The sequence below is a fragment of the Pseudomonas sp. ADAK13 genome (genome assembly GCF_012935715.1).
Lineage (GTDB): Bacteria > Pseudomonadota > Gammaproteobacteria > Pseudomonadales > Pseudomonadaceae > Aquipseudomonas.
The window spans coordinates 5,531,834-5,647,176 of the sequence record NZ_CP052860.1; the positions used below are offsets into that span (position 1 = coordinate 5,531,834).

The following is a 115,343-nucleotide window of genomic DNA, read 5'->3' on the forward strand; positions in this document are numbered from 1 at the left end:
CTGTAGCAAAAGGTGAAGTACGCCTGCTCCGGTGCGCCGCCGCGTTCGACCCGCAACGGGAAATTTTCGATAAAGGTGGCTTCACCCGCGAAGGCGGCGTTGGCGATCGGGCTGATCTCGGGCCACGCTTCCTGCCAGATCTCGCTGAAAGGTCGCCCGAGTGCGTCGGGTTTGTCGCCAAGAATCGGGATGAAGCCGTCGTTGTACAGTGTGATCAGCGAAGGTCCCCAGACGATCGCCTGGGGGAAACTGGAGGCAAGGCACAGGGCAACAGTGGTCTTCAACACGTCCGGCCATTGATCCAGCGGCCCCAGCGGCGTAGTGGCCCAGTCGTGATGCCGGACCCTTTCGCCCATTTCGCCGCCGCCTTGCAGCCAGTTTGTCATTCGGTGAACGCCTTCTTTGCCACGGTTTGCTGAGTAGGGATGCCAAGCTACAGACATCCCAGGATTCAGCCAGTTCAGCGGGATTATCCACTAGATGGCAATCTAATGTCGCCGCCAAATAATCACCCGGCAAACCTCCTTCAGACCACGGTGATTTCCACCTCGATGTTGCCGCGGGTTGCCTTGGAATACGGGCACGTCTGGTGGGCACGTTCCACCAGCGCCAGGGCCGCCGAGTGTTCGATACCCGGCAGGCTGACCCGCAGGCGGGCTTGCAGGTAATAGCCATTTTCGGGGCTGTTCACCAGGTCCACTTCGGCGCTCACGGCCGTGTCGGCTGGCAGGCGAATCTGCAGGCTTTGTGCGGCCTTGCCCATCGCGCCGATAAAGCAGGCGGACCAGCCGGCACCGAACAGTTGCTCGGGGTTGGTGCCGGGCGCCTTTGAGCCGGGTGGCGACAGCTTGATGTCCAGTTGCAGGTCATCGCTGTGGGACGCGCCTTCACGCCCGCCAGTGGTGTGGGTTTTGCCGGTGTAGAGCACGGTGCTGTTCTGGGACATGACGGTTTCCTTGCAGGTGGCCCGGGATGGGCCGGTGTGCACAGGAAACCGCGCCGGCGTATCCGCAATGTGTCATCGCCAGGGGGCGTGCACCTCGCAGTGTGTCGCCGCACCGGGAAGATACGTTGGGATACAAACCGTTATTGCTGCTGCACGCCAAACAACCCCGTCCAGTAGATGCCCGCGTCACTCTTCGGGTCCATGGCGTAGGCGGCGCCCATTTCGCGGAACTGCGGGTTCATCAGGTTGGCGCAGTGCCCGGGGCTGGCCAGCCAGCCGTCGACCACCTTGCGCGGGGTGTCCATGCCGGCGGCGATGTTCTCGCCGATCTGCTGGCCGATGTAGCCTGCCAGTTCAGCCCGGTCGCCCGGGGTGCGGCCATCGTGGTCCAGGTGATCGAAGAAGTTGCCGTTGGCCATGTTGCGCGCGTGGCCGGCGGCGGCGGTGGCGAGCGCTTCGTTCCAGCTCAGGGGCGTGGTGGCGGCAAACGCCTGCCCGCCGCACTGATGGGGTTGCTGGCGGGCGGCGTTGATCAGGTCGAGCACCTTCTTGCCTTCGGTCTGGGTCTCACCCAGGCCGCTGGTCAGCAGCGGGCGGGCGAGCACGATGCGCCAGTCCTGGCCGCTGTTGCTCACGCCGATATCAATGAATTGCGGGTCGAGCACCACTCGGCAAAAACTTTCGCGCACGGCTTTCATCGCCGCGTCGGCGTTTTTGGGCCCGGACAGGCTGATGGCCTGGACGTTGACCATCGGGTAGGCCGCCCGCGCCAGCGCCTGTTGCAAGTCGCCGACGCTGTTGACGGGCAATACCAGCCGGGTGTCGCTGGCCAGCGGTGGCAATTCCTGGGAACCCTGGTTGCCGCAGCGTTGAACCTGGCTGCGATATTGATTGATCGAGTCGACCAACAGGCTTTCTTCACCCGCCTGCGCCTGGGCGCTGAACACCAGACTGGCGGCCAGCGTCGTAAGACCCATCATCAATGACAGAACGCGCATGGACGTTTCCCTTGAGCTTGAAAGTGCCCATGATGCGCGATGAAGGGGCATCCATGCACCCGTTGGTCCGAACTTTTTGCCTCAGTTCTTGAATGCCGAGTGTTTACGGCCCTGATCGCACAAGGCGAACACCACCACCAGCAGGGACGAGATCGCGAGGATTATCACAACGCCATCAGTGGAGTGGGTGGCCGACGCCGCCACCATCGACAACGCCCCTAATGGCGCCAGGCCACCTGCGATGGCGGTGCCGATTTCCCGTCCGGTGCCAAAGCCTGAAGAGCGGGTTTGGGTCGGGAACTGGCGGCTCAGGAACGAGCCCTGGGGCGCAAACATCATCGGGGCGAGGATGCCGGTGCCCACGCCGATGGCGACGTAGATCATCAGGCTCTCGCCGGTATTCAACAGCGCAAGGAACGGGTAGGCGAACAGCAGCGAGAGCAGGCCGCCGAGCATCAGCACGGTCTTGCTGCTCCACTTGTCGCACAACCAGCCGAAGCACGGCACGGCGACGATGGCGATCAGGCTGGCGATGGTCACCGACAGCGAGGTGACGTGCACATCGACGCCCTTGAACTGGGTCAGGTACGCCAGGGAAAAGGTCTTGAAGATGTAGCTCAACGCGTTGTAGCCAATCGCCACGAAGAACACCACCGCCAACCCCTTGAGGTCGTTCTTGAACAGCGCCTTGAGCGGCGACGCCTTGGCTTTCGCGGTTTCCTTGCTCAGTTCCTTGAACTCCGGGGTTTCCGGAATGCTGTTGCGCACCCACAGGCCCACGCCCACCAGGGCGATGCTGCAAATGAACGGAATCCGCCAGCCGCCGGCCAGCAGGAACTCGTTGCCGTTGATGGTCAACAGGTACACGGTCAGCGACGACAGCAGCAACCCCAGGTTCAAGCCCAGCGCGGGCCATGCGCCCTGGCTGCCGCGCTTGCCTTCGCTGGCGTGCTCGTAGGAGGTGACCGCCGCACCGGATAATTCCGCTCCGGCACCCAGGCCCTGGATGATACGGATAAACACCAGCACGATTGGCGCCCAGATGCCGATGGAGGCGTAGCTGGGGATCAGCCCGATCAGCGTGGTGCACACGCCCATCATGCAGAAGGTCAGCACCAGCACTTGCTTGCGCCCGAACTTGTCGCCCAGGTAGCCGAACAGAATGCCGCCAAACGGGCGTGCGATAAAGCCGATGGCAAAGGTGGAAAACGCCATCAGCGTGGCGGCTTTCGGGTCGCTGTTATCGAAGAAGATCTTCGAGAACACAATGGCCGCCATGGTGGCGTACAGGTAAAAGTCATACCACTCCAGCATCGAGCCGAAGATCGTCGCGGCCGCGACTTTGCGCAGGCGTTTCCTGGTTTGCTCGGGGGTTTCAGAGTCCGGGTTGCGGGCTGTTGCCGTCATGCTGTTGTTCCTTCCTGGTCATTATATTTATTGTCAAAGTGCGGCGTGTCGCGGGTATCAGTGGGGCGTGAACATGCGGTCGGCGATCATCGCGCCGATGGGAATCGCGGAGGTGGCAGCGGGTGAGGGCGCATTGCACACGTGGAGCATTCGCGGGGTCTGGGCGAACAGGAAGTCGTGCACCAGGGTGCCGTCGCGCATCACGGCCTGGGCACGGATACCGGCCTCGTAGGGCAGCAGGTCTTCGATGTTCAGCGAGGGGCAGTACTTGCGGCACTGCTCCAGGTAGCCGGACTTGAACAGCGAGTTCTTCATCTCGACGCTGCCGGAACCGAGGTTCTGCCAGATGGTTTTCCAGAAGCCCGGGAAGCTCGCGTACTGCGCCACGTCGCGCCAGTTCACCGAGAATTTGCGGTAGTTTTCGCGGCCCAGGCCCAGTACGGCATTCGGGCCGACGGTGACGCTGCCGTCGATCATGCGGGTCAGGTGCACGCCGAGGAACGGCAGCTCCGGGTCGGGAATCGGGTAGATCAGGTGGTTGACGATGTTGTTTTTCGAGGCGGGCAGGCGGAAGTATTCGCCACGGAACGGGATGATCTGGTGGTCGATCTTGACCCCGGCCATCACCGCCAGGCGGTCCGATTGCAAGCCCGCGCACACCACCAGGTGTTTGGCCTGCCAGCTTTCGCCACGGGTGCTGACGGTGACCTTGTCGGTGTCCTCGACGATGGCGGTGACGGTGCGTTCCAGGCAGATTTCGCCGCCGGCGCGGCGGATCACCCGGGCCATGGTTTCGCAGACTTCGCGGTAATCGACGATGCCGGTGGCGTCGAGAAACAGCCCGCCCAGCCCGACGATGTTCGGTTCGCGCTGGCGCAACTGGTCGGCGTCCAGGCGTTCGACCTTCATCCCGTTGAGCTGCGAGCGGGCGTAGAGCGCTTCCATCCGCTGCACTTCCAGCGGCGTGGAGGCCACCAGCAGCTTGCCGCACACCTCGAACTTGATCCCGTGCTCGGTGCAGAACTGCTTGGTGGCTTCGGCGCCACGCTTGCACAAATCGGCCTTGAGGCTGCCCGGCGCGTAGTAGATGCCGGCATGGATCACGCCGCTGTTGTGGCCGGTCTGGTGTTTGGCCAGCAGGCTTTCCTTTTCCAGGATCACCAGGGACGCGTCGGGCTGACGCTTGAGCAGCTCCATCGCGGTAGCCAGGCCGACGATGCCGCCGCCGATGATGCAAAAGTCATAAATCATTGTGTGGGTTACCTACGCATTTCGGTCTGCTTATCAGGTTGTCAGACTAATGGTTTTATTAAAAAAACAGCGCGCCAGCGGCACGCTTCAAATGAGCCTGGATCCGTCAGTTGATGGCCGGCAGCTCCAGGTGCAGGCGCCTTGCTGCGGCACGCAAGTGGGCCTCGGCACAGGCGGCGGCGCCTTGGGCGTCACCGTCGACAATGGCCTGGTACAGAGCGGTGTGTTCCTGGGTGGCGTCGGCCGAGCCGCTGACGAAGCGGGTGGCAGAGTTTTCCCAGGCGGTCTTGCGGGCGCTGGCCAGTTGGCTTCTGAGGAAGTCATGGAAGGCCACGAAATAGTCGTTCTTGCTGGCCTCGGCGATGGCGCGATGGAATTCCACATCCGCCAGGGCGGCGGCTTCGAAGTCGGCGCGTTTGTCGTGCATTTCCTGCAGGGCGCTTTTCATGCGCTGCAGGTCTGCAGCGTCGCGGCGTTGGGCGGCAATCGAGGCGGCCTGGGTTTCGATCCACAGGCGCACTTCGAACATTTGCGCCAGGTCCGGGCGGCGGCCGTTTTTTTCCGGGAAGCGGAACACGGTGCCGGCGGGGGTCTGGGAGATAAATGAGCCCAGGCCACGGCGGGCGGTGAGTACGCCGTCCGCCTTGAGCTGGGCAATCGCTTCGCGCACCACCGAACGGCTGACGTTCAGCTGTTCAGCCAGTTGCTGTTCGGTGGGCAGGCGCGCTTCGGGCGCCAGGTGGCCGGAATCGATTTCTGCACGAATGGCGCTGACAACGCGCATAACGAGCGAATCAGGGCGCTGGAGCTCAAGCATGGGACAACCTTGGTAATCAGGTTGTCAGACAATAGTCGTTACGATTTTACCTTGTCAAGATTCGTGTGGCGCCGAGCCGCGTGCGCAGTGCCAGGAAAAGGCCTACGCCAATCAGTGCCAATGCCACGCCGAACGTGGCTTGCATCCCACATCCTACGTTGTAGGGACTGGCCGTGGCGAGGTCACCGGACACCTGCGCAAATACCGCGCCCAATGCCGAGGCGCCCGCGATCAGCCCCAGATTTCGTGAGAGGTTGAGCAGGCCGGCGACCACGCCGCGACGGTCCGCCAGCACATCGCTCATTACGGCGGTGTTGTTGGCAGCCTGAAACTGGGCGTAGCCGAGGGTGAGGATGATCAGCGGGGCGATGTACCCGGCAACCCCGAGGTTGAGCGGCGCCAGTGAGAGCAACAGGCAGCCGGTCACCATCGCCAGCAGCCCGGCGACGGTCATCGGGCCGCTGCCGAAACGGTCGGTCAAGCGGCCCGCCGGTACGCCCATCACTGCCGAAACGCAGGGGCCGACGGCCATTGTCAGGCCCATCCACGCGGGGTCGAGGCCGGCGCCGTGGGTCAGGTAGAACGGCCCGACCACCAACGTCGCCATCATCACCGCTGACACCAGTGCGCTCATGGCCAGGCCGGTGCTCAGGGATGAATCCCGCAGTGTCGACCAGAAACTGAACCCGGATGACGTGGGCTGCTGTTCGCGGCGGTCGATGCGCAGAGAGCGGCGGGCGAGGGCAAAGGTCAGCAACCCCAGCGGCACGGTGATGAAGAACAGCGCGCGCCAGCCAAACCCGGCGATCAATACGCCACCCATGCTTGGCCCCAGCGCGGTGCCCATGGCCGACATCGTGCCCAGCAAACCCATGGCGCGGCCGGTACGTTCCCTGGCGACGGTCTCGCCCACCAGCGCCATGGTCATCGCCATCATGATCGCGGCGCCCAGGCCTTGCAGGGCGCGGGCTGCAATCAACAGGCCGAGGGACGGGGCCATGCCGCACAAGGCGGAGGCAATCGTGAAGAGTAACAACCCCGCCAACAGCAGGCGGCTGCGGCCCATCAGGTCGCCCAGTCGCCCGACGCTGACGATCACGGCGGTGATCGCCAGCAAATACGCGAGCACCACCCACTGCACCGTCTGGAAGGAGGCATCAAACGCCTGCACCAGGCTCGGCAAGCCGACATTGGCGATGCTGGTGCCCAACGACGCCAGCAGCATGGACAGTGACAGGGCGACGAGGGCGCCACGGGGTGTAGGTGATTTCATCAACAGGCTCCTGAATTTGACCGCTGTCAGAAATCTACGCCGTCACCTAACATGGCGGAAGGCGCAGCATTTGCACTGTATACGTGCGCCAAACGCCCTATGAGGTTTGCCGTGTCGACACCTGATCTGAATTTGCTGGTCACCCTGGATGTGTTGCTCGCTGAAGGCAGCGTCGCCCGCGCCGCCCAACGCCTGCGCCTGAGCCCTTCGGCAATGAGCCGGGCCCTGGCACGACTGCGGGCAACCACGGGGGATCCGTTATTGGTGCGCGCCGGCCGTGGCCTGGTGCCAACGCCGCGCGCCTTGGAGTTGCGTGAGCAGGTCAGCCAGTTGGTGCAGGACGCCGAAGCCGTGTTGCGCCCGGCGGCGAAGCTGGACCTGAGCCAACTGGTGCGCACCTTCACCTTGCGCACCAGCGACGGTTTTGTTGAAAACTTCGGCCCGGCGTTGCTCGCACGTATCGCCCGGGAAGCACCGGGCGTGCGGTTGCGTTTCGTGCACAAACCGGACAAGGCCAGCACGCCGCTGCGCGATGGCAGCGTCGACCTGGAAACCGGCGTGGTCGACAGCAGCGCCAGCCCCGAAGTACTGACCCAGGCGCTGTTCCGTGACCGGTTTATTGGGGTAGTGCGCAAAGGGCATCCGCTTTGTGAAGGCGAAGTCACACCGCAGCGGTTTGCCGGCGGCCAGCATCTTTACGTGTCCCGGCGCGGCCATGACCAGGGCCAGATTCATCAAGCCCTGGAAGCGCTGGGGCTGACACGGGACGTGGTGACCATCGTTGCCGGGTTCTCCACCGCCCTGGCGCTGGCCCGCAGCACGGACCTGATCGCCAGCGTACCCGAGCGCCATACCGCCAACCTGCACAGCGACCTTCACCGCTTTGCGCTGCCGTTCGCGTTCCCGGATTTCACCGTGTCGATGCTCTGGCACCCGCGCCTGGACGCCGACCTGGCCCATCGCTGGCTGCGCGGTTGCCTGCGGGAGGTGTGTGCGCAATGAACGGCGTTTGGAATGCCGGTCTTGAACGCGACGCTCTCCCTGTGGCGAGGGAGCTTGCTCCCGCTGGGCTGCGAAGCGGCCCCAAAACCTGCATCCTGTTTCTAGCTGAAAGAACGCGGTGTGTTTGATTGGGGCTGCTACGCAGCCCAGCGGGAGCAAGCTCCCTCGCCACAACAGGCTCCCTCGCCACAATAGGACTGAAGCAAGTCGCTCCGGGCCCGCTGCGGCCCTTCAACAGGTACAATCCGCCCAGCCTTGACACGAAACACCAGGAATTCGAATGTTCAGCCTTACCCGTTACGAAACCCCATGCCCCGAGCCGATCAACGCGCAGATCCTGCAGATGGTGGTCGACTACCTGACCGACATCAGCATGGTCGCCATCCCCCCGAGCAACCTGCTGTACAACGTGTACCAGTATGCGATCGGCTATGAGGTGCACCTGTACCTGGAAGCGCTGGGCGGGTCGAAGGGCATTGCGGTTGAATTGATCGTCGCGCTGGATGCGCAGGAGCAGGTGATTGGCTTCCTGCTGTACCTGCCGGTGAAGGACGACCCCGAGGCGTGCGGCGTGGCCTACATGGCGGTTCACGCCAGCCATCGGCGCAAGGGCGTGGCGCGGGCGATGATGCAGGACATGCTGGCTCGCTACCCTCACGCAGAACTGACCTGCGCGGTGGAGAAGGTGCCGGCGTTCGAATCGATGGGCTTTCAACTGCGCGGTGTGCGTGGCACTCAGGTGTTGATGAACACCCGCGACTACAGCACGGACGGCTTGATGGGGTTGCTGGATGTGGCGTCGATCTACAGCTCGCTGGAGGTGCGGCAGATCCATACCTACCTGCTGCAAAAGCACGGCAAGCGGGCGATGATCGATGCAGAGAAACAGCGTGATCGTCACTTCGACCAGATGACCCACAAAGCCCGGATGTTTGTGCACGCAAGGCTGGGATAACGCAGAACAATGTGGGTGCGAGCTGGCTGTGGTGAGGGGGCTTGTCCCCCGTCGGGCTCACCACAGTTTGATGGGGCTGCTTCGCAGCCCAACGCGGGGCAAGCCCGCTCGCCACAGCAAACCCGCTCCTACATTTTGATGGGTATGTCTTTTATGGCTTGGCCAGGTTCCAGTTGCCGCCAACGCCGTCACCGGTGATGTCGCCCGGCTTGCTGTCCTTGACCCAGGTGTACAGCGGCTGGCCTTTGTAGGCCCATTGCTGGCTGCCGTCGTCACGGCTGATCACGGTGTAGCCGTCGGCATCCTTGGCACCTGCCGAGGCGGTCAGCGCCGGCCAGTTGGCCAGGCATTGGCCGTTGCAAGCGGATTTACCGGCGCTGTCCTTGGCGAAGGTGTACAGGGTCATGCCCTTGCCATCCACCAGGACTTTGCCCTTGGCACTGTCGGCGATGTGGGCAGGGGCGGCGAAGGCCATGGTCGAAGCACACGCAATCACGACAGCGGCAGCAAGGGAGAATTTTTTCAGCATGACGAACTCCTGGGGGTTTTTCTTGGTTTGAGTACTGGCCTTGTGCTGTATTCACAAGGCGTACTCAGGTAAACACCCGCCGCGCCGGTTTATTCCCCGCCCTTGTTCAATTCTTTTAAACGCGTGCGCGATTGACCATTGCCTTGATGCTCGCAAACAGCTCCTCCTGCGCCTCCAGCGGGCTGATTTCACCGCTGGCGGCGGCCTGGGACAGGGCATCTGCCGCGCCCAGCATGCCGCGTAAAGCGGCCTGGCCGATCACGCCGTCCAGCGCAAACGGGGCGAGGGCATCCCGGCACTTGCCGAGGAAAATCACGTCGTACTCGCGCTTGATGGCTTCCAGCTCAGGGCTGCCGGCCAGCGCCGCAATCACCCCCGGAATTTCCCGCCCCTGCAGCAACACACAGTCGACATAACACGAGGCGATCACCCAGGCGCGGTCATCCAGGGTGGGTTCGCTGGTCTCGATGGCAGTCGCAAACACCTGATTCTGACGCGCGTCGAAATCTTCATACAGCGCGGCCAACAGCCCCGCGCGATCGCCGAAATGGTCATACACCACCGGCTTGGTCACGCCGGCCAACTCAGCCAGATGCCCCAGTGTCAGGGCGTCGGTGCCTTCTTCGCGCACCAGTTGCCAGGCCACGTCGAGCAACTGGCGTAGCCGGTCATCCCGGGACAGGCGACGGCGAGGGGCAGGGGATTGATCGCTTGACATGCTTATATACCAAAAGTAACTTACCAACGGTAACTTAGCTCAAGCCTACTCAATTTGCCGCCCCGTCGCCACCCCCGAAGGAGTCACTGCCATGCACGCCCTGATCGTTATTGCTCACCACGACCCGCAATCCCTGACCCACAGCCTCGCCAAACAGGCCGCCGCCGGCATCACGGCCGCCGGCCACACCGTCGAAATCGCCGACCTCGCCGCCGAAGGTTTCGACCCGCGCTACAGCGCTGCCGACCATAAAGTGCACCGCACCCGCGCCACGCCGCCGGCCGACGTACTGGCCGAGCAGGCCCGGCTCGACCGCGCCGACGCGTTGGTGCTGGTGTTCCCGATCTTCTGGTGGTCGATGCCGGCCTTGCTCAAGGGCTGGATCGACCGGGTGTTCGTCAACGGTTGGGCGATCGACTACAGCCTTGAAACCAAGGTGGTAAAAAAACTCGGCGATCTTCAGGTGCACTTGCTGGGCGTCGGCGGGGCGGACGAAGGTGTGTTTGAACGCCACGGCTATGCCGACGCGATGCGCACGCAAATCGACCATGGGATCTTCGATTACTGTGGCGCCAAGGTGCTGACCTCCGAGCTGTTGCTGGACTCGGAGAGCGGCGCCGCCGAGCAGCACCTGGAGACGGTGGCGAAGTTGGGGCGACAACTGTTCGTCACCCTGGAACCTTGCGAAACCGCCTAAACCAGGCTGCCCTGTATGAGCGTTGCCAGCTGTGCTACCGCAGCGCCTGGCGCCGGATGGCTGCAATGCAGTTCATAGCCCAGGGACGGCACCGGCGGCAGGCCGTCGAGCACACGCAGGTGCGTCGGCAAACCGATCCGGGTCCGCAAGGTCACCCCCAGCCCGGCATCGACCGCCGCCCAGATCCCGCCGACGCTGGGGCTGGTCAAGGCAATGCGCCAGGCAATGCCGGCGCGGTCCAGCGCCTCGGTGGCCGCGCTGCGCAATACGCAGGGCGCCTCGAACATCACCAGTGGCAGCGGCGCGTCCTCGGCGCGTGGCAGTTGCGGTTGGTCCCGGGGCCCAATCCAGTGCATCGGGGTTTGCCCCAGGCGTTTAGCGCCGGACGAGGTGTGGCCGGTTTCCCAGGTCAGCGCCAGGTCCAGGCTGGCGCTGTCGATCAGTGCCAGCAGTTCGGCGTTGCGGCCAATCCGCACCTCAAGGCTGATCATCGGGTACAGCCTGGCGAAGCGCCGCAGGATGTCACTGAGCACATGCTCGCCAAAATCCTCCTGCAAGCCGAGGCGCAAGGTGCCTGCGGTCTGGGTTTCATGAAGGCTGCTGAAGACGGCGTCGTTGAGGTCCAGCAATCGTCTGGCGTGGCTGAGCAGCGTTTCGCCCACGGGTGTCAGCACCAGGCCGCGGCCGGATTTGCTCAGCACGGGCGTGCCCACCTGTTCTTCGAGTTTCTTCAATTGTGCGCTGACGGCGGAGGTCGAGCGCCCCAGACGGTCCGCAGCTTTGGCGAAGCTGTTCAGCTCAACGCCGGTGACGAAGGTACGCAATACATCCAGGTCAAAGGTCGGGCGACGCATTTAATAGTCCATAAAAGCGGGATGGTTGTCGCTGTTAAATCTGATATTCGGAACGATCCTGGCTTGCTAGTTTTTGCCCGTCAACTGAATTGTCGGAGCAAGAGTCCATGAACAACAAATTTACCGAGCTGACCCGCGACGTGCTGTTCGCCGATATCTGGGAGCGTGATGGCCTGTCGCGCCGGGAGCGCAGCCTGATCACCGTGGCGGCATTGGTGGCGATGTATCGCCTGGAGCAATTGCCGTTTCATTTGCAGCGAGCGATGGGCAACGGTGTGAGCGTCGATGAGCTAGGCGAAGTCATCACCCACCTGGCGTTTTATTCCGGCTGGCCGACGGCGGCGTCGGCGTTGAACCTGTTGGCCGCCATCGTTCCTGCGGAGTAACCCCCATGCCTTACGCCCGAATCTCCCTGCATCGCGGGAAATCCCCTGAATATCTGCAAGCCCTTTCCCAGGGACTGCATGACGCTCTGGTAGAAAGCTTCAAGATTCCTGTGGCCGACCGCTTTCATGTAGTCCACCAGCACGAAGTGGGCGAGATGATCATCGACCCCAACTACCTGGGCGGCCCGCGGAGCCACGACTATGTACTGATCGCGATCACCGGCGGCAAACCCCGGGATACCGAGACCAAACGACGGTTTTACCAGGTGTTGGTGGAGCGGCTGGAGGCCGCTATTGGGCTGAGCCCTGAGGACGTGATGGTGGTGATTACCACGACGGCGGCGGATGAGTGGTCGTTTGCGGGTGGCAGAGGGAACTGACTCAACCCTCGCGAAACAAGTCATGGGCATCCAGCAACCGATACGCAATCTCCGGCCGCTTCTCCATGCCCTTGCGAATCGCTGCCGGAATCGACTGCCGGGTCTTGCGACACAACCCCGGCAAGTCATCGATAACGATCTGAATCCCGCGCATGCTTTTGACTTCCGTATGACCGGGCGCGATATGCACGCGGATGCCCAGTTGCTGGTGCATCAGCTGTTGCATGCGCTCAAGGTCTGGCAGGCTTTGCAGGTTCTCCAGGCGTTCGAGCAGGCGTTTTTCTTCCTGGCGGGTCAGGTGCAGGATGCGTGCATCGGCGCCGGGAAGGTCGAGCAGTTGCTCACGCTTGCAGTCGCAGGCGCCGGGTGGGCAGGGTTGGCGAATCGTCATGAAGTCTCCCTCCCGTTACCGGCGCCGTTGGCTTACCAGGTCAGATGAACCCCAAGGCTTTCCAGCGCGTTCCAGTACTCAGGATAGGTCTTGCCGACGCAATCCGGGTCCTGAATCCTGATCCCCGACACCTTCAGGCCTGCCAGGGCAAAGCACATGGCGATGCGGTGGTCGGCGTGGGTGTCGATCAGCGCGTTGCACGAGGTGCCCGCCAGGGCCGGATCGCTGGCCACCAGCAGATCATCACCTTCAATGGTCGCCAAACCCGCACGGATTTCATTCAGGCCGTCATGCAGGGCCTGCACCCGGTCACATTCCTTGACCCGCAGGTTGGCCAATTCCGTGAAGCGTACTGGCGTGTTGTTGAACGCGGCCAGTACGGCGAGGGTCGGAATCGCATCCTGCATTTGCGAGCCAATGACCACCGGCTGCATCTGCGGGAATTGTGCGATCACTGCCTGGGCTTTTGCGTCGGGCTGGGTGAAATCCTGCGGGGCGACACCGAGGTCGATACGGCCACCGGTCAGCACTTCGGCGGCCCACAAATAGGTGGCGGCGGAAGCGTCGGGCTCGATCAGGTAGTCATGGGCGGTATAGCCGGTGGGGGCCACGCGCCAGGTGCTTTCGTCGACGATGTCCACCTGGGCACCGAAGGCGCGCATGCAGTCCAGAGTCAGGTCGACATAGCCACGGGCGCCGATGTCCTTGCCGGTCAGGGCCACTTCAATCGGGGCTTCGCCGCATGCTGCCAGCATCAACAGTGCCGACACGTACTGGCTCGACAGGCCGCCGTCGATCTCGAAACGCTTGGCCTGCACACGGCCTGTGCCGTGCACGGTCACCGGCGGGCAACCGGTTGGGCTGTCGACCTTGATGCCATTCTGGCCGAGGGTCGCGAGCAGCGGTCCGATCGGGCGTTTTTGCATGTAGGCGTCGCCGTCCAGCACCACGGTGCCTTGAACGGTGGCCACGGCGGCGGTGAGGAAGCGCATAGCGGTGCCGGCGTTGCCGAGGAACAGCGGTTGCGCCGGCAGTTGCAGTTTGCCAACGCTGGTGACGACGAACGTGGTGTCGTCCGGTTCATCAATTTCCACGCCCATCTGCCGCAGGGCCACCGACATGTGGCGGGTGTCATCGCTTTTCAACGCGCCGCTCAAACGGCTGGTGCCCTTGGCCAGGGCAGCCAGCAGCAGGGCACGGTTGGTAATGGATTTGGAGCCGGGGGGCGCTACCTTGCCGTTCAGTGGAAAGTTGGGCGGTGTAACGGTCACGGTTTTCTGCGAACTCAAGGTACAAGGCTCCTGCTTCAGGGCGGGTGGCGTTTGGCGGACACGAATAATCGGCCAAACACGCTACCGTTGTCGAGCGGGGATCGCAGCCGGCGTGACGCGGGCTCAGGTCAGCAGCATCACTTCGATGCGCTCCTTGCCCTTGCCAGTGTTTTTACGCTTGAGCGCCAGCGGCCCGATTTCACCGGTTGAGCGCGGGTGCGTGCCACCGCAGGCCATTTGCGCAAAACCGTCCACCCGCCAGAATCTGCGCTCGGCGGCGACATCGCTGAACTCGGTATGGATCGGCAAGTCGCTGTTGATCAGGGCCAGGGCCTGCGCTTCGATCGGCGCAAACAACGGCGCCAGGCTGGTATCACTGGCGAAGTCGACGCGCGCCTTGTCGGCCGAGATATGCGCACCGATCCGCAGGATGCCCGGTTTGAGTTGATACACCAGTTGCAGCACCATCTCGGCGGCAAAGTGCAGGCGCATCAGCCGATAGCGGCGGGCGCCGTCGATGCGGATTTGCACGGGCATGCCGGGCGTCAGATGGTGCTCGGCGGGCAGGGTATAAACGATCCGCACTCCCTGTTTTTGCGCCTCTAGCACCGGGTAGCCGCCGATGCTGCCTGAATCGCTTTCCTGGCCGCCGGAGAAGGCAAAGAAAATGGTTTCGCGCACTTCTACCTCAGCACCGGCAACGTGGGTGACTTCGGTCTCGAGGGTAGTTTGGTAAGGGTCGTTCCAGAAAAGTTTGTGAGTCATGGTCCTGTCCCTGGAAAATGGCGTGCGCCTGATCATAGCGTCACGCCATTTTTCCTGGCTAGCGGATTCTTCGCCGTGGACAGCACGTAGTCATAGCGGTATCTCACGGCCGATCCAGTCCAGGATCGAACTGTGGCGCGGCGTCCAGCTCAGCTCCGCGCGAGCACGCTTGGCCTTAATCCGCCATGCGACCATTCAAGTCGCCATAGGTGAACGCCTTGAGTTCGTGGGTATCCAGTTGCCCGGTACGCAGGAAGCCTTCGGCCAGGCTGTGCATCGCACCGTACAGGAACTCGGCGATGCTCGAGCCCGCCGTCAGCCGGCGCACGCCCAGGGCTTGCAGCGTCTCGGGCGCGGGCAGGCCGGCCCAGGCCAGGACGTTGACGGGCAGGGTGGTTGCCTGGCAAAGCTGCCGTATCTCCTGCTCCAGGTGGATACCGGCGGCGAACAGGCCGTCGGCACCGGCACCTTGATACAGCGCCGCACGCTTGAGCAGTTCCTCAAGGCGCTGCGGCTCGGGAGCCAGGCCTTTCAGGTACACGTCGCAGCGGGCGTTGATAAACAACTTCACGCCACAGCTGTCCGCCACACGGCGGGCGACCTCGATCTTGCGCGCCAGCAGGTCAGGCGTGCCGGCGCCGTCCTCAAGGTTGATGCCGACGGCGCCTGCGTCGATCACGGCCTTGATCACCCGGCCGACCTGCTCCGGGTCGTCGGAGTAACCCGCCTCGATGTCCACGCTCAGCGGTACGTCAATGACGCGGGCGATGGAATGCACGGTGCTCACCAGCAAGGGCAGCGGCAGTTGATTGCCGTCCTTGTAACCGTGGGTCCAGGCAACGGCCGCGCTGCTGGTGGCGACGGCCTGGCTGCCCAGTTGCGCCACCAGGCGTGCACCGCCTGCATCGGCGACGTTGGGCAGGATCAACAAGTGGGCGTGGTGCAGGGCATGGAAGGCGGTGGCGTGAGTGGTCATGGCGGGTCAGTCCTTTGAGCGGGTTTTATTATGGAAGGCGCCTGTCATATCAAGAATCGTCCCGGCCTCGCAATGGTTAAACCACCACTGGTCGACATTTCCCACGTCGATGTCGATTGAGCGCCTGATTGATCGACTACAGGCACAACAACCCGTCGCATCAGGAGAGTGACCATGTCTTACGTAGATGGCTGTGTGATCGCGGTACCCACCGCAAACCGCGAACAATTCATCAAGCACGCCAAGGTCGCCGCCGTGGTGTTCAAGGAACATGGCGCGCTGAATATCGTTGAGTGCTGGGGCGACGATGTGCCCCAGGGGAAGGTGACGTCGCTGCCCATGGCGGTGAAGCTCAAGGACGATGAAACCGTGGTGTTTTCCTGGATCGTGTGGCCGTCACGGCAGGTGCGTGATGCCGGGATGCGCAAGGTGATGGAGGACCCGCGCCTGAAGGCGGACGCCAACCCGATGCCGTTTGATGGGCAACGCATGATTTATGGCGGCTTTGAGATGATCCTCAACACCTGAAGCAGGGTGTTCACGGACGGCAGCTGTAGTCCGATCGCCTGTTACAGGGTAGGACCAACGACAAGTCCGGCGCAGGACTGCTGCGAAAACCCCGCAAAACAAGGACATGGCGCGATTTGTCTGACAGAACCGTCGGGTAGACAACCCGGCGGGGTGGGCTAAGTTCAAGGCGCTTCCCATGACGGGAAGTCTTCAATCAAGGAGTGACTGAAATGAACAAACCCCAGACTCAACTCAGGCATGGTCGCGTCGTGACCCCGGCGAGCCGTGGCTCGGTGGCGGTAGAACGCGGCCTGCTGGAGAACTGGCAAGTCAACGAAATGGAAGGCGGCAAGAACTTCCCGGCCCTCAGCGCCGGGCCGTTTCCGGCGCCTTATGAAACCGATGATCAAAGTGTCACGCCGCCCGGCGACGGGCACATCCTCAGCGGCGGCAAGACCGATGCCCGGGACTGCGTGAACTTCACCGACGAGGAAATGAGCAAGAAGCTCAACACCCCGTTTAACTGGCCATTGCTGAATGTTGAAGCCGGCCAGGTGTTCAAGGTGCAGTGGGACTACACCGCTGCGCACGTGACCCGTGGTTATCGCTGGTTGATTACCCGGGACGGCTGGGACCCCAAGCAGCGCATCAGCCGTGCTCAACTGGAGCCCAAGCCGTTCTTCGAGGACTTCTACACCCAGGTGCCGTACTACCAGCACTCGGCTGAACTGAAGGCCAAGGTAGAGCATCAAGTGACATTGCCCAAGGGCAAGAAGGGCCGGCATGTGCTGGTGTTGATGTGGATCGTGGCCAACACCGGCAATGCGTTCTATCAGGCGTTTGACGTCGATTTCAAATAGCGGCAACTGAACCTGGAGGCAACACATAATGTGGTGAGGGAGCAAGCTCCCTCACCACAGGTGTTGCGTTTAATCAGCGCTGGGCCAACCAGTAATCGTGCAACGCACGGGCCGCCGGTTCAATCGCGGCGACCCGTTGCTGATGGGCATTTACATCCAGGTCTGCCGGCAGTTCAAAGTTGTCCTGCTCGGCACACCAGGAAATTTTCTCAAACTGCCCGGCCTGTTCGGCAGGCAGCTCTGGCCAGTTGCCAATAGCGGCGCCACGGATATAACCAAAGCACCATTCTTCCGCCAGGGTCAGTGGCTGGTCCTGATGCTCGGTTTCTTCGAAACGTGCCTTGAAACCCTGGGCGTCGGTCGCCAGTTGCGTGGCGATAGCGTTCATATGGCGCACGCACAGTTCAAGAAACCGCTTGGCTTCTTCCGGGCTTTCCCAATCCGGGTTCTGCCCACCAAAGATGCCGGGGAACCATTCGGCCACATCCACCTGCGCGGGGCTGGAAACCAGGGCGGTGAAGTAGCCGTCGAGCTCGGCCAGGTTCAGCACCGAATGGTCGTCGCCGTACTTGAGCAGGGTTTCGTCGATGAACTCGAAATCGGCGGGAGCGAGGGGTTGGTCGTGCATGGGCATATCCTTTGTGCGTGGAACGCCGCTGATGGGGCGGCTTAAAGCGCGGAGGATGGCGCGTGTCGGGGTTTTAATCCAGCTTCTTCAACGCTTTTCCCACATGACGCACAGCTTGCTCATGCACATCGAACCCGCGACCGCGAGGATGATCGGCACCAGGAAGTCATGGTCGATGCGGGTGAATTCCGCCACCAGCACGATCGCCGTCAACGGCATGCTCATGCTCGATGCCAGGAACGCCGCCGCGCCAATGATCGCGAACGCCCCCAGCGGCACGCCGGGCCACAGCAGGCTCCAGGCGCCGCCGAGGATGATCGCCAGCAAGGCGCCGTTGGCCAGCGCCGGGGTCAGCAAACCGCCTTCGGCACCGGCCCGCAGGCTGCTGGCGGTGATCAGCACCTTGACCACCAGCAGCACGGCGGCGAGGCCGATGGTCAGCTCATTGTCGAAGCCCAACTGCGCCGGGCCCTTGCCGTTGCCGAGGATTTGCGGCAGGAAAATCGCCAGGCCACCGATGATGGTGAAGTTGATCAGCGACAGCACTGGCAGGTGCCAGCCCCGGGCAGCATGGTTGCGGGCAGTGCCGGTCAGGCGGGTGAAGCCGTAGGCGGCCAGCCCAAACACCGGCCCGCAGGCCAGCGCCCAGGCGATCAAGCCAGGGCTGAGCACGAAGTGCGGCACCACGTATTGCGACTCCGCCCCCAGGCCGATCCAGGCTACCGAGGCGCCGATGGCCGAGGTGGCCAACGCAATTACCGCCGCCGGCCAACTGAACACACCCACCAGCACTTCGAGCACAAACACCGCGCCCCCCAGCGGCACGTTGTACACCGCCGCCAACCCGGCGCCCGCGCCGCAGGCAACGATCAACCGGTGCATGTCGGGCGCCAGGCGTGCCCGCTGTGATAACCAGGTGGCCGCCAGCGCGCCGACTTCCCGGGGCGCCACTTCACGGCCCAGGGGCGAGCCGAGGGCCACGGTGATGATTTGCAGCACGGCGTGGGCGAGGGTGGTCTTGGGTGGCATGATCGGCGCGTCCGCCGAGACCGCTTGCTTGATGCTCACCAACGGGCGGCCATAGCGGTAGATCAGCCACCAGCCCACGCCCGCCACCAGGCCGCAGGTGATCAGCACCCACACCCGGCGCTCAGGCGAGGCGGCGGTGACGCCGAGCAAAAAGGTTTCATGGCTGATCAGGCTGTCGAGGCTGTAACCGTACGCCAGGTGCTGGATGCCATGCAGCAGCAACGCCAGGAGCATGCCGCCCAGGCCGGCACCGATGCCGGTGAAGATGACAACGAGGGCGAGAATCAGCAGCGAACGGGTCTTTGAGGGCATGGAGGGTCCAGTGAGCCGGGTTTTCGACGCCGATTCTATAGCGCAATGATGACGTTATAGCCCCGAGGTGTAATGCAAATACGCGAACGGGCGTTCCACAACATTGCATTACGTTCAGATTACTTTAACGGCCCGGCCGATTGCCTGAATCGGACCTGTCGGCTTGCCGGTTTTTGATCCGCCGGGGTTTTCCAGGGTCAGCTCAAACAACTGGTTGGGGGCCAGCGGCGGCAGTTTGTCGAGGGGCACCGACAGCGATTGTCCCGGCTTGACCAACCCCAGCGACACCGGGCCTTGCCAGTCTTCGCCCTTGGTCCAGAACTGCAAGGTCTTGTCTGCCGGTACTTCCATGATGCCCAGGGGAATCAGCTGGATTGCCTGATCATGACTCGCCTGAATCACCCAGCCCGGTGCCTGGTTTTGCGGGGCGACCAGTACCACCACATAGGCGGTCGGGTTGATGGCCGCCGTACGGGTCAGCAGCAGCGTCGCCAGAACAAGGCTCGCCGCGATGCCTGCCCCCGCCAGCCCACGCCACAGGGCCAGCCTGTTCCACCACGAGACCGTCGAGTTCTGAAGGGCTGAATGCCCCAGGCTGCGCTCGATGCGTCGCCATAAATACACCGAAGGTGTCTCGGGCTCGACCTGTTCGGTCAACGGCAGCAAACGCTGTTCCCAGGCGTCCACCGCGCTACGCAACGCGGCGTCGGTTGCCAGACGTTCTTCTACCTCGGCGCGTTGCTCGGCGGGCAGGGTGCCCAGCACGTATTCGCTGGCCAGTTCGTCGATGCTGTTCATGCCATGCACTCACGCAATGCCGCGAGGCTGCGTTTGATCCACGCTTTCACGGTGCCCAGCGGGGTGCCGAGTCTGTGCGCGATTTCGCTGTGGGAATAACCGTCTACATACGCATGCAGGATGCAGTTGCGGCGGGCCGGGTCCAGTTGTTCGAGGCAGCTGTAGATTCGCCCCGAGCGTGCCTGATACTCGAAGGTGTCGGTGTGCTCGCCCGTTTCATGTTCTTCGCCAAGGGGCACTTCGCGGCCAGTACTGCGCACGGCGTTAAGCGCCAGGTGCCGGGTCACGCTGTACACCCAGCCACGGGCCGAGCCTTTTTGCGGGTCGAAACCGGCAGCACCGTTCCAGATCTTGATAAAGGCGTCATGCACGATGTCTTCGGCCACGGCCTTGTCGCGCACGATGCGCAACGCGACCCCGAGCAGCCGGCTGCTTTCCTGCTGATACAGGCGGCGCAAGGCCGGTTGTTCGCCCCGGGCGCAGGCCAGCAGGCAGGTTTCATAGTCAAAAACGGCGTCAGGCAAGGACAAGGCTTCCAGGTGGATGCCCCGGTGGTGAGCCCGGGGCGCTTTCGCAGCAGCGTAGACGACTTTGGTCAGTTGGCCGCCCAGAAGATGTAGTCGGCCTGGTACTTCACCACTTCCTGCTTGCCCTTGTTGGCCGTCGTGCATTCGGTGCTCGGCGCCACGCCGCCCTTGAGGGCTACCCGTTGAATGTACGCGACACCACTCATCGCGCCCTTGCCTTCGGCGGGGTTGGCCTTGACCAGTTGATAGGGCAGGTTGCCGGGGCTGGACGGCGCAACGGCCAACTGCGTACCAGTGACTTTCGAACCGTCCTTGGCCTGCCAGGTGGCGGGCGGGCCGAAGTAGCTGCCGACCTGCTGGCCGCTCCGGTCATTGAGCACGGCCTTGGGCCCGACAAAGAACCATTCGGTCTGGCCGGCTGCGTTGGCCTTGTCTCGGCATTCATAGGTGATTTCGCCGACCCCGGTGGTTTCCATTGCCACCTTGTGACCGTCCGGCACTTTGATGCTGTCGGGTAAACCGGTCTGGGCAAAGGCGCCCGGTGCAGCGGCGAGCAGGCAAGTCAGGCAGAACAAGGCTTTGGCGTTCATGGGTGTCTCTCCATAAGGGCAGCAAGGCGCTGCTACCGGTACTACCCGCGACACGCGCAAACGGATGCAGCGATTAGAAAATAAATCGGCAAGGGCGCACACTGTGGCCCCCGCACTACCAGAGGAGAGATTGACGATGACCGGTGTTCACAAGTCTGCTCAACAGGGATTCTCTACCCAGGCCGTCACGTACGCCCAAGGCCGGCCGGACTACCCACGACAACTCACGGGCTGGCTCACCGACGCCCTGCAGATCAACCCGCACTCCACGGTCATCGACCTGGGCGCCGGCACCGGCAAGTTCACTCGGCTGCTCAGCAGCGTGGCGCCGACGTTGATCGCGGTCGAGCCGGTAGAGGCGATGGGCGCGCAGTTGAAGAAACAGCTGCCCGATGTGCGCCTGCTGTCAGGCACCGCCGAGGCCATTCCTCTTGAAGCGGCCACTGCCGATGCGCTGGTGTGCGCCCAGGCGTTTCACTGGTTCTCCACGCCCGCCGCGCTGGCGGAAATTCACCGGGTGCTGAAGCCGGAAGGCCGGCTGGGTTTGATCTGGAACGTGCGGGACGAATCCGTGGACTGGGTCGCGGCGATCACCGAAATCATCACGCCCTACGAGGGCGACACCCCGCGTTTTCACACCGGGCGTTGGCGCGAGGCGTTCACCGGCGAGTATTTTTCCGCCCCCGAAATGACCTGCTTCCCTTACAGCCATGTCGGCAGCCCCCAGGAAGTGATCATGGATCGCTTCCTTTCGGTGAGCTTTATCGCCGCATTGCCGCCGGCGGAAAAGGCGCTTGTCACTGAGCAGTTGCAGTCGCTGATCAACACGCATCCAGCGTTGCGCGGCCGTGAGACGGTGGCATTCCCGTACCAGACTCAGGCCTATCGCAGCCAGCGACTGGCAAAAAATGCATAAAGTCAGATCGTTTTGATATAAGTAGTTATAAGAAAAATCGCTATGCTGCGGCCAGAATTTTATAAGGCCGCAGGTAGTGGTAATGGATGTAGGTAATTTTGGTTTCTCGATTGCTGGCCTGATTGTTGGATTTATCGTGGGAATGACCGGTGTAGGCGGTGGTTCGTTGATGACGCCGATCCTGCTGTGGTTCGGCATCAACCCGGCCACCGCCGTGGGCACCGACCTGTTGTACGCCGCCATCACCAAGTCCGGTGGGGTGCTGGTTCACAGCAAGAATCGCAACATCGACTGGACCATCACCGGCTGGCTGACCCTGGGCAGTGTGCCTGCCGTGTTGCTGACCTTGTGGTTCCTCAAGAGCCTGGACACTGATCCCGCCGCCCTGAACGCGGTGATCAAGCAGTCCCTGGGCGTGGTGTTGCTGCTGACGGCCACGGCAATCCTGTTCAAGAGCAAGCTGTTGGCCTTCGCCCAGCGGCATGCCGGCGACGACTACAAGATGGCGCCGCGCAACCTCAATGCACTGACCATCATCACCGGCGCGATCCTCGGCACCATGGTGGCCCTGACCTCCATCGGCGCCGGCGCCCTGGGCACCGTGGCGCTGTTTATCCTGTACCCGTTCCTGGCCACCAAGCGCCTGGTGGGCACGGAGATCGCCCACGCCGTGCCGCTGACCCTGGTCGCGGGCCTCGGCCACGCGAGCATGGGCAACATGGACTGGACGCTGCTGGGCTTCCTGTTGCTGGGATCGCTGCCGGGGATTTACGTCGGCAGCCACATGGCCGGCAAGGTTCCGGACGGGATACTGCGTCCTTGCCTGGCGTTCATGCTGGTGATGATTGGCTTCAAGCTGGCGTTTTAACGCGCCGGGCCATTGCCGATCTGCCACACAAACGGCGGCTCGGTGCCGTTGATCACCCAGTCGCCAACGATTCGCGCCTTGTAGATCACCGGGTTGTGGGACGACACCGTGCGGGCGTTGCGCCAGTGCCGGTCGAGGGCTTTGCCCTGGCGCACATCTGAGGCGCCCAGCGCGTTGAACAGTTCAGTGGTGGCGCGCTGGATCAGTTCCGAGACCACCACCTGCGCCGTGGCTGATTCGATTTCAGCGGCCACATTGGCTTCGCGCTCCACCGCGTCATCCCCGCCGAACCTTGCCACGTAAGCCTGTTGCGCCGGGAGGGTAGCCTTCAGTGCACTGGCTTCGGCGGCATACACCAGCGCCGCGACTTCACCCACCACCTGCTGAATCTGCGCATCCTGGCTCACATGGGCCGCGTTGCCGTGGCTGTAGATACGCTTGCGGCTGCGTACCTGATGCGCCACATCCTTGAGGGCCGCGCGGCCGATGCCGGCCAGGGTGGCGAGCAGCACCAGTTGGTAGAACGCGGTCTGGTATTTGAAGCGGGTGGCAAAGTCGATGACGTTTTCAGCCTCCACGACCGCATCGGTAAAGCGTGAGGTGCCGCTGCCGGTGGTGCGTTGGCCAAAGCCGTCCCAGTCATCACTTTGCACCACGCCAGGCTGACGGGTGCGGGTGGCAGCAATCACGTCGCCACCGGTGTCGCTGCGTTGGGCGTACACGTCGATCCAGTCGGAAAACAGGCTGCCGGTGCTGTAGAACTTTTCACCGTTGAGTTTCCATTTATCGCCGTCCGGACTGACCTTGGTGACGACGTCGCCGATGGCCACGCTGCCGATTTCGGTCCAGGCACAGCCGACGATGTCGCCGTCGACAAAGCGCTTGAACCAGATGTCCCGCGCTGCGCCGGGGGCGGCGTTCAGGCGGTCTTCGGCAAACGCGAAATGCCCGCGCAGGGCCTGGGGCACGTTGGAGTCGGCTTCGGCCAGCTCGATCAGCAGTTCAAACAACTGCGGCAGCGAGGCGCCGCCGCCACCGTATTCCACCGGCACACGCACGGCACCGAAGCCTGCTTGCTTGAGCCACTGGATGGGCTCATGGGGCAGGGCGCGGGTGTGTTCGCGCTCTACGGCACCCTCGGCGATGCGCTGGAAAATCGGCCGGAAGCGCTCGGCCAAGGCTTGATAATCGACGCCGGTGGACAGCGGATTGATCACGTGATGTTCGGTCATGGGGACGGTTCCTGGGCAGTGAGATAGGTGAGCTATTGCACGGTCCATGCCGGGCGCGAAGGCGCGTATTTACGGGGTGGGTGCCGATTCAACTGTTGGCCCTGCAACAGCAAATCGACAAACCGCTGCAATCGGTGACAGCTCGGAGCAGGCTGCTTTTCGTCTGTTTCCGGGCTCGGAGGCCTGTCGCGCGGGCCTCTCACGGTCACTGGCACACTTGCTGCTCCACACCTCGTACATGCCAATCCGCGAGGTACAGTCCAATGAGTCAGCAAGCCGTCAAATTTGCCTACTGGGTGCCCAACGTCAGCGGAGGGCTGGTGGTCAGCAAGATCGAACAGCGCACCCATTGGGGCATCGACTACAACCGCAAGCTGGCGCAACTGGCCGAAGAAGCCGGCTTTGAATACGCCCTCACGCAGATTCGTTTCACTGCCGGTTACGGCGCCGAATACCAGCATGAGTCCGTCGCGTTCAGCCATGCGTTGCTGGCGGCCACCACCAAACTCAAGGTGATTGCGGCGATCCTGCCTGGGCCATGGCAACCGGCCCTGGCGGCCAAGCAATTGGCAACCATCGACCAACTCACCAATGGCCGCGTTGCGGTGAATATCGTCAGCGGCTGGTTCAAGGGCGAGTTCCAGGCCATCGGCGAACACTGGCTGGAGCACGACGAGCGTTATCGGCGTTCTGAGGAATTCATCCGCGCCCTGAAAGGCATCTGGACCCAGGACAATTTCACCTTCAAGGGCGACTTCTACCGCTTCAACAACTACAGCCTCAAACCGAAACCTCTGGGCGAACCGCACCCGGAAATCTTCCAGGGCGGCAGTTCGCGGGCGGCGCGGGACATGGCGGCGCGGGTATCGGATTGGTACTTCACCAATGGCAACACCCCGGAAGGCATCAAGGCCCAGGTCGATGATATTCGTGCCAAGGCGGCGGCCAACAATCACTCGGTGAAAGTCGGCGTCAATGCGTTTGTGATCGCCCGCGACACCGAGGAAGAAGCCCGCGCCGTGCTCGCGCAAATCATCGAGCAGGCCGACCCGGAAGCCGTGAATGCGTTTGGCGACGCGGCGAAACAGGCAGGCAAGGCTTCACCGGAAGGCGAGGGCAACTGGGCCAAGTCCACCTTTGAAGACCTGGTGCAATACAACGACGGCTTCAAGACCAACCTGATCGGCACCCCGCAACAGATCGCCGAGCGCATCGTCGCCTTGAAGGCCGTGGGCGTGGACCTGGTACTGGCCGGCTTCCTGCACTTCCAGGAAGAAGTCGAGTACTTCGGCCAGCGCGTGCTGCCGCTGGTGCGCGAACTGGAAGCCAAGGCCGGGATCAGGCAAGTCGCCTGAACACCACCACCGCCGCGCGCAATTTGCTGTTGCCGAAACGGCACATTCGCTCGAACTCCCCATGGCTGACCGGCAAATGCTGGCAGTCCATGGGGTGGCGATGCTGGCTGTGGTCGACGTCCGGGTCGTGCAGGTACACAAAGTCTTCGTCGCAGTCGGTGACGATCACCCAGTGGGGCGACTTGGAGCGGGTCAGTCGGTAGCTGCTGATCAGCACCAGCGGCTGCCCGCCGTCGCGCAGCACCTGGGGCAAATCCAGCGGGCCGCCGAGCACTTGCTCAACATCACTCAATGCCAACTCTTCCTCGAAGGCCTCATGCACCAGGCGCATGACGTCTTTTTTATGCTGGTCGCGAACACCATCGAGAAATAACGGCCCGCGCACATTCACCTGCATGCGCACCCGAAAGCCCCGGCGCCAGGCGGCCAGTGCCAGGCCTTGCGGGCTGCAACCGCCATGGCCAGCAGTCATGAATACGGTGGTTGCCTCGCGCCAGATCTGCAGTTCTTCGCGGCGCTGGGCCACACACGCAGGTTCCAGGGCGCCCATAGCCATCAGCAGGCTCGCGGCGCCACAGGTGAAGTCGGTGGTCTGCTGGTAATAGGGCACGCTCAAGGCCCGCGCGTCCTGGTGCTGGAGGATGCGTTTTTCCAGGCGCAGGGCAGGGGCGTGGTCTTCGTAATAGTCGTTGATCAAGGCAAAGCGCCGGTAGCCATTGCGCTCGTACAGGGCAATGGCGCCGGGGTTGTCGGTGCGCACCTCCAGGCGCAGGTAGGCGCAGTCATGTTCCACGGCGCATGCTTCAATGCGCGTCAGCAATTGCTTGCCCAACCCCAGGCCGCGTGAGGACTCGGCGATGGCGATGGAATACAGGCGCGCCAGGGAGGTGCCCCGGTGGAACAGCACCAGGGCGTAGCCGAGCAAATCGCCGCCGTTTTCTGCCACCAACAGGTGCCCGTGGGCGCGGCTGACCATCCACTGGAAGCTGCGGGTGGAGAGCCGGTCCGTGGTGAAACAGTGCTGTTCCAATGCCACCAATGCAGGCACGTCATCGGGTGTTGCAACGCGAAAGGAAAGAGCCATGTGACCGCCGTAAAAGTTGCGTAACGAAACGGGACTTCTCTAAAAGATCGTGCTTAATAGAAAAGGTCTAGTTCTCTAAAGCGGATCAATCAATATGTCAGCGGTACAAGGTCATTGGCGTGAAGTATCCGAGCAAACAGTGGCGGCGACAATAACTTCCAGCGGTTATTTTTCCAGCCCTCCCAAGAGTGCAAGTCAAGTCGTGATCATTGTCGAACGCAAGGAAGACTGGGCGTCGTACTTCCCCAGCGAAGACATCGTCACCGCCCAGGAATACCTTGAGCAAACCCGGGAAAACGAGACGGGCAAGCGGGTGCAGGTGATCAACCTGTGCCGCAGCTACAAGTACCTGGGCCACGGCTACTACTGCTCGCTGCTGGCCGAGGCGCGGGGGCACAAGGTGATTCCGTCGGTGCGCACCATCAGCGAACTGACCAGGAAATCCCTCTACGGCCTGGCCCTGGATGACCTGGATAAAACCCTCGATAAAGCCTTGAGTCATCATCTCTACAGCAACACCGAAGGCTTTACCCTGACACTTTATTTTGGCCGAACCAATATTGAACCCTTGCAGGATTTGGCCCGCCAGTTGTTTGAAGCGTTTCCCTGTCCGATCCTGTTAGTTGAGTTCCGCAAGAATAACGGCTGGCACATCGAAGGCATCAAGTCGGGCGTATTGCACAAGTTACGCGATGACCAGGAAGATCAATTTGCAAATGCGCTGGATAACTTCAGCCGCAAGATCTGGCGTCAACCGCGCTCCCGACGGTTGGCCCGCTATGACCTGGCAATCCTGCACGATCCGCAGGAACAATTGCCGCCGTCCAACGCCCGCGCCCTGGAAAATTTCGTACGGGTCGGCAAGGGGCTGGGCATCGATGTGGAACTGATCGAGCGCAAGGACTACGCCCGCCTGGCCGAATACGACGCCTTGCTGATCCGCGAGACCACCAGCGTTGACAACCACACCTACCGCTTCGCCAAAAAGGCCGAGAGCGAAGGGCTGGTAGTGATGGACGACCCGGCGTCGATCCTGCGCTGCACCAACAAGGTCTACCTCACCGACCTGCTTAAAAGCCACCAACTGGGCATGCCCGCCACGGAAATTCTCTACAAGGAGCGACCCGAAGATTTCGAACGGGTGGGCGAACGCCTTGGCTTCCCGCTGGTATTGAAGATCCCCGACGGGTGTTTCTCCCGCGGCGTAATCAAGGTCGAAAGCCAGCAAGCGCTGCTGACGGCCACCGCCGAACTGTTCGAGCATTCTGTGTTGTTGCTGGCCCAGGAATTTTTCTACACCGAGTACGACTGGCGCATCGGCGTTCTCAACCGCAAACCGATCTTTGCCTGCCAGTACTTCATGTCCAAGGGCCATTGGCAGATCTACAACCACAAGGCCATCGGCCAGGACATCAACGGCGAGTGCCGCACGCTGGCGGTCCACGAGGCGCCCAAGGCCGTGGTGGAACTGGCGGTCAAAACCGCCAACCTGATCGGCGACGGCCTGTACGGCGTGGACCTCAAGCAGTCCGGCGACAAAGTGGTGGTGATCGAGGTCAACGACAACCCCAACATGGACGCCGGCATCGAAGACGCCTACCTGCAAGACGATTTGTATTCCCTGGTACTGGAGGAGTTTGTGCGACGCCTGGAGCTGAAGCGTCAAGGCCAGGTGTGGTGACGCGCGATGATGCAGCGCTTTGAATTAGCCGATGGCAAGTTGTACAACAGCCTGGGGGATGACGCGAATGTACTGCTGTTCAGCAATCCGGACCCCCACGAGCGCAAGTACCTGCGCGACTGCTACAAGCTCGATGAACATGCCCTGGCCTCGGCGCTGGACCCGGACGAAGTGTCCCGCATCGAGTTCCACCCCGATAACCTGTTCCTGATCTGGAAGCGCCCGGAGAACTACTCCGGCGGCGGCAACCTGGTGTTTGAAGTGTCGTCCTGCGGCTTGCTGTTTTCCGGGGACCAACTGCTGGTGATCGCCACCGACGACAGCCAGCTTTCCGGGCTGGGGGCGCGCCGGCCATTGCGCACGCCGCTGGATGTGTTGCTGGACCTGCTGCTCAACAACATCCATCACTACCTGGGCCACCTCAAGGTGATCAAGATGGTCGCCAGGGAATTGCAGCAGCAGTTCAACGCGTCGATGAGCAACCGCCACCTGATGCAGATGTTCAACCTCAGCGAAAGCCTGATCTATTACATCAACGCCCTGCACAGCAACGGCGCGGTGCTGACGCGCCTGCGCAACCATGGGGAGAAGGAACATTTCAGCGCTGAAACACTGGGCCTGATCGATGACCTGATCATCGAGAACAACCAGTGCTACAAGCAGGCGGAGATTTACTCCAACGTGTTCTCCGGGCTGATCGATGCCCGGGGCAACCTGATGAACAACAGCATGAATAACCTGCTGCGCAAGCTGACGTTGATCAACGTGGTGTTCCTGCCGTTGAACCTGATCGCCAGCGTGGGCGGGATGTCGGAGTTCAGCATGATGACGGCGGGCACGCCGTGGTGGATTTCCTATCCGTTGTTTATGGCGGCGATGGGCTTGGGGGCGGGGCTGATGGTGTTGGGGTTGAAGCGGATTGCGGGGAATGGCGACAAGGCGGTGTGACTCTATTCGGGAAGTTATTTGTGGTGAGGGGGCTTGTCCCCCGTTGGGCTGCGCAGCAGCCCCGTAAATCGGGAGCGCTGCGCACTCCAACGGGGGACAAGCCCCCTCACCACAACGGCCCATCTGCCCAAGGTCAGGTGTCAGCCGAATTTTGCAACGTCAACACCTCAAACCCGTCCCGCGTCACCGCCACGGTATGTTCCCACTGCGCCGACAGACTGTTATCCCGCGTCACCACCGTCCAGCCATCCTTCAGGCTGCGCACCTTGGCGCTGCCCTGGTTGAGCATCGGCTCAATGGTAAACACCATGCCTTCGCGCAGTTCCATCCCGGTACCGGGGCGGCCGAAGTGCAGGATCTGCGGGTCTTCGTGCATCTCGCGGCCAATGCCGTGCCCGCAGTATTCGCGCACCACGCTGAAGCCGTTGCTCTGGGCATGGCTCTGGATGGCGTAGCCGATATCCCCCAGGCGTGCGCCGGGCTTGACCTGGCGGATGCCGGCCCACATGGCTTCAAAGGTCATTTCCACCAGGCGCCGGGCCTTGGGCGCGACGTTGCCAATCATGTACATCTTGCTGGAGTCGGCGATATAGCCGCCTTTCTCCAGGGTGATGTCGATGTTGACGATATCGCCGTCCTTGAGCACGTCCTTGGCACTCGGCATGCCGTGGCACACCACCTCGTTGATCGAGGTGTTGATGCAGAAGGGGTAGTCGTACTGGCCCAGACTCGCCGGCCGTGACTGCAGGTCGTTACGAATGAACGCTTCCACGGCGCTGTCGATCTCAAGCGTCGACTGGCCAGCGGCGACATAGCCATCGAGCAGGGTGAATACCTTGGCCAACAGGCGGCCGGCTTCGCGCATGAGCACGAGTTGGTCAGCGGTCTTGATCATTGGCTGCGCCCCCGGATGAGGTCTGGCTTGTCCAGCAGCAGTTTGTTGATCAGGTCGTTATAGGCCAGGTGCGGATTGAGTTCCGCAAGCAGGCCGATCTTGATCCAGAACTCGGCCTGGGCGTTGATGGAACGGTCCATGGTGGCGCTGGCCAGGCGGAGTTGTTCGTGCAATTGGTCGGTGATCTTGACGATGCCCATGAGCTTCACTGTGCAGAGTGGATATACAAAGCGTATACGTTTCGTATGCTTAGAGTAAAGCCTGACGTTTCGCCATTGACTTGCCCGGTGGCCCCGGTTAATTTTGATTCATGACATTTCAAACCTTTCGTTGCCAGCCAAGCATTATTACCGCCATTCCTCATTTGGCGGGATAGCGCACGGCTGTACCCAAACCCGCCCTAGAGGCGGGTTTTGTTTTTCCGTCTCCAGGGCCCTGTAAACACCCAGGAGACATCCATGAGTACCCGCCCGGCGCGCCACACCCACGATTCGGGGCTGCTTGAGCACTACGTGAAGAAGATCCTCGCTGCCCCGGTCTACGACCTGGCGGTGCGCACGCCGTTGCAGGCGGCGCCAGCGCTGTCGGCGCTGCTGGGCAATCAGATCCTGCTCAAGCGTGAGGACCTGCAACCGACCTTTTCCTTCAAGATTCGCGGCGCCTACAACAAGCTGGTGCAGCTCAGCGCCGAGCAGAAAGCCCGGGGCGTGGTCACCGCCTCGGCAGGCAATCATGCCCAGGGCGTCGCGCTGGCCGCTCGGGAACTGGGGATCAAGGCGACCATCGTCATGCCGTGCAGCACCCCGGAGCTGAAAGTACTGGGTGTGCGTTCCCGAGGCGGCGAGGCGGTGTTGCACGGGGAAAGTTTTCCCTTTGCATTGGCCCATGCGTTGCAGTTGGCTGAGGCCACGGGCAGCACCTTTGTCTCGCCATTTGACGACCCGGAGGTGATTGCCGGGCAGGGCACCGTGGCCATGGAAATATTGCGCCAGCAGCAGGGCGCGCTGGACGCGATCTTTGTTCCGGTGGGCGGTGGCGGCCTGATCGCGGGCATCGCCGCCTACGTCAAATACCTGCGCCCGGAAGTGCGCATCATCGGTGTCGAGCCCGAAGGCTCCAGTTGCCTGCTGGCGGCCTTGCGTGCCGGCGAGCGTGTGGTGTTGCCGAGTGTCGACAGCTTTGCCGATGGCACCGCCGTCGCCCAGATCGGCGCCTACGGTTTTGAAATCTGTCGGCACCACGTTGATGAGGTGATCACCGTCAGCAATGACGAACTGTGCAGCGCCATCAAGCTGATCTACGACGATACCCGCTCGATCACCGAGCCTTCCGGCGCGCTGGCCGTGGCCGGTATCTGCAAGCATGTCGCGAAGACCGGTATCCAGGGCCAAACATGGGTGGCGATCAATTCGGGAGCCAATATCAACTTCGATAGTTTGCGACATGTTGCAGAACGAGTGGCGGCGCAGGAGGGTTAAACGTTTAACCTAACGAATGTTTAATTGAGTGCTGGTCACTCGTTTGGATAGCCCTTTAAAAGGCGGGCAAAAGTGCGGTGCAGGCACTTATAAATCGCAGCCTTTCAATTTGCATGAAGCCCAATGGAGCTTCTTGCAGGATGCATGAAACCGCGGGATGTTTTTTATCCGCAAGCCTTGATTTTGCTGGGACGCCACCGGGTGCGCCCGGCGGCATGTTTAATGCTTAATTTAATGCTTAATAAGATCTTGTTACAACTCTAAATGAGCAACAAGCACGGCCGCCAACACCTCGAACGAATGGGTTAATGGCGGTCTGCCACGTAACTTATATAAGTAACGCTGTCGCTTATGAGGAAAGGATCCAACGCGTTTCGAACGAGCCTAGTAGGCTGGGTAAGTGAAGCCGCCTTCCAGGGCTGGTAAGGCGCAAAAGGCGAACGTGTCACCGCGGACGCCGGCAGTAGGAATATTGATAACAATCGATTGGCAATCTCATAAAAGGAGAGGTCGGCCATGCTTTCGGATCTGGAACTACGCGGCATTATTGAAGGAAGTTTCCTGCCTAAACGTTGTGAAGTCACCAAGGCCTCAGACGCCTCGCTGACGGTCAAGGTTTATCACGAGATCGACCATGACCGGGTAGACCTGGTGGTCACCGGCATTTGCGCCAACAAGCTCGACAGCAGTCGGGCGATCTGCAACTTGATTACCGAGTTGCGCGAAGACCTCAAGCACACCCATACCCCGGCACTCAAGAGAGCCGGAGCGCGTCCCTTCTATTAAATAAACGCAAGGCCGAGTTTCAGTCAGTGAAGACTTGCGGGCCTGGATAAACGCCAGGCCCACTATTGGCTGCCTCTGGATCAGTTCTGGAAGTCACAGGCTTCCGACATTTTGCGATAGCTCACGTCCTGGACTTTCCCGGCACTGTCCAGGTACTTGATATCAGCGTTGATCACTTTGCAGACATTGGTATCGGTTTCGTGCATGGCAAGTACCTTCTGCACATCCATCTTCTCGCCGTAGTGATAGGGCGTGATGACAGGGGCTGTATCAGCCTGCGCCATCCCTGTTACAGCTGTCAGGGCAAAGGCGCCACCGAGCATTAACGTACGCAGTTTCATGGTGTTTCTCCGCAAGTCGTTCGCGGGCCTATCAACGTGATAAGCCGCGGCCGCCCTGGGCAACGGCCGGAGCCGTGCGAGTGCGGTCGATTCAACTCTCGTCCCGGCGGATTAACCATGGATTAATTGAGGCTTTACTGACAAAAGCTTCATCTTCTATGCGTTAGCCATGTCGCTCCATTAACCGGAAAAGTCTGATACGAGCCGGTTAATCCCTCTTGCTACCGTCGCCACCGGGTCCATCAATCGGATGGCGTTGGCATCAGGTGGAGTAGGGTTTGCAAAAGAAAATCGCAGCAGAGTTTTTGGGTACGTTCTGGCTGACGTTCGGTGGCTGTGGCAGCGCGATACTCGCCGCGGCGTTTCCGGAGTTGGGTATTGGTTTTGCCGGTGTGGCCCTGGCCTTTGGCCTTACGGTGCTGACCATGGCATACGCGGTGGGCGGCATTTCGGGCGCGCACTTCAACCCGGCGGTGACCATCGGCCTGTGGGTCGGCCGCCGCGTGCCGGGCGTCGATGTGGTGCCGTACATCATTGCCCAGGTCGCGGGCGCAATTGTCGCTGCCGCCGTGTTGGCGCTGATTGCCAGCGGTCGGCCAGGCTTCGAAATGGGCGCTTTCGCCGCCAACGGTTATGGCCAGTTGAGCCCGGGGCAATACAGCTTGCTGGCTGCGCTGGTGGTTGAGGCAGTGGCGACGTTCTTTTTTGTGTTCATCATCATGCGCGTCACCGGTCCCGGTTCGGCTGCGGGGTTTGCGCCGATTGCGATTGGCCTGACCCTGACCCTGATCCACCTGGTGGCCATTCCTGTGACCAACACCTCGGTCAACCCGGCACGCAGCACCGGGCCGGCGTTGTTTGCCGGGGGCGAGTACGTCATGCAGTTGTGGATGTTCTGGGTCGCTCCTATCGTCGGGGCTGTGGTGGGTGCCATCGTCGCCCGGGCAGTGACCTGCCCGAAAGAGTCCGCCCCTACCAACTGACCCGCACCCCGGCATTGCCGCTGACGCCTTCAAACGCATTGCTGTCCAGTTGGGTGTTGTAGTCCGCCGCCAGGTACACGCTGACGGTGGACGACAACTTGGCGACAACCCCTACGCCCAGGTCGGCAGTGGATGACTTGTGATCGGTTTTAATCCGATCGACATCGTCGTAGGTCACCGTGTCGCTGCCGCCAAAGGTGCGCCAGGCGTTGACTCGCACATACGGCTCGATGGGAGTGTTCTGCACCAGGTAACGCCCCTTCAGGCGTGCACCCAGGCGGCCGGTCCAGTAGTCCTGGGAGTCGAATGAGACCTTGGAAATGCCGTCGTGCTGGCTGTCCATATCTATGTGTTGGTTGATCACCTGCACCTGCGGTTCCACCACCCAGTGATCGGACACGGCAATGGGATAACCGGCCTCGGCCGACAACGCCAGTGCATGGCCCTTGTTGTCGATCTTCACGTCACGCTCGGATTTGCTGTCACCGTCAAAGCGCGTGCCCATGGCGACCAGATCCACGTACCAGCCTTTGGGGTCTGTCAGAGTCCAGTAGGCACCGAAGTTATCGCCATCCAGCTTCACTCGTCCGGAGCGGGTGTCTTCAAACCCCATCGCGAAGCCTTTGATGTCACCTTGCAGGCGGCTTTGGCCGATGAACAGGCCGAAGCGTTGAGTCTGGCCGCCGCTGGTCTCGGAGCCGTAGAGGTCATGGCCCACCTGATAGCCTTTGATGGAACCGTCGAAACTCGGCGACACCGTGCCGGTCCAGCTTTTGTTGAAGTCACTGCCATAGGCGCGGCCCCAGCCTGCGGGTACGGCTCCGGTCTCGCCGAGCAGGCTCTGTTCGCCCTGGCGGTCATGGAAGGTGCCCAGGGCTTGCAGCGTCATTAATTGAGCGGCCGGGACGACGACCGAGTACACCGGCACTTCGAGGCGATACAGCGGGATCGCCTCGGCGCCAGCGATGGCGGTTGGCAACACCGGATTGCTCGCCGCCGACTCGGGCGAGTTGGCCGCCGCGACCTGGCTGGGCGGCGGAGCAGGGGGCTCGACCGGTGCGACGGGCTGTGATGTCGGCGGTTCGACTGGTGGTTCATCCGGGGTAACCACCGGCGGCACGGGCGGGATGGGAGGCACCGGCACCACCACCGGAGGCGTCGGCGGTACCGGGGGAACCGCTGGTGGTTGCACGGCGACCACTGACGAGCGCAGGTACCAGTTGTTTTCCGTGCCTGCGGTGACGCCACCCTTGAACAGCAGGTATTCATAGGCCCCGGCCGACACCGAGCCTTTCAGGGCAAAGGCGTCGGTGCTGCTGGTGGCGCCGTTGAGGGCCTGCACCACCTCGATCCCGTTGTTTTGCGTGAGGCCGCCCAGGCCTCCCAGGTTGCTCACGGTCATTTGCGTATGGCCGCTGATGGTCCCGTCAGACACCACCAGCTTGTCGCTGGCGGAGCTGTCGTCACCGAGCACCGACTGCAGCCACAGCTGGCCATTGTTGCCGACGTAATTGCCATACACCGTCAACGTATCCGTGGCGCTGTTGCTGCGGCTGGTCATGTCGAGGGTGCCAGCGTTATTGAGGGTCGCCAGCGCGCCTGCGGTGTAGGGGCGGATACTGCCTTGGGTCACGCCCAGCGTGCTGCTGCCGTCAATATTGAACGTGCCGGTATTGCTGGCACTGTCGCCGAGGAAAAAGTCCCCGGCGAGGTCAAACCGCGAGTTGTTGTTGAGGTTCACCGTCTCCCAACCGATATAACGCGCGGCGGTGCTGGACGTGGTGTTGTCGAAGGTCAACTGGTCGTTGCCCAGGCCGCCGTCAATCGAGGGCGTGGTGCCGAGCAGGGTTTCGTTGAGCCCACTGAGCAGGGCGGTGTCGTTGCCATCGCCCATCAACACGGCCGATTTGATCTGGCCGCCATTGACCCAATTGAAGGTGTCATTGCCGACACTGGCGCGGATCTCGCCATTGATCACGCCGCCACTCACGCTAATGCTGTCATCACCGCCGCTGGTGCTGATATTGCCGCCAATGGAACCGCCGGAAACGATGATGGTGTCGGTGCCGAAACCGGTCACCAGGTTGCCGAGGATCGCCCCGCCGGACATGTCATAAATGTTGTTGTCCAGCTTCATGTCGACCCGGCCGATGGTGCCACCGGTCTGTTGCGCGACGTCGCCGTCTTCAAACGCGCCGACGATGGTGCCGCCGCTCATGAAAAAGGTGTCACGGCCATCGCCCTGGGCAAGGGACTGGATCTGCCCGCCACTCATCACGAAATCGTCGATGCCGGCGCCTTGCTGGACCGCGCCGGTAATCAGCCCCGAGCGGATTTGCACCGCGTCCCGGCCTGCGCCAAAGGTGACGCCGCCATTGATGGTGCCGGAGCCGCCTGCCGGAAGAATCAGGGTGTTGTTGCCCAGCAGGTCGGTGAGGCCGGCGCTGCTGCCGCTGTCGCAGGTATAGGTGTCGTTGCCCGGGCCCGGGGTGAGCACGCAAGCCGCGTGGGATTGTTGGGGCGTGATGTAATGCAGTGAGAGGATGCCGACAGTCAAAACGGCGCGATTGCGAAAGGTCCGTCTATTGCCCATGGATCTGTCCTGCTTTTGTTATAAAAACTGCACGTGCCTTTCGGTCTAGTACAGTTTTTGACACAGTGCAGGTTTTTTGGACCGGTGGCAGCAGGGCTGAAAGCCACGTAATACGTGGCTTTCATGATGGCACATTGGTTTTTGCGGGACGCTTTTCAGTCCAGCTGATGACGGTAGGGCAAGTCCGGGCCGGTCTTGCTGCAGGTCAGCGCCGCCGCGCGGATGGCAAAGGTGAGCATGCCGCTGATCTGCTCGCGGGACAGCTGTTGCAGGCCCTCGACGGAGTCCAGTTGGTGTTCCGTGAGCCAGGCAATCAAGGCGGCCTGGAAAGTGTCCCCGGCCCCTACGGTATCGGCCATCACCACCTTGACGGCGGGCGCGGACCAACTGCCATGCTGACGGCTGAACACGGTTGCGCCGTCGCCGCCACGGGTCAGGAAGACCAACTGGCAACGGTGCTGCAACCAGCCTTGCAGAATGCTTTCCGGTGCCTGGCCAGGGTAGAGCAGGTGCAGGTCTTCGTCGCTGACCTTGATCAGGTCGGCGTGCTTGACCAACTCGGCCACCCGCTCGCGCCACAGCTCAATGTTCGGCTGCGGGTTAAGGCGCACGTTGGGGTCGAGGCTGATCAGGCGCTTGCCACTTTCCCGGCGGACCAGGGCCAGCAAGGTGTCGCCAATCGGCTGCACCACCAGTGAGAACGATCCGATGTGCACGCCACGCACCTCGTCGCCCAGAACCGGCAGGTGTTCAAGTTGCAGCTGGCGGTCGGCGCAATCCTCACCGCGAAAGCTGTACTGGGGTGAGCCATTGGCCCCCACGGCGACCATTGCCAGGGTGGTGGGTGCGGCGAACTCCAGCAGGAAATCCTCGCGCACGCCTTCGTCCTTGAGCACCTGCAACAGGCGTCGGCCCAGGTAGTCGTCGGAGATACCGGCGAAAAAGCCCGCATCGATGCCCAGGCGACGCAAACCGACGGCAACGTTGAACGGCGAGCCGCCAGCGATTGCCTTGTAATTGACCCTCGACGCCTTGCCGCTGGCATCGTCCTCGCTGAAAAAATCAAACAGCGCTTCGCCACATACCAAATACATATTCGTTCGCTCTTAAAGGGATGCCACGTGCTGTTGATAACGCTCATAAGCTTGCTGGTAGGCGCTGACGCTGCCGGCATCCGGCAGCGTACGGCTGGCCGCGTCGACGCTGACGCAGCGCTCGCACAATTGCGCCAGGCCCTCACCCGACTGGCACCACGCCGCCTGGATCGCCGCGCCCAGGGCAGCGGCTTCGCTCTGTTCGGTGCAGATGACTTCGGTGTTCATGATATCGGCAACCATCTGGCGCCACACCGGGCTTTTCGAGCCGCCGCCGATCAGCCGGATGCTCTGGCTTTGCAGGCCGGTCTGGCGCAGCAGGTCCAGGCCGTAGCGCAGGCCGAAGGTGGTGCCTTCGACCACCGCGCGGCACAGGTTGGCGCGGGTCAGGTTGGTCATGGTCAGACCGTGCAGGCTGCCGGTGGCGTGGGGCAGGGCGGGCACCCGTTCGCCGTTGAGGAACGGCAGCATGCTCACGCCGTCGGCGCCAATCGGGGCCTCGGCCACCAGGGCGTTGAAAGCCGCCAGGTCGAGGTCGAACAGTTCGCGGATGACCCCGGTGGCATTGGTCAGGTTCATGGTGCAGATCAATGGCAGCCAGCCGCCGCTGGACGAGCAGAACGTCGCCACCGACGCCTGGGGGCTTACGTTGGCCCGATCGGCAAAGGCATACACGGTGCCGGATGAACCCAGGCTCATGGTGATCACGCCGGGGGCGATATTGCCGGTGCCGATAGCGCCCATCATGTTGTCGCCGCCACCACTGGACACCTGCGCATTCGGGTTGATGCCCAGGCGCTCGGCGATGGCTGGCAGGATGATGCCCACTGGCTGGTTGGCCTCGACCAACTCGGGCAGCGCGGCTTCAAGGCGCCCTTCGGGGTCGATGTGGTGCAACAGCGCCAGGTCCCATTCCCGGGTGCGCACGTTGAAATAACCGGTGCCCGAGGCATCGCCGTACTCGGCGCAGGCGCGGCCGGTGAGCCAGTAGTTGAGGTAATCGTGGGGCAGCAGGACATGGGCGATGCGCGCGAAAATCTCCGGGTGCTGTTCGCGGGTCCACAACAGCTTGGACACGGTATAGCCGGGTGCGATGGCCACGCCGAGGCGCTCCAGGGAGCCGCTTTCGCCGCCCAGATGCTGCAGCAGGCGATCGTTTTCCGGCGCGGTTTCGGTGTCGCACCACAGCTTGGCCGGGCGCAGTACCTGGCCCTGGTCATCCAGCAGCACCAGGCCGTGTTGCTGGCCGGAGACGCCGATGGCGAGGATGTCCTGGCCGTCCACACCGGCCTGTTGCAAGGCGCGGTGGGTGGCTTCGGTGAACGCGTCCAACCATTCCTGGGTGTGCTGTTCGCGGCGCCCGTTGGCGCCGCTGATCAGGGTGTGGCTGGCAGCGCCCAGGCCCAGGACTTTGCCGCTGGCGGCGTCGAGGACGATCGCCTTGGTGCCCTGGGTGCCGCAGTCGATGCCGAGGTAGAGGTTTTGCTGGGTCATGATCGTCGCTCAGCAGTGTTGTTTTTGGAGTGAGAATGCGATCAACGTGGGAGCTGGCTTGCCTGCGATGGCGGTCCTTCAGCCAGCAACCATGTAGCTGATACACCGTTATCGCAGGCAAGCCAGCTCCCACATTTTGATTCGGTTCCGTCAGTGGATATTGGCGAGCAGCCGCTCCAGCGTTTTGCTCACACCCACATCCTGCAGGCTCTCGAAACACCGCTCAAACGCTGCCACAAACGCAGGTGAGTTGGGAATAGTCGTACCAAAAATCTCTTCCACCCCCAGCAGTCGCTGGCTGATCAGCGCATCATCCGTCACCAGCCCCTGGCAAAAGTCGGCACGGGGATCCGGAATCCGGTAGATCACGCCATTCTCATCCACGCCTTTCAAGTACAACGCCCACGCCGCCACCACCAGCGCGGCGCGCTCGGTCTCGCGGCCATCGGCAATCAGGCGGTTGATGGTGGGTACGGTGAACTTGGGAAACTTCGAGGACCCATCGGAACACACGCGCTCCAGCTGGTCTGCAATCGCCTGGTTGGAGAAGCGGTCCACCAGAGTCTGCTTGTACTCGGTCAGGTCGATGCCCGGCACCGGCGCCAGGTTCGGCGTGACGTCCAGGTCCATGTAGGCGCGCATATACGCCACGAACAGCGGATCGTTCATGGTCTCGTGGACGAAGCGATAGCCCTTCAGAAAGCCCAGGTACGTCAGCGCCAGGTGGCTGCCGTTGAGCAGGCCGATCTTCATTTCTTCGTACGGTGTGACGTCATCGGTGAATTGCACGCCCACCGTCTCCCACGCCGGGCGACCGTTGACGAACTTGTCTTCCAGCACCCATTGCACGAACGGTTCGCAGACCACCGGCCAGGCGTCGTCGATGCCGTGCTCATCGTGCAGTTGCAGGCGGTGCGCGGTGCTGGTCATCGGCGTGATGCGGTCGACCATGGCATTCGGGAAGCTCACGTTGGCCTTGATCCACTCATGCAGGTCAGGGTTATGCAGCGCGGCAAAGGCCAGCAAGGCTTTGCGGGTGACGGCGCCGTTGTGGGGCAGGTTATCGCAGGACATTACGGTAAAGGCCGCAACCCCGGCGGCACGGCGCTGGGTCAACGCGGCGCAGATAAACCCGAACACGGTTTTCGGCGAGCCCGGGTTGGCCAGGTCGTGCTGGATCTGCGGCAGGTTGGCCATGAACTCGCCGTTGCTGTCGTCGATGCAGTAGCCGCCTTCGGTGATGGTCAGCGAGACGATGCGGATTTCCGGGCTGGCCAGTTTGTCGATCAGCGCCTGGGCACCGTCTTCGGCCAGCAGCATGTCGCTGATGGAGCCGATAACCCGCACTTCGGTGTCGTCGGTGTCGCCCAGTTCATACAGGGTGAACAGATAGTCCTGGCCGGCCAGGTCATCCCGGGCCTTGCGGTCTTCGGCACGCAGGCCGACCCCGCAAATGCTCCAGTCCAGGCCGGTGCCGGTGTTCATCAGTGCATCGGTGTAATACGCCTGGTGGGCGCGGTGGAACCCACCCACGCCAATGTGCGCGATGCCCTGGCGGGTATCGGCGATCGCATAGGTTGGCAACTGCACTTCAGGGGCCAGTTGCGTGAGGTTTTGCTTGTTCAGTTTCATGGGTAAGTCTCGCGAAATCAGGCGGCGGCGCGCAGGGGGCGGGCCACGGCAACGCCGTCAGCGTCGAACAGATGGCATTGGGTCGGGTCCAGGTACAGCTGCAGGGTTTCGCCGTATTGGCTGGCCATGTCGCCCCGGATACGCAGGGTCAGCGGCTCTTTGCTGGCGGTGATGACGTGGCAGAAGGTGTCGCTGCCCAGGCGCTCGCCGACGTCGGCGGTGACGGTCAGGGTGGCTTGCCCCGGCGAGGCGATTTCCAGGTGCTCCGGGCGAATGCCCAGGGTCACCGCACTGCCGACACTCAAGGTCGCGCTGCTCAGGGGCAGGCTGATGCGCCCACCGGCATCCAGTTCGACTTCGCAACCCTGCGCGTCAACGCGGGTGACCTTGCCTTTGAGGAAACCCATTTTCGGTGTACCCAGAAAGCCTGCGACAAACAGGTTGGCCGGCTGGTGATACAGCTCCAGCGGCGAGCCCACCTGTTCCACGCGGCCGCTGTTCAGCACGACCACCTTGTCGGCCAGGGTCATGGCTTCGACCTGGTCGTGGGTCACGTAGATCATGGTGGCTTGCAGCTCTTTGTGCAGGCGCGACAGCTCCAGGCGCATTTGCACGCGCAGGGCGGCATCGAGGTTGGACAGCGGCTCGTCGAAAAGGAAGATCTTCGGGTTGCGCACAATCGCGCGGCCAATGGCGACACGCTGGCGCTGGCCGCCGGACAACTGCTTGGGCTTGCGCTCCAGCAACGGGCCCAGCTCCAGGATGCGCGCCGCTTCGTTGACCTTGCTCTCGACAATCTTCTTGTCGACGCCTGCCAGGTCCAGGGCAAACGACATGTTCTTGCGCACGCTCATATGCGGGTACAGGGCGTAGGTCTGGAACACCATCGCCAGGTCGCGCTTGGCCGGGGTGACTTCGGTGATGTCGCGGCCATCCAGCTCGATGGTGCCTTCGGTGACTTCTTCCAGGCCCGCAATCAAGCGCAGCAGGGTCGATTTGCCGCAGCCCGACGGGCCGACGAACACCACGAATTCCTTGTCGTTCACCTCAAGGTCGATGCCCTTGATGATGGAGAAACCTTCGAAGCCTTTTTGCAGATTCTTGATTTTCAGGTTGGCCATGATGGGCCTCCGCTTCTAAATTCGTTGTTGTTTGAAGGTGCCGTTATTTCACGGCGCCGAAGGACAAACCGCGGACCAGCTGTTTCTGGCTGATCCAGCCAAAGATCAGGATCGGCGCACAGGCCAGGGTCGACACGGCAGACAATTTGGCCCAGAACAAGCCTTCGGGGCTGGAGTACGAGGCGATCAATGCGGTCAGCGGCGCGGCGTTGGACGAGGTCAGGTTCAGTGACCAGAACGCTTCGTTCCAGCACAGGATCAGCGACAGCAACACCGTGGACGCCAGGCCGCCCTTGGCGATCGGCAGCAGTACCCGGACCATTTCCTGCCACAGGGTGGCGCCGTCCAGGCGGGCGGCTTCGAGGATGTCTTTCGGGATGTCCTTGAAGTAGGTGTAAACCATCCAGACCACGATCGGCAGGTTGATCAGGGTGTAGATGATGATCAGCGCAATGCGCGTGTCCAGCAGGCCGAAGCTCTTGGCCAGCAGGTAGATCGGCATCAGCACGCCCACCGGCGGCAGCATCTTGGTGGAGAGCATCCACAGCAGCGTGCCCTTGGTGCGCTTGGTCTCGTAGAAGGCCATGGAGTAGGCGGCCGGCACCGAGATCAGCAGGCACAGGGCGGTGGCGCTGAAGGAAATCAGCACCGAGTTCCAGGCGTAGCTGAAGTAGTTGCTGCGCTCGTTGATGTGCAGGTAGTTCTCCAGCGTCGGCGTGAAGATGAACTGCGGCGGGGTGGCGAACGCATCGATTTCGGTCTTGAAGCTGGTCAGCACCATCCAGAAGATCGGGAAGAAAATCAGGATCGCGATGGCCCAGGCCAGGGTGCCGAGCAACACGCTTTGCAGGCGGCGGGATTGTTGGAGCGTCATGGCGCGGCCCTCAAGGCTTGTCAGTCAGGTTTTTGCCGATCATCCGCACCAGGATGATCGCCGCGATATTGGCGATGACCACGGCAATCAAGCCGCCGGCCGAGGCCATGCCCACATCGAACTGCACCAGCGCCTGGTTATAGATCAGGTAGGCGAGGTTGGTCGACGCGTAGCCGGGGCCACCGTTGGTGGTGGTGAAGATTTCCGCGAACACCGAGAGCAGGAAGATGGTTTCGATCATCACCACCACGGCAATCGGGCGTGCCAGGTGCGGCAGGGTCAGGTGCCAGAAGATCGCGATGGCGCCGGCACCGTCCAGGCGGGCGGCTTCCTTTTGTTCCTGGTCGAGGGACTGCATGGCGGTCATCAGCAGCAGGATCGCGAAGGGCAGCCACTGCCAGGACACGATGATGATGATCGACAGCAACGGGTAATGGGCCAACCAGTCAACGGGCTGGGCGCCGAACAGCTTCCACACGTAGGCGAGAATCCCCGACACAGGGTGGAAAATCAGGTTTTTCCAGATCAGCGCACCGACGGTGGGCATGATGAAGAACGGTGAAATCAGCAACACCCGCACCAGGCCGCGACCGAAAAACTCGCTGGCCTCCAGCAGGGCGCTGATCAGTACACCCAACACCACGCTGATCAGCAGCACGCTGCCCACCAGCAACAAGGTATTGGTGGCACCGGGCAGGAAGCCCGAGTCGGTGATGAAGTAGGTGAAGTTTTCCAGGCCCACGAATTGGTTTTCGCCGGGGTAGAGCAGGTTGTAGCGAATCAGCGAGAAGTACAGGGTCATGCCCAGCGGCACGATCATCCACAGCAGCAACAGGGCCACCGAGGGGCTGACGAGGAACCAGCCGGGGTTGATCAAGCGGCTTTTGCGCGGCTTGTCCGGCGTAGCGGTTTGCACTTGGGCAGTGGTGGTATTCATGGTGATCAGGACCAGTCAGGTACATGCGGAATGCGGGTCGGAGTGCGGTTAAAGGTGAGAGCTGGCTTGTGTGGGAGCTGGCTTGCCTGCGATGGCATCCCCCCGGTTTAACTGACAGACCGAGGTGTCTGTATCGCAGGCAAGCCAGCTCCCACCAAGAGCCTCTCACACAAAAGCGGGTTCCCACATTCAGTGTGGTGAGACCGCTTTACTTGGGATAACCGGCCCGCTTCATTTCGCGTTCGGTGAAGGTCTGTGCATCCGCCAGGGCTTTTTCGGCGGTCGAGCCACCGGTCAGTGCACTGGAGAAGAACTTGCCGACCTGGGTACCAATCGCCTGGAATTCAGGAATGGTCACCAGCTGGATGCCCACATACGGCACCGGCTTGGCCGACGGGTCTTTCGGGTCGGCGACTTTCAGCGATTCCAGCGTTACCTTGGCAAACGGCGCCGCCTTCATGTATTCGTCGCTGTAGGTCGACTTGCGGGTACCTGGCGGTACGTTGGCAATCCCGTCGGTCTTGGCGACCAACTGGCTGTATTCCTTGGAAGTGGCCCAGGTGGTGAAGACCTTGGCGGCGTCCTTGGCTTTGGAGCTGGTCGGAATCCCCAGGGACCATGAGTACAGCCACGACGTACCTTTGTCGGTTTTCTCATGGGGTGCAAAGGTAAAGCCGACGTGGTCAGCCACTTTGCTTTGGGTCTTGTCGGTCACGAACGAGCCGGCGACGCTGGCGTCGACCCAGATCGCGCACTTGCCGCTGTTGAACAGCGCCAGGTTTTCGTTGAAGCCGTTGCTGGAGGCGCCCGGCGGGCCGGATTTTTTCATGTTGTCGACGTAGAAACTCAACGCGTCTTTCCACTCGGGACCGTTGAATTCCGGTTGCCACTTCTCATCGAACCAGCGTGCACCGTAGCCGTTGGCCAGGGTGGTGATCAGCGCCATGTTCTCGCCCCAACCGGCTTTGCCGCGCAGGCACAGGCCGTACTGTTCCTTGTCCTTGTTGGTGAGCTTGGCGGCGAATTCGCCGATCTGCGTCCAGGTCGGGTGCTCGGGCATGGTCAGCCCGGCGTCCTTGAACAGGTCGGTGCGGTAATAGGTGATGGAGCTTTCGGCGTAGAACGGCAGGGCGTACAGCGAGCCCTTGACGGAAAGGCCGTCACGCACGGAAGGGAAAACGTCGTCCAGGTCGTAGGAAGCAGGCAGGTCCTTCATCGGTTCCAGCCAGCCCTTGGCGCCCCAGAGTGCAGCTTCGTACATGCCGATGGTCAACACGTCGAACTGTCCGCCCTGGGTGGCGATGTCGGTGGTGAGGCGTTGGCGCAGGACGTTTTCTTCCAGTACCACCCAGTTCAACTTGATCTCCGGATGCTCGGTCTCGAAGGTTTTCGAGAGCTTTTGCATGCGAATCATGTCGCTGTTGTTGACGGTGGCAATGGTCAGGGTTTGCGCGCCAAGACTGACGGCGCTCAGGGTCATGCAGGTGCAGGCAAGCAGAGCTTTAGCTGTGAACTTCATCGCGCACTCCATTTCTGCGCCCAGGGGCTACAGAAGGACAGTTATTGTTGTTGTGTCTTCCACGACAGCTGGAAGAGTGTGCGTTGATTACAGCCTTCAATTGGCGTGGTGACAAATCCTTGGGAGCACTTCTACTGATACTTTTTTGCACTCGGCGGATTTTCGGTGGGAACACGGTGCAAATGTGGGAGCTGGCTTGCCTGCGATGGCTGTGTGTCAGTCACGGCGCTATCGCAGGCAAGCCAGCTCCCACAGAAAAGCGGGCCCGCGGTTGTTCTTCAAGCGAGGTTTTGTTCGGTCAGGCGCTGTACCGCCAGGCGCCGGTAGTGGGATGGGGTCATGCCCTTGAGCTGTTGGAAGCGGCGGTTGAAGTTGGAAATATTGTTGAAGCCTGACTCGAAGCACACATCGGTCACGGCTTTGTCACCATCGGCCAGCAGCTCGCAGGATTTGCTGATGCGCAGGCGATTGACGAATTCGATGAAGGTGCGCCCGGTAGCCTGCTTAAACACACGGGAGAAGTAAGTGGGCTTCATGCCGAGGTATTCGGCGACTTCTTCCAGGGACAATTCCCGCGCGTAGTGGGCAAAAATGTAGTCCACCGCCCGGTTGGTGCGGTCGATGCTGTGTTCGTCCGCCAGTTGCGGGGTGGTCACGCCGGACAGCAGTTGGTAGTCCTCGCAGGCACTGAGCACCTCCATCAGGATGAAGAAGTGCCCCAGGCGCGCCATGCCCTGGGCGTCCTCGATGCGTTGCATCAGGGTCATCGCCTGGGCGATGGTCTTCTTGCAGCGAAATTCGATGCCGTATTGCGCCCGTTCCAGCAACGGCGCAAGGGTCTTGAGCTCGGCGAACACATGACTGCCGCCCTCGAACAGCTCATCGGTGAAGTTCACCAGCATGTCGCGCTTGGGCACCACTTCGTCCTCGGCCACCTGGCTGATCCAGTTGTGGGGCAGGTTGGGGCCGGTGAGGAACAGGCTTTCCGGGTAGAAGTTGCCAATGTAGTCGCCGATGAACACCTTGCCGGAGCTGGCGACGATCAGGTGCAGCTCGTATTCCTTGTGGAAATGCCAGCGCACCAAGGGGCACGGGAAGCCGTGTTGGCGATAGATGATGGACAGACCGTTGTGATCGTCCATCAGCTCGTAGGAAGGGTCGGTGATTCTCGCTGCTCGGGTCATGCTGCAGTCGCTTTATTGTGGTTGCGAAAAGGATAATGCCCCCTTGCGCGCCACCTCGCCAGCGCCGCTGTTTAAAGCTTGCGGTTTTTCGCCTCGATCCACTGCGCCATGTACTGGGTACTTTTGTGCAGGTGATGGCGCAGCATGCTGCCGGTGAAATTGTTGCGCCGGTGCGCGGCCAGCTCGCTGCGGCATTGTTCCAGGCGCGCCACCAGGGCCGGGCCGTGGAGGTCCTGGGCGTAACGGCGGGCCAGTAATTGCCGGCCGTCTTCCTGGGCCTGGGTCCAGCGTTCCTGGTCTTGATACAACGCAACCGCCTCGGCCGCGAGGGCCGTGGCGCTGTGCTCGACCACGCCGGGCCACGGTTCGCCCATGGCTTCGGCGCCAATCGGTGTGGTGACGCTCGGTGTGCCACAGAGCATCGCGTCGGCCAGTTTGCCCTTGATGCCGGCACCAAAGCGCAGCGGGGCCAGGCAGATACGCGCGGCGGTCATTACCTGCAGGGCGTCTTCAGCCCAGTTCATCACGTGAAAGCCTTGGGCCGGGTTGTGCAGGGCGGTGGCCTTGGGCGGTGTGTAGGCGCCATACACGTGCAGTTGAGCGCCGGGCAGTTGCTGGCGGATCAGCGGCCACACGCTGTTTTTCATCCACAACACCGCATCCCAGTTGGGTGCATGGCGGAAGTTGCCGATGCTCAGGAAGTGCGCGCGGTCTTCAAACGGCGCAAACGCTTCGGTGGGCGGCGTCAGCATCAATGGACACCAATGGAGCAGGGCGGCGGGCACCTTGAAATGCTCGGTCAGCAAGCGGCTTTCCACGTCGGAGATCATCAAGCTGATGTCACAGCGATAAATCGCCGCGATCTCGCGTTTGGCCAGGTCGGTGTCGGCCATGTAATCGAATTCGGCGGCAAGGTCCGGGCTGAACAACGGGGTGAAGTCATCAGCGTCGGGTTGAGCCTTCAGGAACTCCTTGAAGCGCTGGTGGCGGGCCTCCCGCAGGCTTTGCAAGTCCGAGCTTTCCAGCACGCGAAGGGCATTCGGGCAGCATTTTTCCACCCGCCAGCCGAACTGCTCTTCCATCATGAAACGGTCGAACAGCACGATATCCGGGGCCAGTTCGGTGATGAAATCATCGAAACTGCTGTTATTCAGCTCAATTGCACATTCGCGAATGCCCAGGGCGGGCAAGTCGGCCTTGTGTTCGCCGGTGACGGCCGGGCTGCTGAAGGTGATGTCCCAGCCCTGGGCCAGGAAGCTCTCCAGAATCTGCATCATGTGCCCGCCGGCCGCCGAAGAGCGGGGCTCGGGCCAGACGTAACCAATGACCAGGACTTTGGTGGCGGACGGGTTCATGAGCAGGGCGTTCCTGTGGGCAAAAAAACGGCGCGATTAAACCACAATTGGCCTGGTGTCGCGCCGCCTTGTGATGGCGTATCGGCGGATCAGGCGCTCAAGGCCTGCTCGACGTACCCATAGCCATCCGGGCTTTTCGGTAAATTGAACAGGGTATTCGTCCAGTTGTTATCGAGGGGGCTCATGTTGGGGTTCCTGCCCTCCCTGATCTTCCATCCCAAGGCATCCCAGCGTTTCATGGTCGTCTCCAGCTCGGCAGTGTATTGCCGGGCGGGACAGGCTATTTCGGCCCATGGGTCAACGATCCAGGCATCGGCCCATTCGGCTTGCGAGAAGTCGACGGTATCGCCAGGCAATATCGACGGCCCGCCAACGACGGTGAACGCGTGAGCGTCGCCCGCGCCCCAGGTATAGGCCGTGCCCCCGCTTTTCGTGATGATATCCCTGGCGAGCAGGCTCATTTCGCCACAATTTCCGGCGCCGCTTTTCAGGGCCTGAGCCCCAAGGTCTTGGGTCATTGGATTTGCGGTGTTGCGCAACCATCCAATGGTTTGGCTGGCGGCATCGGCTCGTTTTATATCGGCGATTGAATGTACCTGGTTGCTGGGGCCCAGCCCGGTGGCCTTCATCGCACGGTCCACCGACTCCTTTGCCTTCTGCGCATAAAACTGGTTTTTTTGTGCCTCGGTCAGCCCGGCGAAGTTATCGGGTTTTGCCAGGGCCGATAACTTGTTTGGCATCAAGGAAATATTGGCGCTGCCAAGCGCGCCTCGTGATTGTAGCTGGAACACCACCTCACGCTGCTGCTCGACAGTCATCGTGGCGACCTTGTTTTTGAGTTCAGCGATGTCCGCTTTTGAGTAGCCATTCCTCTCCAGTGACTTGTAAGCGTCCTTCAATTTAGGCAATGCAATGAAGTTGGCGTCATTCGGATGGCCCGAATTGCCCTGGCGTATATAAAATTTTGATCGATATTTTTTTGCCAGCGCCAATTCAAAGTCTGTCGCGCCGCATTTGCTGAATGTCACCTCTGTTGCCGGCGGCGTGCTGAGCTTCACGTAATAAAATTCAGCGGTATCCGCCTCAACCACCAGGTATTGGGAGGGGTCGCCTGCTTTTGGGCTGGACACCACAATGCCGCGCATCTCACGTTGATCGTTGACGCCAGGGCTGATGCTGCCGAGCCTCACCACGCGGGTTTCTGCCTCAAGGAACTTGTTGGTGGTTCCAGAGGGGAGGCCGAAGTGCGGATCGTCGATTATTTTTCCGTCGATAAGTGTTTTGTATTCGATAGGCTTTTGGGTGGGAAGCGGTACGAGCTTGGCGCCCATTTCAGTATCGACCATCTTATGCAGGCGTCTTTCCCGAACCACGAACCGGTCACTGTTGAACAGTTTGCGCGGGGAGGGAAACAGACGTTCGTGTTCCAGCGCCTGTAACTCCAACTGCAGCTCGTTGCCAGTGCTGACGATGATCCTGGAGAAACACTCATCGTTGGCGCCGCGTTTCGCTCTCCCGACAGGCGCTGCAGGCACCGGGCAAATGGCTTCGTAGTTTTCCAACTCTGCCTCGCGCCCGGCAGACTCCAGGTCCGTCAGTTGGCCGGGTTGTCTGGCGTTGTAGCGATAGACCTTCTCGCCATCCACTACATCAAAGCCGTCGGAGCGTGAGATGACATAGGCATCTTCTGCCAATGATTGTTCGGTGACCAACGCCTGGGTGCCGTCAAAGAAGGTTTCACTTCGCAGTGGGAGCGTTGATGGGGTTGGGGCGGCTGGCAGGATGAAGGGATCTTCAGGAACGCTGCTCGCACCCACGGAAAACAGGGCGTTCATCGCGCCATCCGCAGCTTTGAGTGCGCCATCACGGCGCTCGGCCAAGGTGTCACCCGAAACCGATTTTTCTACGCCAAGGGCTGTTTCAGCGATCGCGGCGGCGGTAGCCACCCCGGTGGTGATGATGCCTGTGGGAGCCAACTTTGCCAGCAATCCTGTCCCAACCGTGATGTCGTTGAGCCAAGCGTCGCGAATGACCTCGCTGTTTGATTTGATCGCCAAGTCCGCATCACTGCTCGCGCGTTTTTCGGTTATCTCGGTGATGTGCTGGAAGACATCGCCGTGAATACTGATGTTGGCACGGTCGATGGTGATGCCTTCCTCCAGATCCCACTGGTTTGTCCCGAGCATGGCCAGCGAGGTGTCGACGCCGTTATAGCTGATACCGTCCTGCCGGTCGTACACGGAGAAGTGCGACGCCAGGTCCTTGCGCTTCTTCGGATCCCTGGCCTGGTCGACGATCCATTGGTCCATTTTTTCCAGAGAGTCGAAGCGAACAAAGTCCGGGTCGCCTCCAGGTATGTAAAGCACCTGCGTGCCATCACGCCGGCCATTGGAGTAGAGGTATTGCCCATCGTCCTGGGCGGTGAAACGCACGATATCGGAACCGTAGCCATTGATATCCAGGGGATGGGCCCGGACAAAGCCGCGTGTCGATGTCGATGCCTGCAACTGCGCTACGGTGATCGGGGCACGCTCATTCACCGAAACATTTGACGCCGCCCCCATGACCAGCAGGTAGTCCTCGCGCGTGAATTTGTGCTCATCGGCAAGCTTTGCCTGCTCTGCCGGGGAAAGCGCTTCGTAGGCCCGCAATTGCTGGCGGGCCTGGGCAATAAACCGGCCTTTGAGGATCGAGCGAAAGTCGTTGCGGTGCTGATCCCAGAAGTTATCCAGCTTGGTAGTCATGATCGTCTGGAGATCCGTTTTCCAGCTTTCGTTCATCACTTCTGAGGGGGCAAGTGCAAACTTGTGGTGTTCTCCATAACCCTCAGGGTCGGTGTACAGGCCCGAGGTGGCGTCGAGCATGCCAGGAACCCAGTCGGCCTCACTGAAATTTTTCAATAAGGCGTCCGGCAAGCGCAGTGAGCTTTTGATCCGCCGGTGGGACAGTTCTTCGGACGTGCGGGCCGTGTCAAACCGGTTGTGGTAAATCGTGTCGGCATCCACCGTCTTACCCGTGAGCTTAAAAATAATCGCCTCGGCAGATTTCTTCGCTTCAGCACGTGCGTTGGGCAGTGCCGCGGCGGTGGTGCTGGCAATGTTTTCAAACTTGCTTTTTTCAGCCATGGCGCGGGCAAGGTTGTCGTAATAGGTATCCGCTTGCTGCTTATGCGTTTCAAGGGATGGGATCGAATGCTCCGGAGTTGCCGGCGTGGAATCGAAAGCCCCTCTATGTTCAAGATAGTCGGCCCGCTCCTGGGCTTGAACGGCCGTGTCAGTGGGCGGCTCATTGTAAAAGCCGGCGACCATGCTCAATGGCACGTCGATAAACTGGCTCAAGCGCGGCATCTGTAACGACTGTTCAGAACCTGGTGCGATGAGTTTGCCTATTGCCAGGAGTGGGCCGGCGATCTGTGCCCAGCCTGAGTCGTCTGATGGCTCAAAGATTTTCAGTGCGCCGTTCACCGTGGCTGTCGCTTGCCCGGTCGCGGGAATAACCGTGAACGTACCTGGATCAACGTTTTGCCGGACCAGCCATGCCTGGACCGCCTCGTGGTCGAGCAAGCCGCGATACAGTTCGAGCCAGCGGCCCAGCAGCGAGTGGCGTGGCACCGTGACGAGCGCCTCTGATTGACCTTCGGCCGCTCGTCTCAGTGCACGGGAATAAGCGATCGCCAGGATCGTCTCTTCGGAAAAGAGGTCGGCATTGCCGGTGAGGAGCGCGACAAGCTGGTCGACTTGCTCCCGGCTTTCCGGCAGTGGCTTGCCCAGGGTTTTCAGGAAGCTCTCCAGACTTGCAGAGGCCCCAGGCTCACTTGCGTGCAGTTGGCTATAGGTTGAGCCGGCATGGAGGGGCACCCGGGTTCTGGACAATAGGTCGGGGAGCGTTTCTGGCGTGACGCGGCCTGAGTCCATGCCCGTACGAATCAGGCTCAGTTCCTGCGCGAGGTTATTGCGATCATAGATATCGCCAACGATTCGGCGATGAATTGCCAGCGTCTGTGGACCACGGGCTTTCTCCGATTTGAGGCTGGATTTGAAACTATCGTCGTAGAACGCTTTTACCATCGAGGCGTCTAGCGTGCCGCTCATAATCTCAGTGTAGGACAGGGGCGTTGGCAGCCCGCTGCCGATGACGACAGCTTCTGCGATCGCCAGGTTCCGGATCGCGATATTTGAGGAACCTTCGCTTTCGGTTGTGAACCTCACCAACCTGCCGTTGATCATGCCGTTGAGGCTCGACTTAGAAGGCAGAAACTTAATGCTCGACGCATCAAAGCCGGTTTCTTTGATAAAGGCCTGAAATGCAGGGGTGTTCAGTGCCGTGCGCAATTGGGTTAACCATTGCCCAAGGGTCGAAAGGGGTGGCACCTGCAGGGTCGTGGTTTGTTGATCGTCCGTTTGCGCCAGGATTTGCGCCACCTGCGCGTCGGCCTCGGCGCGGGTTGATGTGTTCGGATCACTGCTTACGCTGGACTCTGAAAGACTGCGTTGCCTGGCCAATGGCATTGACGGCGCAGAGGGCGGCGCATCTTCCAACGCTAGGCGCATCAGCCCAAACCCTGAACGTTTCGGAAACGGCGCGACTTCTTTGTCACCCGGTTCGGGCGGCGCATCACGGGGGGGCGTTGTGAGTGGCCGCAGCGTGTCGGGTGAGCCGAGGGGCCGGATGCCGGTGCTATCGTCCGCAGGCATCTGTCTGGTGGAAGCTGGGAAATGGGACTCAACACTTCTCATGGAAGCTCCTTGAACTAGGGAGGCCGGATCAGGAATGACCGAACTTACCCGCCTGTGTCGAGTCGCGCGCCGTAGGCGTTCCGAGAAATAACCGAGGGAGTTTGGCGGGGTATTTCAAGGAGAAACACCCAAAAGCGGTAAGGTGCCCGTTGGCCTGGCCTCTGCAGGCGCAACGGGTGAGTATTGTTTATGGCGTTATTTTACCGGCGTTGGCAGCGTCACCAGCCCGACATAGCCGTCCCAGAACTGCTTCTGGTCCACGGCAAACACCACTTTGGCCTTCTGCGTGCCCACCGGCGCACCTTTCTTGTAGCCCAGTGCCCGGCCGTAGTCGGCGCCGAAGGTGGCGTCCACGTCCACCCACAGTTCGCGGGATTCGGTGACGATGGCGGGGCTTACCAGATACAGCGCAGGCAGGCTGTCCCAGGTGAAGCTGTGGTAGGCCGGATCCTTGTCGAACAGTGGCCCGAACTCGTGCTTGTACAGGTCGGCAATCGCGCCTTTATGGGCGATCACCCGCTGGTACACCGACTTGTCGAAGGTGACTTTCTCACACACATCATTGGGGAAAATCACGTGTTCGATCGGCGAGCGCAAGACGATTTTTGCGGCCTCCGGGTCGAACCACCAGTTGAACTCCGCTGCCGGTGTGGTATTGCCCGGAATCTCCAGGGCGCCGCCCATGTACACGATGCGCTTGATCAGCGGCACGATGTCCGGCGCCGAGCGAATCGCCAGGGCGATGTTGGTCAGCGGGCCTACCGCCAGAATCGTCACCTCGTGGGGGTTGGCCCGCACGCTGTCGACGATGAACTGGGCGGCGGTTTCCTTGCGTAGCGTGGTGTGGGTCGCCAGGCCATCCGGTGGTGCTACCAGTTGTGATGCACTCGTTGGGCGCGGGTTCTTGAACGCACCCGGCCAGCCGGAGCCGAACAGGGCTTTTTCAGCCTCATAAGTGGCGTAGTCATGCAGCAGCGGATAGGCGGCGCCGGAATAGACACCGACTTCCTTTTCCACCCCCATGCGTTCCACGGCCTTGAGGGCGTCCACCTGTTCCTGGTCGACCCAGGCGTTGCCGCTGACCAGGGTCATGCCCAGCAGGTCGATGCGTTTTTGCGCATGCAACTGGGCGAGCATGATAAAGGCCTGGCCGTCATCGTTGAGCACGTTGAAGTCGGTGTCGAAGATGACTTTTTCTGCGGCCTGCGCCGTACCGGCACACAGGCCGACGGCGACAAGCAGGGCACAGCGCTTGATGAAACCTTGCATGGAGACTCACCCGAAAAGTTGTTGTTATTAACGGTTCACCAGTTTCGCCGGCAAGGCGATGACCAGGAAGCTGCTGAGAATCAGGCAGCCGGCAAAAAACCACAAGGCTCCGGCACTGCTGCCTGTGACGTCAATCGCAACGCCCATCAACGAGTTGCTCACCAGGCCTGCGATGTTCGCCAGTGAACAGGCCAGGGCAAAGCCGGTGGCCGCCGCGGTGCCTTTGAGAAAGGTCGCCGGCAGGCTGAAAAACACCGGCACCGCACCGATGATCGCCGCGGAGGCAATCGCAAACAGGGCCACGGTGGCGACCACGTTATGGGTGAAGAAGGTGCTGGTGGCCATCGCTGCCGCGCCGATGAAAAACGGCACGATGATGTGCCAGCGGCGTTCACGGTGTTTGTCGGAACTGGCACCGATCAGCAGCATGCCCAGCAACGCCGCCACGCTGGGCAAGGCGGTGAGGATGCCGATGTGGAAGGTGTCGGTGATGCCCGCGTTGCGGATAAACGTCGGCATCCAGAAGCCCATGGCGTAGGCGCTGAGCAGGATCGAGAAGTCGATACCGCCAAGCATCCACACCTTGAGGTTGAAGAAACCGTCGCGGAAGCTGTGCTTGCTGCCGGCACCGTCGGCGTCGTCCTTGCGCAGTTCGCTTTCCAGCAGGGTCTTTTCTTCAGGCGACAGCCACTTGGCTTGCTGATAGGTGTTGGGCAGTGCCCAGAAGGTCCACACACCGAGCAGCACGCTGGGCACCGCTTCGATCAGGAACAGCCACTGCCAGCCGCGCAGGCCGGCCATGTTGTCGAAGTGGCCCATGATCCAGCCGGACAACGGGCCGCCGATCACGCTGGACAGCGGCAGGCCGATCATGAACAGGGCGATGATCCGCCCCCTGCGATGGGTGGGAAACCAGGTGGTCAGGTAATACAGCACGCCCGGCAGGAACCCGGCCTCGGCGGCGCCCAGCAGGAACCGCAGGATGTAGAACTGAGTGGTGGAGGTGACCAGCATGGTGCAGGCCGAGAGCAGGCCCCAGGTGATCATGATGCGGGCGATCCAGATCTTCGCGCCGACCTTTTCCAGGATCAGGTTGCTGGGTACTTCAAAAATGATATAGCCGACAAAAAACAGCCCGGCGCCGAGGCCGAACGCGGTTTCGCTGAAGTGCAACTGGTCGAGCATCTGCAATTTGGCGAAGCCGATATTGATGCGGTCCAGGTAGGCGGCGAGGTAGCAGAAACACAGGAACGGAATCAGCTTCCAGGTGATCTTGTGGTAGAGCGTGTGGACCGGATCGGCGACCGTAGTCGCGGGCGCTGCATTCGCAATGGGCATTGGGTGTCTCCTGGCGGTGACTTATGGTTTTTATACAGCCGCTTTTTTTCCAGCACTTCGGAGTGCTGTAGAAGCGACGTCCAAAGGCAGTGTCAGAAGAGTGCAAGACCACGCTCTGTGGCGCGGTTCTTAATGAAACCTTATTGCTCCTTGAACTTGCTCATGGCCTCCCGCTTGCTGACCACGTCGCCGTACTTGCTGTCGATATCAAACAAGTTGGCTTCGTGGGGCGCCGGGTGGCGGTCGCCGACGCATTCGCGCACGACGATGGTGCGAAACCCGTGTTGCACCGCGTCCACTGCGGTGGCGCGGATGCAGCCACTGGTGGAGCAGCCGGCGAGCACCACGGTGTCGACGCCCATGGCGTGCAGCATCGGGGCCAGGCTGCTGCCGAAAAACGCGCTGGCGTATTGTTTGGTGATGACTACTTCATTGGCCAGGGGCAAGACCTCGGTGCAGAACGCGGCCAGGGGGTTGCCCTCGACCATGTCTTTCATCACAGGGGCCTTTTTTACCCAGATACCGCCGTCGGCGAAATGGCCCGGATGGTAACGGATATTGGTGTGCACCACGCTGATCCCGTGATGCCGTGCGCTGGCCAGCAGCTCAACGCTTTCGGCGACGGCACTGACTACGCCCGGTGCAAACAACGGCGCGTCTTCGGTGGTGTAGCCTTGCATGAAATCGATCATCAGCAGGGCGGATTTTTTGCCAAAGCCAATGCGGTTGCCCCAGACGCCCTGGTAGTTGGCGTCGGCGGATTGTTCGCTCATCTTTCAGTCCTCATTCATTACCTGTGGCGAGGGGCTTGTCCCCCGTTGGGCTGCGGAGCAGCCCCCGTAAGATCACCGTGTTACGTCAGGTGAAACTCAGTTGTCGATTTTGGGGCCGCTCCGCAGCCCAACGGGGGACAAGCCCCCTCACCACAAAAGCGGTTTTAGTAGGCGCCGGAGAGCAGGGCGCCGGCGCCGGGGACGATGGGTTCCAGGTCCAGGGCCTTGAGCATGGCGTAGGTGGTAGCAATCGCGGCGGTGAGCACCGGCAGGCCGGTTTGCGCTTCGACCTTGGCCACCACGGGCAGCGACTGCATTTGCACGCAGGCCGACAGCACGATCACGTCGACGCCTTCCAGGTTCATTCCGGCGACGATGGCCGGCAGGTTGGCCGGGTCGTGGCGGGCCACTTCGAGGTTGTCGGGGATTTCCAGGGCGCGCCAGTCCACTACGTCAAAGCCTTCTTCGCGGATGTAGTTCACCACCAGTTCGGTCAGCGGTTTCATGTACGGCGCGACGATGGCGATGCGCTTGGCGCCCATCACTTTCAGGCCTTCGATCAAGGCGCCGGCACTGGTGATCACCGGGGCGTTGGCGTCGTTGTCGGCGGTGGCCTTGCGCAGGCGCTGTTCGGAATTGCGGTGGTAACCCAGCCCCATGGCCATGATCGCCACCAGGCAGGCGTAGCCCAGCACGTCGACCTTGGCGTCGGACAGCTCGATGGCGCAACGGTCGGACTCGCCGTCCATCGCCGCCAGTTCTTCCTTGCGCACTTGCTTCATGCGCATGCGGCTGGAGTGAAAGGTGAAGCGTTCCGGACGAATTGCCTGGCGCGCGTTGAGCATCGCCGGGATCTCGGTTTCCATGGTGGTGTTGGAGCTCGGCACGATCTGGCCGATGCGGTAAGGCTTGAGCATGGTGGTCTCCGTTAGGCAGTCAGGGGCTGGCCGAGGAAGTCGCCGAAGGCTGTGAAAAAACCTTCAAGGTCGTCCCAAGGGATCATGTGTCCGGCATTCGGCACGTGGGCCACCTGCAGGCTTGGCTGTAACTGTCGGACTTGCGCGACATCTTCGGGCTGAATAACACCGCCGCGTCCGGCGACAATCAGCAGGGCAGGCGCCTCCAGGTTCGGCAGGTCCTGATGGAAGTCCACGGTGTGGAAGTCATTGAACGCGCGCACGATCGCCGGCTCGTAGCAGGTGTGCAGCCATTCGGCGCGCAGTTGCAGCTGCTCGTCGGTCCAGGTGGCGCAGAACGCGCGCATGGCTTCAGCGTCCATGCCCACCAGCGATTGGCGAATCGAGTCGACGTACCACGGCAGTTTGCTCGGGTATTCACGGCGACCGGGGCCGGACATTGGCGGGTCGATCAACACCACGCGGTTGACGCCCCGGGGATGGCGCACCGCACTGCGCACGGCAAACCGCGCGCCCATGGAATGGCCCACCAGGTGATAGCTGTCGAGCTTCAGCGCGTCGGCAAACGCGCCAATGTCATCGGCGCAGGTGTCGGCGCTGTAGTCCAGTTCCGGGCCGGTGGACGACAGGCCGCGACCGCGCACATCCAGCACATACGTGTCGAAATGCAGGCCCAGGCGTTCCGCGACAAAACCCCAGGTAATCGCCGGGCTGGTGATGCCGGGAATCAGGATCAGTGCCGGGCCCTTGCCGCCATAGCGCAGGTAATGCTGGCGAATGCCGTTGGCCTGGACGTTGCCGCCATAGAGAAAGCTGCTCACGCGGCCACCCCCGATTTCAGTTGCTGGGCGTAGAGGTCATAGCCGTAGACCCAGTCCGGATCTTCCTGGGTGCGCAGCCAGGTGTTGGCGTTGGACACCGCCTGGACCCGGGAGGCGCGCTCCTTGCGGTTGGCCTCATACAGTTCGAAGGCGGTGCGGTAGTCGCTGATGCCGGTTTCCTGCAGGCAGCGGGTCAGCATCGCCGCGTCTTCGATTGCCATGCCGGCACCCTGGGCCATGTGCGGCTTCATCGGGTGGCAGGCATCGCCCAGCAACACCAGGCGGCCACGGCTCCACAACGGCAGCGGGTTGCGGTTGCGCAACGGCCATTTGGTCACGCTTTCGGTGGATTCGATCAGGGCCTGGACGGTGGGATGGTAGCCCTTGAACGCGTCGAACATCTCTTCGCGGCTGCTGTCGACGAAGGCGCCCTGGAAGTCCCACTCCGGGTGCGGCACACCGGTGACGTAGTAATACTCGTCGCGCTTGCCGGTGGTGTAGTAGACCATCATGTGCCGGTCCTCGGTCCACCACTTGATGCAGTCTTCGAACTTCAGGTCGTACTTGGCCAGTTGATCGCCACGGATCAGTGCGCGGTGGGCGACCCAGCCGCTGTACAGGGGTTTTTCCGCACCCAGCAGTTCCTCACGGATGCGCGAGTTGATGCCGTCGGCACCGATCACAATGTCGGCGTAGGTCACTTCGCCGTCGGCGAAGGTCAGGCGTACCTGGGTGTCGGTTTCTTCGAGGGTTTCCAGGCGCTTGTTGAAGTGCAGGGTGCCGGGTTTGAGGGTGGACATCTGCAGCGCGTGCAGGTCGCCGCGGTGCACGGTGATATAGGACGCGCCATAGCCGGTCAGGGGGATGCGTGACAGGTAATCGCCGGTTTCGCCGTCGCGGCTGAACCAGTGCTCGGGGTGCGAGCCCATCAGGTCCAGCTGCTTTTCGATGCCCATGCGCCGGAAGATTTTCATGATGTTGGGGCCCATGTGGATCCCGGCACCCAGGCGGGAAAATTCCGGCGCCTGCTCGTAGATGTCCACGTCAAACCCGGCCTGTTGCAGCAGGGTGGCAGCGGCGGCACCGCCAAGGCCGGCGCCGACGATTGCGATTTTTTGTGTGCTTCCCATGGGGCGTGGTCCTCTTTTTCGAATGATGGCCGGCGGTGTCTGGCCGCAAGGTTTTTAAAGTGTATACGCTCATTTTTTCAAATGAAAAGCCCGTGCCTTAAAAATTGTTTTTTTGGCCATATCGATCCCCTGTAACCGACTATCTCCATATTTCATTGGTTATGTGTGGATTGGTAACGTTTTGCCGTGGCGCTTGCAGTCCATGCGTAAATCAGTTCTTATCGTTATTAAATGGCGTATACGCTATAAAAACGCACTAGAGTGAAGCGCACTGCCAGATCTTGGTGCAGCCGCTGAGGAGACAGGAAATGCCGGTAAGTGATTGCGAACTGACCCAGATGTTTGAACACGTGTTGAAGCTATCGAAGGTCGATCCGACCCAGAGCGTCGCCGTGCTCAAGAGCCATTACTCCGACCCGCGCACCGTGCGTGCCGCGATGGACGCTGCGCAGCGCCTGGGGGCCAAGGTGTACGCGGTGGAATTGCCGTCGTTCAACCATCCCCGGGCGATGGGCAATGACATGACCGCCTACTGCGGCGACACCGCGCTGACCGGCAATATTGCGGCCCAGCGGGCGCTGGAGGCGGCCGACCTGATCGTCGACACCATGATGCTGTTGCACTCGCCGGAGCAGGAACAGATCCTCAAGACCGGCACGCGCATCCTGCTGGCGGTGGAGCCCCCGGAAGTGCTGGCGCGCATGCTGCCGACCGAGGAAGACAAGGTGCGCGTGCTGGCAGCTGAAGAGTTGCTGAAAAAGGCTCGCTCGATCCACGTCAAATCCCGCGCCGGCAGTGATTTTCGCGCAGCGCTGGGGCAATACCCGTCCGTCACCGAGTACGGCTTTGCCGATGAGCCGGGGCGCTGGGACCACTGGCCCAGCGGCTTCCTGTTCTCCTGGCCCAACGAAGAAACCGCCGAGGGCGTGCTGGTGCTGGATATCGGCGACATTTTGCTGCCGTTCAAGACCTACACCCGGGAGAAAATCACCCTGGAGATCGAGAAGGGCTTCATCACCCGGATTCACGGTGGTTTCGAGGCCGAATACCTGCGCGACTACATGAAATACTTCAACGACCCCGAGGTCTACGGCATCTCCCACATCGGCTGGGGCCTGCAGCCGCGGGCGCAATGGACGGCGATGGGCCTGCACGACAAGAACGACGGCATGTGCATGGATGCCCGCGCGTTCTACGGCAACTTCCTGTTCTCTACCGGCCCGAATACCGAAGTCGGCGGCACCCGCAAGACGCCGTGCCACATGGACATCCCGCTGCGCAACTGCGACGTCTACCTCGATGATGAGGCCGTAGTCATCGCAGGCGATGTAGTGGCGCCCCAAGCCTCCCTGGCACGCTAAAAATCCCCTGTAGGAGCTGGCTTGCCTGCGATAGCGGAGTGTCAGACAACAGCGAGCTGGCTGATCCACCGCTATCGCAGGCAAGCCAGCTCCCACATTCGATTTGATTCCTTCAGTGGCTGATGCTTGAGTCCAACCCACAACCCCGCCATCATGCCACCCCATCGACCGCCGCCTTTCCGAGCCCGCCGTGCCTGATTCCTACGTTTTCTCCGAGCAAGTTGGCCACCTGCTGCGCAAGGCCTACCAGCGCCACCTGGCGATCTTCCAGCAGAACGTGGGCGACTCCCAACTCACCGCCGTGCAGTTCGTCACCCTGTGTGCCCTGCGCGATCACGGTGCAAGCTCGCTCACCGAACTGGTCAAGGCCACCGCCGTCGACCAGGCGACCATCCGCGGCATCGTCGAACGCCTCAAGGCCCGCGAACTGATCACCCTGGAACCCGACCCCCAGGACAAACGCAAAGTGGTGGTCAACCTGTCCGCATCCGGCGCCGCGCTGGTGCAGCAAACCGTACCCTGCGCCGCGACCATCACCGAGCTGACCCTGAGCAACCTCAACCCCGCCGAACGCGTGGCCGTGCTGTTCCTGCTACGCAAAATGATCGACGACCCCCAAGCCTGATCCCCCGACTTCCAAGGCTGATAACCCAGCCCCTTTGTGGTGAGGGGGCTTGTCCCCCGTTGGGCTGCGAAGCGGCCCCAAAAAAGCGCGCGCTGCGCATTCCAACGGGGTGCTAGCCCCCTCACCACAAGTAGCGAATCCACCTTCTGGCACTGTTTTTGCTCTGCATTCGTGTAGTAACCACTTCACCCGTCAAGTGTGTCGCGAGACCCCAGGTACGCGACGCTTTTTTTTGACTGTTTGATGTAGTGGACACTTCACCAAAGCCAACGGGCGAAGCGAATGATCAGCCAGCACATCACGGTAACGCTTGAGGTCAACGGCCACACCACCGAAGTCAGCGCAATGGCGGACACACCGCTATTGCTGATCCTGCGCAATGACCTGCAACTCAACGGCCCCAAGTACGGCTGCGGCCTGGGGGAGTGCGGTGCGTGCACGGTGATCATCGACGGCGTGGCCGCAAGGGCCTGCGTATTCCCGCTGTCGGGTGCAGTGGGCCGCGACATCATCACCCTCGAAGGCCTCGGCACCCGCGAAACCCCGCACCGCGTGCAACAAGCCTTTATCGACGAGCAGGCCGCCCAGTGCGGCTACTGCCTCAACGGCATGATCATGACCGCCAAGGCCTTGCTCGACCGCAATCCCAACCCCAGCGAAGCCGAGGTGCGCACCGAACTGTCGGGCAACCTGTGCCGCTGCGGCACCCATATCGAAATCCTCCGCGCGGTGCTGCGTGCCGCCCGCCAAACGCCTTGAACGTGGATCGATGACCATGACTGACGCAATCCCTTCCCGTGACCAATGGCTGGCCAAGGCCGGCGTCCTGCTGATCGTCGATGACGTGCTGCCCCCTTCGGGGCCAGTGGCCAAGGGCGGCACACCGACGGTCAAGCCCAAGGAGCTGGGGCTGTTTATCGCCGTGAACGATGACGGGTTGGTGTACGCCTTCAACGGGCACGTGGACCTGGGCACCGGCATTCGCACCTCGCTGGCGCAGATCGTGGCCGAAGAGCTGGACCTGACCATGGAGCAGGTGCGCATGGTGCTGGGTGATACGGAGCGCGTGCCGAACCAGGGCGCGACCATCGCCAGTGCGACCTTGCAGATCTCCGCGATCCCGCTGCGCAACGCCGCCGCCGAAGCCCGGCGTTTCCTTCTGGCGCGAGCGGCGCAACGCTGGTCGGTCGATGCACACAGCCTGAAGATCGACGCAGGTGTTATCAGCGCCGAAGACGGACGCACCACCACCTACGGCGAGCTGGTGACGGGCGAGCATGACCAACTGCGCATCAGCGGCGATGCACCGCTGAAGGCGGCCGCCGATTACCGCCTGGTGGGCAAGGGCGCTGCCCGGGTGGATATCCCCGGCAAGGCCACTGGCGAGCTGACTTACGTCCACGACATGCGCGTGCCGGACATGCTCCACGGCCGGGTGATTCGCCCGCCGTATGCGGGCCTGGATTGCGGTGACTTTGTCGGCAATAGCCTGTTGAAGGTAGACGAGTCCTCCATCGCCCACATCCCGGGCATCGTCGCGGTGGTGGTGATCCGTGATTTTGTCGGCGTGGTCGCCTTGCGCGAAGAACAGGCGATCAAGGCCGCCCAGGAACTGCAGGTTCACTGGAAACCCTGGAACCACCCGTTGCCGGACATGAGCGATGTGGAGCAGGCGATTCGTGATAACCCCCGAGTACGGCGCACGGTGCTCGACCAGGGCAACGTCGACGAAGCCCTGGCTTCCGCCAGCCAGCGCATGCCGCGCACCTACCTGTGGCCGTACCAGATGCACGGCTCCATTGGCCCGTCCTGCGGCGTGGCGGATTATCAGCCCGGGGTCAGCCGGGTCTGGTCGGGCAGCCAGAACCCGCACCTGCTGCGGGCGGATCTGGCCTGGCTACTGGAATGCGCAGAAGACGCCATCGACGTGATCCGTATGGAAGCCGCCGGCTGTTATGGCCGCAATTGCGCCGACGATGTGTGCGCCGATGCCTTGCTGTTGTCCCGCGCCGTGGGCAAGCCAGTGCGGGTGCAACTGACCCGCGAACAGGAACACCTGTGGGAGCCCAAGGGCACCGCACAGCTGATGGATGTGGATGGCGGCCTGAACGCCGACGGCAGCATCGCCGCCTATGACTTTGAAACCAGCTACCCGTCCAACGGCGCGCCCACCCTGGCGCTGCTGTTGACCGGGCGGGTCGAGCCGGTGGCCGCGATGTTCGAAATGGGCGACCGCACCTCGATCCCGCCTTACGACATCGGCAACATGCGGGTCACCATCAACGACATGGCGCCGATCGTGCGCGCCTCGTGGATGCGCGGGGTGTCGGCACTGCCAAACACCTTCGCCCACGAATCCTATATCGACGAACTGGCGTTTGCCGCCGGGGTCGATCCGGTGGAATACCGCCTGCGTTACCTGAAAGACGAGCGCGCCATCGACCTGGTCAAATCCACCGCCGAGCGGGCCAACTGGGCACCGCGCACCGCGCCGATGCAAACCGCGAATGAGGACCACCTGCTGCGAGGCCGAGGCTTTGCCTACGCGCGCTACATCCACAGCAAGTTCCCCGGCTTCGGCGCGGCGTGGGCGGCCTGGGTGGCGGACGTGGCCATCGACAAACACACCGGTGATGTCTCGGTGACCCGCGTGGTGATCGGGCATGACTCGGGGATGATGATCAACCCGGCGGGGGTGCAGCATCAGATCCACGGCAATGTGATCCAGTCCACCAGCCGCGTGCTCAAGGAGCGCGTGACCTTTGAAGAGTCGACCGTGGCGAGCAAGGAGTGGGGCGGTTATCCGATCCTGACCTTCCCTGAAGTGCCGCAGATCGACGTGCTGATGATGCCGCGCCAGGACCAGCCACCAATGGGCGCCGGCGAGTCTGCCTCGGTGCCCAGTGCGGCAGCGATTGCCAACGCGATCTATGACGCCACCGGCATTCGTTTTCGCGAATTGCCGATTACCCCCGAGCGCGTGCTGGCGGCGCTGAATGCGGGCACATTGGGCGAGCCGGCAAAGTCCCCGCAGAAGCGTCGCAAATGGCTATTCGGCTCATTGTTCGCCGCCTTGGGTGCGGTGCTGGGGATGGCGGCCACGGCCTGGCCGTTCCACGGTGAAATCGCCCCGATTGCGCCGCCCAGCGCCGGCACCTGGTCCAAGGCCACGCTGGAACGCGGGCGTTTGCTGGCCGCCGTGGGGGATTGCGCGGTGTGCCACACGGCACCGGGCGGCGCCACCAATGCCGGCGGGCTGGCGATGCACACGCCGTTCGGCACGCTGTACAGCAGCAACATCACCCCGGATGAGAAGACCGGGATTGGCAACTGGTCCTACCCGGCGTTCGAGCGGGCGATGCGCGACGGCATTGGCCGCGACGGACGCAACCTGTACCCGGCGTTTCCCTATACCGCGTTTCGCAATATCAACGATGCCGACATGCAGGCGTTGTATGCCTACCTGATGTCCCAGGCCCCCGTGAGCCAGGCACCCGTGCCGAATGCCATGAGTTTTCCGTTCAATATGCGGCCGTTGATGGCCGGGTGGAATGCGCTGTTTTTGCGCCGGGGGGAAATCACCGTGCAACCCCAGCGCAGCGAGCAATGGAATCGCGGGGCCTATCTGGTCAATGGCCTGGGGCACTGCGCGGCGTGCCACTCACCGCGTAACTTGATGGGGGCGGAGAAGGGCGGCAAGGCATTCCTCGCGGGCGGCACGGTGGACGGCTGGGAGGCGCCGGCCTTGAATGGCTTGTCCAAGGCGCCGACGCCGTGGACCGAAGACCAACTGTTCACCTATTTGAGCACCGGCTATTCCGACGCACACGGCGTGGCGACAGGGCCGATGGGACCGGTCGTGACTGAGCTGGCGAAACTGCCCAAGACCGACATCCGCGCGATGGCGGTGTACCTGGCCTCACTGAACGACAGCAGCGCCGCCGAAGCGCAGGTGGTAGCCGCCGCGACGCTGCCCAATGCGAATGGACGACGGGTATTCGAAGGTTCATGCAAGGCCTGCCATGCCGACGGGCAGGGGCCGAAGCTGTTCGGCGTCAGCCCGTCACTGGCGACCAATACCAATGTGCACAGCGACCAGCCGGACAACCTGATCAAGGTAATCCTGCAAGGCATCAGCACCCCGGCGACCAAGGACCTGGGCTACATGCCCGCGTTCAAGGACAGCCTGTCCAACACCCAGGTGGCGGATTTGGCCGCATACCTGCGCGGGCGTTTTGCACCCGATGCACCGCAGTGGAAAGGCCTGGAACAAACCGTTGCACACCTGCGAGCCAACCCCGGCACCCACTGACAAATTCAAGCCATATGGAGATCAAATGTGGGAGCTGGCTTGCCTGCGATTGCGGTGGATCAGCTAATAATTCAGTGACTGACGCACCGCTATCGCAGGCAAGCCAGCTCCCACATTTTGATTCGGTTTCTACCGTACACCACGCAATACCAGATCACTGATAAAACCCAGCCAATCCTGCTGCTGCCCCTTGTCCGCCAGATCTTCCCCCAGAAACGAACTGAGGGTGTGCTGGTTGGAGTTGTAGAAGTAGCACAACGAAGCAATCATCAAGTACACATGCTTGATGTCCACATCCTCGCGAAACAGCCCCTGTGCCTGGCCGGCTTCGATGATCGGCCGCAATACCCCGACCGCCTCCCCGGACAGCCGGCGCAATTCGCCGGACTGCTTGGCATGCTTGCCCTTGTGCAGGTTCTCGATACTCAAAATCGCCACAAACTCGGGATGCTTGACGTAGTAGTTCCAGATAAACTCCACCAGCGCCTGCAACGCTTGCACCGGCGCACTCAGGTCGAGCTTGAGTTTGCTTTCGGCCTTGTTGAACTGTTCATAGGTGTGTTCCAGCACGCACACGAACAGGTGTTCCTTGCTGCCGAAGTAGTAATAGAGCATGCGGTCGTTGGAGTCGGCCTCCCGGGAAATGCTTTCGACGCGCCCGCCGGAATAGCCGTCGCGGGTGAAGACCTTGACCGCCGCCTGGAGAATCCGCGCACGGGTCTGGTCGGCCTGCTGGGCGCGGATACCGGTCTTCTTGATCACCATCGAAAAGCCTCTGCTGCACGGCGTAAAGGCCCGGAATATAGCATGGGCATTATTCCGTTACCGACAGGCTCTGTCACAAACGCGGCATCACGCTGGGGCTTGGATCCGAAACGTATTACTTTCTAGTTCTTCTAATAAACAGAGTAGCCAGGGATGAAATACCAACCGTTTACCCGAACATTGATTGCCACGGCGCTGGTGCTGACCGTCAGTGGTGTACAGGCGGCCTCCCAGGCCCCGGTGGCTGGCGAAAATGGCATGGTGGTCACCGCGCAACACCTGGCCACCCATGTGGGCGTGGATGTGCTCAAGGCCGGTGGTAACGCCGTGGATGCAGCGGTGGCGGTGGGTTACGCCCTGGCGGTGGTGTACCCGGCGGCCGGCAACCTGGGCGGCGGCGGCTTCATGACCGTGCAACTGGCCGACGGGCGCAAGACCTTCCTCGACTTCCGCGAAAAAGCGCCGTTGGCAGCCACCGCCGACATGTACCTGGACAAGGACGGCAACGTCGTCCCGGACCTCAGCTCCAAAGGCCATCTGGCGGTCGGCGTCCCCGGCACCGTGTCGGGCATGGAACTGGCGCTGAGCAAATACGGCACCCTCAAGCGCGCCCAGGTGATCGCCCCGGCCATCAAGCTGGCTGAAGAGGGCTTTGCCCTGGAGCAGGGCGATATCGACCTGCTGCACACCGCCACCGACGAATTCAAGAAAGACAAAGACCTGCGCGGCATCTTCCTGCACGGCGGCGAACCCATGCTGGTAGGTCAGAAGCTGGTGCAGAAAGACCTGGCGAAAACCCTGCGGGAAATCTCCGCCAAGGGTACCGACGGTTTCTATAAGGGTTGGGTGGCCAAGGCGATTGTCGATTCGAGCCAGTCGGGCAAAGGCATCATCACCCAGGCCGACCTGGACAAGTACAAGACCCGCGAACTGGCGCCCGTGGAATGCGACTACCGCGGCTACCACGTGGTGTCTGCGCCACCACCGAGCTCAGGCGGCGTGGTCATCTGCGAGATCATGAACATCCTCGAAGGCTACCCGATGGCCGATCTTGGCTATCACTCGGCCCAGGGCTTGCACTACCAGATCGAGGCGATGCGCCACGCGTACGTCGACCGCAACAGCTACCTCGGCGACCCGGACTTCGTGCAAAACCCGGTCGACCATCTGCTGGACAAGGACTACGCCGCCAAACTGCGCGCTGCCATCGACCCGCAAAAGGCCGGCATCTCCCAGGACATCAAGCCGGGCGTGTCGCCTCACGAGGGCAATAACACCACTCACTACTCCATCGTCGACAAATGGGGCAACGCGGTCTCGGTGACCTACACCCTCAATGACTGGTTTGGGGCGGGCGTGATGGCCAGCAAGACCGGGGTGATCCTCAACGACGAAATGGACGACTTCACCTCCAAGATCGGCGTGCCGAACATGTACGGCCTGGTCCAGGGCGAAGCCAACGCCATCGCCCCGGGCAAGACGCCGCTGTCGTCCATGAGCCCGACCATCGTCACCAAGGATGGCAAGGCGGTGATGGTGGTGGGTACGCCGGGTGGCAGCCGCATCATCACGGCCACCTTGCTGACCATCCTCAATGTGATCGACTACAAGATGAACATTCAGGAAGCCGTGGACGCACCGCGTTTCCACCAGCAATGGTTGCCTGAGGCGACCAATATCGAGCGCTTTGCCCTGAGCCCCGATACCCAGAAAATCCTCGAAGGCTGGGGCCACAAGTTTGCCGGCCCGCAGGACGCCAACCACCTGGCGGCGATCCTGGTGGGCGCGCCGTCCCTGGATGGCAAGCCGGTCGGCAACAACCGCTTCTACGGGGCCAACGACCCACGGCGCAATACCGGGCTGTCGCTGGGCTACTGAGGCGTCGATCCGTCGTGCTCTCCCTGGTGGCTGAGAAAGTGCGCCAGGGAGAGGGCGATATCATCATGGGAAAGCTGGGTGGCAGCCGCTTCAGCGCTGTCACGGGCAATGGGCTCAATGCGTTCAAACATCTCGGCTTCGTAGGCTTGTACCGCTTCGGAGCATGAGGTGTTTTCGATCAAGTGCCGGGCCAGCTCCGCTGCGTCGAGCATCGCGGCATTCACGCCTTCGCCACCAAACGGTGACATCAGGTGCGCCGCGTCGCCGATCAACGTCAGGCCCGCGCGATGCGCCCAATGATGGCCGACGGGGAGCGCATGAATTGCCCGGGACAGGAACCGCTCGTTTGCGGCGTGCAGCAGCGCCAGGATATCCGGGTGCCAGCCTTCGAACTGGGCGAGCAGCGATTGCCGGGTCGCTTGCGGGGATGACCAGTCGAGCTGCCGGGCGGCCCAGTCCGTGGGAACGCGAAAGATCCCATAGCCGCGCAGGTGCGCGTTGGCATTGCGTTGCACCACCAGCGCCCTGGCATCACCCGAAACGTCCAGTTTGCCACGGCCGACCAGTTGGGCGAGGGCGGGATGGCGGCGATCGACATCATCAATCCCGAACTCGATAAACGTCAGTCCGCTGTACTGCGGCTGATAGCGCGACAGCAACGGGCGCACTTTCGACCAGGCACCGTCGGCGCCGACGATCAGGTCAAACGGCCCGTGGACGGAGTCGCCCTGATGCACGGTCCAGCGTGCGTCGCCCACCTGACGGATCTCGTTGACGCTGGCGTCCCACTTCACACAATCGTCAGGCAGCGAGTCCAGCAGGATCTGGCGCAAGGCGGTGCGGTCGACTTCCGGGCGATCGCCGGCGCCCGGGTCGGGGTCTTCCAGCAGCAGGCGGGCGTGCTTGTCCATCAGGCGTGAGCCCTGGTCTTCATAGCGGGCGATGCTGCGGAAGGCGTCCTCCAGGCCCGCGCGTTTCAGCGCAAGCTGGCCGGATTCCGCGTGCAGGTCCAGGGTGCCGCCCTGAGGGCGTTCCAGCGGCCCGCGCTCACGCTCGAATACGCTGACGGTAAAACCGTTGACCACAAGAATCCGTGCCAGGGTCAGCCCGGCGGGGCCACCACCGACAATGGCGATGCTTGATGAGCGGTTCATGAAAATTGTCCTTGGTGGCGTTGATAGGATCCTATACATTTGATGCATAGGCTCCTATGGAAAGTCAACGACACGATGAATGATCAATCACCCGCTCCCCACCCGATGCAACAAATCGGCGTCGCCCACCGCAGTTTCACGCGGATTTACGAAGGCCGCCTGCGTGAGCTGGGCTTCGCCGTGGCGCAGATTCCGGTGCTGGTGGCACTCAAACACAGCGAGGGCCTGCCCCAGGCCGAACTGGTGCGCATCGTTGGGGTCGAGCAGTCGAGCATGGCGCAATTGCTCGCCCGCATGGAGCGCGACGGGATGATTCAACGGGTGCCGGACCCTGCGGATAAACGCAGCCGGTTGATTACCCTGACAGACGCTGCCCGAGCCAACTTTCCGATGGCCAGGGAAGTCCTGCTACAGGGCACCGCGCAGGCGCTGGAAGGGTTTACCGAGGAGGAGGAGCAGACGTTGCTGGCGTTGCTACTAAAGCTGAATGCCAACCTGGAGCGGCTGTAGCAGCTGCTCCACGGCGGCAAACGCCTGGGCCTGGCGTGCTTGCCAGTCACCGCGGATCACCTGCAGCGGCAGGTGCTGCTGCTCCAGCCACTCAAGGCTGGCCTGGAAAAACGCCAGGCGATCGGCAAACGCCGGTTGGCAGCGTTGCCCGTCGGCGGTCCACTCCACGTCTTCAGGCGACAGCAGCAGGTGCAGGTCGTAGTGGCGGGCCAGCAGTTCGCTGTCGAGCCATGCCGGGCAGTCGCCGAACAGGGTCTGGCTCCACAGCTTGTTGGTCAGCAGGTTGGTGTCCAGGATGAGCAACGCCGGCTGTGCGGCACGGGCGGCATCTTCCCAGGCCAGTTGGCCACGGGCGATGTCCGGAATATCGGCCAGGGTGGTATCGCGCTGGTGCTGGTCGATGAAATGGCGCACGTATTCGCCCACCATCAGCCCGCCAAAGTGCGCCTGCAACTGCGCGGCCAGCCAGCTTTTGCCACTGGATTCCGGGCCGGCCAGTACCACGACTTTCATGCGTGCAACGCCGGGTCGGCGCGCCATTCGCGCCAGCCCTGCACCGCGATCACGGTGAACAAGGCGTAGAGCGCGGCGGTCAGGTACAGGCCTTTGTAGAGGAACAGCCCGACAAAGATCACGTCCACGGTGATCCACAGCGGCCAGCACTGCACGCGTTTTTGTGCCATCCACATTTGCGCCACCAGGCTGAAGCCGGTCAGGGCCGCGTCCAGCCAGGGTTGGGCGGCGTCGGTCCAGTGGGCCATGGCCGCACCCAGCAACAGGCTGCCGAGGGCACCCACGGCCAGGCCTTGCAGGATCGGTTGCAGCCCCAGGCTGGTGACCTGCCGGCCTTGCCTGACCTCGCCGGCGCGGGTCCACTGCCACCAGCCGTAGAGTTGCAGGGCGGCGTAGATCACTTGCAGCAGCATGTCGGAGTAGAGCTTCACATCGAAAAAAATCCAGGTGTACAGCAGCACCATCACCAGGCCGATGGGCCAGCACCACGGGTTCTGTTTAACCGTCAACCAGACAGCGATCACCCCCAGGGCGGCGGCAAACAGTTCAAGCCCGGACATGGCGGTTCCTTGGGGGAGTCGAAGAGGGCGGTGATTGTAACCAGAGTGGTGGGCGCGGGGTAGAGCTCCTCTGTGGTGAGGGGGCTTGTCCCCCGTTGGGCTGCGCAGCGGCCCTGATAAGGTAAACGCGTTCTTTCAGACAAACCGAGTGCCAGGGTTTTGGGGCCGCTTCGCAGCCCAGCGGGGGACAAGCCCCCTCACCACAGAAAGCCCTTTTGGCAGAGATCGAGTCAGACCTTGAACTGGCGCAGAAGCCCGTCGAGTTGTTCGCTCAAGCCTTTCAAGTGTGCACTCGCCACGCTGGACTGCTCTGCCGCCAACGCCGTGCTGTGGGACAACCCGGCCGCCTGGGTGACGTTCTGGTTGATGTCCTCCACCACATGCGCCTGCTGCAACGTAGCGCTGGCAATCGACGCATTCAGCCCATTGAGATTGCGCAGCGCCTGGCCGATGGCGGTCAGGCTCGCGCCGGCCTGGCCCGCTTGTTCGATGGTCAGTTGCGACGCCTGGTGGCTGTCGCTGATCACCTTGACCGCCGCTTCCGAGTGGCCTTGCAGGCGCTCGATCATGCTCTGGATTTCAGCCGTGGATTTTTGCGTGCGCTGGGCCAGCAGCCTTACTTCATCGGCCACCACCGCAAAGCCCCGCCCTTGCTCCCCGGCGCGCGCGGCCTCGATCGCAGCATTCAGGGCCAGCAGGTTGGTCTGGTCGGCGATGGAGCGGATCACTTCCAGCACGCCGCCAATCTGCGTGCTTTCCGTCGACAGGGTGCGGATCACTTCCACGGCCTGGCTGATGGTGGTGGAGAGCTGGTCGATTCGTTGCAGGCTGCCGTCGATATTGAGCTGGCCTTGTTCGGCCTGTACCTGGGCGTCACGCATTTCGCTGGCGGCGTGCTCGGCATTCCTGGCCACGTCCTGCACGCCGTAGGTGACTTCGTTGATCGCCGTTGCCACCAGCTCCATCTGCTGGGATTGCTGCTGGCTGCGGTCATGGGCGTCGCTGGCATTGCTGCCCAACTCGGTGGACGACTGGCCCAGTGCATTGGCACAGGTCTGCAACTGGCCGACCACCTGCCGCAGCTTGGCGGTAAAACTGTTGAAGTGCCGGGACAGTTGGGTGACTTCGTCCTGGCCGTGGGTGTCGAGGGTGCGGGTCAGGTCGCTTTCGCCGCTGGCGATATTGGCCATGGCGTTCACCGCTTGTTGCAACGGGCGCACTATGCTGCGGGCAATCAACACCACCAGCAGCGCCATGATCACGGCAATCACCAGGCCCACCATCGAGGCCTTCCACACCTGGCCCCGGAACTCGCCCTGCACGTCATCGACATACACGCCGGAACCAATGATCCAGCCCCAGGGTTCAAACAGCTGGATATACGAGGTCTTGGCCACCGGCGCATCGGCCCCGGGTTTGGGCCAGCGGTAGTTCACCATCCCGGCGCCCTTGGCCTTGGCCAGGATCACGAACTCGTTGAACACCGCAAAACCGTCCGGGTCGCGAATCGCCGACAGGTTCTGCCCATCCAGTTTGGGGTTGGCCGCGTGCATGATCATCACGGGCGTGAGGTCGTTGATCCAGAAGTAATCATCCTTGCCGTAGCGCAGGCCGCGGACCACGCTCAAGGCTTGCTTCTGGGCCGCTTCGCGGGTCAGGACGCCGCTGGTTTCGAGGCTGTGATAATACGTCAGGATCCCGTTGGCGGTCTGAACCACGCGCTGGGTCTGCTCACTCTTGGCCTGGTAAAGGTCGTCATGAATCTGCTTGAGCATAAGCAGGCCGAGGGTTAGCAGCATCAACACGGCGACGATCAGGATCAGCCAGAGGCGCCGGCTGATCGACATACTGCGCAAACTGTTCATGGTCCTGTCACTCCGTGTTCTTATAATTTTGGGTGCTGCATCGACATTTCCGGCTTGTCTGATAGGCTTTCGGCCCAGAATCAAGAAACCTGAGTCCTGCCTGATTTTTCACGGAATTTTCGCAGCTGGGCCTTGATTGTTTGCACAGCTTTCGCCGCGTACTCATCGTTAGTGAACGTCTAAAAAATATGAACGAGGCATGCCGCGAGCATGACCTTTGGGGGAATTGATGGATCTTTGGACCGCCGCTCAGGCGCTGATACTCGGGGTTGTAGAAGGGCTGACGGAGTTTTTGCCGATCTCCAGTACCGGGCACCAGATCATCGTCGCCGACTTGATCAACTTCGGTGGCGAGCGCTTTGAAGCGTTCAACATCATCATCCAGCTGGGCGCGATCCTGGCGGTGGTGTGGGAGTTTCGACGCAAGATCCTCGACGTGGTGATCGGCTTGCCGACCCAGCGCAACGCCCAGCGCTTCACGATCAACCTGATCATCGCGGTATTGCCCGCCGTCGTGCTGGGGGTAATTTTTGCCGACCTGATCAAACACTACCTGTTTAACCCGATCACCGTGGCCACGGCGCTGGTGATCGGCGGCATCATCATGTTGTGGGCCGAGCGTCGCCAACATGAAGTGCACGCCGAAACCGTCGATCAGATTACCTGGAAGGACGCCGTCAAAGTCGGTTTCGCCCAGTGCCTGGCGATGATCCCGGGCACCTCGCGTTCCGGCGCCACCATCATTGGCGGCCTGCTGTTCGGCCTTTCACGCAAGACCGCCACCGAGTTCTCGTTCTTCCTGGCGATGCCGACCATGGTCGGTGCGGCGGTGTATTCGGGCTACAAGTACCGTCACCTGTTTCAGCCGGATGACTTGCCGGTGTTTGCCATCGGGTTTGTCACCTCGTTCATCTTCGCGATGATCGCGGTCAAGGCGCTGCTCAAGTTCATCGCCAGCCACAGCTACGCGGCGTTTGCCTGGTACCGGATCGCCTTCGGCCTGGTGATCCTGGCGACCTGGCAGTTCGGCTGGATCGACTGGTCGGCCGTCAAGCCATGAGCATCCAGCATCCGCGCCTCAAGGCGTTGGTGTTTGCACTGGTGTGCGCCGCGCCGCTGTTGGGCTCGGCGCTGCTGTGGTATCGCGGGGTTTCGATGGTCCCGCTGGTGGCGTATGGCGTGGTCAGCGTGGTGGCGTTCTTGCTGTACTGGCGCGACAAGCGCAAGGCCCGCGAAGACAGCTGGCGCACCCCGGAAAACATCCTGCACGCCGTTGAGCTGGCAGGCGGTTGGCCGGGCGCGCTGATCGCCCAACAGGTGTTCCGCCACAAGACGCGCAAGGTGTCTTATCAGGTGGCGTTCTGGCTGATTGTATTGCTGCACGAGGTGTTCTGGATTGACCAGTTGTTCCTCGGCGGCACGCTACTCTCGATCTTCTAGCAGCAAACCAATCTGCGTGCGCTTGGGCAGCTTGCTCACCACCAACTGGTGGGAACGCTGCAACAAGCCACGCAGTTCTTCAGCGCCCAGCGGGTAGGGCGTTTCCATGATGATCCATTGGGCCCGCGCCAGGTACGGCGCCGGATGGATGCCCGGGCGGTCTACATGGCCCAGGAACAGCTCCTTGTCGACCTTGAAGGCCAGCGAATCACCCCGCAGGTTCTGCAAGGCGAACATCTTGTTGCCGGCAATCGAGAACACCCGCACGCCGCCCCATTTGTAATCCTCCCGCGCACCGGGCAACCCCAGGCAAAACTCGGCGACTTGGTCTTCGGTCATTCTCATAGCAAACGGTCTCCGCAGCCTTTGAAGGCGTTATCCAGGTGGTCGATCCAGGCCCGCACGGCGGGCAGCACGCCACGCCGGTGCGGGTAAACCGCCTGCAACCAGCCGCCCGGCAAGGACCATTCCGGCAAGAGCTGCACCAACTGGCCGTTGGCCAACTCCTCCTCGCAATACATCATCGGCAACACCGTAAACCCCAGGCTGGCGAGGGCGCAGGCCTTGCGTACCAGGAAGTCGTCGATGCCCAGCCGTGCTTCCATGACCAGGTCGTGGCTAATGCCTTCCGGGCTCAGCATGCGGAAGTGCACCATGCGGTCTGCCTCCAGGGCACCCAGCACCGGCAGTTGCTTGAGGTCTTCCAGGGTGGTGATCTGCCGGTCACGCACAAAGGCGGGGCTGGCGACAATGGCGGTCTGTGCCTGGCGCAGGCGCTTGGTCACCAGCAACGGGTCTTCGTCCCCGAGCTCGCGCACGCGCAGGGCCACATCGATGCCTTCGGCTACCAGGTCAACGCGACGGTTGACCAGGTTCATCTCCAACTGCACCAGCGGGTTGGCGCTGAGAAACTCTGCCACCACGGTTTGCAGGAACTGGTGAGCCAGGCCCACCGGGCTGCTGACCCGCAACCGGCCACGGGGCTCGCTGGACATGCTGGCCACGGCCTCATCGGCCATTTCCGCTTCCAGCAGCATTGCCTGGCAGTGGCGCAGGTAACGTTCGCCTACGGCGGTCAGGGTCAACTGGCGGGTGGTGCGTTGCAGCAAACGTGCGCCGAGGCGCTCTTCCAGCTCGGCGATGCGCCGCGACAGCCGTGACTTGGGAATCCCTAGCAGCCGCCCGGCGGCGGCGAAACCGCCGGCTTCCACTACTTTGGCGAAATAGTAGAGGTCATTCAGATCTTGCATGGTCGGCCTATTGTCCTGTCAATGGGACGAACTATCCGCGTCTGACGTCGGCAAATCCACCCCCCAACTGCAGGCGCGAGCAAGAGTTGGCTGGCCAGTGACGCATCGGCGGGTTACCTTCTGGTTTTCCCCGGCACGTACCTTCCAATGAGTCTTGAGCACCCGCGCACCCGCAGAATCATCGAGTTGATGGGGCGGTTGGCGCCCGTTGAGGGCTACAACCTGACGCCGCTGGATGACGTGCGCTTCCTGCGCTCCAACCGGCCGTTGACGCGGATTCCGGTGCTTTACGACCCGGGTATCGTGATCGTGTGCCAGGGCCGCAAGCGCGGTTACCTGGGAGAAGACATCTATGTCTACGACGCCCAGCACTACCTGGTGGTGTCGGTGCCGGTGCCGTTCACCATGGAAACCGAGGCCAGCGAAGCAGAGCCGATGCTGGCGGTTTACCTGCGCCTGGATTTCAACCTGGCTGCCGAGCTGATGCTGGAACTGGATGAGTTGGCCCCGTCGCCCGAAGCCAGGCCCAAGGGCATGTACTCCTCGCCGATGGATGACAAGCTCAGTGAGTCATTGTTGCGCTTTCTGGAAGTGATGAGTGTGCCGGTGGAAGCGCGCGTGCTGGGGCCGACCCTGATGCGGGAAATCTACTACCGCATCATCACGGGCGAGCAGGGCGGTTCGATGCGTGCAGCGCTGAATCGCCAGGGCCAGTTTGGCAAGGTGGCCCGGGCGATTCGCAAGATTCATGCGTGTTACGAACAACGCCTGGACGTGGAAGAGCTGGCGAAAGAAGCCATGATGAGCGTGCCGAGTTTTCATGCGCACTTTCGTACGGTGACCGACACCTCGCCCATGCAGTACTTGAAGTCGACACGCTTGCATCAGGCGCGACTGCTGATGCTGAGGAGTGATATCACCGCCGCCACGGCCTGCATCAAGGTCGGTTACGAGAGCGCCTCGCAGTTCAGCCGTGAGTTCAAGCGGTTTTTTGGTCGCACCCCCCTTGAAGAGATTGACTGGATGAAGCGTACCTACGCGTTGCCGGCGCCCACGAGCGCGTCCATCTACGTCTCTTCACATTAAAAAACACTGTCCTGCCAGTGGGACGAACAATCGCATTTTGCCCGACTAATACATGATTGGTTTCATCTGTAGGCTTATTTCCATTCCGTCGCCCCTGGCGATGCTTACTTGGAGATAACCCATGAAACTGTTGCATATCGATTCCAGCATCCTCGGCGACAACTCGGTTTCCCGTCAGTTGAGCGCCGGCGTCGTTAAGACCTGGCAGGCGGCCGAGCCAGGCGTTGAAGTGACCTACCGTGACCTGGCCGGTGAAGGCATCAACCATTTCTCCGGCGTGACCCTGGGTGCACTGGGCACCGCTGCCGAGTTGCGTGATGCCGTGCAGAAACACGAAGCCGAGTTGAGCGCCAACACCCTTGCTGAATTCCTCGCGGCCGACGCGATTGTACTGGCGGCGCCGATGTACAACTTCACCATCCCGACCCAGCTCAAAGCCTGGATCGACCGTATCGCCGTCGCCGGCCAGACTTTCCGCTACACCGAAAACGGCCCTGAAGGCCTGGCCGGTGGCAAGAAAGTCATCATCGTGTCGACGTCCGGCGGCCTGCATGTTGGCCAGCCGACCGGCGTGGCTCACGAAGACTACTTGAAAGTGCTGCTGGGCTTCCTTGGCATCACCGACATCGAAATCGTCCGCGCCCACGGTTTGGGCTACGGCGAAGAAGTTCGCAGCAAGGCGATCAGCGACGCCAACGTAGTCATCAACGAACAATTGTTCGCGGCTGCGTAAGACTTATGTAAATTTTGCAGTTCCTCGATATCAATCTGAGTCGAGGCGCCTAAACTCTGTATTCTGCTCGCCTGAAAAGCGAACGGAGTACGGAGTTTTTTCGTTTACCCGCTGTCACTACTTTGGCCCAGGTTATGCACGCATGGGTAGAACCCTGCCAGTCCGAGCGCCTGAACCATGGATATTTCAATAGCTACGCGGGCTTACGCAGCAAAGGTGGACATCCCCATGATGCGTCTTTGTGCAGTCTTGGTCATTTCTCTGCTCGGCGGCCTGATTTCAGTGCAAGCCGCGCCGGCGCCGCACCCTCATTGGAGTGTGGGCTTCCATCGCATGACCTTTCTCGACCCGCTGGACCTGCAGCCGATGAAAGCCGTCGCGTTCTATCCGTCCACGGGCCTGGAACACACCACCCAGGTGGGGGCTTATCACATCGCCGCCACTGAAGATTCGAAAATCGCCATCGGCCGCTTTCCGATGTTGATGCTGTCCCACGGCAATACCGGCACACCGCTGGCCCTGCACGACCTGGCAACCTCCCTGGCACGCAAAGGGTTTGTGGTGGTGGCGGTGCTGCACCCGGGCGACAACTACAAGGACCACAGCCGCCTGGGCACCTTGAGCAACTTGTATGGGCGCCCGATCCAGATTTCCGAAGCCATCACCGCCACCCTGGGCGACCCGATGCTGTCGCCGTTCGTCAACGTCGATCAGGTGGGGGTCATCGGCTATTCGGCCGGCGGCGAGACCGCGCTGATTCTGGCCGGTGCCAAGCCGGACCTGGACCGCCTGCGCCGTTACTGCCAGCAACGTCCTGAAGACCGTGATGCCTGCACCACCAAGGGTGAGTTGATCGTCGACCGTGACGACCTGCAGCCTCAGGCCGACCCGCGCATCCATGCCTTGATGTTGATGGCGCCGCTGAGCCTGATGTTTGGCCGTCACACCCTGGCAGACGTGCATGTGCCGGTGCTGCTCTACAGCGGCGACGGTGACAAGCTGGTGGCGGTGGACAAGAACGCCGAGGCCCTGGCGCGCAAACTGCCGCAACCGCCGGACTTCAAGCTGTTGGCCGGGGCAGGGCACTTTGTGTTCATGGCGCCTTGCGATGAGAGCCAACTGGCCGCAATGCCGGCCATGTGCACGGATGCCGATGGGGTTGACCGTGAAAGTATCCATCGCGACCTGATTTCCGAGGCCGGGCGGTTCTTCAATCACACCCTGGGCCAATCCACCCGGGCGGGCTTGCAGACGGCTGATCAGTAAGCGCGGCGCTTGAGCATCAAGGTCAGGCCCAGGCCGGTGACCGAGAGCAGGGCGGCGCAGAAGAAGATCCACGAATAGCCCAGATTCAACGCCACTGCGCCCATCACCGGCCCGGCAATCGCCAGCGCCAGGTCAAAAAACACCGCATACGCACTCAACCCGGCACCACGGCTGCTGTTGGGCACCTGCTTGATCGCCTCCACGCCCAGTGCCGGGTACACCAGCGACAACCCAAAGCCAGTGAGCCCGGCGCCAATCAACGCCACCCCGGTGGACGGTGCCAGCCACAGCAGCGTGAGGCCGAGGGTTTCGATGGTCATGCAGGCAATTGCCGCCGTGAAGCCGCCGAAGCGGTTGATGGCAGAGATAAACACCAGGCGCGACAGGATAAAACACACCCCGAATACCGTCAGGCACCACGCCGCGCCGACCCAGCCACGGCTCAGGTAATACAGGGTGATAAACGTGGTGAGGGTGCCGTAGCCAATCGACGCCAGGCACAGGCTGGTGCCAAACGGCGCAATGCGTCCGAACACGGCCCAGAATGGCAGGCGTTCACCGCGCACCACGGGCACCGAGGGTTTATTGCGGATCAGCAACAGGCCCAGGGCGGAAAGCACCGTGAGGGCGATTCCGAGGCTGGTGTAGCCGTAATCGGCAACCATCACCACGCCCAGCGGCGCGCCAATCGCAATCGCGCCGTAGGAAGCGATACCGTTCCACGAGATCGAGCGCGCGGTGTGTTCGGCCCCGACCGCCCCCATGCACCAACTGATAGTGCCCACCCCGATCAAGCCCTGGGCCACGCCCAGCAACAGGCGGCCCACGATCAATATGCCGAGGCTCAACAGCGGCAGGCTTTGCACCAGCGTCGCGATAAACGTCAGCACGCCGCTCAGCAAGATACCGCTCAGGCCCAGCACAATGGCGCGCTTGGTGCCCACGTTGTCGGACATGCGTCCGGCCATCGGGCGGCTGAGTAACGTTGCCAGGTATTGCGAGCCGATGGTGATCCCGGCGATCACCGCACTGAAGCCCAGTTCGCCATGGACGTAGCCGGGGATCACCGCAATCGGCAGGCCGATGCAGATGAACGCGATAAAGGTGTAGAAGACGATGGAGACGATCTGCAGGGTGATCGACAGGGAGCTGGGGGCGGCGGGCTGTGGGGCAGGCATGGGGACTCGTTCGCGGGCGGGCGGTGAATGCATCATGGCAAGGGCCCGGGGCAAAAGGAAGCAGGCTATCTAATTTTCCGCGAGCACCTGTGGCGAGGGAGCTTGCTCCCGTTCGACTGCGTAGCAGTCGCAAACTGCTGGCGGCGCTTCGCACCCCAGCGGGAGCAAGGCCCCTCGCCACAATTTGCGCCACTGAAATGAAAAAGCCCCGTCACACTGGACGGGGCTTTGGCGTTCCTACGGCAGGCAGTGCTTAGAAAACCACGCCTTGGCTACGCAGGTAGTCGTCATAGGTGCCGCTGAAGTCGATCACGCCACTTGGGCTCAGCTCGATGATGCGGGTCGCCAGGGACGATACGAACTCACGGTCATGGCTGACGAAGATCAGCGTGCCCGGGTAGTTCTCCAGCGCCAGGTTCAGCGCCTCGATGGATTCCATGTCCAAGTGGTTGGTCGGTTCGTCCATGATCAGCACGTTCGGCTTTTGCAGGATCAGCTTGCCGAACAACATGCGGCCTTGCTCACCACCGGAAATCACCTTCACCGACTTCAGGATCTCATCGTTGGAGAACAGCATGCGGCCCAGGGTGCCGCGAATCACTTGTTCGCCTTGAGTCCATTGGCCCATCCAGTCGAACAGGCTCATGTCGTCTTCGAAGTCGTGGGCGTGGTCCTGGGCGTAGTAGCCCAGCTCGGCCGCGTCGGTCCATTTCACCGTACCGGCGTCCGGGGTCAGTTCGTTGACCAGGGTGCGCAGCAGGGTGGTCTTGCCGATACCGTTCGGGCCGATGATCGCCACGCGCTCGCCGGCTTCAACCTGGAAGCTGAAGTCTTTGAACAGAGGCTTGCCGTCGAAACCCTTGGCCATTTTTTCGACCATGACCGCCTGACGGTGCAGCTTCTTGGTCTGTTCAAAGCGGATGAACGGGCTGACGCGGCTCGACGGCTTGACTTCGGCCAGCTGGATCTTGTCGATCGCCTTGGCACGGGAAGTGGCTTGCTTGGCTTTCGAGGCGTTGGCCGAGAAGCGGCTGACGAAGGATTGCAACTCGGAAATCTGGGCTTTCTTCTTGGCGTTGTCCGACAGCAATTGCTCGCGGGACTGGGTCGCCACGGTCATGTATTCGTCGTAGTTGCCCGGGAACAGACGCAGCTCGCCGTAGTCCAGGTCGGCCATGTGGGTGCAGACGCTGTTCAGGAAGTGACGGTCGTGAGAGATGATGATCATCAGGCTGTTACGCTGGGTCAGGATGTTTTCCAGCCAGCGAATGGTGTTGATGTCCAGGTGGTTGGTCGGTTCGTCGAGCAACAGTACTTCCGGATCGGAAAACAGTGCCTGGGCCAGCAACACACGCAGTTTCCAGCCTGGGGAGACTTCGCTCATCGGGCCGAAATGCTGTTCCAGGGGGATGCCCAGGCCCAGCAGCAGCTCGCCGGCGCGGGATTCGGCGGTGTAGCCGTCCATTTCGGCGAATTCGGTTTCCAGTTCGGCGACGGCCATGCCGTCCTCTTCGCTCATTTCCGGCAGCGAATAGATGCGGTCGCGCTCGGCCTTGACCTTCCACAGCTCTTCGTGACCCATGATCACGGTGTCGAGTACGGTGAATTCTTCGTAGGCGAACTGGTCCTGGCGCAGTTTACCCAGGCGCACGTTCGGCTCCAGCATGACCTGGCCGCCCGACGGGTCGAGGTCGCCACCGAGGATTTTCATGAAGGTCGACTTGCCGCAACCGTTGGCACCGATCAGGCCATAACGGTTGCCTGCGCCGAACTTGACCGAAACGTTCTCAAATAGCGGCTTGGCGCCGAACTGCATGGTGATGTTAGCTGTGGAGATCAATTACTTTACCTATCAATAGCTTGGAGTGCGCTAATTTGGCCGGGCCCATTTTGTGGCCCAGGCTAACGGGCATACGTCAGCAGCGACATCAAGGCTTGAGGCCCAGTCGCTGAGCAGAAAAATGGGGTGCATGTTGGAATTTGGCGCGCATTGTCGCATATGTCAGGCGGGAGTTGTATGGCGGTTCAAGGATGGATTCACCCGAGTCTCCGGCATCGCCACCCATAACAGCACCAATGCGACGGCGGCCACACCCGCCAGGGTCAGGAAAGCCGCGTTGTATCCGGCCCATTGCACGACAAAACCCGCCAGGCTGCTGCTCAGCGCCGCCCCCAGGCCGAAAGCCGTGGACAGCGCGCCCAGGCTCACATTGAAGCGCCCGGTGCCCAGGGTGAGGTCTTTGACGATGACCGGAAACAGCGCGCCAAACACCCCGGCGCCGACGCCGTCGAGCATCTGCACCGCGACCAGCCAGTAGGGATCATTCGACAGCGTATACAGCACGCCCCGCAGCGGCAGGATAATGAAGCCGGCAAGCAACAGCGGCTTGCGTCCCCACACGTCGGCCTTCACGCCCACCAGCCAGGCCACCGGCACCATCACCAACTGAGCCGCGACAATGCAGGCCGAGGTCAGCGGCGTGGCCATTTGCAGGTTGATCTGCGACAGCTTCTGGCTGACCAGCGGCAACATCGCCGCATTGGCCAGGTGAAACAAAGCGCAGCAGATGGCGAATAGCAGTAAGGGTTTGTTCGCCAGAAGCACGGCCATCCCCGACGGCTGTTCGTGTTCCGCGCTGTGTGCAGGGTCGAAGCCTCGCGCGACCTCGTGGTCGATCGCCTCGGCTGACACGCAACTGACGGCGATCACGCTGGCCACCGCCATGACCGCCATCAGATAAAACACGGCCACCGGGCCAAACAGGTAGGCGAACCCGCCGGCGAGGAGGGCCGCCACCGCGTTACCGGCGTGGTTAAAGGTTTCATTGCGACCCGTGCGGCGGGTGAAGGCGCGCGGCCCGGTGATGCCCAGGGAAATCGCCGAGATGGCCGGTGCGAACACCGAGGCCGCGGCTGCGCTGGCCGCCTGGGTCAGCGCCACCAGGCTGAAGGAACTGACGAAGGGCAGCAGCAGGCAACTGGCAGTCACCAACAGCGCAGCAATGACGATCACCGCCCGTTTACTGCGGGTTCGGTCAATCAATGCGCCTGCCGGGGTCTGGGTCAGCAGTGCCGCGATGCCGGCGAGGGTCATCACCACGCCGATGCTGGCGGGGTCCCAGTGATGCACGGCCAGCAGATAAATCGCCAGGTACGGCCCCAGTCCGTCACGGACGTCCGCCAGGAAGAAGTTCAGGCTGTCCAGGGACAGGGTGTTGCGCAGGTCGGAGCGAGTGGCCACGGCAGGGTCTTCAAGGACGGGGTCGGTAGCGATAATGACCTCGGGCATGAACGGATAGTTTCCGGCGCCGGCGTCGTGCCTACGCGGCTGCACAAGCACAAAGATTTACAAAGTGGAGCCAATTGCATCGAAAAATAGCGCTGAAAGGCGTTTTTTCAGGGGAATTTATGGTTAACAGTTGAACATCCCATAAGCCTGGCTTATTTTCCGTCCGTTCGCCCTACAGTGAAGGCTCTTTACCGGTTCAGGGATGGCGAGGCTTTTGTTGTAGGGCGAACCTCTTATTTGTCGCAATGACTCGAACGTTTTGGAGACGCAATGGACATGGTGTCGGCCCAAGAGGCCATTTCCGGCAACAAGGACGCCTGGAACGAATCCGCCAGGCTGCATAAAAACACCGCCCACTGGAAAGCCTTGCTTGAGGACGTGGCCAAGCCCGGCTTCTCGCGGCTGGACCCGACCTTGACCGCATTGCTGCTCAAGGTCGGCGTGGAGGGCAAGGACGTGGTGCAACTGGGCTGTAACAACGGGCGGGAAAGCCTGTCGTTGTTCGGGCTGGGTGCACGCACGGTGGTGGGGATAGATCAGTCGGAAGCCTTTCTGCAACAAGCCCGCGAGTTGGCCGAGGCTTCGCCGTACGAGGCTGAATTCATCGAGGCCGACATTCACCATTTGCCCCGTGGCTTGACCGAGCGCTTCGATGTTGCCTTGATCACCATCGGCGTACTGAACTGGATGCCGGACATTGCGCTGTTCATGGCCCATGTCGCCAGCACCCTGAAGCCGGGCGGCAGCCTGGTGATTTACGAAACCCATCCGTTCCTGGAAGTGTTCGACCCGACGGCGCCCAACCCGATGCTGCCGGTGAGTTCGTACTTTCAGCGCGAGCCTTTCGTGCAACAGGAGGCCATCGTCTACGAGGGTGATACCGAAGCGGTTGCCGCGGCTTCCTACTGGTTTGTGCACACATTGGGGACGATCGTCAGCGGTGCCATCGCCGCCGGGTTGCAGATCAGCCATCTGCAAGAGTTCGCGCATTCCAATCGCGAGGAACTCTACGACCAGTATGAACACCAGCCCGCCCAACTGCCGCTGTGCTACACGCTGACCGCCATCAAGCGCCCAGCCTGACTGGCTGCCAGGCCGGCAACCTGTTCTTGCGACATGGTTTTCACATGGCCTTCACTTATCGACCTGTAGGGTGAAGGCGACCTACTCCAGTGAACACCTTGGCCCGCCCTCATCGCGGGCTTTTTTTTGTCTGTCCGGCAGCCTTTAAATTTTTTTTTGGTTAAGAAATGACCAGTCAAGGCCATGGGTTAACCCTGTCTGAAGGCCTAACTGAAACGATTTTGTGAGAATTGTCTGAATTCTCAAATCTGCGTACGAGATTTCCTAATAATCCCGAGTATTTAGCGCTATTTTGTAGCCCGCTTCGGACACCATTCTTTACAAGCTGGTCTACGCTCAGCGCATCGGGAATGACATCTAAGTATCTGAAGGAAAACAATCTCTACTCGCGTGGGACTTTTCCAGGTCTGGAGTGGTCCGATGACCATCGATAGACCGTGTGTGTTGGGTGTACAGGGCGTTGTCCCTGATTTACGCATGGTTATTCAGTATTTCATGAACATGTGCGGCCGTTGACTGTCGACTTTTTTAAGGTGTATCAGTTTTGAATAAAACTCCTCGGCTCCAAGCTCATGCGGCATCGGACGAAATTGATCTGTTTGAAGTGTTTCACGGTATCTGGCGGCAAAAAAAGGTGGTGCTGGGGTGTACGATTCTGGCGGGTGTCCTGGGGGTGGGGTACGCATTTCTGGCACCGCGGGAATATCAGGTCAGTAGCGTGCTACGTCCCGCCGCCATCAACGAACTGGACGCACTGAACCGCTCCGAGGTCTATAAGCTGCCCCCGGCCGACGCCCTGAACAAGGTGGGGGCACAGCTGGATTCCTACGAAGCCCGCCTGGGGTTCTTTAAAACCCACGAGGACCTGTTCAAGGCGGTCCAGAAGCCTGGGCAAAGCCTGGAGCAGAGTTTTGAAGAGTTCAACCGAAACTCCATCAGCCTGAGCCTGCCTGATCCTAAAAAAGCCGACTCCCTGAGCAACTATATCCGGCTTGAGTTGCAGTACCCCAGAGACATTGACGGGGTGGCGATTCTCAACGGTTTTGTGGATTACGCCATTGATTCGGAACGAGCCCAAGTCGGTGCTGACCTGAAGGTGATCGTCAATAACCGCTTGAACGAACTCAAGGGCAAGATTGACGCGGCGCGTTCCAATTACGAAACCGATAAGGAGTCCAAGATTGCCAAGCTGCTTGAAGCCGACCGGCTCAAGCGGGCCCAGTTGGAGGACGAGTTGGTTGCCCTGCGCTTGCAGATGAAAATCGAGAGAACGGATCGACTGGCAGAGCTGGCTGAGGCCATCTCCATTGCCAAATCGATGGGCATCAAGACACCGACTACCCCCTCCTCGATGGCGGACGCCTCGCGTAGCGGCTCGAATCAAGTGATGCGCACCGAGGTCAATAATCAGAAAATCCCGCTGTACTTCCTGGGTACAGAGGCGCTTGAGGCGGAGCGTACGGCCCTGCAGGCGCGCACCAACGATGACTTTACCAACAGTCGCATTGCACAGATTGGTAAAGAGTTGCAGATGCTGCAGGTCAACCGCGAAGTGGAAGTACTGAAAAAGCGCGGGAATGAAGACATTTTCTTGCAGGATGTTGAACCATTACGAGCGGAAGTCGCGCGGTTGCGCGGCCTCAACATCGACATGAGCGCCTTGAAACTGGTCACTATCGACCGGCGTGCCCAAGAGCCGCTCAGCCCGATCAAGCCTAAAAAAGCCCTGGTTATCCTGCTGAGCCTGGTTGCAGGGTTGGCGGTGGGTGTGTTGATAGCGCTGGGCCGTCATTTCGTCTTGACCCGTCGTGAAGCTGTGGCTTATTCGCTGCAGGACGACAATCGGTTTTCCCAGCGTCCACGCAAGGATGATGAACCGCATAGTTAACGCCCTCCGCCCGCGGGCTTGCTGTCTGGCAAGCCCGCTCCCGCGCTGTCCAGCACACTCAAAGGACACCTTTTCACAATTCTTGATTAACCTTTGGTTACAAAGTGTGGCTAAAATAGCTGCCAATGGCCATGACCGGATTGTCACCCAGCCCGTCGTGCCGCCTGTTTGTGAATTGTGATTTCAGGTGCTGCATCTTCAATCCTCGGCCGTCGTGGGCACGCAGGAGCAGCCTGTTCTCTTCTGACTTGTGACGAATACCTTGAAACTCATCATTGTTGCTCTCTACGTTCTCTCCATTGCGTATGTTCACCTGCGTGGCCGGGTGCGACACAAGCTGGGCCGCCAGCTCAGCGATCACTCGACCTTCCTGGCTCCGGTGAACTGTTTTCTCTACCTCTTCTCCAAACTGCCCAGCCGACCGTACCTGTCCCCCAGCGACTTTCCTGACCTGAGCCCGCTCCAGGAGCATTGGGAAGAGATCCGCCAGGAAGGCCAGAACCTGCTGCGCGCAGGCGAGATCAAACGCTCCGAGCAATACAACGACGTGGGTTTCAACTCGTTCTTCAAGTCGGGCTGGAAGCGTTTCTATTTGAAATGGTACGGCGACAGCCATCCTTCGGCGATGAAGCTGTGCCCGCGCACCACGGAGCTGGTGCAAAGCATTGGTTCGATCAAGGCCGCGATGTTTGCCGAGCTGCCACCGGGCTCCAAGCTGGTACGCCATCGTGACCCGTACGCCGGTTCCTACCGTTACCACCTGGGCCTCGACACGCCGAACGACCCGGGCTGCTACATCAACGTGGATGGTGAAAACTACTACTGGCGCGATGGCGAGCCGGTGATGTTTGACGAGACGTTTATCCACTACGCCGAAAACACCACGGCGCAGAACCGGATCATTCTGTTCTGCGATATCGAGCGCCCGATGAAGTACCGCTGGGCAGCTGCCTTCAACCGCTGGTTCAGCCGTAACGTGATGGCGGCCGCCGGGTCGCCCAACGACGCCGGTGACAAGACCGGTGGCCTGAACCGCGCGTTTACCCGCCTGTACAAGATTCGCCTGCGGGGCAAGGAGCTGAAGAAGCGCAACCGCACCCGTTACTACCTGGAAAAGTGGGCGATCTTCGCCGGTTTGGCGTTGATCTTTATCCTGATCTGAATCAGGCCGCGGAGCGCATCAGCCTGGCGGGTGCGCTCCCAACTTGTCCCACATTTTCTTGCTGATTTTCTGCCGGTTGGCATAACCCGCCCACGGGTCCTTCTTCAAACCCTGCAAGCGTTCATGCAGATTGGCCACCGTCCATTGCTGCGCGCCGTGTAACCCCTTCAATTCATCGCGACTCACCGGCACCGACACCGGCAGGCCCGGCCGTGCGCGCACCGAGTAGGCCGCGACCGTGCTGGCACCCCGGGCGTTGCGTAGGTAGTCGATAAAGATCTTGCCGACGCGATTTTTCGGGCCTGAGGTCGCGGTGAAACGCTCCGGCAGTTGCTCCGTCATGAACTGGGCGATCGCCTTGGCGAAGGCTTTTACGGTGTCCCAGTCATCCCGGCGTGCCAGCGGCACTACCAGGTGCAGGCCTTTGCCACCACTGGTCTTGACGAACGCTTCAAGGCCCAACTCATCCAGCACCGACAAGGTCAGTTGCGCGGCCTCCACCATGCTTTTCCACGGCAGCGCCGGGTCCGGGTCAAGGTCGAGCACAAACAGGTCGGGGGTTTCGATCTTGTCAGCGGTGGCGCCCCAGGTGTGTAACTCCACGGTGCCCATTTGCACCGCACCGATCAGTGCGGCGGGGCTGTCGATTTCCATCAGCCGTGCATGGCCCGGGTCCAGGGCCTGATCCAATTGCTTGATATTCGGAATTGCCAGGCGCTCGGAATGCTTCTGGAAAAACTGCTCGCCCGCGATACCTTCCGGCGCCCTCAGCAAGGACGCGGGGCGGTGGCGTAAAAAGGGCTGGATCCACGTGCTGATGCCCTCGTAGAACTGCGCCAACTGAAGTTTTTGGGTGCCGCTTTGAACGTCGATGACCCGGTCGGGATGGGTAATCCTGACGCCCGCGACCGAGCGGGTTTCAGCGGTCTTTTTGCGGGGTTTTTCCTTCAGCGACTTGGCCGCCCGCGGCTGCTCGTGAACGATCTGCTCCGCCGGCTTGTCGCTACGCAGCCCGACAAATGCTGCCTGGCGCACCACGCCTTCGCGGGTCCATTCGGCAAATTGCACTTCGCCCACCAACTGCGGTGCAACCCAATGCACGCCGCGCGCCTGGGCACTGGTCAGCGGTTTGGCCAGCGGTGAAGCCTCGCGCTCCAGCGCCTTCAGCTGTGCGCTGATCTTTTTCAGCGTGGCCTGATCAAAACCCGTTCCCACGCGCCCGGCATACACCAGGCCGGTGTCGTCATTCACGGCCAGCAACAGCGCGCCAAAACCGCTGCGTGAGCCCTGCGGGCGAGTGAAGCCGATGATCACGAACTCCTGGCGCAGCCGGCACTTGAGCTTGATCCAGTCCGGGCTGCGCTTGGAGAGGTAAGGGCTGCCGGCCCGTTTTCCGATCACGCCCTCCAGGGCCAGGTCACAGGCGCTTTCGAAGATGTCCCGGTGGTGGGCGGCAAAGGATTCGGAGAAACGCAGCAGCTTGCTTCTGCTGCGGTTCAGCACGTCCTTCAACGCGGCACGCCGGGTTTCAACGCCAGCTTCCCGCTGGTCACGGCCTTCCAGAAACGGCGCATCAAACAGGTAATAGACGATGTCCAGGCTGCGGCCGATATCAAACGCGTTCTGCAGCGCCTGGAAGTCCGGCAAACCCTCGGCGTTCAAGCTGACGACCTCGCCGTCGAGCCAGCTGTCCTTGAGTTTCAGGGCCTCCAGGGCCTTGGCCTGGCGCGGCAGGCGATCGGTCCAGTCATGGCCATTGCGGGTGAACAGCCGCACCTCACCCCCTTGAATGCGCGCGAGGATCCGGTAGCCGTCGAACTTGATCTCGTACACCCAGTCGCCGTCCGGCGCACGGTCCACCAGTGTCGCCAACTGTGGGGTGAACTGGTCGGGCAGGGCGGTGGAAGCTTTGCGGGTGGTTTTCTTTGGCGCTGCCGGCTTTTTCGCACGTCCCACGGTCGCATCGCTCAGCACGCTTTTCGGTTCGGCCCGGACCACATCGTAGTCAGCCACCGGGCGCGCCTGCTGATCGTTTTCCTTGATCAGCAGCCATTGCTCCTTGTCTCCGCTGCCCTTGAGGCGGGTACGCACCAGCGTCCAGTCGCCCGCGAGCTTTTCGCCGATCAGGGTGAATTTAAGCTTGCCTGCCGCGTAGGCTTGGCGCGGATCGTCGTGGGGCTGCCACACGCCGCGATCCCACACGATCACATCGCCGGCACCGTATTGGCCGGCCGGAATGCTGCCCTCGAAACTGCCGTAGCCCAACGGGTGGTCTTCCACGTGCACCGCGAGGCGCTTCTGGCTCGGGTCGAGGCTCGGGCCCTTGGGCACCGCCCAGCTTTTGAGCACGCCATCGAGTTCCAGGCGAAAGTCATAATGCAGGTTGCGGGCGTCGTGCTTCTGAATCACAAACGACAGGGCCTGCGCCCGGTTCCGGCCGCGTGGCGCGCTGCCGGCAGGTTCGGCGGTTACATCGAAGTCGCGCTTGGCGTTGTATTCACTCAGGGGCTTGGCCATGGTGGTCTACCTCATGAAGCCTTGCGGGTTTTTTTCGCGGCCGGTTTCTTCGCCGGGCTCTTGCCGGCCAGGCTGCGTTTGAGCAGTTCCGTCAAATCAATCACGTCGGCGGATTTGCGCTCATCCACGCCCTCGCTGGACTCCACGTCTTCGATCTTGCCGGCCTTGGCCTTCTTCGCCACCAACGCCATGATCTTGTCCTGGAAGCTGTCGCGGTATTCGTCGGGCTGCCAGTCGGCGCTCATGTCTTCCACCAGCCGCTTGGCCATGTCCAGTTCGCCCTTGGCCAGGGTTGGCTTGGTCACGTCGCTGCCCAGTTCCAGCTCGTCCAGGCCGCGCACCTCGGCGGGCCAGCGCAGCATCACCAGCACCAGGGCCGACTCCAGTGGCATCAACGCTGCCAGGTGTTGCTTGGTGTGCAGCACCACGTTGGCCAGGGCGACCTTGCGGGTTTTCTTCAGGGTTTCGCGCAACAGCGCGTAGACCTTGCCGCCGCGCTTGTCGGGTGCCAGGAAGTAGGGCGTGTCGATGTTCTGCAGCGGGATTTGATCGCTGGCCACAAACGCGATGATTTCGATGGTCTGGGTCGACTTGGGGTGGGCCGAGCGGATTTCGTCTTCGCTGAGGATCACGTAGCGGCCTTTCTCGTAGGCCACGCCCTTGACGATGTTGTCCTTGGTGACCTCTTTGCCGGTGGCCTTGTTGACGCGCTTGTAACCCACCGGGTCCATGCTGCGCTTGTCCAGCCAGTCGAAGTCGACACCTTGGGAGGATGTTGCCGAGACCAGCGACACCGGGATGTGCACCAAGCCGAAACTGATTGCGCCTTTCCAGATAGCCCGTGGCATGTCGGTATTCCTGAAAGTGTGGGGGTCTTCAGGTGACACGGTGGATTCGGCAAAAGTTTCCCCGGCCAGCCGGCTGGCAGCGGTGTTTCAGACAGATCGTGTTACACCTGATGAGAAACTATTTAGTTACCAAAGCCGAACCCAAGGCGTAGCGTGTTATCGAAAGCACGTACTACTCGCGCCCAGAGAGGCTTTGTCATGAACACCCGTTTGCGTAACCTTGCCGTATTGGCGTTGGGCCTGGCCTTGAGCTCGCTGGCACAGGCGCAAAACCTGCCCGGCAGGAGCAATAACCCCTACAACGGCCCCATCCACCAGGCCAACCCCAACAGCATGCAGGGCACCCAGCCCAACGCGCCGGCTGCGCGGGGCACCTTTATCCCGCCGGCCCAACGGCCGCCCACCCTGCAAAACGGCGGCATCGGCAACAGTGTCCAGCGCCGCGACGGCGCGCAGACCCCACCGGCCATCCAGCCCAAAGCCCCCACGCGCGACGCCAATGGCAATCGCGGCGATTGAGTGTGTAAAGACGACAAGGAAACCCACCGTATGTTTCTACGCAAAACCCTTCTAGCGACCTTCTGCGCCGCTGCCTTGCTGCCCCTGGCGCTGCCCGTTTCGGCGGCCGACACCCAACAGTTCCCCAGCGAGCAGGGGAGTATCACGGTCACCCCGGTTGCCAAGGGCCTGGATCACCCGTGGGCGGTGGCGTTCCTGCCGGACAAACAAGGCTTCCTGGTCACCGAACGCCCCGGCAACCTGCGCTTCGTCAGCCCGGACGGCAAACTGTCCGCGCCGTTGAGTGGCGTGCCGAAGGTATTTGCCAAGGGGCAGGGCGGCCTGCTCGACGTGGTGCTGTCGCCCGACTTCAAGGAGGACCGCCTGGTGTATCTGTCTTACGCCGAAGGCGGCGGCGAGAACGGCACGGCCGGCACGGCAGTCGGGCGCGGGCGCTTGAGCGATGACCTCACCGGCCTGCAAGACTTCAAGGTGATCCTGCGCCAGGAGCCCAAGCTGTCCACGGGCAATCACTTCGGTTCACGGCTGGTGTTTGACCGCGACGGCTACCTGTTCGTGACCCTGGGGGAGAACAACGATCGCCCCACCGCCCAGGACCTCGACAAGCTGCAAGGCAAGGTGGTGCGGATCTTCCCTGACGGCCGTGTGCCGGAAGACAACCCCTTTGTGGGTCAGGAAGGCGTGCGACCGGAAATCTGGTCCTATGGCCAGCGCAACCCCCAGGGCGCGGCACTGAACCCGTGGAGCGGCACGCTGTGGGAAAACGAACACGGTCCGCGTGGCGGGGATGAAATCAACATCATCGAGCGCGGGAAAAACTACGGCTGGCCACTGGCAACCCATGGCATCAACTATTCCCTGACGCCGATTCCCGAGGCCAAGGGCAAGACGGCCGAAGGCACCGTTCCACCGCACCACGTATGGGAAAAGTCCCCGGGTGTGAGTAGCATGGCGTTCTACGATGCCGACCGGTTCAAGGCCTGGCAGCACAACGTGTTTATTGGCGCACTGGTCAGCCAGGAGCTGATTCGTTTGCAGTTCGACGGTGACAAGGTCATCCACGAAGAGCGCCTGCTGGGCGGCTTGAAAGCGCGCATCCGCGATGTGCGCCAGGGGCCGGACGGCTACCTGTATGTACTGACGGATGAAGATAAGGGTGTGTTGTATCGGGTGGGGTTGAATCAGGATTGAGTCATCAGCCGCAAGCTTGAAGCTTCAAGCTTGCGGCTTACCGTTTAGAGGCCCAGCTGCGACAACCCCGGGTGCTCATCCGGACGCCGGCCCAGCGGCCAGTGGAACTTGCGCTCGCTTTCCTTGATCGGCAGGTCGTTGATGCAGGCAAACCGGTTCGCCATCAAGCCATTCTCATCAAACTCCCAGTTCTCGTTGCCGTAGGAGCGGAACCAGTTGCCGGAGTCGTCGTGCCATTCATAGGCATAGCGCACCGCAATGCGGTTGCCGGTAAACGCCCACAGTTCCTTGATCAACCGGTAATCCAGTTCCTTGGCCCATTTACGGGTCAGGAAGCCCTTGGCTTCTTCGCGGTTGTGGGCGAACTCGGCGCGGTTGCGCCATTGGGTATCCAGGGTATATGCCAGGGACACTCGTTGCGGGTCACGGGAGTTCCAGCCGTCTTCGGCCAGGCGAACCTTTTCAATCGCCGATTCGCGGGTGAACGGCGGCAACGGCGGGCGTATTTCAGGGGTGGAGGACATGGGACGGCTCCTGGGCAGGTTCAAATGAACGTTGGGTCAAAGTGCCAATAAGGTTCGCGCCATGGATTGCGCATTATCGGCAGCGGTTGTGTCGCCCATCACCAGGGCAACGGTAATGGCGCCATCAATCAGGATCAGCAGGTGCGCGGCCTGGCGTTCCGGGTCGGGGGTGCCATGTGCTTGACACAGTTCGAGGGCGTACTCGAACAGTTTCTGTTTGTGGGCCTTGGCCAGCAGGCGCACCGGGTCTTGCGGGTCGCCGGTTTCGCCGCTGGTGTTGATGAAGGCGCAACCGCGAAAGTCGTCGGAGCCGAACCAGGTCTTCAGTGCACTGAACACGCCCAGCAGGCGCTCGCCCGTGGTGGCGTGGTGTTCCACTTCGCTGCGCAGCCAGTGCATCCAGCGCTCGTCACGGCGCTGCAAGGCGGCGATCACCAGTTCGTCCTTATTGGCAAAATAGCGGTAGACGCTCTTTCTGGAGACGCCGGCGGTTTTCACCAGAAGATCCATGCCGGTGGCAGCGATGCCGTTTCGGTAGATCAACTTTTCGGTAACGTCGAGAATAATGTCGCGAGTAATATCGTTCATGTGAACTACAGTAGAACGATCGTTCTCCTTGGTCAATTAATTATTTTTAACCCTGGGCGGGAAGACCTGAGCCAGCCCATGGTGTAAGCTCTCGAGTCCTTCGGATTCGACCCATTGCGAGCCCTATGCCGTCGTTATTCAAACGCTCCCTGTTGCCCAAGCTGCGCGGTTTTCCCCTCACACCCGAGGCGATCGACGTGCTGTCCGGCGCGGCCGAGTACCGCCGGTGCCTGCTGGAGAAAATTTCCCAGGCCACCCAGCGTATCTACATCGTGGCGCTGTACCTGCAGCAGGATGAAGCGGGGCAAGAGATCTACGACGCGTTGCACGCTGCCAAGGCCCGGCGGCCCGGGCTGGACATCGTGGTGGTGGTTGACTCGCTGCGTGCCCAGCGCGGCCTGATCGGGGCCGGCAAGCAACCGGGCAACAGTGCCTGGTACCAGGCCATGACCCAGTCCCACAGCACCGAAGTGCCGGTGTACGGCGTGCCGGTGCAAACCCGCGAGCTGTTCGGCGTGCTGCACCTCAAGGGCTTTGTGATCGATGACAGCGTGCTGTACAGCGGTGCCAGCCTGAACAACGTGTACCTGCACAAGTTCGACAAATACCGTTATGACCGCTACCACCTGATCCACAACAAGGCGCTGGCCGACTCGATGCAGCACCTGGTGGAACACGGCCTGGTAGCCGCCAAGGCGGTGCATCGCCTGGACCTGCCCAACCCGCCGACCACCCGCAGCCTGCGCAACGACATCGGCGACCTGCGCAGCCGCCTGAAACACGCGGTGTATGACACCACGGCGGGGCAGTTGCCCAACGGCAACCTGTCGGTCAGCCCCTTGCTGGGCGTGTGCAAGAACAACCCCCTGAGCCGGGTGATCTGCGAGCTGATCGCGAGCGCCCAGCACCAGCTGACCATTTGCACGCCGTACTTCAACCTGCCGCTGCCGGTGACGCGGGAAATCAACCGCGCCCTGGCGCGCGGGGTGAAGATCGACATCATTGTCGGCGACAAGACCGCCAACGACTTCTACATCCCGCCGAGCGAGCCGTTCAAGGTTATCGCCGCGTTGCCGTATCTCTATGAAATCAGCCTGCGACGCTTTGCCAAGCGCCACCAGCGCATGATCGACAGCGGCCAGTTGAACCTGCACCTGTGGCGCGACGGCGACAACACCTACCACCTCAAGGGCATGTGGGTCGACCAGCGCTACACCTTGCTGACCGGCAACAACATCAACCCGCGGGCGTTTCGCCTCGACCTGGAAAACGCCCTGCTGATCGACGATCCCAAGGGTGAATGGGTGGTGCCTCGGCGTACTGAACTGGCGCAGATTTTCCAGCACACCTCGCGTATCGAACGCTACCAGCAACTGGAAACCCTGGTGGAGTACCCGGCGGCCGTCGGCAAGTTTCTGCGTCGGGTCAGCCGGGTGCGAATCGAGCGGTTGCTCTACCGCATTCTGTAAGCCTCAGGCCGGTTGCCGTGCAGCCGGCCAGCACGCAATCAACAGCAGCAGCGCGGCCGCCACCAGGTAGGGCAGGCGCGGCTCGACCGCGTAGATCAAGGTCCCGGCCAGCGGCCCGACTACCACGCCCAGGCCTTGGGCTGCACCCACCGAACCGGCCGTGGCGCCCTGTTCCGAGGCATCCACCGCATTCGCCGCCAATGCCGCAAAGGACGGGAAGATCCAACCCATGCCGGCGGCAGACACAAAGAAGCACAGCCACAGGATCCAGGCCGTGTCAGCAAACATGCTGCCGGCAAAGCCCAGGGCCGACACCACGGCGCCCACGCGAATCATCCGCAGCGGCGGCCACTCCAGTTTGCGCACCAGCAGTTGCGAGCAGATCAGCGCCAGCCCGACCATGGTCAGGGCAATGCCGGCGGTTTGTGCAGCATCGGCCGGGTTCATCTTCAGACGGTCCAGCGCGAAAAAGCCCACGGTTATCTGTGCAATCGACACACACAGCATCGCGACAAACGCCACCACCAGCGGGCGACGCAGCCGTGGGTCCGACAGGTTGACCGGCTTGGGCGGCTGCTTGAGGTGTAACTCCTGGCGTGGCAGTTTGGCCAGCAGCACCAGAAAGCCCAGCATGGGCAGCACTGCCATCACGTAAAACGGCAGGCTCAGGCTGTGACGCGCCAACAGCGCGGCAATCGCCGGGCCCAGCACCAGGCCGCAGGCGTTGGCGGCGCCCAGGGAAGCCATGGCCTTGGCCCGGTGCTCGGGCTCGATGTTGTCGGCCACCAGCGCATACCCGCCCACCGGAATCGCGGCGTAGAACACGCCGATCAGGCCGCGCCCCAGAATCAGCCCGATAAACGCCAGCATGGCCGACGGCAGCAGTTGCAGGGACGCATCGATAAATACGCAGAGCGCCCAGTACGCCAGGGTAAAACCGCCGGTGCCGAGCAACAGCACGCGACGTCGGCCGAGACGGTCACTGGCCTGGCCCCACGGGCGGGCCAGGAGCATCCAGATCACCCCGGACACGGTGACCGCCGCGCCCGCCTGCCAGGTGGCCAGGCCGAGAATCCTCGCGATCGGGCCAATCAGCGAGACAAACGCCATCATCGCCATGGTGCAGGCCATGTTGGCCAACAGCAGCGGGCGCAGGTTGAACGGGCGGTCAGTGTGCAACGTCGCAAGTGCAGCGTCTTGGGAGCTGTTCATGGGTTATCCAAGGGCAGGGGAAAAGGGCAGTCGTGCGTCGACCATCACCAGCGGGCGGCCATGTACCTGTTCAAGGCGGCCACTCACACCATAGACGTCCTTGAGCAACGCTTGGTTGATCACCGCTTGCGGTGGCCCGGCAGCGGCCAGTTGGCCATTGTGCAACACCACCACCTGGTCACTGAAGCCCAGGGCGAGGTTGATGTCGTGCACCACCACCAGGGTGATCAGGTTGCGTTCGCGCGTCGCCTGGGTGATGGCTTCCACCACCTGGCACTGGTGATACAGGTCGAGGGCGCTGGTGGGTTCGTCCAATAGCAGCACTTTAGGCTGACGCACCAGGGCCTGGGCCAGCCCCACAAGTTGGCGCTGGCCACCGGAAAGCGCATCGATCGGGCGGTCGGCAAGGGCGGTCAGGTCGAGGTCGGCGAGGATTTTTTCAACGCCCTTGAGCACCGCCGGGCTCGGTCGCCCTGGCGCAAAACCGGCGCCACGGTGCCCGGCCATGGCCGCACTCAACACCGCTTCGAAGGCGCACAAGCGCGTGCGTTCCGGCAGGCTCTGGGGCAGGTACACCACCTGTTGCGCGCGCTCGACTTGCGGCAGGCGGTTGAGGTCGGTGCCGTCCAGCCAGATCTGGCCACGGGCCTTGTGCAGCCCGGCGATACCCCGCAACAAGGTCGACTTGCCGGCGGCGTTGGGGCCGATCAGCGCGGTGATGCTGCCAGGCAGCAGGGCCGGCAGGTGGATGTCGTGGAGCACGCTGCGGCTGCCGTAGTGCATGCTCAATTCATGTGTGCTTAGTCCGGTCACAGAACACCTCGGCGGTTACGCATCACAATCGCCATGAAAAACGGAATCCCCACCAGCGCGGTGACAATCCCCACGGGGATCAGCACGCCGGGCATCAGCGCCTTGCTGGCGATCGACGCCATCGACAGGATCAAGCCGCCACTGAGCACGCTCGCAGGCAAAAACAAGCGATGATCTTCCCCCACCAGTAGCCGCGCGATATGCGGGGCAATCAGCCCGATAAAACCGATGGTGCCGACAAACGACACCGCCAGTGCCGACAGCAGGCTGATGCGCAGCAGCGACAGCACCCGCAGGCGACCCACATCAATCCCGAAGCTGCGGGCGCGCTCTTCTCCCAGGGTCAGGGCGGTCAACGCCCAGCTCTGACGCAGAGAAAACGGCAGGCACAGCAGCAACGCGGCGGCGAGAATCCCGAGCTTTTCCCAGGATGCCCGGGCCAGGCTGCCCAGGGTCCAGAACACCAGTTGCTGAAGGCTGTCCTGGCTCGCCACAAACTGCAGCAGCGCCACCAGCGCGTTGAACGCAAACACCAGGGCAATCCCGAACAGCACCAGGCTTTCCACGCCAAACCCACGCCAGCGTGCCAACAGGTACAGCAGCGCCACCGAGGCCAGGGCGAACAGAAAAGCGTTGGCCGAAATCAGGTACTGCGCCGGCACGCCAGGAATGCCGAGCCCCAGCACGATGGCCAGGGCCGCCCCAAAGGCTGCCGCCGCTGAAACACCGAGGGTGAACGGGCTGGCCAGCGGGTTATCCAGCACCGTCTGCATTTCCGCCCCCGCCAGGGCCAGGGCCGCGCCCACCAGCACCGCCATCAGCGCGTAGGGCAGGCGTACGTTCCATACGATCACCGCTTCCACCCGCGGCATGGAGGCCGGGTCCCACAGCACCTGCAGCAGGCGCGTCAGGCTCATGCCGGAAGGGCCGGTGGTGATGTCCACCGCCAGGGAAACCACCAGCGCCAACGCCAGTACCGACAGCAGCAACACCCGCCGTCCATGGCGATGGCGATAGCGCTCACCTGCGTTATTGGCACTTTCACAGGCCTGCACCTGCGTCACGGCACGAGGCTCGTGGTGAACACGCCGCTGGCCGGGATCGGCATAAAGCGCCGGTACAGTTCGGCGCGGGTCTGTTCCGGATCAAGGTCGGCGAACAGGTCCGGGTGCAGCCACTTGGCCAGGGCCTGCACCGCGATCAAGTGTTCCGGCGAGTCGTAGAAGATATGCCACAGGCCATGCACATTGCCTTCGCGCACCGCCCGCAGTTCATTCAGCGGCGCGCGATGGGCCACTTGCCTGAGGCTGTCGTTGGCCTGCTGCGGTGTGGCCGAATAACCGAGGGTCACGCCGCCCTGGCCGTGGCCGAACACGCCGGTGGCGACGTACACATCGGGGTCACTGGACAGGATGTACTCGACGTTCAGCGTGCCGATCGGGCCGGGAATGCGCCCGTCGGCAATGTTCTGGCCGCCAGCGAGCTTGATCATTTCCCCGAAGTTGCCGGTGCCCGGTGAGCCGCAGCAATCCTGCAGGCCGGCCAGCATGTCGATAAAGATCTTCGGCCGTTTTACCGTCCCGGCCTTGGCCAGGGTGTCGGTGACCTTCGCCAGCGCGGCCTGGTAAAACGCGATGTAGTCCTCGGCCTGCTGATTACGGTCCAGGGCCTGGCCCAGCAGGCGCATGCTCGGCACGGTGTTGCTCAACGGATGGTCGCTGAAGTCGACGAAGATCACCGCCACGCCGGCCGCTTCCAACTGCTTGACCGCTTCACTGTCGGGGCTCGGGCCATGGCCGCCGCTCAAGGCCATGATCGCCAGGTCCGGGTGCACCGCCAGGGCTTTTTCCACGCTGAAGGTCTCGGCGGAAGTGCCGCCTACCAGGGGCACATTGTCGGCTTCGGGAAAGTGCTTCTGGAAGGCGGCGTAACCCTGCACATCCAGCCCGCGAAAATCCCCTTGCCAGCCGGCGATGCGGGTAAACGGGTTCTTGCCTTCCAGCAATGACAACGAGTAGATCATCCGGCCTTCGCCCAGCAGGATATGCGAGACCTTGTCCGGCACGTCGACCTTGCGACCTGCCAGGTCTGTGACGGTGTGGGCGCAGGCCAGGCCGCTCATCAACAGGCCGAGGCCCAGCAGCAGGCTGCGTTGCAACAACGGGAGGTGTTTCATCAAAGATTTCCTTGAACGGTGGGGTGCAGGCGGCGGGCGCGTTTGCGCCACCACAACAACAGCCCGGTGAGATAGAGCAGCGGCAATGCCAGGCCGCAGAGAAACGCCAGGGCCGCACCGGGCAACCCCAGCAGCAGGTGCCCGTGGGCCGCGGAGAACAACGGCTTGAGCGCGACGGGGTTGGCGACAAACCAGTCGGGCCGGGCCAGCCAGGCGCCGCTGCCGGCAATCACCGCCAATGGCAGGCACAGCCAGGCTGCCGCGACGTTGTGCCATTCGCGCAGCCGGCGTTGGCCCTGGCTGCCGGGGCGCAGGCTGGCGGCTTTCCACCAGCTGCGCCGCCCCGGCCACCACAGGTACAGGCCGCTGCCCACCGAACCCAGCAGCACCAGGCCACAGGCAAACAGGGCGATGGCGCCAAGCGGCGGCGGTAACAGGAGTGCCCGGTGCAACGCCACCAGTTTTGCCAGCCACAGGTCATCGAAGACAAAGAACGCGCGAGGCTCGGCGCTGTAGGGATCGATCATGGCGATGCCGATGCCGGGCCGATCCTTGAGCGCACCGAACACAATCGCGTTGTCCGATTCGAGGAAGCCCTGGCGCGGCTTTGCGGCGCCAAAGGCTTTCTGGAACTGCGGGTACGCGCTCATCGCTGCGCTGATCCACTGCCCGTCGTCCAGCACCGGGCCGTGCTCACCCGGGGCCAGGTCCAGGGCCTGGCTGCCGACTTCCCAGCGCAGGATCGGCCCCTTGAGTTCCAGCAGCGCGCCACTCAAGCCGATCAGCGCCAGCAACAGGCCGACGCTCAGCGCCAGCCAGCGATGCACACGAAGCCACCACCCACGCATAGCGGTTACCAGCGATAACGCAGGCTGGCGATGACACTGCGGTCATACCCGGCACTGCAACTGGAGAGGGAGCAGCCTTCGTAATAGTGCTTGTCGGTCAGGTTGGTGGCGTTCACTGCCAGGCGCAGGCCCTTGGCCGCCGGGATCAACGTGTCGAAATCGTAGTGCACCGCCGCGTCGAGCAAGGTGTAGGAGGGCACGCTCAAGGTGTTGGCGGCGTCGGCTTCGGTGGAGCCGATATAGCGCAGGCCGACGCCAAACCCGAGCCCGGTCAGCGGGCCGAACGGCAGCGTGTAGTCGGCCCACAGCGACGCCATTTTTTCCGGGGTGTCGGTGGGGCGGTTGCCTTTTTCCAGCGGGTTGTTGCTCTTGCTGACTTCGGCGTCGTTGTAGGTCAGGGTCGCCAGCAGGTCGAGGCCCTTGGCGAGGCTGGCCTTGCCCTCCAGTTCCACCCCGCGCACGTTGACTTCACCGGTCTGCACGCTATTGAGCGGGTTGGTGGGGTCGGTGGTCTTGACGTTCTGCTGGGTCAGGTCGAACAGCGACAGGGTGATGTAGCTGTCGATACCGGGCGGCTGGTACTTGATGCCGACTTCCGACTGTTTGGCGGTGCTCGGTTTGAACGTGGTGCCGTAGAAGTCCGTGCCCAGCACGGGGTCGAACGAGGTGGCGTAGCTGATGTACGGCGACAGGCCGTTATCGGCCAGGTAAACCAGGCCCGCACGGTAGGTGAACTTGTTGTCGTCCTGCTTCTGCCCGGTGTCGGTCAGGCGGTTGTCGGTGCGTGCGCTGGAGTGATCCTGGCGACCGCCGACGGTCAGTACCCAGCGGTCGTTGAACGTCATCTGTTGCTGGGCGTAGAGCCCGGTCTGGTCGGCGCGTTGCAAGGTGCTGGCGAATGGCGTGTTCGGTGCGAACACGCCGCCGTGCACCGGGTTGTAGACGTCGATCGAAGACGCGCGGCCGGCGTTGAGGTAATAGTCCTCACGGGTACGCCGGTAATCGACCCCCAGCAGCGACAGCATCTGCACCTCGCCGAGGTTCCAGCGGGCCTGGGCATTGTTGTCCAGGGAGTACACGTCGCCGACGATGCGGAAACGGTAGGCGGCGCGGTTCAAGGTGCGCAGGTCCGGTGCCAGGGACATGCCGCTGGCGGTATTGGTCAGCAGGTTGACGTGGCCATAACGTGCGCTGGAGTTCAGGCTCCACACATCGTTGATGCGATGTTCCAGCAAATAACCCAGGGAGTATTGGGTGCGGCCATTGTCCAGGCCCGGCTCGTCGAGGAAGACGTTGTGTTTGACCTTGCCGTTCGGGTTGGGCTTGAGGGTGCCCACGGTGGGTAAAAATACCCGTGGCGCGCCGAATTCATCCTCGGTGTAGTCGGCCAGCACGGTCAGGCTGGTGTCGTCATTCGGTCGCCAGGTGAAGGACGGTGCGATGAAGGTCTTGTCGTCCTTGATGTGATCGAACTGGGTGCCGCTGCTGCGTTCCAGGCCCACCAGGCGATAGAGGAACTGGCCCTGGTCATCCAGCGGCCCGCTGAAATCGAACTGGCCCTGGGCACGGTCGAAGCTGCCGCCCTGGATCTGCACTTCATGGAACGGCTGGTCCAGGGGCCGCTTGCTGATCTGGTTGACCACGCCGCCCGGCGCGTTCTGGCCGAACAACACCGAGGCCGGGCCCTTGAGCACGTCGATGCGTTCCAGGCCATACGCTTCGGCTTTCGGCCACGCCTGGGTGGTGGTGCCGCGCAAACCGTCACGCAACATGCCGGTGCTGGTCACGTCAAAGCCGCGAATCGAGAGGTTGTCGAAGCGCTGGCTGGCGGCGGTGGTGTTGGCTTGCACGCCGGCGGTGTAGCGCAACGCTTCGCTGACCGATTGCACCTGCTGCGCGTCCATCTGGTCACGGGTGACCACTGAAATCGACTGAGGGATTTCATTCAGGGCCGTGTCGGTCTTGGTCCCGCTGAGGCTGCGCTTGGCCACGTAACCGGTCTGTTGCCCGGTAGGGCTGTCGGCCTGGGTGCCGGTGACCACGCTGCTGTCGAGCACCACGGCGTGATCGGTGTCGGCCTCGGCGGCCAGCACGTGACTCATCTGGCTCAGCGACAGGCCCAGGGCCACGCCATGGATCAGGGTTGCCAAGGGCTTGCGATTGGACTTCAAGAGCGGGACTGCGATATCGACTGGCAAACCTGGGGTGTCTCGGTACAGAACGCGGGTGCCCATGCTTCACTCCATGATGAGGTGTTTAATGCGAATGCAAACGTATCTCATCTAGGCAGTGTGACGCAGGGCTATTGCTTTGGGTCGAGCGACCATTTCTTTCGTTTGCGAGGCGGGGCAGGAACTTTTACAAAATCCTCAGCGCAACGCCTTGGGCGAAACCCCGAAGCGCTTGCGAAACGCCGTGGAGAAATGCGCCGGGCTGTAACCTACGCGGTAGGCTGCGCTGGAGACATTGGTCTCGCCACTGGCCAGCAGCCGATAGGCTTCGGCCAGGCGCTGTTCCTGCAAGTACACGTAGACACTGGTGCCGAATACCTGACGAAAGCCCGCAGTCAATTTGCGCGGGTTCAGGCCGACTGCGCGAGACAACTCGGCCAGTGAGGGCGAAGCCTGCAGCGAACCGAGCAACAGGTCGCGCGCCGCATGAATGCGTTCGATATCGGCCGAATTGCAATGGGATTCCTGCACCGGGCGCGACTCGGTTTGCGCGAGGATGCCTTCCACCCCGAGTGCCGTCAGTTCCAGCGCCTTGCCACCCAGATAGAAGGAGCGGGCAGGGCCCTGCAACGGGCAGGTGAAAATCTGTTGGGCGAGGGCCAGCAATGGTTTGCTGGCGGGCTGGCAGAACATCATCGGCCCACCGCCGCGTTTATCCAGCAGGCGTTCCGGCTCGAGGCCGACGCTGCGAATCGACGGGAAATCCAGCTGCACGGTGGTGTAGCGCACCGGCACGCCACTGGCGAACAGGTGGTCGCCACAATGTTCACCCTGGTTGGCCACGGCGCACAGGGTGGGCCCGCGAATCTCGACTTCCTGCTGGCCTTCGACCCGGCAATTGAGCTGGCCGCTGAGCACCAGGATGATCTTCAAACCCTGCCACAGGGGTTCCTGCATCCACATCTGGCTGTCCATCAACACCGTCCCGGCGGACAGAGTGATCTCCGGCACGACGGTAGCGGCACCGGTGTTCAAGGTGTTGGGAAAATTGAGGGTGAAATCCCTTTGGGTCGGTAGCGGCGCAGCGTGAGGGCTGAGCATGGCGGACTCCCTGTGAACCGGAAAAGAGGGCCATACGCTAGCAGGAAATTTCTTACCTGTAATTAAGAATGATTATCCTTTAGCGAAAAGCACAGATCCCGTCTCATCGCTGCAGGCCGCAGAAAACGGCGGTGTTGCGCAATCAAAAGAAAAAGCCGCGCAAACGAATGTCCTGCCGGTTGCCGTGCTGCGGCTTTTGACTATTAATAATCACTCTCATTTCCGCAGCCCTTGGCGACTCATGGATGAACCGCTCAATGCCCCATTCTCCCTAGCCTTTTTCACCCTTGCCCGCAGGCCTTTTGTTCACGGCAACGGCCCCTTATTGCCGAAAAAAACTCTGGAGACCCCATGACTTTCAACGATGACTGCCCCGATTGGCCCCAGGCATTTGCGAAGCGTTACCGCGACGCCGGCTACTGGCGCGACGAGACCTTTGGCGATCTGCTGCGCAACGCTGCCCAGGCCTTTGGCGACCGTGAAGCGATCACCGACGGAGCGCTGCGGGTGAGCTATCGGCAACTCGATCAACGCGTCGATCAACTGGCCAACGGGCTGTCCCTGCTGGGGTTGGTGGCGGGGGACAACGTGGTGGTGCAACTGCCGAACTGCGTGGGATTTGTCGAAGTGTGCTTCGCTCTGTATCGCCTTGGCGTACGGCCAATCTTCGCCTTGCCGGCCCACCGTCATCTGGAAATCGGCCGCTTCTGCGAGTTTGCCCAGGCCAGGGCGTACCTGTGCGCCGACGTCACGGCGGGCTTTGATTATCGCGCCATGGCGCGGGGTTTGAAGGCTGCCCACGCGGATCTTGCGTGGGTGATTGTGGCGGGCGAGGCCGAAGAGTTCACCGCACTCGAAGACCTCTATCTGGACACCCCACACCCATCCTTTTGCTTACCGGCGGCCGACGCAGTGGCCTGTTTCCAATTGTCCGGCGGCTCTACGGGCGTGCCGAAACTGATCCCTCGGCGCCACCACGAATACCTCTACAACGTACGGGCCAGCGCCGAGCGTTGCGGCCTGACCGAGGCTACGGTGTACCTCGCCGCATTGCCGATGGCCCACAACTTTCCCATGTGCTGCCCGGGGTTTATGGGCAGCTTGCTGATGGGCGGCCGCGTGGTCTTGAGCCCCTCACCCAGCGCCGAAACCTGCTTTGCGCTGATCGAGCAGGAACGCGTGACCCACACCGCATTGGTGCCGCCACTGGTGCTGGTCTGGCTGGACGCTGCCCAGGCCCGGGGGCAGGGCTTGCCGGGCCTGCAACTGTTGCAGGTGGGCGGTGCCAAGCTGAGCTTCGAGGCAGCCCGGCGTGTGGAGCCCACTCTGGGCTGCCGCCTGCAGCAAGTGTTCGGCATGGCCGAAGGGCTGATTTGCTACACCGACCCCAACGACCCGCCGCAACGGGTCTTGCACACCCAGGGCAAACCGCTGTCCCCGGCCGATGAAATCCGGGTGGTGGACGACAACGAACAGGACGTACCCCAGGGCCAGGTTGGCCAGTTGCTCACCCGTGGCCCGTACACGATTCGCGGTTACTACCGCCACCCGACGCACAACGCCCAGGCTTTCACCACCGACGGTTTCTACCGCACCGGTGACCGGGTGATGCTCACCGCCGACGGCTACCTGATGGTCGAAGGTCGTGACAAGGACGTGATCAACCGGGGCGGCGAAAAGATTGCCGCCGAAGAAGTGGAAAACCTCCTGCTCAGCCATCCCGCCGTGGCCGATGTGGCATTGGTGGCGATGCCCGACGCCTACCTCGGCGAGCGCACCTGCGCCTTCGTGATTCCCCGTGGCACCGCACCGCGCCCGCCGGAGCTGCTGCGCCATTTGCGTGAGCAAGGGCTTGCCGCCTTCAAGCTGCCGGATCGCTTCGAGTTTATCCCTGGGTTCCCGCAGACCGGCGTGGGCAAGGTCAGTCGCAAGCACCTGCGGGAGGCCATCCAACAGCTGTATTTCGGGGCGAAAACCCCTGAGGGAAGTGCGGCCCGTGGCTGATAACAATCCGCTGCACACGCTGCTTGCCCCCGTACGTGGCCGGCTGATCGGCGCCATGCTGCTGCAGGCCCTGGCGACCTTGATCGGCTTGCTGCCGTTGATCGCAGTGGCGGAACTGGCGCCGTTGCTGCTGGAGGGCAAGCTCGACCTGCAGGACGGGTTCTGGTGGTTGCTGGCCGGCGCGGGCGCCTTGCTGTTGCGCATGCTCGGGTTGGCGGCGGCCTTGCAGGTGACCCACTTGGCCGACAGCGACCTGCAGCGCCAGATTCGCCAGCGCCTGGCGGCGCATTTGTCGCGGGTGCCACTGGCCTGGTTCAGTGCCCGTGGCGGGCAAAAAGTCGACCGCGTATTGCTCGATGATGTGGGCGCCCTGCATCAACTGGTGGCGCACCTGCCGAACAACCTCGCCGCCGCACTGGTGGCGCCACTGGCCTGCCTGCTGTACCTGCTGACGGTGAGTGTGCCGATGACCGTTGTGGTGCTGCTGCCGCCGGTGGTTGCGTTATGGCGCCTGCGGGCGTTGCGCTCCCGGGCTTATCGGGATGACCAGAAAGCACTGGGCGCGGCGCTGGGCAACCTGTCCCAGGCCACCCAGCAGTTTGTGCAGAGCATCGCCATGGTCAAGTCGTTCGGCCGGGCTGATCGGGTGCAGTCGAAGTTTTTCGCGGCGGTCGAACGTTTTGCCGGTTTCTTTTCCTGCTGGGCCCAGCGCTGGGCCGGGCTTGGGGCGAGTGTCGAGGTGCTGCTTTCGCCGTTGCTGGTGCTGGCCCTGGTGTTGCTGGGCGGTGCGCTGTTGGTAGGGAGCGGCTGGCTGCTGCCGGTGCAATTGCTGCCATTCCTGTTGCTGGGGCCGGCGCTGGCGGCGCCGGTCGCGGCCCTCGGGCATGGTGCGGATGCGCTGGTGCAAGGCCGCATGGCCGCCAGCCGGATCGCTGCCGTGCTGAACAGCGCGACGTTGCCGCAACCCCGCGAGTCTCGCGAACCTCAAGGGCGGCAGGTCCGCTTTGAGCGGGTGGACTTTCGTTATCCCGATGGCACCCAGGTGCTGCAGGGCATTGACCTGGATTTGCCACCCGGCACGCTGACCGCCCTGGTGGGCGATTCGGGTGCCGGCAAATCCACCCTTGCCACCTTGCTGGCACGCTTTGCAGACGTGACCGCCGGGTCGATTCGCATCGGCGGCGTCGACCTGCGGGACATGCACAGTGCGGCGCTGTACCGCCAGGTCGCCTTTGTGTTCCAGGACGTGCGCCTGCTGCGCACCAGCGTCCTCGACAACCTGCGCCTGGCACGCCCCGAAGCCACGCTGCCCGAGGTGGAAACCGCCGCCCGGGCCGCACAGATTCACCAGCGCATCCTCGCGTTGCCCCAGGGTTATCACACGGTGCTCGGCGCCGGCGTGCAACTGTCCGGCGGGGAAGTGCAGCGCCTGGGTATTGCCCGGGCCATGCTCAGTGAAGCGCCGATCCTGATCCTCGATGAAGCCACCGCCGCCAGTGACCCGGAATCCGAAGCCGCGATCCAGCAGGCCCTGTCACGCCTGGCCCGTGGGCGCACGGTGCTGGTGATCGCCCACCGCTTGAGCAGCATCCAGGACGCCGACCAGATTGTAGTGCTGCAAGGCGGGCGGATTGTCGAGCGCGGCACCCATCATGGCTTGCTGGACCAGCAGGGCGCCTACGCCGGGCTATGGGCGGCCGAACAGTTCTCGGCGACAGCGCTGAAGAGGGCGCGGGCATGATTCGCGCCCTGTTACGCAGCCTGCAACCCCGTGAAGCCGGCCTGGTGCGGCGCGCGCTGATGGCAATGGCGTTGAGCGCGCTGGCCCAGGGCGCGGCACTGGCCCTGTTGCCGATGGCCTTTGCCCAATGGTTCGGCACCGCAACGCCCTGGGCCTGGGCCCTTGGCTTCACCGGCATGGCAGTGCTGTGCCTGTGGTTGCGCCGGTATGCCCAATTGGCGGGCTATCGCGCCGGTGCCGAGGCGGCCCAGGCGTTGAACCGGCGTATCGGTGAAAAGCTGGTGCAACTGCCGCTGGAATGGTTTGTGGAACGGCGCAGCGCGGAGCTGAATCGGCTGGTGACCCACACCGTGCTGCAAATCATGAGCACCCCGGCACACCTGCTGCAACCCATGGCCAACGCGCTGTTAACGCCCCTGGCGCTGCTGCTGGCGCTGTTTTTCTACGACCGCTCCATGGCGCTGGCCGCACTGGCTGCGTTGCCCTTGTTGGTGCTGGTGTACCACTGGGGCGTGCGTTGGGGCGGGCAGGCCGAAGCGCTGAGCGAAGCCGCAGCCAATGAAGCGGCAGCGCGGGTGATGGAGTTTCTGCGCCAGCAACCGTTGCTGCGTTCCAGCGGGCGCACCGGGCAAGGGTTCGACTTGCTCACCGAGGCCCTGGCCCAGCAGCAACAGGCCCAGCGTCACGCCCACTGGCGAACCTTTCCTGCTGCGTTGGGCCTGGCCGTGGTGTTGCAGGCCGGCTACAGCGCCATTCTGTTAGGCGGCCTGTATGCCGTGTTGGGTGGCACCCTCGACCCGGCGAAGTTCCTCGCGCTGGCGATTCTCGCCACCTGCCTGGTGGAGCCGATGGGCGCGCTGGTCAATCTTGGTACCACCTTGCGCCAGACCCGCCACGCGTTGAATCGCCTGCGCCATCTGCTGCAAATGCCGGGTTTGCCTGAGCCGCTTGAGCCTCAATCTGCCAAAGGTTTCGACGTGCAGGTGCAAGACGTCGGCCTGGTACGCCACGGGCAGCCGGTGTTGCAGGGCATCACGTTCACGCTGCAAGAGCGTTCGCTGAACCTGGTGGTGGGCGCGTCCGGCTCCGGCAAGTCCAGCCTGTTGCGCGTGTTGGCGCGCTTCAGCGATGTCAGCAGCGGGGCGATCTGCCTGGGCGGTGTCGACCTGCGGCAACAGTCGGCACTGGCCCGGGATACCCAGGTCGCGCTGATGTTCCAGGACAGCCCGCCATTGCCGGCCAGCCTGCTGGACAACCTGCTGCTGGGGCGCCCCGACGCCCGCGAAGAGCAATGGCAGCACGCCGCCCGCGCCACGGGCCTGGACCGCCTCGCCGAACGCCTGCCCCAGGGCTGGCGGACCCTGCTGGGAGAGCAGGGCGTGAGCCTGTCCGGGGGTGAACGCCAATGCCTGGCGTTGTCGCGGGTGCTGCTCAAGGACGCGTCGCTGATCCTGCTGGATGAGCCGACGGCGGCCCTCGACGCCATCAGCGAGGCCCGGGTCAATCGCACCCTGTTGCAACTGGCCCGCCAGCACACCGTGGTGCTGGTCACCCACAAGCCGACGCTGGCGCCCCATGCCGACCAGATTCTGCTGCTCGACCACGGCCAATTGGCCCAGGTCGGCCGCCATGACGCGTTGATGGCCGTGCCCGGCCGTTACCGCGAGTTGTTCCACGAGCGCGAAGCGATCAATCGCTGGCGCTTGCGTCCAGACCCTACCGTTCCCCAAAGGACCGTCCCCCATGACCGATAACCCAGCACTGGCATGCGTTCATCCTTCACCCGGCGGCCTCGCACACAGCCCCGAGGCGCTGTGCGCCGGTGTCGCGCAGTTGCTCAACTATGCCCCCCAGGACCTGGAGCCCGACGCCTCGCTGATCGAGCAAGGCCTGGATTCGGTGAGCATGATGCGCCTGCCGGCGTTGCTCGCCCGCGAAGGTGTGCAGGTGAGCTTTGCCGAACTGATTGAGCGGCCGACCCTCGAGGCCTGGTGGGCCCTGATCGATCGCCGTCGCGGCCCGCCGGCTCACCTCAAGCCCGTTGCCACTGACAGTGATTTCCCGCTCACGCCCTTGCAGCAGGCCTACTGGTTTGGCCGCGACCCGGCCATGCCGTTGGGCGGCGTCGGCTGCCACCTGTATCAGGAGCTGGACGGGCCTCAGGTTGATGCGCAACGCCTTGAGCACGCGGTGGTGCGCCTGACCCAGCGCCATCCGATGCTACGCGCCTGTTTCCCCACGGCCACCTGCCAGCGCATCCTGCCGGTGAGCCCATGGCCCGGGTTGACCGTGCATGAATTGCCGGATGCGCTGGCCCTGCGCGAGCGCCTGGCTCACCGTTGCCTGGAGGTGCGTCGGGGCGAAGTGTTCGATGTGCAACTGAGCCACTTGCCCAACGGCCGCAGCCGGGTGCACTTGAACATCGATTTGCTGGTGGCGGACGTGTTGAGTATCAGCGTGCTGCTGCGGGATCTCGCGCTGATCTACAGCGGGCAGGAAGCGCAACTGCCACGCCTCGAATGGGATTTTGCGCACTACCTGAGTGCCACCCGAACCACCGATGCGGGCGCACGTGACTACTGGTTGCAGCGCCTCGATGATTTGCCCGACGGCCCGCAACTGCCCCTGGCGCAGGAGCCGCAGTCCCTCGGCGCGCCGCGCTTTCGTCGCCTGGCAATGCGCCTCGGCCGTGCCCAGTTGCACGCCCTGGAAGACCAGGCGCGGCAACACGGCCTGACCCTGGCCAGCGTATTGTGCTGCGCCTATGCCCAAGTGCTGGGCCGCTGGAGCGCCAGCCAGCATTTCCTGTTGAACGTGCCGCTGTTCAATCGCCAGGAACTGCACCCCTGCGTGCCGCACCTGCTGGCCGACTTTTCCAACCTGGTGCTGCTGGAGGTCGACCAGCGCCAGGCAGGTTCTTTCGCGCAACAGGCGCAAACCCTGCAACGCCAGTTGCACCGCGATATTGCCCACAGTGCCTGGCCCGGTGTGGAGGTGCTGCGTGAGTTGTCCCGCACCCGGCAAGGCGGCGCACCGGTGGTGTTTGCCTGCAACCTCGGCGAAGCATTTGTCGACGCCACCTGCCGAGAACACCTGGGGGAACCGGGTTGGGCGTTGTCGCAAACACCCCAGGTGTGGCTCGATCACCAGAGCTATCCGCTGCCCGACGGCCTGCTGCTGAACTGGGACGCGGTGGACGCGCTGTTCCCCGAAGGCCTGCTGGATGAAATGTTCGCTGCCTATGGCGACCTGCTGGCGTGGCTGTGCACCGGTGACTGGCGCCAACCCGCGCCGCTGCCGTTGCCGCACGCCCAGCAACAGGTGCGCACCGCGGTCAATCACACGCCCTGGGCCTATGACAAAGGGCTGCTGCACGCAGGCTTTTTCCAGCAGGCGCGCCTGCACCCGCAACGGGTAGCGTTGATCACCGAGGAAGGTGAACTGAGCTACGCCGAGCTGGCAACCGAGGCCTTGCACGTGGCGGGAGCCCTCGGCCAGTGGGGGATCGAAACAGGCGATGCGGTGGCGATTACCTTGCCCAAGGGCCAGGCGCAAATCATCGCGGTGCTCGGCGTATTGGCAGCGGGCGCGGTGTATGTGCCGGTGGGTATCGAGCAGCCTGCTGCCCGTCGCGACATGATTTATCAGCGTGCCGGGGCCAAGGTGGTGATCACCGATGCGGCCCACCGCGATCGCGGTGTATGGCTGGCAGACCTGCAAGTGGTGGACCTGGCCCAGGCCCGCTCGGCCACGCCCCTGAAGCAGCCGGTCGAGGTCTCACCGGAGGCGCTGGCCTATGTGATTTTCACCTCCGGCACCACCGGCGAACCCAAGGGCGTGGAGGTGTCCCATCAAGCGGCGCTGAACACTGTCGAGGCGATCAACCGGCGTTATCAGGTGTGCGCGCAGGACCGCGTGCTCGGCGTGTCCGCCCTCGATTTCGACCTGTCGGTGTACGACCTGTTTGGCCTGTTGAGTGTCGGTGGCGCGGTGGTGCTGCCGGCGGATGCCTGCCGCAAGGAACCGTCTGAATGGCTGCGCCTGGTGCGCCAGCAACGGGTAACCCTGTGGAACTCGGTGCCGGCCCTGCTCGACATGCTGACCCTCAAGGCCCGCGAGCCAAATGCCCTGGCCGGACTGCGGCTGGCGATGGTCTCGGGCGATTGGGTCGGGCTGGACCTGCCACGCCGCTTGCGCGTGGCTGCCGGCGAAAGCACCCGGTTTGCCGCCCTCGGAGGCGCCACCGAAGCGGCAATCTGGTCCAACGTCCAGGATGTCGACGAAGTACCCGCGCACTGGCGCTCGATTCCCTACGGCAAGCCCCTGGATAACCAGTGCTTCCGGGTGGTCGACAGCCAGGGCCGCGATTGCCCGGATTGGGTGGCGGGGGAATTGTGGATCGGCGGGGCCGGGGTTGCCCAAGGCTACCGCGGCCTGGCGCACCTCAGCGCCCAGCGGTTCGTCGAGCAGGCCGGGCAGCGCTGGTACCGCACCGGTGATCAGGGCCGCTACTGGCCCGACGGCAACCTCGAATTTCTCGGGCGCATGGACCACCAGGTGAAGGTCCGGGGTTTCCGTATCGAACTCAGTGAAATCGACGTGGCCCTGGAGCGCCATCCGGCTGTCAGTCGCGCGGTCACCCTGGTACTGCCGGGTGCCAACCCGCAACTGGCAGCGGCTCTGACGGGCGACGCGGTGCCGGATGCCGACGCCATGCACCAGTGGCTCCGCCAGTGGCTGCCGGAACACATGCTGCCGGACCACTGGCTGAACCTCAGCGAACTGCCCCTGAGCGCCAACGGCAAGGTCGACCGCGCCGCCCTGTTGTGGCTGGTGCAGGAGCAACGCCAGGGCGCCAAACCCGAGAGTGAAGACGCGCCTCAAGGCGAAGCCGAGCAACTGCTGGCCGGGCTTTGGCGCGAGCTGCTCGACATTCCGCTGGTGGGGCGCCATCAGGGCTTCTTCGCCCTCGGCGGCAACAGCTTGTTGGCGGCGCGCCTGATCGAACGGATTGCCCGGCAGTTCGACGTCGAACTGTCGCTGAAAGACTTTTTCAACGCGGCCACCGTCGCCCGGCAGGCCCAATGGCTGGCCGCCCGACGGGAACAGGACCACGTCAACCGGAACGCAATGGTGGAGGGTGCGCTATGACACTGCAGCAACTGCAACAGGAACTCGAGGCACTGGGTGTGGAACTCTGGGAAGAGCAGGGCCGCCTGCGCTATCGAGCGCCGGCCGGGGTGATGGACGAAGACCGCTTGCAACAACTGCGCGAGCACAAGGACGCGCTGTTGCAACAGCTGATGGAACCGGGAATGCCCACCGTCTCGGCGGACCTGGCCGCCCGCAGCGAACCGTTTCCGCTGACTGACGTGCAGGCTGCCTACCTGATGGGTCGTACCCAGGCATTCAGCTATGGCGGGGTGGCCTGTCATGGCTACCTGGAATTTGAGCTCGAGGAACTCGACCCGGCGCGCCTGGAGCAGGCGTGGAACCATCTGGTGGCCCGTCACGACATGCTGCGGGCGGTGGTGTTGGAAGACGGCTACCAACAAATCCTGCCCCAGGTGCCGCATTACCTGATCGCCCGGCACGACCTGCGCGACGACGACGGCCAGGGGTTGGCGGCGTTGCGCGAGCGCATGGAAATCCGCCAGGCCTCGCCCCGGCAGTGGCCGCTGATCGAGTTGTGCGTGAGCCAGGGCCGTGAGCATGCGCGTCTGCACCTGTCAGTGGACTTGCTGGTATGCGACTACCAGAGCGTGCGCATGCTGCTGGCCGAGTTGCAGCAGGTTTACCGGGGCGAAGCCTTGCCGTCGGCAGCCCCCATCAGTTTTCGCGACTACGTGTTGGGTGAACGCCGCCTGCGCGAGCAGCCGCGCTACCAGCGTGACCGCCAGTATTGGTGGGCGCGGGTCGACAGCCTGCCTGGTGCCCCGGAATTGCCGATGATGGGCGCACCCAGCGGCCCGCGTTTCGAACGTCGCGCCCTGAGCCTGGAGGCCCGGGATTTCAACGCCCTGCGCCTGAATGCGGCGGCCGCCGGTGTGGGGGTGTCGGCCGCGATTCTCGCCTGCTATGCCGAGACCCTGGGGCGCTGGAGCCGCAAGGGGCATTTCTGCCTGAGCCTGACCTTGCTCAATCGCCTGTCGCTGCACCCGCAGGTCGACCGGCTGGTGGGGGATTTCAGCTCGGTGGAACTGCTGGAAGTCCAGACCTTGCAAGGCGGCAGTTTCGGCGAACGCAGCCAGCAGTTGCAGGAGCGCCTGTGGCAGGACATGGACCACCGCCTGTGTTCCGGCATCGAAGTACTGCGCGAACTTGCGCGGCGCAAAGGCCGTGAGGCGGCGTTGATGCCCTATGCCTTCACCAGCACCCTCGGCGCCGGCGGTGAAAGTGGCGGCGGGGCGTTCATGCCCGGCGCACACCTGGTGCATGGCATCAGCCAGACCCCGCAGGTGCTGATCGACTGCCAGGTCAGCGAGCGCGACAGTGGCCTGTACATCAATTGGGACATTCGCCAGGGCGTGTTCAATGACGAGATGCTGGAGGCGATGTTCGACACCTTCGAACGCCTGCTCAAGCGCCTGGCCCGTGAACCCTCGGCCTGGACCCTGGATGACTGCCTGGAACTGCCGGCGCCCCAACGGCTGGTGCGGGAGCTGATCAACCAGACCGCGCAGCCGATTCCGCCGGGTTTGCTGCATGAACCGTTCTTTCGCCAGGCCCGCGCAGCACCACACCGCATCGCCCTGATCCAGGGTTCACGGCCACTCACCTACGCGCAACTGGCAGGCCGCGCCGAGGCGATTGCCGAGCAGTTGCTGGACGCCGGCTGCCAGCCCGGTGAGCGGGTGGCGGTGTGCATGGACAAGGGCATCGACCAAGTGGTGGCCGTGCTCGGAATTTTGCGCGCCGGCGCGGCGTACCTGCCGCTGGACACCAACCAGCCAGCGGCACGCCGCGCGCTGATTATTGAAAATGCCGACGTCAGCCGGGTGCTCAGCCAGTCGTGGTTGAGCGCGGACCTGATGTGGCCTGCCCAGGTGACTCAGTGCCTGCATGTCGACCAGGCGGGCAATGCCGCCACCCGTGAGCTGCCCACGCCAACAGTGACACCGCAACAGCTGGCCTACGTGATCTACACCTCCGGCTCCACCGGCATTCCCAAAGGCGTGATGATCAACCACCAGGCGGCCCTCAACACCGTGGTCGATATCAACCAGCGCTTCGCGATCGGCGCCGAAGACCGTGTGCTCGCCCTGGCCAGCCTGGGGTTCGATCTGTCGGTGTACGACATCTTCGGCCTGCTGGCGGTGGGGGGCGCGCTGGTGCTGCCCGACCCCGGCCGCCGGGCTGATCCGTCCCACTGGGCGGCGTGCGCCCGCGAGCATGGCGTGACCCTGTGGAACTCGGTGCCCGCGCAGTTGCAGATGCTGACCCATTACCTGCAAGCAGTCCCCGCGGCAGCACCGCACAGCCTGCGCCTGGCGTTGTTGTCCGGCGACTGGATCCCGCTGAATCTGCCCGCCGAGATCGGTGCGTTGCTGCCCACGCTGCAACTGATCAGCCTGGGCGGCGCGACGGAGGCGGCGATCTGGTCGATTGCCTATCCGATCACCGAGGTGGACGCGCAATGGCGCAGCATTCCCTACGGCGCGCCGCTGGCCAACCAACGTTTCATGGTGCTCGACGAGCAGGGACGTGACCGTCCGCAGGGCGTTGCGGGTGAGCTGTTTATCGCCGGCAGCGGCCTGGCCATGGGGTACCTGGGGGACGCTGAGAAAACCGCCGAGCGCTTTATCGAGCACGCCCACAGTGGCGAGCGTCTGTACCGCACCGGCGATCTGGGTCGGTACCTGGAAAACGGGCTGATCGAGTTCCTTGGCCGTGAGGATTTCCAGGTCAAGGTGCGCGGCCATCGCATCGAGTTGGCGGAAGTCGAGAGTGCGTTGCTCAGCCATCCCAATGTGGAGTCGGCCGTGGTAGTCGCCGCGGGCGAAGGCGCGTTCGAGCGGCGTTTGCAGGCCTGTGTGCGCGGCACGCTGCGCGATACGCCATTGCCTTGGCCTGCCCGGTTGGCACCCAACGCCCTGGCGGCGGCCAACGGGGTGAAAGGCCAATTGACCGAGGTGCTGATCACGCAAATGTCCGATTGCGTCGAGCGTGCCGCGCTGCTGTCCATGGGCCTGGCCCTGCAACGTCCGGGGTTGTTTGATCAACCGGGCGTCGAGCATGACCTGGCGCAGGTCATGACGGGATGCGAGGTCGCGCCCCGCAATGAGCGGCTGATCCGTCGCTGGCTGCAAGCCCTGCACCGCGAGCAACTGGTGGACCAGAATCCACACACCGGCGCCTATTCGTCACTGCGGGTCTCGGGCGCCGAGTACCGTCAACTGTGGCAACGCATCGAGGCCCTTGAACCCAGTGTGGGCTGGGGCGCTGAAGTGCTGCGTTACCTGCGCGAGAGCCAGGAGCAACTGCCGGCACTGATGAGCGACCGGCTCGACCCGTTGCACCTGCTGTTCCCCGAAGGCCGTACCGACACCGCCGAAGGTGCCTACCGCAAGAACCTGATCAGCCAGTACCTGAACCAGGCGGTGTGCGCAGCCGTGCAGGAAATCGCCGCGCTGCAACCGGCGGGCCAGCGCCTGCGCCTGTTGGAAATCGGCGCGGGCGTGGGCGGCACCAGCGCCGACCTGATTCCGGCCCTGGACGGCTTGGCGGTGGACTACCAGTTCACCGACTTGTCGCAGTTTTTCCTCAACGAAGCGCGGGAGCATTTTGTCGAGTTTCCGTGGGTCAGCTACGGGCTGTTTGACCTGAACCTCGATCATTGGGGCCAAGGCATCGCCGCCAACTCCCTGGATGTGATCCTGTGTGCCAACGTGCTGCACAACTCGCGGCACGCCAGCCGGGTCCTGGCCCGGTTGCGGGAAATGCTTGCACCCGGCGGCTGGCTGATCTTTATCGAGGCCACGCGCGACACCTACCAGATCATGGCGTCCATGGAGTTCAAGGAGGGCCTGACCGCGTTCGAGGATTTCCGTGCCGCACAGGACACCACGTTTATCCGCCGCGAGCAGTGGCACCAGTTGTTGCAGGAGGCCGGCGCGCAGACGCCGCTGTGCCTGCCTGCGGCAGACGATGCCATGTCGCAGATCGGCCAGCACTTGTTTATCACGCGCTTCAAGACCGACCGCCACACCCTCGAACCCGAGGCGTTGCGCGCGCATCTGGGCCAGCGTTTGCCGGACTACATGGTGCCCACCGAGTGGCGGGTGCTGGATGAAATGCCGTTGACGGCCAACGGCAAGGTCGACCGCCAGGCCCTCGCCAACCTGGGTATTGCCCAGGCCACGCAACAGGCCAACAGCGGCGCTGCGCCGCTGGATGCGCTGGAGCGCAGCATTGCCGAGGTCTGGCAAACCCTGCTGCGGGTGCCGAGCGTGGGCCGTGAGCAGGGTTTCTTTGAACTG

99 protein-coding genes (2 of these 99 running past the window's edge) are annotated in these 115,343 nt (G+C 62.3%); 37 read left to right on the forward strand and 62 right to left on the reverse strand.

From position 1 onward, the window contains the following. The 7 genes from HKK54_RS25550 to HKK54_RS25580 all read right to left on the reverse strand — a co-directional run. A protein-coding gene (locus HKK54_RS25550) for an ATP-binding protein (RefSeq protein WP_169388242.1) crosses the window boundary here: on the reverse strand, window positions 1–386 show its beginning. The gene continues 1,291 nt to the left of window position 1, outside the view; only the first 386 of its 1,677 coding nucleotides appear in the window; it begins with the start codon at window positions 384–386; its stop codon lies beyond the left edge, outside the window. Window positions 387–526: 140 nt separating this feature from the next. Continuing rightward, a complete protein-coding gene (locus HKK54_RS25555; RefSeq protein ID WP_169388243.1) occupies window positions 527–946 on the reverse strand; it encodes an organic hydroperoxide resistance protein in 420 nt (139 codons plus the stop codon). A 140-nt stretch (window positions 947–1,086) separates the two neighbouring features. Next, window positions 1,087–1,944 (reverse strand): CAP domain-containing protein, encoded by an 858-nt coding sequence (locus HKK54_RS25560; protein WP_169388244.1) that lies wholly within the window; start codon window positions 1,942–1,944, stop codon window positions 1,087–1,089. 81 nt (window positions 1,945–2,025) lie between these two features. Continuing rightward, a complete protein-coding gene (locus HKK54_RS25565) occupies window positions 2,026–3,351 on the reverse strand; it encodes an MFS transporter (RefSeq protein WP_169388245.1) in 1,326 nt (441 codons plus the stop codon). A gap of 57 nt (window positions 3,352–3,408) precedes the next feature. Next, window positions 3,409–4,602 carry an L-2-hydroxyglutarate oxidase gene (gene lhgO / locus HKK54_RS25570; protein WP_010169672.1) on the reverse strand — a complete coding sequence of 398 codons (1,194 nt, stop codon included), beginning with the start codon at window positions 4,600–4,602 and terminating at the stop codon, window positions 3,409–3,411. A 106-nt stretch (window positions 4,603–4,708) separates the two neighbouring features. Then, entirely contained in the window at window positions 4,709–5,419 is a 711-nt protein-coding gene (locus HKK54_RS25575; RefSeq protein WP_029615839.1) for a FadR/GntR family transcriptional regulator, read from the reverse strand. A 46-nt stretch (window positions 5,420–5,465) separates the two neighbouring features. Beyond that, window positions 5,466–6,692 carry an MFS transporter gene (locus tag HKK54_RS25580; protein ID WP_169388246.1) on the reverse strand — a complete coding sequence of 409 codons (1,227 nt, stop codon included), beginning with the start codon at window positions 6,690–6,692 and terminating at the stop codon, window positions 5,466–5,468. Window positions 6,693–6,803: 111 nt separating this feature from the next. On the opposite strand from HKK54_RS25580, the gene HKK54_RS25585 reads away from it, so the two are divergent. Next, the gene (locus HKK54_RS25585) at window positions 6,804–7,694 is read left to right on the forward strand and encodes a LysR family transcriptional regulator (RefSeq protein ID WP_169388247.1); all 891 of its coding nucleotides are present in this window, start codon (window positions 6,804–6,806) and stop codon (window positions 7,692–7,694) included. A gap of 280 nt (window positions 7,695–7,974) precedes the next feature. After that, on the forward strand, window positions 7,975–8,649 hold the full coding sequence (locus HKK54_RS25590; RefSeq protein ID WP_010169668.1) for a GNAT family N-acetyltransferase: 675 nt from the start codon (window positions 7,975–7,977) through the stop codon (window positions 8,647–8,649). Window positions 8,650–8,800: 151 nt separating this feature from the next. Here the strand turns inward: HKK54_RS25590 and HKK54_RS25595 are convergent, their stop codons facing one another. Then, window positions 8,801–9,178, reverse strand: coding sequence for a COG4315 family predicted lipoprotein (locus HKK54_RS25595; RefSeq protein WP_169388248.1), 378 nt, complete (start codon window positions 9,176–9,178; stop codon window positions 8,801–8,803). A gap of 115 nt (window positions 9,179–9,293) precedes the next feature. Further along, a complete protein-coding gene (locus HKK54_RS25600; RefSeq protein ID WP_169388249.1) occupies window positions 9,294–9,896 on the reverse strand; it encodes a TetR/AcrR family transcriptional regulator in 603 nt (200 codons plus the stop codon). A gap of 91 nt (window positions 9,897–9,987) precedes the next feature. Here HKK54_RS25600 and HKK54_RS25605 point away from each other — a divergent pair, with 91 nt between their 5' ends. Continuing rightward, on the forward strand, window positions 9,988–10,593 hold the full coding sequence (locus tag HKK54_RS25605; protein ID WP_169388250.1) for an NAD(P)H-dependent oxidoreductase: 606 nt from the start codon (window positions 9,988–9,990) through the stop codon (window positions 10,591–10,593). On the opposite strand, the gene HKK54_RS25610 is transcribed toward HKK54_RS25605, so the two are convergent. Continuing rightward, window positions 10,590–11,447 carry a LysR substrate-binding domain-containing protein gene (locus HKK54_RS25610; RefSeq protein WP_169388251.1) on the reverse strand — a complete coding sequence of 286 codons (858 nt, stop codon included), beginning with the start codon at window positions 11,445–11,447 and terminating at the stop codon, window positions 10,590–10,592. The genes HKK54_RS25605 and HKK54_RS25610 overlap by 4 nt on opposite strands. A 107-nt stretch (window positions 11,448–11,554) precedes the next feature. Between HKK54_RS25610 and HKK54_RS25615 the strand changes: the two genes are divergently transcribed. Together HKK54_RS25615 and HKK54_RS25620 are read left to right on the forward strand one after the other, a co-directional pair. Then, window positions 11,555–11,833 (forward strand): carboxymuconolactone decarboxylase family protein, encoded by a 279-nt coding sequence (locus tag HKK54_RS25615; RefSeq protein WP_169388252.1) that lies wholly within the window; start codon window positions 11,555–11,557, stop codon window positions 11,831–11,833. 5 nt (window positions 11,834–11,838) lie between these two features. Further along, on the forward strand, window positions 11,839–12,213 hold the full coding sequence (locus tag HKK54_RS25620; RefSeq protein ID WP_169388253.1) for a tautomerase family protein: 375 nt from the start codon (window positions 11,839–11,841) through the stop codon (window positions 12,211–12,213). Window position 12,214: 1 nt separating this feature from the next. Here HKK54_RS25620 and HKK54_RS25625 read toward each other — a convergent pair whose 3' ends face one another. The 4 genes from HKK54_RS25625 to HKK54_RS25640 form a co-directional block, all read right to left on the reverse strand. Beyond that, window positions 12,215–12,604 (reverse strand): hypothetical protein, encoded by a 390-nt coding sequence (locus HKK54_RS25625; RefSeq protein WP_010169661.1) that lies wholly within the window; start codon window positions 12,602–12,604, stop codon window positions 12,215–12,217. Window positions 12,605–12,636: 32 nt separating this feature from the next. Further along, window positions 12,637–13,893: a 3-phosphoshikimate 1-carboxyvinyltransferase gene (gene aroA / locus HKK54_RS25630; protein WP_169388254.1), complete on the reverse strand. Its 1,257-nt coding sequence runs from the start codon at window positions 13,891–13,893 to the stop codon at window positions 12,637–12,639. 105 nt (window positions 13,894–13,998) lie between these two features. Continuing rightward, complete coding sequence (locus HKK54_RS25635; RefSeq protein WP_169388255.1) at window positions 13,999–14,640, reverse strand: alanyl-tRNA editing protein; 642 nt, start codon at window positions 14,638–14,640, stop codon at window positions 13,999–14,001. Between the two features lie 175 nt (window positions 14,641–14,815). Beyond that, window positions 14,816–15,616, reverse strand: coding sequence for an isocitrate lyase/PEP mutase family protein (locus HKK54_RS25640; protein WP_169388256.1), 801 nt, complete (start codon window positions 15,614–15,616; stop codon window positions 14,816–14,818). Window positions 15,617–15,790: 174 nt separating this feature from the next. On the opposite strand from HKK54_RS25640, the gene HKK54_RS25645 reads away from it, so the two are divergent. Together HKK54_RS25645 and HKK54_RS25650 are read left to right on the forward strand one after the other, a co-directional pair. Beyond that, window positions 15,791–16,144: a DUF1428 domain-containing protein gene (locus HKK54_RS25645; protein WP_169388257.1), complete on the forward strand. Its 354-nt coding sequence runs from the start codon at window positions 15,791–15,793 to the stop codon at window positions 16,142–16,144. A gap of 212 nt (window positions 16,145–16,356) precedes the next feature. Next, window positions 16,357–16,986 (forward strand): lytic polysaccharide monooxygenase auxiliary activity family 9 protein, encoded by a 630-nt coding sequence (locus tag HKK54_RS25650; protein WP_169388258.1) that lies wholly within the window; start codon window positions 16,357–16,359, stop codon window positions 16,984–16,986. A 73-nt stretch (window positions 16,987–17,059) separates the two neighbouring features. Here the strand turns inward: HKK54_RS25650 and HKK54_RS25655 are convergent, their stop codons facing one another. From HKK54_RS25655 to HKK54_RS25675, 5 genes are all read right to left on the reverse strand, one after another. Continuing rightward, window positions 17,060–17,614, reverse strand: coding sequence for a UPF0149 family protein (locus HKK54_RS25655; RefSeq protein WP_169388259.1), 555 nt, complete (start codon window positions 17,612–17,614; stop codon window positions 17,060–17,062). A gap of 87 nt (window positions 17,615–17,701) precedes the next feature. Further along, entirely contained in the window at window positions 17,702–18,955 is a 1,254-nt protein-coding gene (locus tag HKK54_RS25660) for a chloride channel protein (RefSeq protein WP_169388260.1), read from the reverse strand. 114 nt (window positions 18,956–19,069) lie between these two features. Then, window positions 19,070–19,753 (reverse strand): anti-sigma factor, encoded by a 684-nt coding sequence (locus HKK54_RS25665; protein WP_169388261.1) that lies wholly within the window; start codon window positions 19,751–19,753, stop codon window positions 19,070–19,072. Then, a complete protein-coding gene (locus tag HKK54_RS25670; RefSeq protein ID WP_169388262.1) occupies window positions 19,750–20,277 on the reverse strand; it encodes a sigma-70 family RNA polymerase sigma factor in 528 nt (175 codons plus the stop codon). Before HKK54_RS25670 ends, HKK54_RS25665 begins: the two co-directional genes overlap by 4 nt. Window positions 20,278–20,348: 71 nt before the next feature. After that, window positions 20,349–20,870, reverse strand: coding sequence for a DUF3455 domain-containing protein (locus HKK54_RS25675; RefSeq protein WP_169388263.1), 522 nt, complete (start codon window positions 20,868–20,870; stop codon window positions 20,349–20,351). 136 nt (window positions 20,871–21,006) lie between these two features. Between HKK54_RS25675 and HKK54_RS25680 the strand changes: the two genes are divergently transcribed. Then, entirely contained in the window at window positions 21,007–21,786 is a 780-nt protein-coding gene (locus HKK54_RS25680) for a class I SAM-dependent methyltransferase (RefSeq protein ID WP_169388264.1), read from the forward strand. 82 nt (window positions 21,787–21,868) lie between these two features. Continuing rightward, window positions 21,869–22,654 carry a sulfite exporter TauE/SafE family protein gene (locus HKK54_RS25685; protein ID WP_169388265.1) on the forward strand — a complete coding sequence of 262 codons (786 nt, stop codon included), beginning with the start codon at window positions 21,869–21,871 and terminating at the stop codon, window positions 22,652–22,654. Here HKK54_RS25685 and HKK54_RS25690 read toward each other — a convergent pair. Beyond that, window positions 22,651–23,886 (reverse strand): acyl-CoA dehydrogenase family protein, encoded by a 1,236-nt coding sequence (locus tag HKK54_RS25690; RefSeq protein WP_169388266.1) that lies wholly within the window; start codon window positions 23,884–23,886, stop codon window positions 22,651–22,653. The two genes, HKK54_RS25685 and HKK54_RS25690, sit on opposite strands and share 4 nt — an antisense overlap. 263 nt (window positions 23,887–24,149) lie before the next feature. Here HKK54_RS25690 and sfnG point away from each other — a divergent pair, with 263 nt between their 5' ends. Next, complete coding sequence (sfnG, locus tag HKK54_RS25695; protein WP_010169645.1) at window positions 24,150–25,241, forward strand: dimethylsulfone monooxygenase SfnG; 1,092 nt, start codon at window positions 24,150–24,152, stop codon at window positions 25,239–25,241. Here the strand turns inward: sfnG and HKK54_RS25700 are convergent. Beyond that, window positions 25,225–26,325, reverse strand: a complete 1,101-nt coding sequence (locus HKK54_RS25700; protein ID WP_169388267.1) for a GNAT family N-acetyltransferase/peptidase C39 family protein — start codon at window positions 26,323–26,325, stop codon at window positions 25,225–25,227. The two genes, sfnG and HKK54_RS25700, sit on opposite strands and share 17 nt — an antisense overlap. A 94-nt stretch (window positions 26,326–26,419) precedes the next feature. Between HKK54_RS25700 and HKK54_RS25705 the strand changes: the two genes are divergently transcribed. Next, window positions 26,420–28,006 carry a RimK family protein gene (locus tag HKK54_RS25705; protein ID WP_010169643.1) on the forward strand — a complete coding sequence of 529 codons (1,587 nt, stop codon included), beginning with the start codon at window positions 26,420–26,422 and terminating at the stop codon, window positions 28,004–28,006. 6 nt (window positions 28,007–28,012) lie between these two features. Then, entirely contained in the window at window positions 28,013–28,954 is a 942-nt protein-coding gene (locus HKK54_RS25710; RefSeq protein WP_010169642.1) for a magnesium transporter CorA family protein, read from the forward strand. A gap of 133 nt (window positions 28,955–29,087) precedes the next feature. Here HKK54_RS25710 and map read toward each other — a convergent pair whose 3' ends face one another. Together map and HKK54_RS25720 are read right to left on the reverse strand one after the other, a co-directional pair. Continuing rightward, entirely contained in the window at window positions 29,088–29,849 is a 762-nt protein-coding gene (gene map, locus HKK54_RS25715; protein WP_169388269.1) for a type I methionyl aminopeptidase, read from the reverse strand. Beyond that, window positions 29,846–30,049, reverse strand: coding sequence for a ParD-like family protein (locus HKK54_RS25720; RefSeq protein ID WP_010169638.1), 204 nt, complete (start codon window positions 30,047–30,049; stop codon window positions 29,846–29,848). Before HKK54_RS25720 ends, map begins: the two co-directional genes overlap by 4 nt. Before the next feature lie 258 nt (window positions 30,050–30,307). Here HKK54_RS25720 and ilvA point away from each other — a divergent pair, with 258 nt between their 5' ends. Then, window positions 30,308–31,327 carry a threonine ammonia-lyase, biosynthetic gene (gene ilvA / locus HKK54_RS25725; RefSeq protein ID WP_169388270.1) on the forward strand — a complete coding sequence of 340 codons (1,020 nt, stop codon included), beginning with the start codon at window positions 30,308–30,310 and terminating at the stop codon, window positions 31,325–31,327. A 516-nt stretch (window positions 31,328–31,843) separates the two neighbouring features. Beyond that, complete coding sequence (locus HKK54_RS25730) at window positions 31,844–32,113, forward strand: DUF1652 domain-containing protein (protein ID WP_010169634.1); 270 nt, start codon at window positions 31,844–31,846, stop codon at window positions 32,111–32,113. Window positions 32,114–32,193: 80 nt separating this feature from the next. On the opposite strand, the gene HKK54_RS25735 is transcribed toward HKK54_RS25730, so the two are convergent. Then, window positions 32,194–32,454 carry a DUF2790 domain-containing protein gene (locus HKK54_RS25735; RefSeq protein WP_010169633.1) on the reverse strand — a complete coding sequence of 87 codons (261 nt, stop codon included), beginning with the start codon at window positions 32,452–32,454 and terminating at the stop codon, window positions 32,194–32,196. Window positions 32,455–32,732: 278 nt separating this feature from the next. On the opposite strand from HKK54_RS25735, the gene aqpZ reads away from it, so the two are divergent. Continuing rightward, window positions 32,733–33,437 carry an aquaporin Z gene (aqpZ, locus tag HKK54_RS25740; protein WP_169388271.1) on the forward strand — a complete coding sequence of 235 codons (705 nt, stop codon included), beginning with the start codon at window positions 32,733–32,735 and terminating at the stop codon, window positions 33,435–33,437. On the opposite strand, the gene HKK54_RS25745 is transcribed toward aqpZ, so the two are convergent. From HKK54_RS25745 to HKK54_RS25825, 17 genes are all read right to left on the reverse strand, one after another. Next, the gene (locus HKK54_RS25745) at window positions 33,427–36,030 is read right to left on the reverse strand and encodes an autotransporter family protein (protein WP_169388272.1); all 2,604 of its coding nucleotides are present in this window, start codon (window positions 36,028–36,030) and stop codon (window positions 33,427–33,429) included. The genes aqpZ and HKK54_RS25745 overlap by 11 nt on opposite strands. A gap of 155 nt (window positions 36,031–36,185) precedes the next feature. Beyond that, complete coding sequence (locus tag HKK54_RS25750; RefSeq protein WP_169388273.1) at window positions 36,186–37,124, reverse strand: carbohydrate kinase family protein; 939 nt, start codon at window positions 37,122–37,124, stop codon at window positions 36,186–36,188. A 12-nt stretch (window positions 37,125–37,136) separates the two neighbouring features. Beyond that, window positions 37,137–38,618, reverse strand: a complete 1,482-nt coding sequence (gene xylB / locus HKK54_RS25755; RefSeq protein ID WP_169388274.1) for a xylulokinase — start codon at window positions 38,616–38,618, stop codon at window positions 37,137–37,139. Window positions 38,619–38,768: 150 nt separating this feature from the next. After that, window positions 38,769–40,250 (reverse strand): mannitol dehydrogenase family protein, encoded by a 1,482-nt coding sequence (locus HKK54_RS25760; protein WP_169388275.1) that lies wholly within the window; start codon window positions 40,248–40,250, stop codon window positions 38,769–38,771. Between the two features lie 17 nt (window positions 40,251–40,267). Beyond that, window positions 40,268–41,371, reverse strand: coding sequence for an ABC transporter ATP-binding protein (locus HKK54_RS25765; protein WP_010169614.1), 1,104 nt, complete (start codon window positions 41,369–41,371; stop codon window positions 40,268–40,270). Between the two features lie 43 nt (window positions 41,372–41,414). Continuing rightward, window positions 41,415–42,245: a carbohydrate ABC transporter permease gene (locus HKK54_RS25770; RefSeq protein ID WP_003215312.1), complete on the reverse strand. Its 831-nt coding sequence runs from the start codon at window positions 42,243–42,245 to the stop codon at window positions 41,415–41,417. Window positions 42,246–42,255: 10 nt separating this feature from the next. Next, window positions 42,256–43,182: a carbohydrate ABC transporter permease gene (locus HKK54_RS25775; RefSeq protein WP_010169613.1), complete on the reverse strand. Its 927-nt coding sequence runs from the start codon at window positions 43,180–43,182 to the stop codon at window positions 42,256–42,258. Window positions 43,183–43,390: 208 nt separating this feature from the next. Next, window positions 43,391–44,701: an ABC transporter substrate-binding protein gene (locus HKK54_RS25780; protein WP_169388276.1), complete on the reverse strand. Its 1,311-nt coding sequence runs from the start codon at window positions 44,699–44,701 to the stop codon at window positions 43,391–43,393. Window positions 44,702–44,979: 278 nt separating this feature from the next. Further along, window positions 44,980–45,885: an AraC family transcriptional regulator gene (locus tag HKK54_RS25785; RefSeq protein ID WP_169388277.1), complete on the reverse strand. Its 906-nt coding sequence runs from the start codon at window positions 45,883–45,885 to the stop codon at window positions 44,980–44,982. Between the two features lie 71 nt (window positions 45,886–45,956). Continuing rightward, a complete protein-coding gene (locus HKK54_RS25790) occupies window positions 45,957–47,240 on the reverse strand; it encodes a glycosyltransferase (protein ID WP_169388278.1) in 1,284 nt (427 codons plus the stop codon). A gap of 89 nt (window positions 47,241–47,329) precedes the next feature. Further along, window positions 47,330–51,790 (reverse strand): dermonecrotic toxin domain-containing protein, encoded by a 4,461-nt coding sequence (locus HKK54_RS25795; protein WP_169388279.1) that lies wholly within the window; start codon window positions 51,788–51,790, stop codon window positions 47,330–47,332. Between the two features lie 381 nt (window positions 51,791–52,171). Beyond that, complete coding sequence (locus HKK54_RS25800; protein WP_169388280.1) at window positions 52,172–53,245, reverse strand: nucleoside hydrolase; 1,074 nt, start codon at window positions 53,243–53,245, stop codon at window positions 52,172–52,174. Window positions 53,246–53,272: 27 nt separating this feature from the next. After that, window positions 53,273–54,583: an MFS transporter gene (locus HKK54_RS25805; RefSeq protein ID WP_010169608.1), complete on the reverse strand. Its 1,311-nt coding sequence runs from the start codon at window positions 54,581–54,583 to the stop codon at window positions 53,273–53,275. Window positions 54,584–54,723: 140 nt separating this feature from the next. Further along, complete coding sequence (locus HKK54_RS25810) at window positions 54,724–55,356, reverse strand: N-carbamoylsarcosine amidohydrolase (RefSeq protein ID WP_169388281.1); 633 nt, start codon at window positions 55,354–55,356, stop codon at window positions 54,724–54,726. 164 nt (window positions 55,357–55,520) lie between these two features. After that, complete coding sequence (locus tag HKK54_RS25815; protein WP_088424308.1) at window positions 55,521–56,273, reverse strand: maleate cis-trans isomerase family protein; 753 nt, start codon at window positions 56,271–56,273, stop codon at window positions 55,521–55,523. A gap of 11 nt (window positions 56,274–56,284) precedes the next feature. Next, window positions 56,285–57,094, reverse strand: coding sequence for an alpha/beta fold hydrolase (locus HKK54_RS25820; RefSeq protein ID WP_169388282.1), 810 nt, complete (start codon window positions 57,092–57,094; stop codon window positions 56,285–56,287). Beyond that, window positions 57,091–58,224, reverse strand: coding sequence for an FAD-dependent monooxygenase (locus tag HKK54_RS25825; protein WP_010169602.1), 1,134 nt, complete (start codon window positions 58,222–58,224; stop codon window positions 57,091–57,093). The genes HKK54_RS25820 and HKK54_RS25825 overlap by 4 nt, the downstream gene beginning before the upstream one ends. A 308-nt stretch (window positions 58,225–58,532) precedes the next feature. Here HKK54_RS25825 and HKK54_RS25830 point away from each other — a divergent pair, with 308 nt between their 5' ends. The 4 genes from HKK54_RS25830 (at window position 58,533) to HKK54_RS25845 (ending at window position 64,522) form a co-directional block, all read left to right on the forward strand. Then, entirely contained in the window at window positions 58,533–59,585 is a 1,053-nt protein-coding gene (locus HKK54_RS25830) for a 2,5-dihydroxypyridine 5,6-dioxygenase (RefSeq protein ID WP_010169600.1), read from the forward strand. Window positions 59,586–59,775: 190 nt separating this feature from the next. Continuing rightward, window positions 59,776–60,210: a MarR family winged helix-turn-helix transcriptional regulator gene (locus tag HKK54_RS25835; protein WP_169388283.1), complete on the forward strand. Its 435-nt coding sequence runs from the start codon at window positions 59,776–59,778 to the stop codon at window positions 60,208–60,210. Between the two features lie 282 nt (window positions 60,211–60,492). Continuing rightward, on the forward strand, window positions 60,493–60,969 hold the full coding sequence (locus HKK54_RS25840) for a (2Fe-2S)-binding protein (protein WP_169388284.1): 477 nt from the start codon (window positions 60,493–60,495) through the stop codon (window positions 60,967–60,969). Window positions 60,970–60,985: 16 nt separating this feature from the next. Further along, window positions 60,986–64,522: a molybdopterin cofactor-binding domain-containing protein gene (locus HKK54_RS25845; protein ID WP_178120997.1), complete on the forward strand. Its 3,537-nt coding sequence runs from the start codon at window positions 60,986–60,988 to the stop codon at window positions 64,520–64,522. Window positions 64,523–64,651: 129 nt separating this feature from the next. On the opposite strand, the gene HKK54_RS25850 is transcribed toward HKK54_RS25845, so the two are convergent. After that, entirely contained in the window at window positions 64,652–65,287 is a 636-nt protein-coding gene (locus tag HKK54_RS25850) for a TetR/AcrR family transcriptional regulator (RefSeq protein WP_169388286.1), read from the reverse strand. Window positions 65,288–65,440: 153 nt separating this feature from the next. On the opposite strand from HKK54_RS25850, the gene ggt reads away from it, so the two are divergent. Beyond that, window positions 65,441–67,165: a gamma-glutamyltransferase gene (gene ggt / locus HKK54_RS25855; RefSeq protein WP_010169591.1), complete on the forward strand. Its 1,725-nt coding sequence runs from the start codon at window positions 65,441–65,443 to the stop codon at window positions 67,163–67,165. On the opposite strand, the gene HKK54_RS25860 is transcribed toward ggt, so the two are convergent. After that, window positions 67,159–68,319: an FAD-dependent oxidoreductase gene (locus tag HKK54_RS25860; RefSeq protein WP_169388287.1), complete on the reverse strand. Its 1,161-nt coding sequence runs from the start codon at window positions 68,317–68,319 to the stop codon at window positions 67,159–67,161. The genes ggt and HKK54_RS25860 overlap by 7 nt on opposite strands. A gap of 75 nt (window positions 68,320–68,394) precedes the next feature. Between HKK54_RS25860 and HKK54_RS25865 the strand changes: the two genes are divergently transcribed. Beyond that, a complete protein-coding gene (locus HKK54_RS25865) occupies window positions 68,395–68,829 on the forward strand; it encodes a MarR family winged helix-turn-helix transcriptional regulator (RefSeq protein WP_029615836.1) in 435 nt (144 codons plus the stop codon). Here the strand turns inward: HKK54_RS25865 and HKK54_RS25870 are convergent. The 3 genes from HKK54_RS25870 to HKK54_RS25880 form a co-directional block, all read right to left on the reverse strand. Next, window positions 68,797–69,342: an AAA family ATPase gene (locus HKK54_RS25870; RefSeq protein ID WP_010169583.1), complete on the reverse strand. Its 546-nt coding sequence runs from the start codon at window positions 69,340–69,342 to the stop codon at window positions 68,797–68,799. The two genes, HKK54_RS25865 and HKK54_RS25870, sit on opposite strands and share 33 nt — an antisense overlap. Continuing rightward, window positions 69,339–69,902, reverse strand: a complete 564-nt coding sequence (pnuC, locus tag HKK54_RS25875) for a nicotinamide riboside transporter PnuC (protein WP_010169581.1) — start codon at window positions 69,900–69,902, stop codon at window positions 69,339–69,341. Before pnuC ends, HKK54_RS25870 begins: the two co-directional genes overlap by 4 nt. A gap of 230 nt (window positions 69,903–70,132) precedes the next feature. Continuing rightward, window positions 70,133–71,767, reverse strand: a complete 1,635-nt coding sequence (locus tag HKK54_RS25880) for a methyl-accepting chemotaxis protein (protein ID WP_169388288.1) — start codon at window positions 71,765–71,767, stop codon at window positions 70,133–70,135. A 229-nt stretch (window positions 71,768–71,996) separates the two neighbouring features. Between HKK54_RS25880 and HKK54_RS25885 the strand changes: the two genes are divergently transcribed. Both HKK54_RS25885 and HKK54_RS25890 read left to right on the forward strand, forming a co-directional pair. After that, window positions 71,997–72,827, forward strand: a complete 831-nt coding sequence (locus HKK54_RS25885; protein WP_010169576.1) for an undecaprenyl-diphosphate phosphatase — start codon at window positions 71,997–71,999, stop codon at window positions 72,825–72,827. Continuing rightward, window positions 72,824–73,207: a DUF1294 domain-containing protein gene (locus HKK54_RS25890; RefSeq protein WP_010169575.1), complete on the forward strand. Its 384-nt coding sequence runs from the start codon at window positions 72,824–72,826 to the stop codon at window positions 73,205–73,207. The genes HKK54_RS25885 and HKK54_RS25890 overlap by 4 nt, the downstream gene beginning before the upstream one ends. Here HKK54_RS25890 and HKK54_RS25895 read toward each other — a convergent pair. Next, window positions 73,190–73,552: an MmcQ/YjbR family DNA-binding protein gene (locus HKK54_RS25895; protein WP_029615835.1), complete on the reverse strand. Its 363-nt coding sequence runs from the start codon at window positions 73,550–73,552 to the stop codon at window positions 73,190–73,192. The two genes, HKK54_RS25890 and HKK54_RS25895, sit on opposite strands and share 18 nt — an antisense overlap. After that, complete coding sequence (locus HKK54_RS25900) at window positions 73,549–74,457, reverse strand: LysR substrate-binding domain-containing protein (protein ID WP_010169571.1); 909 nt, start codon at window positions 74,455–74,457, stop codon at window positions 73,549–73,551. Before HKK54_RS25900 ends, HKK54_RS25895 begins: the two co-directional genes overlap by 4 nt. Window positions 74,458–74,604: 147 nt before the next feature. Here HKK54_RS25900 and HKK54_RS25905 point away from each other — a divergent pair, with 147 nt between their 5' ends. The 3 genes from HKK54_RS25905 (at window position 74,605) to HKK54_RS25915 (ending at window position 77,542) form a co-directional block, all read left to right on the forward strand. Further along, on the forward strand, window positions 74,605–75,543 hold the full coding sequence (locus HKK54_RS25905; RefSeq protein WP_029615834.1) for an AraC family transcriptional regulator: 939 nt from the start codon (window positions 74,605–74,607) through the stop codon (window positions 75,541–75,543). Window positions 75,544–75,664: 121 nt separating this feature from the next. Continuing rightward, window positions 75,665–76,276 (forward strand): FMN-dependent NADH-azoreductase, encoded by a 612-nt coding sequence (locus HKK54_RS25910; RefSeq protein WP_010169567.1) that lies wholly within the window; start codon window positions 75,665–75,667, stop codon window positions 76,274–76,276. A 228-nt stretch (window positions 76,277–76,504) separates the two neighbouring features. Next, window positions 76,505–77,542 carry an alpha/beta hydrolase family protein gene (locus tag HKK54_RS25915; RefSeq protein WP_010169565.1) on the forward strand — a complete coding sequence of 346 codons (1,038 nt, stop codon included), beginning with the start codon at window positions 76,505–76,507 and terminating at the stop codon, window positions 77,540–77,542. Here the strand turns inward: HKK54_RS25915 and HKK54_RS25920 are convergent. From HKK54_RS25920 to HKK54_RS25930, 3 genes are all read right to left on the reverse strand, one after another. Continuing rightward, a complete protein-coding gene (locus tag HKK54_RS25920; protein ID WP_169388289.1) occupies window positions 77,536–78,720 on the reverse strand; it encodes an MFS transporter in 1,185 nt (394 codons plus the stop codon). The two genes, HKK54_RS25915 and HKK54_RS25920, sit on opposite strands and share 7 nt — an antisense overlap. Window positions 78,721–78,973: 253 nt before the next feature. After that, window positions 78,974–80,560, reverse strand: a complete 1,587-nt coding sequence (locus HKK54_RS25925) for an ABC-F family ATPase (RefSeq protein WP_010169561.1) — start codon at window positions 80,558–80,560, stop codon at window positions 78,974–78,976. Between the two features lie 162 nt (window positions 80,561–80,722). Beyond that, window positions 80,723–81,961: an MFS transporter gene (locus tag HKK54_RS25930; protein ID WP_169389351.1), complete on the reverse strand. Its 1,239-nt coding sequence runs from the start codon at window positions 81,959–81,961 to the stop codon at window positions 80,723–80,725. Window positions 81,962–82,279: 318 nt separating this feature from the next. Here HKK54_RS25930 and HKK54_RS25935 point away from each other — a divergent pair, with 318 nt between their 5' ends. The 3 genes from HKK54_RS25935 (at window position 82,280) to lpxO (ending at window position 86,142) form a co-directional block, all read left to right on the forward strand. Then, window positions 82,280–83,092, forward strand: coding sequence for a class I SAM-dependent methyltransferase (locus HKK54_RS25935; RefSeq protein WP_169388290.1), 813 nt, complete (start codon window positions 82,280–82,282; stop codon window positions 83,090–83,092). Window positions 83,093–83,636: 544 nt separating this feature from the next. Continuing rightward, window positions 83,637–84,980 (forward strand): Wzz/FepE/Etk N-terminal domain-containing protein, encoded by a 1,344-nt coding sequence (locus HKK54_RS25940; RefSeq protein WP_169388291.1) that lies wholly within the window; start codon window positions 83,637–83,639, stop codon window positions 84,978–84,980. Between the two features lie 262 nt (window positions 84,981–85,242). After that, window positions 85,243–86,142 carry a lipid A hydroxylase LpxO gene (gene lpxO / locus HKK54_RS25945; protein ID WP_169388292.1) on the forward strand — a complete coding sequence of 300 codons (900 nt, stop codon included), beginning with the start codon at window positions 85,243–85,245 and terminating at the stop codon, window positions 86,140–86,142. 18 nt (window positions 86,143–86,160) lie between these two features. Here lpxO and ligD read toward each other — a convergent pair whose 3' ends face one another. Together ligD and ku are read right to left on the reverse strand one after the other, a co-directional pair. After that, entirely contained in the window at window positions 86,161–88,659 is a 2,499-nt protein-coding gene (gene ligD, locus HKK54_RS25950) for a DNA ligase D (protein ID WP_169388293.1), read from the reverse strand. A gap of 11 nt (window positions 88,660–88,670) precedes the next feature. After that, a complete protein-coding gene (gene ku, locus HKK54_RS25955) occupies window positions 88,671–89,507 on the reverse strand; it encodes a non-homologous end joining protein Ku (protein WP_010169546.1) in 837 nt (278 codons plus the stop codon). A 198-nt stretch (window positions 89,508–89,705) separates the two neighbouring features. Here ku and HKK54_RS25960 point away from each other — a divergent pair, with 198 nt between their 5' ends. Both HKK54_RS25960 and HKK54_RS25965 read left to right on the forward strand, forming a co-directional pair. Continuing rightward, the gene (locus HKK54_RS25960; protein WP_010169544.1) at window positions 89,706–90,026 is read left to right on the forward strand and encodes a hypothetical protein; all 321 of its coding nucleotides are present in this window, start codon (window positions 89,706–89,708) and stop codon (window positions 90,024–90,026) included. Between the two features lie 30 nt (window positions 90,027–90,056). Further along, a complete protein-coding gene (locus HKK54_RS25965) occupies window positions 90,057–91,217 on the forward strand; it encodes a PQQ-dependent sugar dehydrogenase (protein WP_169388294.1) in 1,161 nt (386 codons plus the stop codon). Between the two features lie 44 nt (window positions 91,218–91,261). Here HKK54_RS25965 and HKK54_RS25970 read toward each other — a convergent pair whose 3' ends face one another. After that, window positions 91,262–91,741, reverse strand: coding sequence for a nuclear transport factor 2 family protein (locus HKK54_RS25970; RefSeq protein WP_010169540.1), 480 nt, complete (start codon window positions 91,739–91,741; stop codon window positions 91,262–91,264). Window positions 91,742–91,777: 36 nt separating this feature from the next. Next, window positions 91,778–92,329, reverse strand: coding sequence for a TetR/AcrR family transcriptional regulator (locus tag HKK54_RS25975; RefSeq protein ID WP_010169538.1), 552 nt, complete (start codon window positions 92,327–92,329; stop codon window positions 91,778–91,780). Window positions 92,330–92,454: 125 nt separating this feature from the next. Between HKK54_RS25975 and pssA the strand changes: the two genes are divergently transcribed. Beyond that, window positions 92,455–93,798, forward strand: coding sequence for a CDP-diacylglycerol--serine O-phosphatidyltransferase (gene pssA / locus HKK54_RS25980; RefSeq protein WP_010169536.1), 1,344 nt, complete (start codon window positions 92,455–92,457; stop codon window positions 93,796–93,798). A gap of 3 nt (window positions 93,799–93,801) precedes the next feature. On the opposite strand, the gene HKK54_RS25985 is transcribed toward pssA, so the two are convergent. The 7 genes from HKK54_RS25985 to HKK54_RS26015 form a co-directional block, all read right to left on the reverse strand. Continuing rightward, a complete protein-coding gene (locus HKK54_RS25985; RefSeq protein WP_010169534.1) occupies window positions 93,802–95,010 on the reverse strand; it encodes an MFS transporter in 1,209 nt (402 codons plus the stop codon). A gap of 3 nt (window positions 95,011–95,013) precedes the next feature. Further along, entirely contained in the window at window positions 95,014–95,793 is a 780-nt protein-coding gene (locus HKK54_RS25990; RefSeq protein ID WP_169388295.1) for an ABC transporter ATP-binding protein, read from the reverse strand. Between the two features lie 26 nt (window positions 95,794–95,819). Continuing rightward, the gene (locus tag HKK54_RS25995; protein WP_442962312.1) at window positions 95,820–96,887 is read right to left on the reverse strand and encodes a FecCD family ABC transporter permease; all 1,068 of its coding nucleotides are present in this window, start codon (window positions 96,885–96,887) and stop codon (window positions 95,820–95,822) included. Next, a complete protein-coding gene (locus HKK54_RS26000; RefSeq protein WP_169388296.1) occupies window positions 96,884–97,999 on the reverse strand; it encodes an ABC transporter substrate-binding protein in 1,116 nt (371 codons plus the stop codon). Before HKK54_RS26000 ends, HKK54_RS25995 begins: the two co-directional genes overlap by 4 nt. Further along, window positions 97,999–98,826: a PepSY-associated TM helix domain-containing protein gene (locus HKK54_RS26005; RefSeq protein ID WP_237150993.1), complete on the reverse strand. Its 828-nt coding sequence runs from the start codon at window positions 98,824–98,826 to the stop codon at window positions 97,999–98,001. The genes HKK54_RS26000 and HKK54_RS26005 overlap by 1 nt, the downstream gene beginning before the upstream one ends. A 26-nt stretch (window positions 98,827–98,852) precedes the next feature. Further along, window positions 98,853–101,081 carry a TonB-dependent siderophore receptor gene (locus tag HKK54_RS26010; protein WP_169388298.1) on the reverse strand — a complete coding sequence of 743 codons (2,229 nt, stop codon included), beginning with the start codon at window positions 101,079–101,081 and terminating at the stop codon, window positions 98,853–98,855. A gap of 135 nt (window positions 101,082–101,216) precedes the next feature. After that, a complete protein-coding gene (locus HKK54_RS26015) occupies window positions 101,217–102,119 on the reverse strand; it encodes an AraC family transcriptional regulator (RefSeq protein ID WP_010169525.1) in 903 nt (300 codons plus the stop codon). Between the two features lie 351 nt (window positions 102,120–102,470). Between HKK54_RS26015 and HKK54_RS26020 the strand changes: the two genes are divergently transcribed. The 5 genes in view from HKK54_RS26020 to HKK54_RS26040 are tightly spaced (each overlapping or abutting the next) and all read left to right on the forward strand, a layout consistent with a single transcriptional unit that may run on beyond the window. Then, entirely contained in the window at window positions 102,471–104,123 is a 1,653-nt protein-coding gene (locus tag HKK54_RS26020) for a (2,3-dihydroxybenzoyl)adenylate synthase (RefSeq protein WP_169388299.1), read from the forward strand. Beyond that, window positions 104,116–105,864, forward strand: a complete 1,749-nt coding sequence (locus HKK54_RS26025) for an ABC transporter ATP-binding protein (protein ID WP_010169521.1) — start codon at window positions 104,116–104,118, stop codon at window positions 105,862–105,864. Before HKK54_RS26020 ends, HKK54_RS26025 begins: the two co-directional genes overlap by 8 nt. After that, window positions 105,861–107,618 carry an ABC transporter ATP-binding protein gene (locus HKK54_RS26030; protein WP_169388300.1) on the forward strand — a complete coding sequence of 586 codons (1,758 nt, stop codon included), beginning with the start codon at window positions 105,861–105,863 and terminating at the stop codon, window positions 107,616–107,618. The genes HKK54_RS26025 and HKK54_RS26030 overlap by 4 nt, the downstream gene beginning before the upstream one ends. Beyond that, the gene (locus HKK54_RS26035; RefSeq protein ID WP_169388301.1) at window positions 107,608–111,015 is read left to right on the forward strand and encodes a non-ribosomal peptide synthetase; all 3,408 of its coding nucleotides are present in this window, start codon (window positions 107,608–107,610) and stop codon (window positions 111,013–111,015) included. The genes HKK54_RS26030 and HKK54_RS26035 overlap by 11 nt, the downstream gene beginning before the upstream one ends. Further along, window positions 111,012–115,343 carry the 5' portion of a non-ribosomal peptide synthetase gene (locus HKK54_RS26040; protein ID WP_169388302.1) on the forward strand. It continues 1,092 nt past the right edge of the window, so 4,332 of the gene's 5,424 nt are visible here — the first part of the coding sequence; its start codon is at window positions 111,012–111,014; the stop codon falls past the right edge of the window. The genes HKK54_RS26035 and HKK54_RS26040 overlap by 4 nt, the downstream gene beginning before the upstream one ends.

Excerpts from the sequence above, each read along its gene's own strand:
- HKK54_RS25865 (WP_029615836.1), top strand. The coding sequence starts at position 68,395 with ATGAATGATCAATCACCCGCTCCCCACCCGATGCAACAAATCGGCGTC.
- HKK54_RS25555 (WP_169388243.1), bottom strand. The coding sequence starts at position 946 with ATGTCCCAGAACAGCACCGTGCTCTACACCGGCAAAACCCACACCACT.
- HKK54_RS25785 (WP_169388277.1), bottom strand. The coding sequence starts at position 45,885 with ATGACCCGAGCAGCGAGAATCACCGACCCTTCCTACGAGCTGATGGAC.
- HKK54_RS25770 (WP_003215312.1), bottom strand. The coding sequence starts at position 42,245 with ATGACGCTCCAACAATCCCGCCGCCTGCAAAGCGTGTTGCTCGGCACC.
- HKK54_RS25905 (WP_029615834.1), top strand. The coding sequence starts at position 74,605 with ATGAGTCTTGAGCACCCGCGCACCCGCAGAATCATCGAGTTGATGGGG.
- HKK54_RS25810 (WP_169388281.1), bottom strand. The coding sequence starts at position 55,356 with ATGAGCGAACAATCCGCCGACGCCAACTACCAGGGCGTCTGGGGCAAC.
- HKK54_RS25840 (WP_169388284.1), top strand. The coding sequence starts at position 60,493 with ATGATCAGCCAGCACATCACGGTAACGCTTGAGGTCAACGGCCACACC.
- HKK54_RS25655 (WP_169388259.1), bottom strand. The coding sequence starts at position 17,614 with ATGCACGACCAACCCCTCGCTCCCGCCGATTTCGAGTTCATCGACGAA.
- HKK54_RS25775 (WP_010169613.1), bottom strand. The coding sequence starts at position 43,182 with ATGAATACCACCACTGCCCAAGTGCAAACCGCTACGCCGGACAAGCCG.
- HKK54_RS25970 (WP_010169540.1), bottom strand. The coding sequence starts at position 91,741 with ATGTCCTCCACCCCTGAAATACGCCCGCCGTTGCCGCCGTTCACCCGC.
- HKK54_RS25830 (WP_010169600.1), top strand. The coding sequence starts at position 58,533 with ATGCCGGTAAGTGATTGCGAACTGACCCAGATGTTTGAACACGTGTTG.
- HKK54_RS25900 (WP_010169571.1), bottom strand. The coding sequence starts at position 74,457 with ATGCAAGATCTGAATGACCTCTACTATTTCGCCAAAGTAGTGGAAGCC.
- HKK54_RS25665 (WP_169388261.1), bottom strand. The coding sequence starts at position 19,753 with ATGAACAGCATCGACGAACTGGCCAGCGAATACGTGCTGGGCACCCTG.
- HKK54_RS25805 (WP_010169608.1), bottom strand. The coding sequence starts at position 54,583 with ATGCCCATTGCGAATGCAGCGCCCGCGACTACGGTCGCCGATCCGGTC.
- HKK54_RS25685 (WP_169388265.1), top strand. The coding sequence starts at position 21,869 with ATGGATGTAGGTAATTTTGGTTTCTCGATTGCTGGCCTGATTGTTGGA.
- HKK54_RS25580 (WP_169388246.1), bottom strand. The coding sequence starts at position 6,692 with ATGAAATCACCTACACCCCGTGGCGCCCTCGTCGCCCTGTCACTGTCC.
- lhgO (WP_010169672.1), bottom strand. The coding sequence starts at position 4,602 with ATGATTTATGACTTTTGCATCATCGGCGGCGGCATCGTCGGCCTGGCT.
- HKK54_RS25675 (WP_169388263.1), bottom strand. The coding sequence starts at position 20,870 with ATGAACGCCAAAGCCTTGTTCTGCCTGACTTGCCTGCTCGCCGCTGCA.
- sfnG (WP_010169645.1), top strand. The coding sequence starts at position 24,150 with ATGAGTCAGCAAGCCGTCAAATTTGCCTACTGGGTGCCCAACGTCAGC.
- HKK54_RS25795 (WP_169388279.1), bottom strand. The coding sequence starts at position 51,790 with ATGCGCCTAGCGTTGGAAGATGCGCCGCCCTCTGCGCCGTCAATGCCA.
- HKK54_RS25730 (WP_010169634.1), top strand. The coding sequence starts at position 31,844 with ATGCTTTCGGATCTGGAACTACGCGGCATTATTGAAGGAAGTTTCCTG.
- HKK54_RS25615 (WP_169388252.1), top strand. The coding sequence starts at position 11,555 with ATGAACAACAAATTTACCGAGCTGACCCGCGACGTGCTGTTCGCCGAT.
- HKK54_RS25700 (WP_169388267.1), bottom strand. The coding sequence starts at position 26,325 with ATGGCTCTTTCCTTTCGCGTTGCAACACCCGATGACGTGCCTGCATTG.
- HKK54_RS25890 (WP_010169575.1), top strand. The coding sequence starts at position 72,824 with ATGAGCATCCAGCATCCGCGCCTCAAGGCGTTGGTGTTTGCACTGGTG.
- HKK54_RS26010 (WP_169388298.1), bottom strand. The coding sequence starts at position 101,081 with ATGGGCACCCGCGTTCTGTACCGAGACACCCCAGGTTTGCCAGTCGAT.
- HKK54_RS25645 (WP_169388257.1), top strand. The coding sequence starts at position 15,791 with ATGTCTTACGTAGATGGCTGTGTGATCGCGGTACCCACCGCAAACCGC.
- HKK54_RS25590 (WP_010169668.1), top strand. The coding sequence starts at position 7,975 with ATGTTCAGCCTTACCCGTTACGAAACCCCATGCCCCGAGCCGATCAAC.
- HKK54_RS25750 (WP_169388273.1), bottom strand. The coding sequence starts at position 37,124 with ATGTATTTGGTATGTGGCGAAGCGCTGTTTGATTTTTTCAGCGAGGAC.
- HKK54_RS25625 (WP_010169661.1), bottom strand. The coding sequence starts at position 12,604 with ATGACGATTCGCCAACCCTGCCCACCCGGCGCCTGCGACTGCAAGCGT.
- HKK54_RS25825 (WP_010169602.1), bottom strand. The coding sequence starts at position 58,224 with ATGGGAAGCACACAAAAAATCGCAATCGTCGGCGCCGGCCTTGGCGGT.
- HKK54_RS25790 (WP_169388278.1), bottom strand. The coding sequence starts at position 47,240 with ATGAACCCGTCCGCCACCAAAGTCCTGGTCATTGGTTACGTCTGGCCC.
- HKK54_RS25985 (WP_010169534.1), bottom strand. The coding sequence starts at position 95,010 with ATGAACAGCTCCCAAGACGCTGCACTTGCGACGTTGCACACTGACCGC.
- HKK54_RS25910 (WP_010169567.1), top strand. The coding sequence starts at position 75,665 with ATGAAACTGTTGCATATCGATTCCAGCATCCTCGGCGACAACTCGGTT.
- HKK54_RS25690 (WP_169388266.1), bottom strand. The coding sequence starts at position 23,886 with ATGACCGAACATCACGTGATCAATCCGCTGTCCACCGGCGTCGATTAT.
- HKK54_RS25885 (WP_010169576.1), top strand. The coding sequence starts at position 71,997 with ATGGATCTTTGGACCGCCGCTCAGGCGCTGATACTCGGGGTTGTAGAA.
- HKK54_RS25595 (WP_169388248.1), bottom strand. The coding sequence starts at position 9,178 with ATGCTGAAAAAATTCTCCCTTGCTGCCGCTGTCGTGATTGCGTGTGCT.
- HKK54_RS25565 (WP_169388245.1), bottom strand. The coding sequence starts at position 3,351 with ATGACGGCAACAGCCCGCAACCCGGACTCTGAAACCCCCGAGCAAACC.
- HKK54_RS25620 (WP_169388253.1), top strand. The coding sequence starts at position 11,839 with ATGCCTTACGCCCGAATCTCCCTGCATCGCGGGAAATCCCCTGAATAT.
- pssA (WP_010169536.1), top strand. The coding sequence starts at position 92,455 with ATGCCGTCGTTATTCAAACGCTCCCTGTTGCCCAAGCTGCGCGGTTTT.
- HKK54_RS25780 (WP_169388276.1), bottom strand. The coding sequence starts at position 44,701 with ATGAAGTTCACAGCTAAAGCTCTGCTTGCCTGCACCTGCATGACCCTG.
- HKK54_RS25650 (WP_169388258.1), top strand. The coding sequence starts at position 16,357 with ATGAACAAACCCCAGACTCAACTCAGGCATGGTCGCGTCGTGACCCCG.
- HKK54_RS25975 (WP_010169538.1), bottom strand. The coding sequence starts at position 92,329 with ATGAACGATATTACTCGCGACATTATTCTCGACGTTACCGAAAAGTTG.
- HKK54_RS25705 (WP_010169643.1), top strand. The coding sequence starts at position 26,420 with ATGTCAGCGGTACAAGGTCATTGGCGTGAAGTATCCGAGCAAACAGTG.
- HKK54_RS25845 (WP_178120997.1), top strand. The coding sequence starts at position 60,986 with ATGACTGACGCAATCCCTTCCCGTGACCAATGGCTGGCCAAGGCCGGC.
- xylB (WP_169388274.1), bottom strand. The coding sequence starts at position 38,618 with ATGACCCAGCAAAACCTCTACCTCGGCATCGACTGCGGCACCCAGGGC.
- HKK54_RS25680 (WP_169388264.1), top strand. The coding sequence starts at position 21,007 with ATGACCGGTGTTCACAAGTCTGCTCAACAGGGATTCTCTACCCAGGCC.
- HKK54_RS25880 (WP_169388288.1), bottom strand. The coding sequence starts at position 71,767 with ATGAACAGTTTGCGCAGTATGTCGATCAGCCGGCGCCTCTGGCTGATC.
- HKK54_RS25800 (WP_169388280.1), bottom strand. The coding sequence starts at position 53,245 with ATGCAAGGTTTCATCAAGCGCTGTGCCCTGCTTGTCGCCGTCGGCCTG.
- HKK54_RS25860 (WP_169388287.1), bottom strand. The coding sequence starts at position 68,319 with ATGAACCGCTCATCAAGCATCGCCATTGTCGGTGGTGGCCCCGCCGGG.
- HKK54_RS26015 (WP_010169525.1), bottom strand. The coding sequence starts at position 102,119 with ATGCTCAGCCCTCACGCTGCGCCGCTACCGACCCAAAGGGATTTCACC.
- HKK54_RS26000 (WP_169388296.1), bottom strand. The coding sequence starts at position 97,999 with ATGAAACACCTCCCGTTGTTGCAACGCAGCCTGCTGCTGGGCCTCGGC.
- HKK54_RS25600 (WP_169388249.1), bottom strand. The coding sequence starts at position 9,896 with ATGTCAAGCGATCAATCCCCTGCCCCTCGCCGTCGCCTGTCCCGGGAT.
- HKK54_RS25660 (WP_169388260.1), bottom strand. The coding sequence starts at position 18,955 with ATGCCCTCAAAGACCCGTTCGCTGCTGATTCTCGCCCTCGTTGTCATC.
- ggt (WP_010169591.1), top strand. The coding sequence starts at position 65,441 with ATGAAATACCAACCGTTTACCCGAACATTGATTGCCACGGCGCTGGTG.
- HKK54_RS25935 (WP_169388290.1), top strand. The coding sequence starts at position 82,280 with ATGGACATGGTGTCGGCCCAAGAGGCCATTTCCGGCAACAAGGACGCC.
- ilvA (WP_169388270.1), top strand. The coding sequence starts at position 30,308 with ATGAGTACCCGCCCGGCGCGCCACACCCACGATTCGGGGCTGCTTGAG.
- HKK54_RS25640 (WP_169388256.1), bottom strand. The coding sequence starts at position 15,616 with ATGACCACTCACGCCACCGCCTTCCATGCCCTGCACCACGCCCACTTG.
- HKK54_RS25895 (WP_029615835.1), bottom strand. The coding sequence starts at position 73,552 with ATGAGAATGACCGAAGACCAAGTCGCCGAGTTTTGCCTGGGGTTGCCC.
- HKK54_RS25605 (WP_169388250.1), top strand. The coding sequence starts at position 9,988 with ATGCACGCCCTGATCGTTATTGCTCACCACGACCCGCAATCCCTGACC.
- HKK54_RS26035 (WP_169388301.1), top strand. The coding sequence starts at position 107,608 with ATGACCGATAACCCAGCACTGGCATGCGTTCATCCTTCACCCGGCGGC.
- map (WP_169388269.1), bottom strand. The coding sequence starts at position 29,849 with ATGATCAAGACCGCTGACCAACTCGTGCTCATGCGCGAAGCCGGCCGC.
- HKK54_RS25635 (WP_169388255.1), bottom strand. The coding sequence starts at position 14,640 with ATGACTCACAAACTTTTCTGGAACGACCCTTACCAAACTACCCTCGAG.
- HKK54_RS25720 (WP_010169638.1), bottom strand. The coding sequence starts at position 30,049 with ATGGGCATCGTCAAGATCACCGACCAATTGCACGAACAACTCCGCCTG.
- HKK54_RS25610 (WP_169388251.1), bottom strand. The coding sequence starts at position 11,447 with ATGCGTCGCCCGACCTTTGACCTGGATGTATTGCGTACCTTCGTCACC.
- HKK54_RS25990 (WP_169388295.1), bottom strand. The coding sequence starts at position 95,793 with ATGCACTACGGCAGCCGCAGCGTGCTCCACGACATCCACCTGCCGGCC.
- HKK54_RS26020 (WP_169388299.1), top strand. The coding sequence starts at position 102,471 with ATGACTTTCAACGATGACTGCCCCGATTGGCCCCAGGCATTTGCGAAG.
- ku (WP_010169546.1), bottom strand. The coding sequence starts at position 89,507 with ATGCCACGGGCTATCTGGAAAGGCGCAATCAGTTTCGGCTTGGTGCAC.
- HKK54_RS26030 (WP_169388300.1), top strand. The coding sequence starts at position 105,861 with ATGATTCGCGCCCTGTTACGCAGCCTGCAACCCCGTGAAGCCGGCCTG.
- HKK54_RS25760 (WP_169388275.1), bottom strand. The coding sequence starts at position 40,250 with ATGAAACTGAACAAGCAAAACCTCACGCAACTGGCCCCTGAAGTGCAG.
- HKK54_RS25765 (WP_010169614.1), bottom strand. The coding sequence starts at position 41,371 with ATGGCCAACCTGAAAATCAAGAATCTGCAAAAAGGCTTCGAAGGTTTC.
- HKK54_RS25870 (WP_010169583.1), bottom strand. The coding sequence starts at position 69,342 with ATGAAAGTCGTGGTACTGGCCGGCCCGGAATCCAGTGGCAAAAGCTGG.
- HKK54_RS25965 (WP_169388294.1), top strand. The coding sequence starts at position 90,057 with ATGTTTCTACGCAAAACCCTTCTAGCGACCTTCTGCGCCGCTGCCTTG.
- HKK54_RS25920 (WP_169388289.1), bottom strand. The coding sequence starts at position 78,720 with ATGCCTGCCCCACAGCCCGCCGCCCCCAGCTCCCTGTCGATCACCCTG.
- HKK54_RS25960 (WP_010169544.1), top strand. The coding sequence starts at position 89,706 with ATGAACACCCGTTTGCGTAACCTTGCCGTATTGGCGTTGGGCCTGGCC.
- pnuC (WP_010169581.1), bottom strand. The coding sequence starts at position 69,902 with ATGTCCGGGCTTGAACTGTTTGCCGCCGCCCTGGGGGTGATCGCTGTC.
- HKK54_RS25815 (WP_088424308.1), bottom strand. The coding sequence starts at position 56,273 with ATGCTCAAGCCTTACCGCATCGGCCAGATCGTGCCGAGCTCCAACACC.
- HKK54_RS25915 (WP_010169565.1), top strand. The coding sequence starts at position 76,505 with ATGATGCGTCTTTGTGCAGTCTTGGTCATTTCTCTGCTCGGCGGCCTG.
- HKK54_RS25735 (WP_010169633.1), bottom strand. The coding sequence starts at position 32,454 with ATGAAACTGCGTACGTTAATGCTCGGTGGCGCCTTTGCCCTGACAGCT.
- HKK54_RS25560 (WP_169388244.1), bottom strand. The coding sequence starts at position 1,944 with ATGCGCGTTCTGTCATTGATGATGGGTCTTACGACGCTGGCCGCCAGT.
- HKK54_RS25850 (WP_169388286.1), bottom strand. The coding sequence starts at position 65,287 with ATGGTGATCAAGAAGACCGGTATCCGCGCCCAGCAGGCCGACCAGACC.
- HKK54_RS25575 (WP_029615839.1), bottom strand. The coding sequence starts at position 5,419 with ATGCTTGAGCTCCAGCGCCCTGATTCGCTCGTTATGCGCGTTGTCAGC.
- ligD (WP_169388293.1), bottom strand. The coding sequence starts at position 88,659 with ATGGCCAAGCCCCTGAGTGAATACAACGCCAAGCGCGACTTCGATGTA.
- HKK54_RS25745 (WP_169388272.1), bottom strand. The coding sequence starts at position 36,030 with ATGGGCAATAGACGGACCTTTCGCAATCGCGCCGTTTTGACTGTCGGC.
- HKK54_RS25710 (WP_010169642.1), top strand. The coding sequence starts at position 28,013 with ATGATGCAGCGCTTTGAATTAGCCGATGGCAAGTTGTACAACAGCCTG.